This is a genomic window from Paraconexibacter antarcticus (genome assembly GCF_024220175.1).
GTDB lineage: Bacteria > Actinomycetota > Thermoleophilia > Solirubrobacterales > Solirubrobacteraceae > Paraconexibacter > Paraconexibacter antarcticus.
The window spans coordinates 1,218,329-1,329,451 of sequence record NZ_CP098502.1 but is presented as its reverse complement, the minus strand read 5'-3'; the positions used below and the strand labels follow the sequence as shown (position 1 = coordinate 1,329,451).

The window sequence follows — 111,123 nt, the reverse complement described above, 5'->3', positions numbered from 1 at the left end:
CGGACCCGCGCCATGGCGCGCTCCATCGCTACCTGCCGCAGCCCGGCCTTCGAGCCGAAGTGCCGCAGGAGCGTCTGCTTCGTCACCCCGGCGAGCGCCGCGAGCCCGGTGAGCGACGCCGCGTCCCACCCGCCCGCGAAGAACGTCGTCTCGGCCGCGTCGAGCAGCGCCTCGCGGGTGCGCTCGTGCCCCTCGGCCCGGCTCACCTGGCGGTACGGGCGCGTCGCCGCCTCGGATTTCATGTTACCGACGGTAACTCTGAAATCGGAGGGCGTCAAGCGTGGTCGTTACCGCCGCACCCCCGTCACGAGCAGGTACCCCGCCGGGAGCGCGGCCTTGTCCTTCCCGCCCTCGTTCCAGCGGCGCGCGAGCTCGCGGTAGGCCTCCAGGAACTCGTCCCACCGACCCTGCGGCTCGAGCGCCCGACGCGCCATGACCATCGGCCCGAAGCGCTCCATGAAGTGGTCGGTCATCTCGTCGATCGGCGCGTCGAAGCGCTGGACGAGGAGCTGCGGCTCGCACGTGATGTCGAACGCCGCGTCGAGCAGCTCGTGCGCGCCCTCCTCGGTCCCCCAGCGCACGGGCGGCGCCTCGACCGGCGGCGGCGGGTTCAGGAAGCCCGCCACCGTGCGGAACATCTCGCCCACGAACCCCCTCGGCTCCCACGCGCACAGCGCGATCCGGCCGCCCGGCCGGACGACGCGGGCGAGCTCGGCCGCGGCGACCGACTGGCGCGGCGCGAACATGATCCCGAACGTCGACATCGCGGCGTCGAAGCTCGCGTCCTGGAACGGCAGAGCCTCCGCGTCCGCCTCGACCCACTCGAGCTCGACGCCCGCGGCCTCCGCGCGCCGCCGCCCGGCGACGAACAGCTCCGGCGTCAGATCCGACGCCACGACGTCCGCGCCCCGCTGCGCCGCCTGCACGGCCGCGTTGCCGGTCCCCGCCGCGATGTCGAGGACCCGGTCACCCGGCCCGCACCCCGCGGCGGCGGCGGCCACGCCCCCGGCCTCCCAGATGAGCTCCGCGACGGCGTCGAAGTCCCCCGCCGCCCACGTCGCCCTCGCCTGCTCCTTCATCGCCGTGATGTCGCTCATGCTGCGGAGTCTCCCCCGTCGGCGCCGCCGTCACAACGGTTTCCCGATGACGGGCGCGGCGCCGGCGGCGACCGGCTCAGTCCGGGATGCCGGGAGGCCCGATGATCTCGAGGCCGTGCGCCTCGGCCACCGCCGCGAGCGCGCCCATGTCCGGCGGCGCCGTCGGGGCCGGCGGGATCTCCGCCACGGGCGCGGGCTCGCCGAGCGCGCGGATGACGCCCTCGAAGCCGGCGGCCTGGGTGACGAGCAGGAAGCGCGCCTCGTCGGAGCTGACGACGAAGGTGTGCGGCACGTCGCGCGGGCCGAAGACGAAGGCGCCGGCGGGCGCGACGATCGTCTCGCCGGCGACCCAGATCGTGAGCTCGCCCTCGAGGACATAGAACCACTCGTCCTCGTTGTGGTGGATGTGGAGCGGCGAGCCGCCGCCGCGCGGCGCTCGCTGCTCGGTGAGCATCATGCGGCCGCCGGTGGCGGCGCCGTCGGCCTTGATGGTCGTCAGCCCGCCGAAGAACCAGCGGTGCTCGCCCTCACCGGGGCCGAGCGCGAGGGGTGCGAGGGAGCCGTCGGATGCGGTCGCCGGGGTGGATGGTGCGGTGGTCGATGTCATGGAGGGAGCCTCCTCGCCGCGCCGCCCCGCCACCACCCCCCGCGCCCGGGGATCTTTCTTGCACCGGGTGGGAGACTTCGTCGCATGGGGGCGGTCACGCGGCTGATCGACGACATCGACGTGCTCGGGTCCAAGGGCCTGCCGCGCGAGGACTTCTTCGCCGAGGTGTCCGCCCGCGTCCGCACGGTGATCGACAACGACGCCGGGTGCTGGCACACCCTCGACCCGAGCACGCGCCTGCTGACAAGCGACGCGCCGCGGGAGCTCGTGGAGCGCGGTGTGCTGACCGCGGAGGCCGCGCCCGCGGCGGGCGAGCTCATCGTCCGCAGCGAGTACATGGTCGAGGACGTCAACACGTTCGCCGGCCTCGCCACGCGGCGTGTCCCCGTCGGGATCCTCGACCACGCCACCCGCGGCAACCCGGAGAGCAGCGCGCGGTACCGGGACGTCCTGCTCCCGGCGGACATCCCCCACGAGCTGCGCGGCGCCTTCGTCATCCGCGGGCGTGTCTGGGGTGCCGTCCACCTCGCCCGGCGCGCGGCCGGCGGGCCGTTCCAGCCACGGGACGCCGAGATCCTCGCCGCGCTGACCGGCTCGATCGCCCGCGGGATCCGCGCGTCGCTGCGCTTCGACGCCGCCCGGCGCATCACCGGCGCGGACGCCCCCGGCATGGTCGTGCTCGGCCCCCGCGACGAGGTCGAGCTCATCACCCCGCCCGCCCGCGAGATGCTCGCCGCGCTGCGCCCCGCCGGTGGCCGCTACACCGACGAGACGGTCGCCACGCCGGTGCTCGCCCTCGCCGCGTTCGTGCGGTCCGCGCCGGACGGCGGCAAGAGCGGTGGCAACGTCGTCACCGTCCCCGCCCGCGACGGCTGGCTGACGCTGCACGCCTCGCTCCCCGGGTCACCGGAGGACGGTCGCGTCGCGGTCGTCCTCGAGCGCGCCGGCGGCGCGCGCTCGGCGACGGTTCGCCTCGAGGCCTTTGGCGCCACGGCGCGCGAGCGCGAGGTCGCGACCCTCCTCGCCCGCGGCCTCTCGCGGGCGGAGATCGCCGAGGCGCTCGTCGTCTCCCCCCACACGGTCGAGGACCACGTGCGCAACCTCTACGAGAAGGTCGGCGTCACTTCACGGCAGGAGCTCGTGGCCCGCGTCTTCCTCGACGAGTACCTCCCCGAGGTCGTGCGCCAGACCCCGCTGACCTCACGCGGGCGATTCGACCTGGCGTAGGCGGTCGCGAGGGCATCATCCGCGCCGATCCCAGGGGACGACCGTGCGCCCCGGCGGGTCTGTCGATCGCCGTCGGCGTCTTGGGGCTATCCGCGACCGCGCAGGACGACACGCGCCCCGTCCGACGGTACGAGCATCGGGTGCGTCTGGCGCGGCGGCTTCGGCCGACCCGGCAGCGGCTCGATCGTCCGCTGCGTGAGCAACTCGCGCAGGACGATCCGCGCCTCGAAGAGCGCGAGTGACGCCCCGATGCAGCGATGCGGGCCGCCGCCGAAGGCGAGCCAGGTGTACGTGCCTGGTCGCTCACCGAGGAAGCGCTCGGGCCGGAACGCGCGCGGCTCGGGGTAGACGTCCTCGCGTTCCTGCAGGGCCATCACCGAGATGATCAGCATCGTCCCGCGCTTGACGCTCAACCCCGCGAGCTCGGGGTCCCGGGTTGCGCGGCGGCCGGTGAACGGGAACGACGGGCGCAGCCGCATCGTCTCGTGGACGACGGCGTCCGAGTACGCATGCCCGCCCGCATCGACCTCGTCGTGGAGGCGCGCCAGCACGTCCGGGTGATGCGCCAACTGCTCGACCACGGACGCGAGCGTCACCGCTGTCGTCTCGTAGCCCGCCAGCAGCAGTCCGCGCAGGTCGCGGGCGAGCGTCGCGTCGTCGCTGGTGTCGACGAGCATCGCGAGGAAGTCGCCCGCCGCGCCGGTGGCCCGCCGCTCGGCGATCTCCTCCAGGACGATCGTGTCGACCGCCGCGGCCGCCCGGTCGACCGGTCCGTAGCTCGGCCAGCGCCCGCGCAGCGCGACGCCCATGACGCCGTAGCCGAGGAACGCGTTGCTCTCCACCGCGGCGCAGTAGTCGAGCATCGCCGCGTCGAGGCGCCGCATCCTCCCCGGGTCCGAGACGCCGAAGATGATCGTTCGCGCATCACGTCGAGGACGAACGTCTTGGCCAGGGCGAGGAACTCGACGCGCTCCCCCGACGGCCACTCCTGGACGCGCTCGCGCGCAAGGCCGGCGATCGCCGCCTCGTAGTCGGTCATCATCCGGCCGTGGAACGGTGGCGCGAGCCGGCGCCGCTCGCGGACGTGCTCCTCGCCCTCGAGGAAGATCAGCGAGTCGCCACCGAACAGCACGGGGTGCGGCGTCCACCGGTGCAGCATCTGCCCGAACGACAGCGCGCCCTCACGGTCGGCCAGGATCGCCTTTGCGTCGTCGGGCGCCCACGTCATGACAACCGGCGGAAGCCCCGGAAGGTCCACCACGAAGCGATCGCCCAACCGCGCCAGACGCGACCTCGCGGCGCCGGGGCGGAAGAACCCGCGCGCGCCGAGCGCGACATCCTGCAGGCTCGCTCTCGGGAGGGAATCGATCGTGATCGGCCCCTCGGCGGTCGCGGTCATGGGCGGAGTGTCCCATGGCCGACACGAGATGTCGTCGGCAGGCGGTCGGAGCGGCTCTCCTGCGCGTACCCCGTAACGCACGAGAGCCGCCCTGGGGGCGGCTCTCGCAACAGGTGGACCTGGGGGGAAGAAGGTCGAACCGGGCCGGTGAGGGCCCCGGCCTTGACCGGGTCCCCAAGGGACGAATCCCAGGCCTTCATGGCCTCGTAAACCGGAGCCAGTTTGAGGTCGACGATCTCCCCATCGGGACCGATCTCGATCCGCTCGAACAGCATCGCGTTCAGCATCCGTCGCTGTAGCGGTGTGGCTCGTAGGTATGCGCCCTGCGGGTTGGCAGCGAGCGCCAGTGCCTCGCCCAGCGGCTCCATCACCTTTGCCGCAGCGACCTGTGAGCCGACGAGCAGTCTGACGTCATCGGTGGCGGTCGAACGGACTGATGACGAGCCGATGATCTTCGAGCCAAAGAAGATCGTGCCGGGCAGCCGTTACGTCATCGACTGGAGCGACACCGCGAGCTAAGGGCCCTTGTTCGGACAGCATCGCCTAACCAGTCTGGGGCAAGCCCCAGCGAATCTCGTCGCGGCTCCCCCCTCTCTGCCAAGGTGACGTGAGACAGGTTCTACCGTTGTATTTACTGAGCCTGAGGGCGAGAACGGACGTGCGTTGTGTCGCAGTTCCCTGCAGGGATGAAGGACGAGCTGGAGGGTTCCGCCGGCGGTGTGCCGGAGGGAGCCGAAGGCGAGCGTAGGCACATCGCCGGCGGCGCGTCGTCGCTGGTGGGGGTCCCGGATCCCGAGCTCGTGCCGCGGGCGACGCGCCGCAGGTTCACCGCGGCGTACAAGCTGAAGATCGTGCTCGCCGCCGAGGCGTGCACCAAGCCCGGCGAGATCGGCGAGGTGCTGCGCCGCGAGGGCTTGTACTCCTCGCTGCTGACGGAGTGGCGGCGGGCCCGCGACAGCGGCGCGCTCGGGGCGCTGGAGCCTCGCCAGCGTGGCCCCAAGCCGCCGAGCGCCGAGCGGATGGAGAACGCGGCGCTGCGTCGCCAGCTGGAGCGCTCGCAGGCCGATCTGGTGACGGCGCGTCGGGTGATCGAGGTGCAGGGAAACGTCTCCGCGCTCTTGGAAGAACTGCTGGCCAAGAGCGCGCCGGAGACCGACGAGCAGCCGCCGCGATCATGATCGATCAGGCCGTCATTGAGATCGAGCCGCTGGTCGGCATCCTGCCCGCGTGCCGCGCCCTCGGCGCGTCCAGGGCGTCGTTGTATCGCCGACGCAGCCCGCCGCCCGCGCGCGCGTCAGTGCCGCGCAGGCGGCCCGGCCGGGCGCTGTCGGATGAGGAGCGTGCCGCGGTGCTCGAGCAGTTGCACAGCCCGCGCTTTCAGGACGCCTCCCCTGCCGAGGTCTGGGCGACGCTGCTGGATGAGGGGATCTACCTTGCGTCGCAGCGCACGATGTACCGGATCCTCGCCGCCGAGTACGGCGGCGTCACCGAGCGCCGCGCGCAGCTGACCCATCCGCCCTACGCCGCACCGGAACTGCTCGCCGAGCGGCCGAACGAGATTTGGTCCTGGGACATCTCGAAGTTGAAGGGTCCGGCGAAGTGGACCTACTACTACCTCTACGTCATTCTCGACGTCTACAGCCGCTACGCCGTCGGCTGGACGGTGCAGCACCGCGAGAACGCGCACCTGGCCAAGGCGCTGATCGGCCAGGCGTGCGAGCAACAGAACATCGTCCGTGGCCAGTTGACGGTGCACGCCGACCGCGGCCCGGCGATGACGTCCAAGCCCGTCGCGTTCCTCCTCGCCGACCTCGGCGTCCTGCGCTCGCATAACCGGCCGTACACGTCGACGGACAACCCGTACTCCGAGTCACAGTTCAAGACGATGAAGTACCGGCCCGGGTTCCCCGCACGGTTCGACCACATCGACCACGCCCGCGCCTTCTGCCGCGACTTCTTCGGCTGGTACCACCACGCTCACCGCCACGCCGGCATCGGCCTGATGACCCCACACGACGTCCACCACGGCCACGCTCCGGCCGTCCACGCCGCCCGCACCACCGTCCTCGACGCGGCCTACGCCGCCACGCCCGAACGCTTCGTCCGGCACCCGCCCCGACCGCCCGCGCTGCCGACCGCCGCCTACATCAACAAGCCCAAGCCCGAGGAGCCCGCCGCTCACTAAATTCGCCCCGACACTGTCTCATCCGGCTTGACAGGTTCCGCCCGAGCCCGACGAGAAATGGCGGCTTGTCGCTCGTGTCAGCGAATGACTGTGTCGTCACTCAAGGACGCACGTCGCTGAGGCGCGCCACTACCCCCAGTCGGAGCGGCGTGCCCGAGCCTCAACGGCCGGCGAGATCTCCTCGGGCTCGGGTTCTTCGACCGTGACGGCCTGGTTGCAGGTGATGTGCTCGAACCCGTCCTTGCCCGCCCTGTGCGGCTGGGTGATCAGGACGGGCTCGCTGCACTCAGCGCAGGCTCCGATCTCCGAGGACAGCCACCTGACAACCGCCTCGCGACGATGTTCAGGTAGCGCCGCGAGCACGGTGGAGGAGTCAGTCATGGGCATGACGGTACCTCGGCGGCCCGACAGGACTCAACGTGCTCGTGAAGGGACTACGGGCATCACAAGATGCTCAAGCCCGGCCCGGCCGCACCTCATCTAGCTCCGGCTTTGCCGCTTGTAGATGTCGTTCAGAGCGAGATCGACTCCAGGTGAGAGGTCGATCGCGCGCTGGATCGCCTTGACCAGGAGGTCCGCCGGGAGCTTGCCGTCGCGCTCCGTCTGAAGTTCCTCGCGCTGGAGGAAGTCGTCGAAAAACCAGTCCAGACGATCCGCGAGCAGAGCGATCGCCTCGACGTTCGGAGATGGATCCTGGAGCTCCTCCAGCGGTATCCCTGTGATGTCAGCCAATCGGACCAACTCATCGGCGTCATAGAACTCAGACGGTGGCCGGTCCCGCTTGGCGCTGTTGTGAGTGGCGCAGAGACACGTGGCTGTCTCGTCGAGCGGCCAGAGCAGAGCGAGCGGCCGCGTGTGGTCGAGATGCATCGCCTTCTGATCAGCCAATTGAGTGCCGCACTTGAAGCACCGGCCACCGAACCGCTTCCAGACACTTTCGGTCAGCTCCCGCCCAGCAAAGCGCTTGCGGTGCAGCAAGCTCGGACTACCCTCGTAAAGCGCGGTTAGCAGCACCTCGATGGCTCGGCGTCGCGTGCCGTCTTCCTTCATCTGCGACGCCGTGCGTTGTGGATTGTGGGCCGCGTTGACGGCGAACTTCTTGCAAAATCGGCATTCCAGTTGGTAGCCATACTCCAGCTGCAGGACCTCATTGCTCGCGACGTTCCGTAGCCGCCCGAACGTGGCATGACGGCACGGCCGACGAGCGACGCAGTGGTTCGAGAAGCTCAGTTGTTCCCGCTCGTTGTGCACGTTGATCGGCAAGAACCGTGCGCAGCGGTTGCACGACTTGAGCACTACCTCGCCGAGATCGTCGACCGTGCGGTAGTCGCCTTCGACGATCGGCTCGGAAACAGCGACGTGAAGGGCCGGGGTGACGAAGTTGGCCTCGGGTGCAAAGGCCCACATGTTCGACATCAGGCGTGCTGCACGTTTGGTGTCGGGATCGGCGGCGACGCCGTCGAAGAAGTCGTGCGCGATCGCTCCGGCGTTGACGTCGTATACCGCAACTTCCCAAGGCTCATCATCTACCCCCTGGAACACGACGCTGAACTCGAGCTGATCGCCGTCGGAACGCCAGATGCTGCCGACCTTCCCCCAGTTGGGCGCGACGAACGCATCGAGGGTTGTCTTGTAGTCGAACCCGTCGACGCGCACGTCGACGTTTGGCGAGATGCAAAACCAAAGCCCCCAGCCAAGCAGGGTGTCTGGCTCAGTCGCCGGCACGTCGAAGCTGATCTGAATCGATCCCGGACCGCTGAATCGCCAACCCGCGACGCCGGCGCGTTCCATCTCGCCGCCGGTCGTGTCCGGGTGAACGGTAAAGCCCGCCCGCCTCGTGGAAGGACGACGTCGGTCTGCCCACTCAGTCTTTCCCGCGCGCTTGCTGCCGCCGCTCCGATCGGACACGACTACCAACGCCCACGCGCTCGACACATGCCGCGACTATATGAGGCCGCGACGAGCGCGGGGCCCTAGGCCCGCGCGCTGCCTCCTTCAAGCGGTCAAACGCGACGGCAGAAAAGGAAGTGGTGGCGCACGGTCGAGCCCTTGTCGGACAAGCCATGCGACTCCGGACCATCGAGGTGCTCGGCGCCGTCGTAGATGAGACGAAACTCCGGGGCGAGGAGTGGGAGCAGGTGCTCGGCCATGTCGAACTTGTGCGTCGCGCCGACGTGCATCACGAGCAGCCCGTCCTCTCGGAGTGTCTCGTGCATCGCTCGAAAGAACCGGCGATACGCATCATCGAAGCCGTGCTTCTGCTCCGACTCCAGGTACCCGGCCGGCCGATCGCGGAAGTCCTCGGGGCTCCAACCGCAGAACCAGAGCCGCATCCAGTTGCTGGAGAAGAACCGCAAGGACTGGGCGAACGGTGGCGATGTGATCACCGCGTCGACCGACCCGGGCGTGAGTGGCAATGCCCCGAAATCGGCCTTCAGCGACCGCCCTTCCCCGGGGAGCTCACTCAGTTCGGGCAACGTCTGGGAAAGCCGCTTCTCTACGTGCGCGATCAACGGCCGATAGCTGAACTCCCCGGTCGGCTTGAGCGGGGTGATGGGATGGCTCCGACGTGAGAGCGCATACGGCCGGTTGCCATGGAGCACGTGCAGGATCGCGGTGAGGACACTCGCTGACCCGGGATTGTCGACTCCGGTCGCCGCAAAAAACCTACGCGCCACCAGCAGCTCGCGGAGCGTGTCCTGATGGAAGTAGTCGGTGATAACGCCGTTGAGTCCAAAGTCGGCGTGTTCCTCTTGAATCAGATCCTCGAGCGACAGTTCGTTAGCCGAGATCGCGGTGGCGAGCTCGTTGACCACGCGCATTGAGGACGCCTCGTCGGCAGATTCGAGCTTCGCCCGAGAGACAGCGACGGCCAGGTCGCTCAAATCGCTCGCAATTGCAGTTCGGCCCTGGATGCGGGCTTCGAGCGGAATCGTCCCGACGCCGCTCATCGGATCCAGCACGACCGCATCCGGTTCGGTGAACCACTTGATCAAGAAGTGCGCAATCGACGGCTTGAGCTTGCCCTGGTAGGAGCAGAGCGAATGAAGCCGCCCGCCCCAGTTCCGCTTTGAGTACGGGGCTAGGGCATACGGCCGGTCGTCGCAAAATCGCTGCGCCCACGTAGCCACGTAGTCGTCAGATGCTGGGTCAGGCGTGGGCTCGAAAGCCAGCTCCCCGGGGTCTACCGGGAACAGAGACGGAGCAGCTTCTGGCACAGAGGATTCCCATCCTTGGAGACGCGGTTGCGAATCACCTCGACGTCCTCGATTTCCCAGCCGCCGTCTTCGGCGATGCGGCTAAGAAGCGTCGGTACATCGATATGAACACCAGCAAATCGGCTATCGCCGATGTCGAGCACCATACGTCCGCCGGGCTTCATCGCGGATCGAGTCGTCCCCATGACGATCTGCATGTCAGAGAAGTACGCACGCACCATTTTCGGAATCCGCACGTCGTAGGCGCACTCGTCGAGCTTGAGGGCCACTTCCTCGACGGCGGGGATCAGCGTTGGCTCTCGGATGCGCTTCGAGACGTTGTTGATCCCGGCGGTGACCGAGCGGGACCGGATGTCCATGAGCCCATCCTCGTTCTGGATGAGACTCAGCAGCAGCAGCTCAAGCTTGGTATTGCGGCAGTAGTTGGTGCCGTTCAGATACGGCGGCGAGGTCACGACTAGCTCGATAGGGCCGAAGTCTTCGGGCAGAGTTCTGGCATCAGTACTCACGTTGGTGGCGGAACCTTCGGCCACGGGCGTGCTGTTCAGGTCGCTGATCATCAGCGAGACTCGCTCTTGGACCGCCTCCGAGACAGCCGGCCGAGACTGCAGCATCTCCTTCTCGGTTCTCCGCCGGAGATCGACCGCCCGTTTCATGTTGGAGGCGTGGATCGCGCTGGTCGCGACGCTCAGTAGTCCAACTCTCCGAGCAAGTCCGGTCGCTGTATCGAAACGGCGCAACCAACCGAGCAGCTCGGCTAGCGCTTCGTCCGAGAAGAAGTCGCGCGCTTCGTTCGCGATTGCGAGTGGATGCTGACCGTCTGCATCCTGGTCGACTATGGGTCCGAGCTGCAACAGACGGCGCAGAGTCGCGACGATTTCCTGACGCTGCTCTGGGTCCGCACAAGCTGCCTCGACCTTGATCGTTGCCGCTTCACGAAGGTACGGATTGACCTCAGCCCAGGTGCCGTGGCGGCCCATCTCGGCCGCAACCAAGGGGGTCGTGCCCGTCCCACCGAACGGGTCGTACACCAGGCGAGCATCGGGATCGTTCGCGAGCTCGGCCGCGACCAGTCGCGCACTAAAGCCCTCGGTTAGGTGGACCCAGCGATGGAACGGAGCCTCACGGTTGGGCTTGAAGACTCCGAGCGCCTCAACATCGGCGGACAAGTCGAAAAGGGCTGTTCGGGGCTGGGACAAGGCATAGGCCATCGGACCCGAGACCGTACGAGGTTGTTCGGACGCTCGCCAAGGTGTGGCCTCGGGAGCTGCTCAGCTGTCCATCGTCGGGGCGCACCCCGACGCCGTGGAGCTGATTCCGCTTGTGCTTGCGTGTCCGCCGCTCGACGGAGCACACTGGCCATATAGACAAGGAGACAACGTGATGCCGGAGGACCAAGCTGCCGCGCTCGAAGAAATGAGCCGACGACGTAGCGAGGCGTCGGCCGCCATCGTGAGCTCGGCGGCCCAGAAGCGACTAATCGTGGCTGGTCCCGGGACGGGGAAGAGCTTCACGTTCCAGCAGGCGCTGAAAGCTGTGGGCGGCGACGGGCTGGCGCTGACGTTCATCCGCAACCTGGTTCGCGACCTCGCCACGGACCTCGACGGTCTTGCAGAGGTGTTCACGTTCCACGGCTACTGCAAGTACTTGATGCATCGCCACGACGTCGCTGGGCTCCAGGCCGGGGACTACTACCCACCGCTGCCCGAAGTCATCGTGGAGGACATCCTCATCCGCACTGGTCGCGTGGTCAAGACGCAGACCATCGAGGCGCGGCTCCAAAACCTCGATACGTCGGATGGCCTCATCGATGAGGTCCTCGCGCAGGCGGATTACTACAACGCCGTATCCCACACCGACCTGGTGTACCGCGTGCTCGGTTTCTTCGAGGCGGTCCCGGATTCGATCCCGACGTACCCGCTGATCGTCGTCGACGAGTTTCAGGACTTCTCTCTTCTGGAGACCACATTCATCGCCCTGCTCGGTGACAAGAGCCGAGTCCTGATCGCGGGCGACGACGACCAGGCGCTGTACAAGCAACTCAGGCACGCTTCCCCGGACTTCATCCGAGCGCTTGCGGCCGACGACGACTACGCGGTCTTCGAGCTTCCGTACTGCTCCCGCTGTACCAGCGTGATCGTCGCGGCGGTCCGCGACCTGCTGGATGTCGCGATCAAAGCCGGGAATCTGCAGGGCCGGATCCCGAAGAACTTCGATTGCTACCTGCCCGACAAAGGGGCGGAGAGTGCCGCCCATCCCAAGATCATCCACGCCAAGATCTCAAGCGCCAACACGCCCTACATCGGCGGCTACATCTCCCAGCAGATCGCACGCATTCCGCCGGAGGACATCGCGCGCTCACGCGAGAAGGGCTATCCGACCGCGCTCGTCATTGGGCCAAGACCGTTCCTGAACAAGGCGTTCGACGTCGTCGTCCAGAACTTCCCATCTGCACGCATGAAGACCAGCGACAAGATCGAGATCGACGTCCTGGCCGGCTACAAGCGCATCGCGGGGGACGACCAGTCGCGCCTCGGCTGGCGGATCGTCGTGTCGGCGCGGCCGTTTGACGGCGACCAGGCAACGCTGAGAGCGGTCTTTGACGAGGCCGCCGAACTCGCACCGGCCTTGCCCGAGGAGTATCGGGACGAGCACCTCGAACTCGCCCGCCTGGTGGGCGTGCTTATCGAGGGCGGTGCGCTGTCGGAAGACGAGGAACAGCGGCTCACCACTGCGGTCGAGCGATCGATGGAAGCGATCAGCGCGTTCCTCGGCACTGACGAAGACCCCGAAAGCACACCGAGCGATGACGACGTCGACCTATCGGAGCCGGACATTCTGTTCACCAGTCTGGTCGGCGCGAAGGGGCTGTCGGCAGAGCATGTCTTCATCGTGGGGATGAACAACGGACACTTCCCCCGCGACCGAGACAACGTCAGCGACGAGGACGTTTGCAAGATGCTCGTTGCGCTCAGCCGGACACGGAAGCAGTGTCATGTCGTTTCGGCCGGCTTCTTCGGGAGTGGTCAGCTCGAGCAGAGCGTCTTCTTGAACGTCCTGAAGCCCCACCTGCGGACGGTGACGGTCAAGAAGGGTGGAGTTCCCCCGGTTTCGTGGATATCTGATGGCTGAGGTTGCTCAGCCCGAGAGGATGTCTGCATATGCCCAAGGTCCCGCCGTACTCGTTGGAATTCCGCCTGGAGGCCGTTCGGCTCCTGCGGTCCAGCGGCCGCACCGTCCCGCAGCTGGCGAAGGAGCTCGGAGTCTCGGAAGGGTCGCTGCGCAGCTGGCGCGAGCAGCTTGACGCTGACGAAGGTCGCTCGGAGGGCCTGAGCACCAGCGAGCGCGAGGAGCTGCGGCGCCTGCGCAAGGAGAACCGGATCCTCGCGGAGGAGCGTGAGATCCTAAAAAAAGCAGCGGCCTTCTTCGTGGCAGAGAACAAGAACCGGTGATCGCCTTCCGGTTCGTTCTGGCGAACAAGGCCTGCCACTCGATCAGCCTGATGTGCCGTGTGCTCGCGGTCTCGCGCTCGGGCTATCACGCCTGGATCGTTCGGCCGCCGTCGGCCCGGGCCGTCGCTGACGCGGCGCTCACCGACCAGATCTCGGTCATCCACACGGACGCGCTGAAGACCTATGGCTCCCCGCGGATCCATGCCGAGCTGCGGCTGCAGCACGACGTTCTGGTCGGCCGCAAACGCGTGGAGCGGCTGATGCGCAACGCCGGCCTCTCGGGCCTGCACAAACGACGGCGCGGACGCACCACGATCCGCGTGCAGGGCGTGCGGACCGCACCCGATCTGGTGGAGCGCGACTTCAACCCGACCCGGATCAACCAGCTGTGGGTCGCCGACATCACCTACATCCGCACGTGGGAAGGGTGGCTCTACCTGGCGTCGGTGATGGACTGCTACAGCCGCCGGATCGTCGGCTGGGCGATGGCCGATCACATGCGCGCCGAGCTCGTCATCGACGCGCTGGAGATGGCCGTCGCCAGGCGCCGGCCCGACGGGCGGCCGATACATCACAGCGACCAGGGCGGGCAATACACGTCTCTGATCTTCACCCAGCGCTGCCGCAGCGTGGACATCGACATCTCGATGGGATCCAAGGGCGACTGCTACGACAACGCCGCGATGGAGAGCTTCCACGCGAGCCTGAAGAAGGACCTCATCCACCGCCGCTCGTGGCCGACCAAGACCGAGGCGCGAACAGCGGTGTTCGGCTACATCGAGACGTTCTACAACCGCCGCCGACGCCACTCCCGCCTCGGGATGCTCAGCCCCGTGGACTACGAGAACACCCCTCTACGCGATACGGGAACGGCTTTCTCCCCCTCCCCCGACCAGACCCTGTTGACTACAACAACGGCCGCTCACGCGGCCTAACCCCGACCTGTCCACCAGACCGGGGGACTTCCAGGGCTACGACTTCAGCGCCTAGACGAGCCCTCCATTCCTATTGACTTTTCGGTCATTTAGGCGCATAAAAGCCATACGTCACGCGCTCCTCTGAGACGTGCTTCCGACACCCGGTCGGTGGCAAGTACACGAGGAGTCCGCGTTGACCGCTTATCTCATTGCCGTGCTCGCTGGTATCGCGTTGCCGGTCTGCAGGATCACCGATGTTCGGCTGACGGCCCAGAAGATCAATCCGGACTGCCCTGCCATGGAGCCCGGCCAATGGTTGGCAAGGCGATACATCGAATGCTTGTTGCTGGGGTCGTTCTGCGTCCTCGGTGCTGGCGTCTACTTCTTCGTCAAACCGTCGGCTGCCTTTTTCATGACTCCCATCGTGGCGCTCCCGGCTTACGTTGCCGTGAAGGCAGCGGACACGGCAATCATGGCGAGGTTCCAGCCGGTACGGCGCGTGCGATGACCACCGACGATGTCGTTCAGGCGTGCAGCGGCTGCCTCGTCCAGGAAGACCTCGAGCAGATGGTCTCCCTGGATCTCGAGGAGGCCCTCGGCTACGCGTTCACGGCTCTCATGGAGGCCGGCATCGAGGACCCCGAAGCGTTTCTGCGAGAGAAGGGCATTCTCGAATAGGTAGCCCCCGTCCAGTCCGGACGGGGGCACCACAACTCCCCCAGCACGTGCTCCCGACATCCGGTCGGAGGCAAGTACACGAGGAGTCCAAAATGGATGATTCTGATTTGGGCGGAAGCGGAAACCCCGAGCAAACGAACCGCATACATGTTGAGGGCTGCCCTGCCCCCGTGACACGCGAGAATTGCATCTGCCCGCCACGGGACGACTACAGAGCCCAGGAGGTCCAGAAGGTCCGCGCCAGTGTGAAGCAGGAGGACGCCTCCGAGGGTCGTTGCCAGAACACCGACGTGTGCGTACTTCCCAGATGGCATACGGGGACATGCGCCGTGCCCCTCGCTGGGACGGTGTTGATGTTCAAGCAGCAGCGTGACGAAGCGGTGGCCGAGAACAAGCGGCTGCGCAAGGCACTGAGTAGGTACGGACGACACGATCGTGAGTGCAATCGGATCAAGTGGTGGACCCGCAGATGCACATGCGGCCTTGACCCGATCCTCAACCCCGAGAGGAAGCCATGACTGTTCCGAGCTTGGGCAGCTTGGCCGTATTCGTCCCTGTCCTCGGGCTGGTGTTTGCGTTCGTGTGGTGCGTGCTACCCGAGTGGTTCGCGCGCCCGTCCCACCCGACACCCGCCGATCACGACTACCACGAAGGGGTCGACTATGGCCGATAGGGCACTCCCCGGTTCGGGCAACAGGACCAACGACAGAAGGTCGGCCCTCGCGGGGTGGGTCGCGGGCGTGACGCTCGGCATCGGCGTGTCTGGTGGCATGTGGATGAACCCGTACATCGCACTCACGTTGATTTTTTGCGGGATCGTTTCCTGCGCCACCGTCCCCTCTCTGCCAAGGTGACGTGAGACAGGTTCTACCGTTGTATTTACTGAGCCTGAGGGCGAGAACGGACGTGCGTTGTGTCGCAGTTCCCTGCAGGGATGAAGGACGAGCTGGAGGGTTCCGCCGGCGGTGTGCCGGAGGGAGCCGAAGGCGAGCGTAGGCACATCGCCGGCGGCGCGTCGTCGCTGGTGGGGGTCCCGGATCCCGAGCTCGTGCCGCGGGCGACGCGCCGCAGGTTCACCGCGGCGTACAAGCTGAAGATCGTGCTCGCCGCCGAGGCGTGCACCAAGCCCGGCGAGATCGGCGAGGTGCTGCGCCGCGAGGGCTTGTACTCCTCGCTGCTGACGGAGTGGCGGCGGGCCCGCGACAGCGGCGCGCTCGGGGCGCTGGAGCCTCGCCAGCGTGGCCCCAAGCCGCCGAGCGCCGAGCGGATGGAGAACGCGGCGCTGCGTCGCCAGCTGGAGCGCTCGCAGGCCGATCTGGTGACGGCGCGTCGGGTGATCGAGGTGCAGGGAAACGTCTCCGCGCTCTTGGAAGAACTGCTGGCCAAGAGCGCGCCGGAGACCGACGAGCAGCCGCCGCGATCATGATCGATCAGGCCGTCATTGAGATCGAGCCGCTGGTCGGCATCCTGCCCGCGTGCCGCGCCCTCGGCGCGTCCAGGGCGTCGTTGTATCGCCGACGCAGCCCGCCGCCCGCGCGCGCGTCAGTGCCGCGCAGGCGGCCCGGCCGGGCGCTGTCGGATGAGGAGCGTGCCGCGGTGCTCGAGCAGTTGCACAGCCCGCGCTTTCAGGACGCCTCCCCTGCCGAGGTCTGGGCGACGCTGCTGGATGAGGGGATCTACCTTGCGTCGCAGCGCACGATGTACCGGATCCTCGCCGCCGAGTACGGCGGCGTCACCGAGCGCCGCGCGCAGCTGACCCATCCGCCCTACGCCGCACCGGAACTGCTCGCCGAGCGGCCGAACGAGATTTGGTCCTGGGACATCTCGAAGTTGAAGGGTCCGGCGAAGTGGACCTACTACTACCTCTACGTCATTCTCGACGTCTACAGCCGCTACGCCGTCGGCTGGACGGTGCAGCACCGCGAGAACGCGCACCTGGCCAAGGCGCTGATCGGCCAGGCGTGCGAGCAACAGAACATCGTCCGTGGCCAGTTGACGGTGCACGCCGACCGCGGCCCGGCGATGACGTCCAAGCCCGTCGCGTTCCTCCTCGCCGACCTCGGCGTCCTGCGCTCGCATAACCGGCCGTACACGTCGACGGACAACCCGTACTCCGAGTCACAGTTCAAGACGATGAAGTACCGGCCCGGGTTCCCCGCACGGTTCGACCACATCGACCACGCCCGCGCCTTCTGCCGCGACTTCTTCGGCTGGTACCACCACGCTCACCGCCACGCCGGCATCGGCCTGATGACCCCACACGACGTCCACCACGGCCACGCTCCGGCCGTCCACGCCGCCCGCACCACCGTCCTCGACGCGGCCTACGCCGCCACGCCCGAACGCTTCGTCCGGCACCCGCCCCGACCGCCCGCGCTGCCGACCGCCGCCTACATCAACAAGCCCAAGCCCGAGGAGCCCGCCGCTCACTAAATTCGCCCCGACACTGTCTCATCCGGCTTGACAGGTTCCGGTCTACGAGGCAACGCGACCATGAACCGGCTTCGAGTTGGGGCAAGAGCACCACTGTGAACACCGCTCATCCGTGGGCCCCACCAGAAGACCCCTGTCCAGTTCGGACGGGGGTCTTTCCCTTTTCGAGCGTCAGTCGGCCGGCAGGAAGCCAGCGTCCTGCATGCGGGCCCTCGCCGTGGCGATGGTCTTCTCCGTGAAGAACCGGTGGTATGGCTTGGTGGTGTCGAGGACCAGCGTCTCGAGCATCAGGTCCGGCCGGTTGGCGTTCTCCAGGTGTCCGAAGCCCAGGGTCGGCTTGCGGATGATCCTGGCGATGGTGGGCACCAGGACGCCGTCGGCCTGGCCCTTCTCGATCTGCTGCTTGTAGCGGACTGCGGCGTACTTCTGCGTGCGCCCGTCGCTGCGCTCGATGGTGACCTCCTTGCGCGCCCGCTCGTAGATCTCCATCGCGTCCGCGTAGAGCATCTCCAGGGCCGCCTGACCCTCGGTGGTGCCGATCGTTGCCGTCTTCATCTTGATCTCGTTCTCTTCGGGGTCGTAGAACTGGAACGCCAGCCCCTCGCCGTTGTCGTCGCTGACCTTCTTGGTGCGGACCTTGATCGCCAGCGCGTCGGCCTTCATGTGGAGGTTGACGCGCATGTTCTCGGTCGCGGCGTCGTAGTCCTCGCCGCGCCGGATCTCCCATGCGCCTCCGTCGGTCCACTCATCCCAGGGATACCGCCGCTGGGACTTCGTGCCGTCGTCGGAGGGGAACTCGCTGATTCGTCGTGCCATACAGAGCACTATGGCACATAGGTGTTCTAAGGTACCACCTATGCATCTGATGTTGGCGCGTTGCAACTCCCCGCGCTGGCCGGCGACCCAGTGACGTGCTCGATCCGACGTCGGGCCCGCTCGATGACCCCTCCGGACGTGGCCGGTCCGAGCGCATAGCAGCCGGTCGAGATGCGAATGACCAGCTCGCCTCGCCGCGTCGCGTGCTCGTAGAGCCACCCTTTCGTCGAAGATCGCGGGACGTCGCGCCCGAGGAGCGCATTGACCCGCGCGTGGACGTCGCGCGCCTCAAGAGGCACGCCTGCGTCCGCCAAGACCACGAGTGCGGCGTCGCGAACCAGGCCAGGAGCGAGTTTCACGCCGGGCTCTGCGGCGCCTCTCGGCGTATATGCCCGCGACATGACGGCCTTGAGGTCCAGCCTGGAACGCTCGCAGTCCAGGAGCGCCATTGTGAGCGCGCCGGTCCTGTCGCCGGACACAAAGGAACCCCGGCCCTCTCGAGAGTGGACCGGGGTTCGACCTTCGTGAAATTGGTGGAGACGGTGGGAATTGAACCCACGTCCGCAGCCGCGTACTGGGAGCTTCTACGAGCGTAGCCCGCACTCTGATCTCGCCGATCGCTCGCCTTGCGGGCGGGGTTGCGTCCGGCCAGCCCGTCTGATGATTTCCCCGGTTCGGCGAAGGCGTTCCTCCCCAGGTGGAGCCGGCATCTGAACCCAGGTCCCTCACGGCCGGCAGGCGAGGGCTGAGTCCTCACTCACCTAGATTGGATCTAGGCAGCGAGGGCGTACTCGTGAGAGTCCGCATGTGTGTTTTTCCCGGGGTTTTACGAGGCCACCCGGAACCTCGGCTCGCTACCACCAATACGGAACCGACCACGTCGAAGCCTGTCGTCCCCGTGTTGATGCCCTACGCCACCGAGTGTAGCGGGCGCGGGAGGCGTTGCTCGCCGGCGCGTCGCGCAGACAAGGCGACGCGGGCTCGAGCCGCTCGACGGAACCGTCCTCCCGGTCGCGACCCCGTGAAGGGTGCGCCCGAAGCTCTGGTGGCGCGACCTCACACCGTCTCACCGCCCGTACCCGAGGGCACGGCGCCCCGAGGGGCTTGCGGTGGTCCCCCCGGAGGAGGACCTGGTCTCGCTCTTCGCGGCTCGTTCCCGCGTCTGGTCCAACCGTCCCACCGCGGCCGCGGCAGTGCAAGGGGACTCAACGGATGATGCCGCATCCTCGGCGGAAATCCGTCGCGAACCGACCCTCGGGGCCTGCGTCTCGCGCGGGCCCGCGCGACGCCGCACTACGCTGTCGCCCCATGAGCACCACCGAGGTCGGAGACGTCGCCTGGAACCTGGAGCCGTTGGTCGACGGTGAGGGGCCGGCTGGCGTCGACCGCCAGCTCGACGAGGCCGCCGAGCGCGCGACCGCGTTCGCCGCCGCCCACGCCGGCAAGGTCGCCGCGTTCGACGGCCCGACGCTCGCCGCCGCGATGGAGGAGCTCGCCGGGATCTCCGAGCTCATCGGCCTCGCGTACTCCTACGCGTCCCTGCAGTTCTCCGTCGACACCGCGGACCCGAAGATCGGCGCGCTCATGCAGAAGGTGCAGGAGAAGGCGACGGCGATCGAGACGACGCTCCAGTTCTTCGAGCTCGAGTGGGCGGCGCTCGACGATGCGCTCGCCGACCAGCTGCTCACGGCCGACGGCCTCGACACGAGCCGCCACCACCTCCGCAACGCGCGCCGCTACCGGCCGCACCTGCTCTCCGAGCCCGAGGAGCGCATCCTCACCGAGAAGTCGGTCACGGGCCGCAGCGCGTGGTCGCGCCTCTTCAGCGAGCTGACGAGCGCCATCGAGGTGACCCTCCCGGGCGAGGAGGAGAAGGTCGCGCTCGACGTCGCGCTCTCGAAGCTCTATGACCCGGACCGCGCGGTGCGGGCCGCCACCCAGCAGGCCGTCACGGATGCCCTCGCGCCCGGGCTCCGGACGCGCGCCTTCATCTTCAACACACTGCTGGCGGACAAGGCGACGGACGACCGGCTGCGCAACTTCGACAGCTGGCTGTCGAGCCGCAACCTCTCCAACGAGGCGAGCGACGAGTCCGTCCAGGCGCTCATCGACGCGGTGAAGGGCGCGTACGAGCTCCCGCGCCGCTGGTACCGCCTGAAGGCCCGCCTGCTCGGCGTCGACCGGCTCGCCGACTACGACCGGATGGCCGCCGTCGCGACGGCCGACGAGGAGTTCGGGTGGGACGACGCCCGCGAGCTCGTCGTCTCCTCCTTCCGCGACTTTTCCCCGATCCTCGGCGACACGGCGCAGGGCTTCTTCGACGGCGATTACATCGACGCCCCGGTCCGCCCGGGCAAGCGCGGCGGCGCCTTCTGCGCCTACGTGACCCCGAGCGCGCACCCGTACGTCCTGCTGAACTGGACCCACCGCCGCCGCGACGTCCTGACGCTGGCCCACGAGCTCGGGCACGGCCTCCACGCCGCCCTCGCCCGCCCGCGCGGCGTCTTCGAGCAGCACACGCCGCTGACGCTCGCGGAGACCGCCAGCGTCTTCGGCGAGACCCTCGTCTTCGGCCGCCTGCTCGAGGAGACGACGGACCCCGCGAGCCGCCTCGCGCTCCTCGCCGAGAACATCGAGGGGTCGATCGCGACGGTCTTCCGCCAGGTCGCGATGAACCAGTTCGAGCACGCGGTCCACACCGCCCGCCGCACCGAGGGCGAGCTGTCGGTCGACCGCATCGGCGAGCTCTGGGCCGTGAGCCAGGAGGAGCTCCTCGGCGACGCGGTCGAGGTGACGGACAACTACAAGTCGTGGTGGTCCTACGTCCCCCACTTCGTCGGGACGCCCGGCTACGTCTACGCGTACGCCTACGGGCAGCTTCTGGCGCTCTCGGTCTACGGGCGGTACCTCGAGGTCGGCCCGGCCTTCGTCGACGACTACGTCGCGCTGCTCAGCGCGGGTGGCTCGAAGTCGCCGGAGGAGCTCGCGGCCATCGCGGGCCTCGACCTCACCGACCCCGGCTTCTGGCAGAGCGGCATCGCCCTCGTCGAACGGCAGCTCACGGCCGCCGAGGAGGCGGCCGAGGCGGTCCTGACCGAGCAGCGCTGACCGGGCGCACCGGCCTCAGCGAGCCGTTATCTGCGGCTGCCACACTGAAGGTCCATGGACCCCTCGTCCTCCACCCCGCCCCCCGGCTGGCTCCCGCCGGCCGCACCGGCGCAGGCCCCGGTGCCGGCCCACGCCCCCGCGGCCGCGACCGCGACCGCCCCAGACCCGTTCGGCAGCGCGCCCGTCCCGTGGTGGCGTCGCCTGCGCAGCGCGATCGTCGCCGCGGGCCTGCTCATCCTGAAGTTCGGGAAGATCGCGCTGCTCGCGATCCCGAAGCTCAAGATCCTCACGACGTCGGGCTCGATGCTCGTGAGCATCGCCGCGTACTCGCTCATCTGGGGGTGGCAGTTCGCGATCGGCTTCGTGATCCTGCTCTTCGTCCACGAGATGGGGCACGTCATCCAGCTGCGCCGCGAGGGCATCGAGGCCAGCGCGCCGGTGTTCATCCCCTTCATGGGCGCGCTCGTGTGGGCGAAGTCCCTCGGCGACAACGCCCTCGCGGAGGCGCGCGTCGGCCTGGCCGGCCCCGTCCTCGGCTCGATCGGCGCCGCGGCGTGCATCCCGCTCGCCGACGCGACCGGGAACGACATGTTCCGGGCGCTCGCCTTCACCGGGTTCTTCCTGAACCTCTTCAACCTGCTGCCGGTCGTCCCGCTCGACGGTGGCCGCGCGATGGCCGCCATGTCCCCGTGGATGTGGTACCTCGGCTTCTTCGGGATCGTGCTCGCCGTCTTCCTGGCGCCGAACCCGATCATCATCCTCATCGCGGTCTTCGGCGGCCTGGAGACCTACCGGCGCCACAAGGCCCTGAAGGAGGGCGGCTCCGAGGTCCGGGCGTACTACAAGGTCCGTCCGCGCGACCGGCTCATCGTGGCCGTGGTCTACCTCGGGCTCATCGCGCTGCTCGTGTGGGGCATGGACGCGACGCACGTCGCCCGCACCTTCAGCGACGTCTAGCCGCGGCGGGTTCCGCGCTCAGCGCTCGGCGTCACGCAGCTGGCGCTGGACGTCGCGCTGCATGTCCTTCTTCTTGATCGACTCGCGTTTGTCGAAGCGGTCCTTGCCCTTGCCCAGCGCGATCTCGACCTTCGCCCGCGGCCCCTTGAAGTACACGCGGAGCGGGACGAGCGTGTAGCCCTTCTCCTTCGTCTCCGCGACGAGCTTGTCGATCTCCTTGCGGTTGGCGAGGAGCTTGCGGACCCGCTCGGGGTCGTGGTTCTCGCGTGACGCCGGCCCGTACGGCGGGATGTGGACGTTGTGGAGGAAGAGCTCGCCGTCGCGGATGAGCGCGTAGCCGTCCTTCAGCTGGACGGTGCCGGTGCGGATCGACTTGACCTCGGTGCCCGTGAGCACGATGCCGCACTCGAGGCGGTCCATGAACTCGAACCGGAAGGCGGCCTGCCGGTTGCTGGCCACGTCCCCCTCGTTGATCTTGCGCTTGCCACCCTTGGCCATGCTCTGAGCCTAGACCGTCGCCGCAAAGCCGGGCGCTGACCCTTTAGGAGAGGTCGAGGTCGACGCGACCGCGAGGCGCATCCACCCGGTGAACGCTGACGGTGACCGCGTCGCCGAGCCGGATCGATTCCTTGCTGCTCGTCCCGGTGAGCACCGTCCCCGCCTCGTTGAGCGTCCACCAGTCGCCGTGCATCCGGCGGACGGGGAGCATGCCCTCGTAGCCGCCGGGCGCGCGGGAGTCCGGTCCCCCGAACGCGACGAACGCGCCGGCCTCGATGATGCCGACGACCTCCCCCGGGAACGGGCGCCCCGTACCCCCGGTGCCCTCGAAGAGCTCGCGCTCGAGCAGGAAGCACCGCGCGACGTCGTCGGCCGCGCGCTCGATCTTCATCGCCTCGCGCTCGCGGGCCGAGGTCGTGACCCCCGCCTCCTCCATCGCGCCGCCGCGCGGCGCGTCCTCCCCCGCTCCGATGGCGCTGAGGAGCGCCCGGTGCGCGACGAGGTCGGGATAGCGCCGGATCGGTGAGGTGAAGTGGCAGTAGTGGCTGAGCCCGAGCCCGGCGTGACCGAGGTTCTTCGCCCCGTAGCGGGCCTGCTTCAGCGACCGCAGCAGCAACGAGGTGAGCGCGCGGCGGCCGTGCCCGGTCCGTGTCGCATGCTCGTCGATGAGGCGGGAGGCCTCGACGATCGCCTGGGCCGCGACGTCCGGCGTGAGCCGCTCCGGCACGGCGGGCGTCGCCACGTCCAGCGAGGCGAGCTGCTCGACGAGCCGCTCGACGGCGCTCCCGTCCGGCTTCTCGTGCACCCGGTAGAGGGTGGGGATCTTCCGCTCGTCGAGCAGGCCGGCGACGGCCTCGTTCGTCGCGACCATGAGGTGCTCGATGAGCGTGTGCGACTCGGTCTGGATGCCGACCTTGGCGCCGTCGACGTGGCCACGACCGTCGAAGGAGAAGGTCGGCTCGGCGGACTCGATCGAGAGTGCGCCGGCGGCGCGGCGGGAGCCGAGGGCGGCGGCGGCGGCGCGAGCGGCGGCGAGCGGGCCGGCCCACGGGTCCTCGGCGCGCTCCTCCCCCGCGAAGATGCGGTCGACGCGGTCGTAGTCCAGGCGCTCGTCGGAGCGGATCGTGGAGCGGCAGAAGCGGGCGCTGACGACTCGGTCGCCGCGGACCTCGAGCTCGGCGGTGACGGCGAGGCGGTCGACCCCCGGCCGCAGCGAGCAGGCGTCGTTGCTCAGCGCGACCGGCAGCATGGGCTCGACCTTGCCCGGGACGTAGACGCTCGTCGCGCGCCGGTAGGCCTCGCGATCGATCGCGGAGCCCGGCCGGACGAAGGCGCTGACGTCCGCGATGTGGACCCATACGCGCCAGTGGCCGTCTCCGAGGGCCTCGGCGCTGATCGCGTCGTCGAAGTCCTTCGCGGTCGCCGGGTCGATCGTGAACGTCGTCAGTGCCCGCAGGTCCTCCCGGGCCGCCCCGCCGATGTGGTCGAGCTGCCCGGCGCGGCCGGCGTCGCGCGCCTCCTCGGCCGCCTTCTCGACGCCGGGCGGGAAGCGCCGCGCCAGCCCCCGGTCGAGCATGAGCGCCTCGAGGACGGCCGCGGCGTTGTCGGGGCGGCCGAGGACCCGGAGGACCTTCGGGGCGCCGCGCTCGGAGCGGGCGGTCTGGAGCAGGACGAGGTCGCCGTCGCCCCCGTCCCGGACGCGGTCCACCGGGATGCGCGGTCCACGGTTGAAGAACGGGACGGCGCTGAGCTGGCGGCCGCGGTGCTCGAGCCGGCAGACGAGGAGGTCCCCGGCGGCGGCGGGCTCGGCCTCGCGGCTGCGCGCCGCGGTGCGCGGCGCCGCCTTGCGGCCGGGGCGGCCGGGCTCGGCGGCGCCGCGCTTGGGTGCCCCGGGGCCGGCGGGCTTGCGCTTCGCCTTCGCCGCCTTGACCTTCGACTTGCGCTTGCCGGGCTTGGACCCGCCGGGCGGCCCCTTGCCCTTCCCCTTGCCGTTCCCGCTCACTTGGCGGCCACGACCGCAAGTGCCTTCTCGAGGCCCTCGTCGCGGGTGCGGGTCTCGGGGTCGTCCTTCGCCGGGACGTCGGGGGCGATGCCCGCGCCGGTGTTCACCGTCCTGCCGTTCGTGACGCCCTTGCCGCCGAGGTTGCGGCCCTTCGGCGTGAAGTACTGGCCCGCGGTGATGTCGAGCGCCCCGCCGTCCGACAGCTCGAGGACCTGCTGGAAGACGCCCTTGCCGAACGTCCGGGTCCCGACGACGGTCGCCCGCTTCGTGTCCTGGAGGGCGCCGGTGACGATCTCCGAGGCGCTGGCCGTCCCCTTGTCGACGAGCACGACGAGCGGATCGGTCGGGACGACCGGCTCACCGGTGGCGTCGAGCGTTTGGGCCGGGACGTTGCGGCCCTTCGTCGTGACGATCGGCCCGGACCTGATGAACGCGCTCGCGATGAGCTGCGCCTCGGTGACGAGGCCGCCCCCGTTGCCGCGCAGGTCGAAGACGAAGCGGTCGGCGCCGCGCTTGAGCAGCTTGCGCAGCGCGGCGTAGACCTCGGCGTGGGCGCCGGAGCCGAACTGGCTGAGCGCGACGACGCCGATCTTCTTCCCGCGGACGGTCTTCAGCGTCGACGCGACCATCGGGACGCTGATCTCCGCGCGGGTCGCCGTGACCGTGTGCGGCTTGCCCTTGTGGAGGTAGGTGATGCGGACCGACGTCCCCGCCGGTCCCTTGATGAGCGCCGTCGACTGCCGCGAGGTGACGCCCTTCAGCGAGCGGCCCTTGGCCCGGACGATGACGTCCCCTGCGCGGATGCCCGCCTGGCTCGCCGGCGAGGACGGATAGACCTTCGTCACCAGGAGCCCCTTGGGGTCCTGCGCGACGAGCATGCCGATGCCGGAGAAGCTGCTGTTCTGGTCCTGCTGGAAGGACGCGTACTCCTTCGGCGTGAAGTAGTTCGAGAAGCGGTCGTCCAGGCCGGCGATCATGCCCTTGATCGCGGAGTCGGTGAGCTGCCGATCACCGATCGGCCGGTAGTAGACGTCCTGGATCTTCTGAATCGCCTCGGTGACGTCGTCGGCCTTCTTGTCGACGAAGGCGTGCCGGACCGGGTCCGGCAGCCACTGCGGATGGCCGCCGAGCCACACGCCGACCGCGAGGACGGCGAGGACGATCGTGACGGTGGGGATGAGGCGGCGGACGGTGCTCACGAGGGAAGACGGCACCAGGCCGTAATCCCCAGGCTAGCGGTCAGACCCGCAGGAAGCGGCGCAGGGAGAGCCCCGCACCGAGACCGGACACGCCGACGCTCGCCGCAAAGAGCAGCGACACGAGGAGCGTGAACGAGATCGTCTCCGGCGCGGCGATGAGCGCGAAGTCGCTCGCGAGCGGGTCGATGAGGGCGATCTTGCCCACGAGCAGCAGGAGGATCGCCACCACCCCGCCGAGCGCGCCGAGGACGACGCCCTCGATGACGAACGGCCAGCGGATGAACCAGTCGGTCGCGCCGACGAGCTTCATGACCTCGACCTCGCGGCGGCGCGAGAAGAGCGACAGGCGGATCGTGTTCGAGATGAGCAGGATCGACGCGATGACGAGCAGGCTCGCCAGGAGGAACATCGCGAGCTTCACGACGCGCGTGGCCGTGAGGATCTTGCCCGTCTGGTCCTTGCGGTTCTCGACCTTCTCGATCGCCGGATCGATGTTGCTGCGCGACCCCGAGGCGGAGACGGGCGCGAGCTCGTCGCGGAGCTTCAGCGCGTTGTCCGCCTTGTCCGGCGTGACGCGGAAGGTGTCCGGCAGCGGGTTGGACCCGAGCAGCTGGTAGGCCTCCGGGTTGCGCTTCTTCTCCTGCTGGTAGGCCTGCTCCTTGGAGACGAAGACGACCTTCCCGACGTGGCCGGTCTTGTCGGTCAGCAGGGTCTTCACGCGGGCGACGTCGCTCTTCGTCGCGTCGGTCTTCAGGAAGACGTCGACGAGGACGCGGCCGCGGACCTCGTTCGCGGCACCGGTCGTCGCCTGCACGACGGGGATGAACACCCCGAGGACGAGCACGGTCACGACGACCGAGGCGACGGCGGCGAAGCTCGGGATGGCGTTGCGGTTCACGGACCGCATCGCCTCTTTGAGGAAGAAGGAAAAGCGCATGACGGGTGGGGCTCCGGCCTAGAAGGCGTCGTCGAAGAGGTCGCCCGGGTCGGGCAGGCGGCGGGGGGCGGGCGCCGGCTCGCCGCGCATGAGCGCGCCGAACTCGCCGGTCGAGACCTCGCCCTCGCGGTAGGCGCCGGTGAGCTCGTCGCGGATGACCTTGCCGCCGGACAGCTCGATAACGCGGCGGCGCATCCGGTCGACCATCGCGTGGTCGTGCGTCGCGACGAGCACGGTCGTGCCGGTGCGGTTGATGCGGTAGAGCAGCTGCATGATCCCGATGGACGTCTCGGGGTCGAGGTTGCCGGTCGGCTCGTCGGCGATGAGCAGCGGCGGGTGGTTCACGAACGCGCGCGCCACGGCGACGCGCTGCTGCTCGCCGCCCGACAGCTGGTCGGGGAAGTTGTGGAGCTTCGTCGACAGGCCCGTGAGGCGGAGGATGTCCGGCACCTTCGCGCGGATGTCCTTGCGGGTGCCGCCCGTCACCTGCAGCGCGTACGCGACGTTGTCGTGCACCGTGCGGTTCGGCAGGAGCTTGAAGTCCTGGAAGACGATCCCGAGGTTGCGGCGGTAGTACGGGACCTTCTTGCGGTCGAGCGCGGAGAGGTCGTGGCCGGCGACGCGGATCGTCCCGCTCGTCGGCTCGTGCTCCTTGATGAGCAGCCGCATGATCGTCGACTTGCCCGAGCCGGTGTGGCCGACGAGGAAGACGAACTCGCCCCGCTGGATCGAGAACGTCGCGTTCTCGAGCCCGGTGTCCCCCGAGTCGAAGCGCTTGGTGACGTCCCGGAACTCGATGACGTTCGGGACCTGCTGATCTGGCCGCGCCCGGGTGCGATCCAGGTTGCGGGCATGCCTCTCGGAGATGGCCATCGTCACCCGAGGTTAGCCACCGCATGGCGTTTTCCCTGCACGTCCGCGCCCGTGCAACGGCCCTTGCAGCGGGGTTCGTAGACTGCCCGGATGCCCTCCATCCGGACCGAGATCCTGGCCAACGGCCTGCCGCTGCATCGCATGGCCCTGGAGGGCACACGCGCCACGACGATCCTCGTCGCGTTCGACGCCGGCGCCCGGACCGAACGTCCCGAGGAGAACGGGATGGCGCACTTCCTCGAGCACCTCGTCTTCAAGGGCGGCGAGAAGTACGACGACTACCGCAAGGTCAACGAGACGGCCGAGCGGATGGGCGGCTCGCTCAACGCGTACACGTCCCACGACCTCGTCGCGTTCCACATCACGGTCCGCGCCGAGGCGACGATGGAGGCGCTCGACCTGCTCACGGACTTCGTCGGCCGGCCGCTGCTCGACCAGGAGGAGCTCGACAAGGAGCGCGGCGTCGTCATCCAGGAGATCGCCCGCTACGCCGACCAGCCGTCGGCCGTCGCCGAGGAGCTCATCGACAAGGCCGCCTTCGGCGACCACCCGCTCGGGCGGACCGTCCTCGGGCCCGAGGAGCACCTGAAGACCTTCAGCCGCGACGGGATCATCGCCTTCCGGGAGCGTCAGTGGGCGGGCAGCCGCGGCGGCGCGTTCATCGTGGGCAACGTCTCCCACCTCGAGGACGGCGCGGCGACGAACGAGCTGCTCGAGCGCTTCCCGACCCTCGACGCGCCCGGCCCGTTCGAGCCCGCGCCCGCCTTCACCCCGCAGGTCCTCGTCACCGAGCGCGACTCGAACCAGTCGCACCTGCGGATGATCTACCGCCCCGACGTCGACGTGACGGACGTCAAGCAGCGGGCGGCGCTCACGATCTACTCGACGCTCCTCGGCGGCTCGATGGGCTCGCGCCTCTTCGACGAGATCCGCGAGCAGCGCGGCCTCTGCTACTCCGTCTACTCGGTCGACCACGCGTTCGCCGACGTCCCGATCCTGCAGCTCGGCGCAGGCCTGGAGTCCGGCAAGTGCGCCGAGGCCTTCACGCGGATGAAGGAGATCGTCGCCGAGCTCCACGCCGACGGGCCGCGGGAGGAGGAGGTCGAGCGCGCGCGGGCGTACGCCGCGGGCCGCCGCGTCCTCGCCTTCGAGAACACGAACGCCGTCGCCCGGACGGCCGCGAACCAGGCGATCGTCTTCGGCGAGGACATCGACCCCGACCAGATCGTCGAGCGCTTCGACGCCGTCACCTTCGACGCGGTCGCCGACATCGCGCGCCGTGTGGACCCGACGACGCTCGCGATCGCCTGCGTCGGCCCGCACTCGGCCGACGAGTTCGCGGCCTAGCCTCCGCGCCGGTCGTCGATGGTGGTGGACGGCGCCGGGCCGCCGTGCCACCATCGTCCGGTGGTCGGCGTCGCGCCCACCCAGCCGGACCTCCGCGAGCTCGCGCGGTACGCGCGCCGCGTCCAGGACCGCTGGCCGCTGGAGTGCGCGGTCCTCGGCGGCACCCGCGTCGGCGGCACCCTGCCGGGGCCGGACGCGCCGGCCTACCTGCTCGTCCTCGTAAGCCCGCTCTTCGACGGCGTGCCCTGGCTCGAGCGTGTCCACCAGGCCACGGCGCTGTGGGACGCGACGGCGATGGGCGGCGCGGCCGAGGTGCACTGCTACACGCCGGTCGAGCTCGAGCGACGCCGCACGACGCTGCGCAGCATCCAGCAGGTGCTCGCGGGCGGCGTGGACCTCCTCGCCCTGCGGCGCTGAGCGGCGGGCTCGGCGCCCGCCGGATCGCTACTTCCCGGTGGCGCGGTGCGCGGCGCCGCGGCTGTGGCCGGCGGACCGGCCGCCGCCCGGCCCCGAGTCGCTGCCCGTCCGGCGCCCGGACGGCACCGGGGTGCGGCGGATGAGCCGGTCGAGGGCCGCGTCGTCGGGGCCGGCCTCCGCGCGCTCGGTGAGCACCCGCGGGTGCACGGTGCGGAAGCCCGGCCCGCGGGCGGGGTCGACGAGCGCGACGACGACCTTCTCCCGGCTGGGGACGTCGAAGACGATGCCGTCGAGCTCGGGGCCGCCGCCGGCGACCGTCACGAGATCGCCCACGGAGGAAGCGCTCATGCGACGAGCGTACTCCTAGGCCCGGTGGACCGCCGTCGAGCCCGCCTCCACCGTGAAGGCCGCGCTCGTGCTCACGGGGCTCTCCGGGACGAGGATCGACGCGGGCGACCGGAAGCGGACCGACAGCTGCGCCTTCGTCGCCTCGACGACCATGTAGCCGCGGCGCCGGGTGTCGAGGTAGCTGATGTGCGGGTTCGTCGCGAGCAGCGCCTGGCTGAACGGCGTCAGCGGCGCGGCGGCGGTCGACTCGAGGCCGAGCGACGTCACCGATCCGCCGACGAACTCGGTCGCGACCGGCGTGCCGCCGACGCGGCCCGTCGTCGTGAGGGTGCCGGCGACGTAGGTGTGGATGTCGCCGGTGAGGACCGCGAGGTTCCGGATGCCCCTGTCCCTGACGTGCGTGAGGATCTCCTCGCGCTCGGCGCCGTAGCCGTCCCACCCGTCCTGGTTCAGCGGGACCCCGGGGGCGGAGTCCCAGCCCATGAGCATCACCTCGCTCGCCCACAGCTTCCAGGTGGCGGTGTCGCGCGCGAGCGCGTCCTTGAACCACGCCTTCTGCGTCGCACCGAGCATCGTGGCGCCCGGTGCGTGGTCGTCGGCACAGGGCTGGACGATCGCGTCGTGGCAGGGCTGCGGCGTGCGGTACTGGCGCTGGTCGGTGAGGAAGACGGTCGCGCCCGCGCCGAGCGGCACCGTCCCGTAGATCCTCGTGTCGCCGGCCGGGCGGACGCGCGGCTGGTACTCGAAGTACGACAGGTAGCCCGCCCGGCGCCGCTCGGCGAAGGAGACGCGGCGCGGGTAGGCGTTGTCGTTCTCCGTCTTGGCCGGGCTGCGGCTGATCGAGTCGGGCCCCGTCCCCGCGTAGTTGTCCTCGACCTCGTGGTCGTCCCAGATCGGGACGAACGGGTGGGCGGCGTGCATCGCCTGGAGGTTCGGGTCGCGCTTGTAGAGGCGGTACTTCGCGCGGAACTCGTCGAGCGTCTGGACGTCCCCGTCGCGGCCCGGGCCGGTCGTGTCCCTCCGGGCGGCCGGGCCGTCGTAGTAGTGGTGCTCGTAGATGTAGTCGCCGAGGTGCAGGACGAGGTCGAGGTCCGGCTCGGCTGCGAGGCCGGCGATCGCCGTGTAGTACCCCGCCTCGTAGGACTGGCAGGAGAGGACGCCGATGCGGACCGGCTCGGCCGAGTCGGCGGGCCGCAGCGTGCGCAGGCGCCCGACCGGCGAGTCCGTCGTCCTCGTGTGGAAGCGGTAGAAGTACTCCTCTCCCGGCCTCAGGCCCGTCACCTGGCTGCGCGCGGTGTAGTCCCGGACGGCGGACGCCCGGACGCGCCGGCGCTGCACGACCCTGCGGAAGCCCCTGTCGGTCGCGACCTCGAGGGTGATCGTCGACGTGCGCGGCAGGTCGTCGACCCGCGTCCACAGGACCGCGCCGGTCGTCGACGGGAACCCGCTCATCACGCCGAGCGAGAAGCCGCCCGCGCGCGCGGCGGGCACCGCGGGGCGCGCGGCGCGAAAGCCACGGGCGAGGGCCTCCGGCCCGCCGAGGAGGACGCCGCCGGCGGCGGCGACGCTGCCGGCGAGGAACGCGCGGCGGGACTGGTCACTCATGCGCGCGAGTCTGGCACGCCCGTGCCGGTTCGGGCGTGGCTCGCGTGTGAACACCCCTCTCCGCCTCCAGATTAAACCCGGCAGGGGGGCTTGTTTCAAGCCCCGGGCGTGCCTCATGATCGTCCGCTCGATCGCCGGGAACGAGGAAACGGAGCAGCGAGATGGGTGCAGCGACAACGCCGGGACACACCGTGGTCATCGCCGGGGGCGGGCCGACCGGTCTGATGCTCGCGGCCGAGCTCGCGCTGGCGGGGACGGACGTCGCCGTCGTCGAGCGGCGCCCGGACCCGGAGCTCGCCGGGTCACGGGCGGGCGGCCTCCACGCGCGGACGATCGAGGTGCTCGACCAGCGGGGCGTCGCCGACCGCTTCCTCGACGAGGGGCAGGTCGCGCAGGTGACGCAGTTCGGCCCGACGCCGATCGACATCAGCGACTTCCCCACGCGGCACGGCTACGGCCTCGGGCTGTGGCAGAACCACATCGAGCGGATCCTCGCCGGCTGGGTCGCCGAGCTCGGGGTGCCGATCGACCGGGGCCGCGAGGTCATCGGTCTCGCGCAGGACGCCGGCGGGGTCGACGTCGAGCTCGTGGGCGGCGACGTCCTCCGCACGGGCTGGCTCGTCGGCTGCGACGGCGGGCGCAGCGTCGTGCGCAAGGCCGCGGGCATCGGCTTCCCCGGCTGGGACGCGGCGATGAGCGCGCTCATCGCCGAGGTCGAGCTGACCGGCGACCCGGAGCTCGGCATCCGCCGCGACGCGGCGGGGGTCCACAGCATCGGCCGCGTGGAGTACGAGATCCGCGACGGCGAGATCGTCTGGGCGGACGCGGGCCCGTTCCGCGTCATGGTGACCGACGCACAGCCCCGCCCCGCGGGCGAGCCCGGGCTCGACGAGCTGCGTGCGGCGCTCGTCCGCGTGTACGGCACCGACCACGGCGCGCACAGCCCGACGTGGATCTCGCGGTTCTCCGACGCCACGCGCCAGGCGGACGCCTACCGGAGCGGCCGGGTCCTCCTCGCCGGGGACGCCGCGCACATCCACTCCCCGGCCGGCGGGCAGGGGCTGAACACCGGCGTGCAGGACGCGGTGAACCTCGGCTGGAAGCTCGCCGCCGTGGCGCGCGGCGACGCCCCGGACGCGCTGCTGGACACCTACCACGCCGAACGCCACCCGGTCGGCGCACGCGTGCTGCGGCTGACGATGGCCCAGGCCGCGCTGCAGCGGCCGGACGACCGGATCGCGGCCCTGCGTGAGACCCTGGGCGACGTCGTCGGCCTCGACGGACCGCGCCGCGCGCTCGGCGGGATGTTCTCCGGCCTGGACATCCACTACGACCTCGGGGACGGCCATCCCGTCCTCGGGCGCCGCATGCCGGACCGCGACCTCGACCTGGGCCGTGACCTCGACCTCGACCTCGGAGGGACGCGCGACCGCGGACCGGTCCGCGTCTACGAGCTGCTGCGCGACGCCCGGCCCCTCGTGCTCGATCTCGGGACCCCGGGCGGGGTCGACGCCGCGGGCTTCAGCGGCCGCGTCCGCGTCCTCACCGCGGCCTCCCACGGCCTGTGGGAGCTACCCGTCCTCGGCGCCGTCGCGCCGCCCACCGCCGTCCTCGTCCGCCCCGACGGCCACGTCGGCTGGGTCGGGGAGGACGGCAGCACCTCCGGCCTGACGGCGGCCCTGGAGACGTGGTGCGGGCCGCCGGCGGGGTGACGCCGCTCAGGCGTTGATCGAGACCATCCGCTCGATCGGGATGCGGGCCTTCTCGGCGATGGTGGGCTCGACCTTCACCTCGCCGCTGAGGTCCCGCAGGCAGTCGCGGAGCTTCGGCAGCGTGATCATCTTCATGTAGCGGCAGCTCGCCTTCTCGTTCGCCGCGATGAAGTTCAGGTCGGGGGCGGCGACCTGGAGCGGGTACATCATCCCGACCTCGGTCGCCATGATCACCGTGCCGCCGTCGCCCTTGTGGTCCTCGGCGTACTTGAGCATCCCGCCGGTCGAGAGCATGTGGACGCCCTCGACGTCGACGTCGCCCGCCGCGACGTACTCCATGACGCTCGTCGAGCAGCCGCACTCCGGGTGGATGAGGAAGTCGGCGCCGGGGTTCGCCGCGCGCACCTCCTCGATGTCCGACGGGCGGATCCCGGCGTGGACGTGGCACTCGCCGTCCCAGACGTGCATCTTGCGGCCGGTCGTCTTCTCGACGTACGCGCCGAGGAACATGTCCGGCCCGAAGAGGATCTCCGTGTCCGGCCCGTGCTCGCGGTAGATGTGCTCGACGACCGCGACGGCGTTCGACGAGGTGACGCAGTAGTCGGTGAGCGCCTTGATCTCCGCCGTCGTGTTGACGTACATCACCGTCTTGACCCGATCCCGCCCACCGAACTTGGCCTGCCAGTCGCGCAGCTCGCCCGGGGTGATCGAGTCGGCGAGCGAGCAGCCCGCGTCGACGTCCGGGATGAGGACCTGCTTGTCGGGACAGAGGACCGAGGCGGTCTCGGCCATGAAGTGCACGCCGCAGAACGCGATGACGGCCGCGTCGGACTTCGCCGCCTGCTGGCTGAGGCCGAGGGAGTCACCGACGTAGTCGGCGACGTCCTGCACCTCGGGCAGCTGGTAGTTGTGCGCGAGGATGACGGCGTTGCGTTCCTTGGCCAGCGCGCGGACCTCGGCCTGCAGCGCGGGAATGCTCTCGAGGGTCAGCAGCTCGGTCATCACAGGGCGTCCTTCTCTGGGGTGAGGATCAGGGACAGATCGAGCGTCGGAGCCGAATGCGTGAGGGCGCCGACGGAGATGAATTGTACTCCCGTCTCGGCGATCCCCCGGACCGTGTCGAGGTTCACGTTGCCGCTCGCCTCGGTCTCGGCGCGGCCGGCGATGTGCGCGACGGCCGCCCGCAGCGCGTCCACGCTCATGTTGTCGAGCAGCAGGCGCGGGGCGCCGGCCGCGAGGGCCTCGTCGATCTCGGTCAGGTCGCGAACCTCGACCTCCACGAGCAGGTCGCGCCCGGCGGCCGCGGCGTACGCCTTGGCGGCGGTGACGGCAGCCCCGACCCCGCCGGCCATCGCGGCGTGGTTCTCCTTGATGAGCACCGCGTCGAAGAGCCCGATGCGGTGGTTGGCGGCGCCGCCCGCGGCGACGGCCGCCTTCTCGAGCAGCCGCAGCCCCGGCGTCGTCTTGCGCGTGTCGATGATCGTCGCGCCGGTGCCGGCGACGGCGCGGGCGTAGCGGGCGCTCATCGTCGCGACCCCGCTCAGGCGACCCAGGAAGTTCAGCGCGGTGCGCTCGGCGGTGAGCAGCGCCGCCGCGTCGCCGGCGACCTCGAAGACGGGCCCGTCCTCGCGCCAGGCGCACTCCTCGGTCAGCGCGGTGAAGACCGCGTCCGGGTCGCACTGGCGGAACGCCTCGGCGGCCGCGGTGAGGCCGTAGACCACGCCCGGCGCCTTCTGGCGGACGCGGGCGGTGGCGCGGGTCCCCGGCGGGACGGTCGCGGCGTTCGTCACGTCCCCGGTCCCGACGTCCTCGGCGAGGGCCCGGGCGACGAGGTCGGCGATCAGGGCGGGGTCGACGGCGGGGACGGTCATGGGACGGTGAAGGATAGGACGGCCGACCGCGGCTAGGGTCCCTCCCATGCGCGCCCTCATGCTCCGCGAGACCACCGGCCCGTCGGGTCTGCACCTGGAGGACGTGCCGGTCCCCGAGGGCGGTGACGGCCTCGTGCTCGTCGACGTGAACACCGCCGGCGTCGGCTTCGTCGACATGCTCGTGACGAAGGGCGAGTACCAGATCAAGCCGCCGCTGCCGTTCATCCCGGGCTTCGAGGTCGCCGGGACGGTGCGCAGCGTCCCGGCCGGGAGCGCGCTGAAGCCGGGCCAGCGCGTGGCCGCGATGACGTTCTCCGGCGGCTACGCCGAGGTCGTCGCCGTGCCCGAGTTCCTCGCCTTCCCGCTCCCCGACGCGGTCGACGACGTCACCGCCGCGGGGGCGGTCATCAACGCCGGGACGGCGTACCTCGGCCTCGTGCGGCGCGGGCGCCTCGCGCCCGGCGAGACCGTCCTCGTGCACGGCGCCGCGGGCGGCACCGGCCTCGCGGCGATCGGGGTCGCGAAGGCGGTCGGGGCGGGCCGGATCATCGCGGCGGCGTCCTCGGAGGACAAGCGCGCCGCCGCCCTTGCGGCCGGCGCGGACGAGGCCGTCGACAGCGGCGGCGACTGGGTCACCGCCGTCAAGGAGCTGACCGGCGGCCGCGGCGCGGACGTCGTCTGGGACCCGGTCGGCGGCGACGTCTTCGCCGGGTCGCTGCGCTGCATGGCGCCCGAGGGCCGACTGCTCGTCGTCGGGTTCGCCGGGGGCACGATCCCCGAGGTGAAGGTCAACCGCCTGCTCCTGCGCAGCCACGACGTCGTCGGCGTGAACTACGGCGGGTTCGCGGCGGTGGACCCGGCGTTCCCGCGCCGGACCGCCGACGAGACGTTCGGCTGGATGGCCGAGGGGAAGCTCCGCTTCGAGGCCGGGCCGGCCGTCCCCCTCGAGCAGGGCCCGGCGGTGCTGCAGGCGTTCGCCGACCGGACGGTCGTCGGCAAGCCGGTGCTGCAGGTCAGGTAGGCGGCCCGCGGGCGGGGCGGGCGCCGGGGCGGGCGGCGAGCCGCCGGCTCCGGGCTCAGGTGTCGCGGAGGACGTGGAGCGTCGCGAACGTCGCGTCGCTCGCGCCGTGCAGGCGCGCCCCGCCGTCGAGGATCGCCTGCAGGTACGCGATGACCTCTTCCGTGACGCGCTCACCGGGCAGGAGCGCCGGGATCCCGGGCGGATAGCCGGCGATCGACTCGCAGGAGACGCGGCCGACGGCTTCGTGCACGGGGACGCGCTCGGCGTCGCCGAGGAAGGCGTAGCGCGGGGCGACGACGGTCTCGGTGGGCGGCGCCGACGGCGGGCGCACGACGGGGCCGAGGGTGCCTGAGTCCACCGCGATCCGCTTAACCGTCTCGTCGAGGTCGCCTGCGACGCGCTCGAGCGCGACCGCGGACTCGGCGACGCCGACGACGAGCACGACGGTCGCCGCGGTGGCGAGCTCGACCCCGGCGTCGTAGGCGCCGCGCAGCGCCTCGGCGACCTCGTAGCCGCTGCGCCCCGTCGCGCGGACGTCGAGGACGATCCGCAGCGGGTCCCAGTCCGCGACGCCCGGCCGGCCGACGAGCTCCGGCCCGAGGACGGCGATGCCCGGCGTCGTGCCGAGCTTCGCGCGCGTGCGGTGGACGGCGGCGAGTGTCTCGTGCAGGAGCGCCTCGCCGTGGACGGCGAGCTGGCGGCGCGCCGCGTCGAGCGAGGCCATGAGCAGCGACGACGGCGAGGTCGAGCGGACGAGGCGGATCGCGCGGGCCACCTGCTCCGCGTCGACTCGGCCGCTGCCGGAGATGTGGAGCATCGCCGACTGCGTCAGCGAGCCCGCGAGCTTGTGCGTGCTCGTCAGGACGGCGTCGGCGCCGAGCGCGAGCGCGCTCTGCGGCAGGTCGGGGTGGAAGCCGAAGTGCGGGCCCCACGACTGGTCGACGGCGAGCGGGACACCCGCCGCGTGGGCGACGTCGGCGAGCGCCGCGACGTCCGCGCACATGCCGTAGTACGTCGGGGACACGACGAACGCCGCGCGCGCGTCCGGCGCCCGGGCCAGCGCGGCGCGCAGCCCGTCGGGCGTCACGCCATGGGCCATGCCGAGCGCGTCGTCGATCTCGGGCGGGACGAACGTCGGCACGCCTCCGCTGAGGACGAGGCCGTCGACGATCGACGCATGCGAGTTGCGCTGGCAGACGACGCGCGCCCCGAGCGGCGCGAGCGCGAGCGTCAGCGCGTGGTTGCCCTGCGTCGCCCCGTTCGTGAGGAAGAACGTCCGCGCGGCGCCGTGCGCCTCCGCGGCGAGCGCCTCCGCCTGCGCGTACGGGGTCGGGCCGGGACCCAGGTCGATCCCGTGGATGTCCTGCGGGACGTCGAGCGCGAGGGCCCGCTCCCCGAGGGCGTGGCGCAGCGCCGGGTCCGCACCGGGCCCGCCCTTGTGGCCCGGGACGTGGAAGCGGCCCGAGCCGCGCAGCCCGTACGCGACGACGGCGTCGAAGTACGGCGCGACCGGCTGGCCGGCGCCGCCGTGCGGCCCGTGGACCGGAGGCCGGTCGCCGGGCCCGGACACGCTCAGGCCTCGCCGTCGTCCGTGCCGCCCGCGGCCGCGTCACCGCGCCCGGCCCGGCGCAGCAGCTCGGCGCGGATGAACTTGTCGAGGTCGCCGTCGAGGACCTTCGTCGGGTCGCCCACCTCGACGTTCGTGCGGTGGTCCTTGACCATCGTGTACGGCGCGAGGACGTACGAGCGGATCTGCGAGCCCCAGCCGACGTCCTGCGCCTCGCCCTTCTCGCGCGCGAGCTCCTCCATCCGCTCGCGCTCGCGCAGCTCGACGAGCTTGCCGCGGAGCATCTTCAGCGCCGTCTCCTTGTTCGCCGTCTGCGAGCGCTCGTTCTGGCACTGGACGACGATGCCGCTCGGGCGGTGCGTGAGCCGCACGGCCGAATCGGTCTTGTTGACGTGCTGCCCGCCGGCGCCCGAAGCGCGGTACGTGTCGACGTTCACGTCGTCCATGTCGATGACGATCTCGCCGACGTCGTCGATGACCGGCGCGACCTCGAGGCCGGCGAACGCCGTCTGGCGCCGCGCCTGCGAGTCGAACGGGCTGATGCGCACGAGGCGGTGCACGCCCTTCTCGGCGCCGAACAGGCCGTAGGCGTTCTCGCCCTCGGCGCGGAAGGCGGCGGACTTGATGCCGGCCTCCTCCCCCGCGCTCGCCTCGAGCAGCTCGACCTTGAAGCCCCGCTGCTGCGCCCAGCGCATCTCCATCCGCAGGAGCATCTCGGCCCAGTCCTGGGCGTCGGTCCCGCCCGCCCCCGCGTTGATCGTGACGATCGCGTCGCCCGAGTCGTACTTGCCGCTGAACAGGCGCTCCTCCTCGAGGGCGGCGATGCGCTCCTCGACCGAGGCGATCTGCTCTTCGAGCTCGCCACCGAGCGAGCTGTCCTCGAGCGCCATCTCGGCGAGGTCCGCGAGGTCGCCGGCGTCGGCCTCGAGCTGGCCGAACGCCTCGGCCTTGCGCGAGGCACGGGCGTGCTCGGCGCTGACCTTCGCAGCGGCGTCGGCGTCGTCCCAGAAGCCGGGCTCCCCCATGCGCGCCTCGAGCTCCGCCGAGCGGGCGAGGAGGGCGTCGGGATCGATGCCGTCGCGCAGGATCGCCATCGCCGAGTCGATCTGGGCGAGGCGCTGGGAGACGGTGAGATCGCTGGAGGACGGCGTGGCCATGGGCGTCCGAGGGTATCGTCGCTCGGGTGAACTCGCTCGTCGCCCTCGTCGTGCTGCCGCCCCGGCTCGCGCTGCGCACGCTCGACGACCTCCACTCGCTCGCCGGCAGCGCGGAACGGGCCCTCGACCTGCTCGAGCGCCTCGACACCCGGGCGACGCGCATCGAGGGCGAGATCGACAAGCTGCTCGTCCTCGGGGAGACGCTCGAGGGCCGGGCGGCGCAGATCACCGCGATGGGTGACCGGCTGGCCGGGCTCGGCGATCAGCTCGTCGCCGAGGCGAAGGGCGCGCAGGCCGTCGGCGAGGAGGTCGCCCGGCGCGGCGCGGAGATCGCCGCCGCGCTCCCGCTGCTCCAGCGCGCGCTCGACCTCGGCGAGCCGCTCGAGGGCGCGATCGAGCGCGCCGGCCGGATCGTCGACCGCCTGCCGGGCGGGCGGCGGATCACGAGCGCGACGCGGACGCCGGGGGGCGTCGGCGGCACCGGCAGCGGGACGACCGCGCGGCCCGGGTCGCGTCCCGGCCCCTGAGCGTCCCGGCACGGCGGCGCGCCCCGGACCGGGCATCCTGACGGCGTGCGCGTCTGGTCCCACGCCGACCACCCCTTCCCGCTTCCCGCCGGGCACCGCTACCCGCTGGCGAAGTACCGCCTGCTGCGCGACACGCTCGTGAACGACGGGACACTCCGCGCGGCGGACGTCCTGACCCCCGAGCCGATCTCCTGGGACGCGCTCGCCCACGTGCACGAGGACGCCTTCCTCGCCCGGATGCGCACCGGTGCCCTGGACCGGCGCGAGGGCCGCGTGCTCGGCCTGCCGTGGTCACCCGAGCTCGTCGAACGTGCGCGCCGCGGCACCCAGGGGACGCTCCACGCCGCGCGGGACGCCCTCGACGGGCAGCGCATCGGCGTCATGCTCGGCGGCGGCACCCACCACGCCGGGCACGCGAGCGCCCGCGGCTACTGCCTCTTCAACGACCTCGCCGTCGTCACCGCGATCCTCCGGGCCGAGGGCCGCGCCCAGCGGATCCTCGTCGTCGACTGCGACGTGCACCAGGGCGACGGCACCGCCGAGCTGCTCGGGCCCGACCCGGACGCGTACACCCTGAGCGTCCAGTGCGAGCGCAACTACCCGTTCACCAGGATCCCCTCGGACCTCGACGTCGAGCTGCCGGCGGGGACCGGGGACGACGGCTACCTCGCCGCGCTGCAGGACGCACTCCACGTCGCGGCCCGGAGCTTCGGCGCCCCCGACCTCGTGCTCTACCTCGCCGGGGCCGACCCGTGGGAGGGCGACGGGCTCGGGCGCCTGCAGCTCACCTTCGACGGCCTGCGCGCCCGCGACGAGCTCGTCCTCGGCCACGCCGCCGCCGCGGGGCTGCCGCTCGTCGTGACGCTCGCGGGCGGGTACCCGCCGGACGTGTGGGACGGCGTGCGCATCAACCACGCGACCGTCCTCGCGGCGCGCGCCCACGCCGTCGCCGGCGCAGCGCTCCCGCCGCCGCGTCCCACCTCCTGACGTGCTTCAGGAGGCCGAGCGGATCGACGCCGGGTCGGCGGCGTCCGCGGCCGGGTCGCGCACGTCGACGCTCGACGCCTCGCTGCGGGCGAGGTCGCCGGGCCGGATCGCGCCGTGGCGCCCGTGGGCGACCGACTGCAGCTGGTCGGTGATGAGCCGCCGCGCGCGGTCGAGCGTCTCGTCGAGCGCGCGGATCGACTCGGCGGGGTTGCCCCGCTGCGCGAAGTACTTCGCGACGACGAGTCCCTGCACGATGTTGTCGTTGATCTCGAGGGCCTGACGCTCGCGGTCCTGCGACGCGCGCTGGGCCCGGTCGAGCGCGAGGCTCGCCTCGGCCGCGAAGAGCATCGCGGCGCTCCGCAGGCGCTCGGGCAGGTTGCGGCGCGGGCTCGTCCACGCGACGGCGAGGACGGCGACCGTCACGCCCTCGAGGAGCACGGGCTGGGCGAGTCCGAGGACCTGCCCGCCGAACGGTCCGCGACCGCCCGCGCCGGCGTCGGCGAGCAGCTCGACCGCGTCGCCGCCCCGGAACGCCAGCTCGAGCCCGCGGCGCGCGGCGTCCCCGCTGAAGGCGAGCCCGGCCTCCGACGCGCCGGCCATCGCCGTGACCTGCAGCCCGGTCGCCCCGTCGAGCGGCTCGAGGAAGATGACGACGTCGGCCGACGCGGACGCGCGCAGCGACTCGCACGTCACCTGCGCGAAGTCCTCGACGTCGGAGAGGCCCCCGGCCATCCGCGAGACGCTGGCCAGGTCCGCGGACTGCGCGCGGATCGCCGCCATGAGCCGCCCGATGAGGACGCCGCCGACGAGGATCGACCCGGTCGCCATGAGCCAGTGGACGCCCGGCACCGGCGTGTCCTCCTCGAAGGCGCACGCGAGGCCGTACTGCAGGATCGCCAGCCCGACGAGCACGGCGGCCGCCCGCGTCGTGAAGAAGTAGAAGGCGTACAGCGAGACCCACAGGTAGAGGAACGGGTATGCGGTGGCGCTCGAGCCGCCGGCGAGGACCGTGACCGTGACGAGCGTCGTCCCCAGCACGAGCAGCAGTTGCAGCAGCCGGACACCCGCGTGCGTGGCGAAGCGGTAGAGGACGGCCCCGACGACCATCGCGAGGGCGCCCGGCCCGAGGACACCGAGCGACCGGGTCGTGCCGTCGTGCGGGAGGACGAGGGTGGCGACGACGAGGGCCCCGCCCGCGGCGAAGAGGCCCGCGAGGGCCCGGGCCATCGTCGCGCGCTCGGACGGCGTCGTGCCGAAGGGCACGGTGCGAGCACCCGGGGCCATGGAGCCTGCATCGGCCCCGGCGGCACGGCGCTTTAGCGCGGCCGTGCGCCGGGCACGGGCGTCAGGCCCCGTGGCACTTCTTGAACTTGCGGCCCGAGCCGCACCAGCACGCGTCGTTGCGCCCGATCGTGTCGTGGTCGCCGAGGACGCGCTGCTGCACGGGCGCGGGCAGCGGCTCCTCGTCGGCCTGCGCGTACTGCTCGCCGCCCTCGGCCGCCGCCATCAGCGCGCTCGGCTGCGTCGTGCCGACGCCGCCGGTGTAGGAGACGTTCTGCCCGGCGCCGCCGCCGAACGAGGGCGCCGGGATCTGCGGGGCCTCCTCGCCCTCGATCTCGACCTCCACGTGGAAGATCATCCGGGCGAAGTCCGCCCAGATCGTGTTCATGAGATCGGTGAAGAGGTCGAAGGCCTCGTTCTTGTACGCGACGAGCGGGTCGATCTGGGCGAACCCGCGGAGGTGGATGCCCTCGCGCAGGTAGTCCATGTCGTACAGGTGCTCGCGCCAGCGCTGGTCGATGATCTGCAGGAGCAGGTAGCGCTCGAGCACGCGCATGAGCTCGGCGCCGAGCTCCTCCTCGCGCTTGTCGTACAGCGAGATCGCGTCGTCGGCGAGCGTCTGCGTGAGCGTCTCGCGGTCGACGCCGTCGAGGTCGAGCTCCTCCGGCACGAAGCTCACGGGCCAGATGTCGCTGATCGCGATCCACAGGCCGTCGAGGTCCCAGTCCTCGATGTAGTCCCCGAGCGTGTACTCGGAGATGACGCGGCCGATCGCCTCGGAGACCTGCATGCGCGCCTGCTCGCCCATGTCCTCGCCCTCGAGGACGCCGTCGCGGTACTCGTAGACGACGCGGCGCTGCTCGTTCATGACGTCGTCGTACTCGAGGACGCGCTTGCGGATGAGGAAGTTCTGCTCCTCGACCTTCCGCTGGGCCTTCTCGATCTGCTTCGAGAGCATGCCCGCCTCGATCGGCTCCTCGTTGCCCTCCTCGTCGGTCGTGCCGAGTCGGTCAAGGATCTTGTAGATGCGGTCGCCCGCGAAGAGGCGGACGAGGTCGTCCTCGGCGGAGAGGAAGAAGCGCGACTCGCCGGGGTCGCCCTGGCGCCCGGCGCGGCCGCGGAGCTGGTTGTCGATCCGCCGCGACTCGTGGCGCTCGGTGCCGACGATGAAGAGGCCGCCGGCCGCCATGACCTCCTGGCGCTGGGACTCGATCTGCTCCTCGAGCGACGGCAGGACCCTCGCGACGTGCTCGGCGAAGTCGGGATCGGTCGGCTCCAGGCCGAGCTTGCTCTTGACCTCGAGCTCGGCGAGGTGCTCCGCGTTGCCGCCGAGCTTGATGTCGACGCCGCGGCCGGCCATGTTCGTCGCGATCGTCACGGCGCCGGGCTGCCCCGCCTCGGCGACGACGTGCGCCTCCATCTCGGCGTACTCGGGCTTCGCGTTGAGGACCGCGTGCTTGATGCCCTTCGCGGCCAGGCGGTCGCCGAGCATCTCGGAGACCTCGACGGAGATGGTGCCGACGAGGACAGGCTGCCCGACCGCGTGGCGCGCCTCGATCTCCCGGACGACGGCGGACCACTTGCCCTCCTTCGTCTTGTAGACCTGATCGTTCTTGTCCATGCGAACCATCTCGCGGTTCGTCGGGACCTGGACGACGCCGAGCTTGTAGATCTTCATGAACTCGGTCGCCTCGGTGAGGGCGGTGCCGGTCATGCCCGCGAGCTTGTCGTACATGCGGAAGTAGTTCTGCAGCGTGACGGTCGCGAGGGTCTGGTTCTCCTCCTGGACGCGGACGCCCTCCTTCGCCTCGACGGCCTGGTGCAGGCCCTCCGACCAGCGGCGCCCGTCGAGGATGCGGCCGGTGAACTCGTCGATGATCTTCACCTCGCCGTCGACGACGGCGTACTCGACGTCGCGCTTGTAGAGCGCCTCGGCCTTGAGCGACTGGATGAGGTGGTTTACGAGCGGCCCGTTCTCCGCGCGGTACAGGTGGTCGATGCCGAGGAACTTCTCGGTCTTCGCGACGCCGCGCTCGGTGACGGCGACGGTCTTGTGCTTCTCGTCGAACTCGAAGTCGAAGTCGGCGACGAACTCCTTCTTCGTCCGCGGGTCCATCCCCTCCGGGGCCTTGCCCGGCTCCATGATCTTCGCGAGCTTCGCGAACTGGACGTAGTAGTCGGCGGCGGCCTCGGGGGCACCGGAGATGATGAGCGGGGTGCGCGCCTCGTCGATGAGGATGTTGTCGACCTCGTCGACGATCGCGAAGTTGTGCGTCGCGAGCGGACGCCCGTCCTCGGTGTAGCGGCCGCCGTGCTGGACCTTCTCCTCGAGCGACGTCGCCATGTTGTCGCGCAGGTAGTCGAAGCCGAACTCGGAGTTCGTCCCGTAGGTGATGTCCGAGGCGTAGCAGACCTGCTTGTCCTCGTAGGCCTGCATGTTCTGCAGGACGCCGACGGTGAGCCCGAGGAACGAGTAGAGCGGGGTCATCCACTCGGCGTCGCGCTTGGCGAGGTAGTCGTTGACCGTCACGACGTGGACGCCCTTGCCCGCGAGCGCGTTGAGCGCGACGGCGAGCGTGCCGGTGAGCGTCTTGCCCTCGCCGGTCTTCATCTCGGCGATGTTGCCCCCGTGGAGCACCATCGCGCCGATGAGCTGCACGTCGAAGTGGCGCATGCCCATCGAGCGGCGGCTCGCCTCGCGGGTGATCGCGAAGCTCTCCGGCAGCACGTCGTCGAGCGACTCGCCGCCCTCCTGGACGCGGACCTTCAGCGCCTGGAAGCGGTCGCGAAGCTCCTCGTCGGATTCGAGCTCGAGCTCAGGTTCGAAGGCGCCGATCGCGGCGACGCGCTTCTCGTACTGACGGAACTGCTTGCCCTCGCCCATGTTGAGCGCGCGGTCGAGAATGCCCATGGGCTGAGTGTAGACGGAGATATCGGGACGCCGGGGCACGCCGGTGCGGCGGGGCGAACGGGTCCGAGTGGGCCGGTCCGCCGCGCGACCTGGTCGCGCGGCGGTGGCCTGCGGGGACGTGAATCCCCGGCCGGCCGGGCAGGCCGGCTTGGGTCTGGTGCCGCCTGGCGGCGGGTGCGCGGGCGCCTAGAGCGCCGGGCGCACGCGGCCTGCAGCCGCGGAGATCCTCGCCTCGCGCCGATGGCGGCGCTTCTCGCGGTACTGCTTCACCTGGCGGCAGAGCTCTTCTTCGCAGAGGTTGATGGCGTGATGCAGATCACGAGCGTGGTCGTGGGCCCGGAGGGTCTTGCCCTTGAGATAGAGGGTGACCTCCGCGCACTCGCGCTCGGCAATCGAAGGGTTGTTCTCGTGCGCGAACTCCACCTCCATGCGCACGACTTCGGGGACCTGGTTCGAGATTTTTCGGAATCTCTTCTCGACGTGCTCGCGCAAGTCGTCGGTGACCGGAACGTTGCGACCCTTGAGCTCGATCTGCATAAGGTCCTTCCTGTTCGGGGATCCGATGTCCTCAACGACCGTAGAGCTCGTCACACCCCCGTGTCAACATCACGTCAACTTTTGTGCTAACTCCCGCGCGACGCGCCGAGAAGTGGCGAGGAACGCCCGTTCGCGGCCGGTGAGGTCTCCCCGCTCGCCGGCGTTCACAGCGTCCGCGCCCAGGTGACGGCGACGACCTCGGCGGCCCCGCCGCGACGCAGTGCGGCCGCCGCGGCGCGGAGCGTCGCCCCCGTCGTGTGGACGTCGTCGACGAGGACGACGCGCGACGGCGGCGCGCGACGGCAGCGCAGGTGCAGCCGCCCGTCCTGCAGCCGCTCGGCGCGGCCCGCGCCGAGCTGCCGCGACCGCGGACCCGCCCGGGTGAGGCACGCCTCGACCGCGAGGCCGCTGCGCCGCGCGAGCGCGCAGGCGAGGACGTCCGCCTGGTCGTAGCCGCGACGGCGGGCACGGGCCGGATGGGTCGGCACCGGGGCGAGCACCCCGCCGGCGAGGAGCCCCGGCGGTGCGAGCGCGGCGACCTGGGCGGCCATGAGGCTCGCGCAGGGCAGCGCCCCGCGGAACTTCAGCGCCGCCACGAGCGCGGTCGCCGGCCCCGTGTAGGCCACCGGCGCCCACGCGCGGGCCCACGGCGCGTCCGCCGCCGGGCAGCCGCGCCCCCGTCCGCCGCCCCCGCCGTCGCACGGCCGGGGCAGCCCGCAGCGGGGACAGACGGCCTCCGGCCGCAGGACGCGCAGCGCCCGCCGGCAGGCGGCGCACAGCGGCGTCGTCCCCGGCGCGCGGCACGCGAGGCACGCGGGCGGGGCGAGGAGGCCGGTGAGCGCGCGGAGCACCCCGCCATCGTGCGCCCGCCGCCTGCGACGGCACAACCCCGTTCCTCTGACGGAAGTGCGTCGGGACTGCGCCGTCTTCGCACCCGCGCAAACCGAGCCGTGTCCTCGGAAGCGCCGAACGTCGATCCTCACCCCCTCCAGCGGGGGATGATCGACGTTCGCGCTCCGGATGCCCGCGGTCCCGGCCGGCCCGGCCCAGCGCCGCCGCCCAGGCAACGGTGCGATGATCGCCCGATGGCGGCCGTCGATGCCTCGTGGACGTTCGAGCCCGGTGCGGCCGCGCTGCTCGCGACGATGTCCGTCGCCTACGGCACGCGCTGGCGGGCGGTTCGCGCGTCCCCGGCCGGCGCGCGCGGCGCCCCCGCCGGCCGCGCGTGCGCCTTCGCGGGCGCGATGCTCGTCGCCGTCGCCGCGCTCTTCTCCCCCGTGGACCGGCTCGCCGACCAGGTCTTCGCCATGCACATGCTGCAGCACGTCCTACTGCTCGACGTCTTCCCGATCCTCCTGATGGTGTCGCTGACGAAGGTCCTTTTGCGTCCGGTGACCCGGCGGATGCAGCGCCTGGAGGAGGCGGCCGGCCCGCTCGCCCACCCGGCGCTCGCCGTCGTCCTCTACGTCGCCGTCATGTGGGTCTGGCACATCCCGGCCCTGTACGACGCGGCGCTCGAGCACTCGGGCATCCACGTGTTCGAGCACGTCTGCATGATCAGCGTCGGGACGCTGTACTGGTGGCACCTGCTCTCCCCCATCCGCGGGCGCATCTCGATCGGCCCCTTCGGCCCGGTCGTGTACATGCTTGTGACGAAGCTCCTCGTCGGCATGCTCGGGATCGCCATCACCTTCGCGCCCGACCCGCTGTACGCGTTCTACGAGCACGCCCCGCGCGTGTGGGGCCTGTCGGCGTCCGACGATCAGGCGACCGCCGGCGCCGTCATGGCGATCGAGCAGTCGATCGTCATGGGCATCGCGCTCGCCTACCTGTTCGTCAAGGCCCTCGCCGAGTCCGACCGCGAGGACGAGCGCGAGGAGCGCTACGGGACGGGCGCGGCGTAGCGCCCCGAGCCGAGCACCTCGCCGTCCGCGACCGTCCGCGGGCCGTGGAGCTCGACCTCGCCGCGGATGACGACGCCGGCGCCGAAGCGGACGTCGCCCTCGACGGTGAGCCGGGTGCAGTCGACGAGGGACGGGGCCCCCGCGGGGAAGCGCTCGTCGAGCGCCCCGACGAGCTTGTAGCAGGCGCTGTCGAGCGTGATCTGCGGCGGGACGCCGGCGCGGCTCGGGGCGAGCGCGAGGCGCGCGTCGTCGCGGAGCACGTACGCGTCGGAGCGCACGGTCAGCAGGTCGCTCGTGGTCTTCACGGGGCCGAAGCGGCTGCGCGGCACGCGGATCGCGACCGCACCGGGGAGGGCGTCGATCGCCGCGCCCATGGCGGTCTCGAGCTGGAGGACCGGGGTCGAGGACGCGTCCTTGGGGTCGACGGTCTTCGCGTTGACGATGAGCGGGAGCTCGAGCACGCCGCCCGACGCGGTGAGCGTCGCCTGCAGCGCGCGGAGGTCGACCCAGAGGTTGTTCGTGTTGAAGTAGCGGTGGCGCGTGATGTCCTGGAACGAATCCAGGTCCTCCTCCGGTGTCTGCGCGAGCTCGCGCAGGACGAGGCCGCCGGTGCCGCGCCGGCGGGCGAGGTGCCCGCCCTTGCGGTCGGCCGCGGTCCGGTCGGCGACCTCCATCGCGAACGGCGCGCCCGAGCCGGCGAACCACGCCAGCAGCCGCGGCGAGAGCGTCGCCCCGAGGTTGTCGGCGTTGGAGACGAAGGCGTACCGGTACCCGGCCGCGAGGAGCGTGTCGAGCATCCCCGACCCGACGAGCGCCGGGTAGAGGTCGCCGTGGCCGGGAGGCGCCCACTCCAGGCCGGGGTCCGCGGGCCACTCGACGGGCGTCAGGTCGTCGGCGCGGAGCTTCGGCACCTTGTTCTGGAGGAAGTCGGCGGGCACGTCCTGGTCGAGCCCGGTGTGCGTGGCGAGCCGGGCGAGCGACGGCTCACGCGTCGCGAAGGAGTTCATGAGGACGAGCGGGAGCCGCGCGCCGGTCTCCTCGCGGAGGTGGACGATCTGCCGGGCGATGACGTCGAGGAAGGTCAGCTCCCCCTTCACCGGGAGCAGCGACTTCGGCCCGTCGAGGCCCATGCTCGTGCCCAGGCCGCCGTTGAGCTTGATGACGACCGCCTCGCCGAGCAGCGCCTCGGTGGCGTCGTCCCCGGCCGCGGGCAGCGCCTCGGCGTCGTCCAGGCTCGTGACGGGGTCGAGCTCCGCCTCGGCGAGCGCGCCCCGCTCGCCGCGGAGCACGCGGCCCAGCTGGCGCAGGAAGGTGTCCACGGCGGCGTCCGCGGCTCCGGAGCCGCGGAGCTTCGCCTCGGCGGCGGTGAGCGCGTCGGGGGTCGGCACGTCCGCATCGTAGTAAGCCGGTGTCGCGGGATGTCCGCGGACTGAGCGGGCCCCGGGGTTGGTCAGGTCCAGTGGTGCAGGTACTGCTGCTGCGCGGGGCTCAGCGTGTCGATCCGGACGCCGAGCGAGGCGAGCTTCAGCGTCGCGACCTCGCGGTCGATCGCCTCGGGCACCGGCTGGACCCCCGGCCGCAGCGGGGCGTCGCGGGCGCTGAGGACGAGGTGCTCGGTCGCGAGCGCCTGGGTCGCGAACGACATGTCCATGACGGCGGCCGGGTGCCCCTGGCCGGCGGCGAGGTTCACGACCCGGCCCTCGGCGAGGAGGTTCAGCCGCCGCGGCGGGGCGTCGCCGTCCGGTGCGAGCTCGTACTGGGTGACGAGCGGCAGCACCTCGCGGATGCCGCCGACGGCGACGGCGTCGAGCGCCGGCAGGTCGATCTCGACGTCGAAGTGCCCGGCGTTCGCGAGCACCGCGCCGTCGTTCATCGCGAGGAAGTGCTCGGTCCCGAGGACGCCCGGAGCGCCCGTGACGGTGATGAAGATCTCGCCGCGCGAGGCCGCCTCGAGCGCCGGCATGACCTGGAAGCCCTCCATGCGCGCCTCGAGCGCGCGCATCGGGTCGACCTCGCAGACGATGACCTGGGCGCCCGCGCCGCGCGCGCGGAGGGCGACGCCCTTGCCGGTGAAGCCGTAGCCGAGGATGACGACCGTCCGCCCGGCGAGCAGGAGGTTCGTCGCGCGCAGGATCCCGTCGAGCGTCGACTGGCCGGTGCCGTAGTGGTCGTTGAAGAGCCGCTCGGTGCGCGCCTCGTTGACGGCGAGGACCGGTGTGCGCAGCGCGCCGGAGGTCTCGAGGGTGCGCAGCCGCACGAGGCCGGTCGTCGTCTCCTCGGTGCCGCCGAGGAAGCCGTCGGGCAGGCCGGCGGGCCGGGCGTGGAGGACGCTCAGCAGGTCCGCGCCGTCGTCCAGCGTCACGTGCGGCTCGGCCTGCACGAGCGTGCGGACGTGGCCGACGTAGGCGTCCATGTCCTCGCCGCGGCGGGCGTGGACGGACGCGCCCTCCTCGGCTGCGAGGGCCGCGGCGACCTCGTCCTGCGTCGAGAGCGGGTTCGCCGCGCACAGGCCGACGCGCGCGCCGCCCGCGAGCAGCGTGCGCACGAGGTTCGCCGTCTCGGCGGTGACGTGCAGGCACGCGGCCACCGCGACCCCCTCGAGGGGGCGGGTGGCCGCGAACCGCTCGCGGATCTGGCGCAGGACCGGCATCTGGGCGTCCGCCCAGTCGATGCGGTCCCGGCCCGCGTCCGCGAGCGACGCGTCGGCGACGGACGAGGTCATCGGACCTGCCTGGTCGCCGAGCGCGTCACGGTCTACCGGCGGCTAGTAGCGGTAGTGGTCCGGCTTGTACGGGCCCTCGACCGGGACGCCGATGTAGGCGGCCTGGTCCGGACGCAGCTCGGTGAGCTGCGCGTCGAGCGCGGCGAGGTGCAGGCGGGCGACCTTCTCGTCGAGGTGCTTCGGCAGGACGTAGACCTGGTTCTCGTACTCGTCGTTCTTCGTCCACAGCTCGATCTGGGCGATCGTCTGGTTGGCGAACGAGTTCGACATGACGAACGACGGGTGGCCGGTCGCGTTGCCGAGGTTCAGCAGGCGGCCCTCGGAGAGCAGGATGATCGAGTGACCGTCCTCGAACTTCCACTCGTCGACCTGCGGCTTGATGTTGATCTTCGTGGCCTTCGCCTCGAGGCCGGCGACGTCGATCTCGTTGTCGAAGTGGCCGATGTTGCCGACGATCGCGTTGTGCTTCATCCGCGCCATGTCGTCCGCGCTGATGATGTCCTTGTTGCCGGTCGTCGTGATGAACACGTCGCCGGACTCGAGGACGGAGTCGAGCGTCGAGACGCTGTAGCCCTCCATGCAGGCCTGCAGCGCGCAGATCGGGTCGATCTCGGTGACCGTGACGCGGGCGCCCTGGGCGCGCAGCGAGGCGGCCGAGCCCTTGCCGACGTCGCCGTAGCCGCAGACGACGGCGTGCTTGCCGGCGAGCATGACGTCGGTCGCGCGGAAGATGCCGTCGACGAGCGAGTGGCGGCAGCCGTAGAGGTTGTCGAACTTCGACTTCGTGACCGAGTCGTTGACGTTGATCGCCGGGAAGAGCAGCTCGCCGCTCTTGGCGAGCTCGTACAGGCGGTGCACGCCCGTCGTGGTCTCCTCGGTGACGCCCTTGATCGCCTGGCCGACCTTCGTGTAGCGCTGCGGGTCCTCGGCGAGCGACTTGTTCAGGAGCGTCAGGAAGACCTGGAACTCCTCGGACTCACCGGTCGACGGGTCCGGCACGGCGCCGGCCTTCTCGAACTCGGTGCCCTTGTGGATGAGCATCGTGGCGTCGCCGCCGTCGTCGAGGATCATGTTGGCGGGCTCGCCGGGCCAGTTCACGACCTGCTCCGTGCACCACCAGTACTCCTCCAGCGTCTCGCCCTTCCAGGCGAAGACCGGGACACCCTGCGGGTTCTCGGGCGTGCCTTCGGGGCCGACCGCGATCGCCGCGGCGGCGTGGTCCTGCGTCGAGAAGATGTTGCACGAGCACCAGCGGACCTCGGCGCCGAGCGCGGTGAGCGTCTCGATGAGGACGGCCGTCTGGATCGTCATGTGCAGCGAGCCGATGATGCGGGCGCCGGCGAGCGGCTGCGCCTCGGCGAACTCGCGCCGGATCGACATGAGGCCGGGCATCTCGTGCTCGGCGATCTCGATCTCCTTGCGGCCGAACGGCGCGAGGGAGAGGTCGGCGACCTTGAAGTCCTGCTGGGTGCTGATGGCGGTGTCGGTCATGTGCGGCGAGATCCTTTGGATCGTTTACGTGAGTGCTGGAACGACTAGGTGCGGGAAAACGGATGCCACCGCTAGTCGACCAGTGCGGCGAGGAGACGCTGGTGCTTCTCCTGCTCCCAGCGCAGCCAGGCGCTGTCGGGAATGTCCGCGGGGCGGGTGACCTCTGCCTCGAACCACGCCTCCACCGCGTCACGGAGTTCCGTGTCGCGGCGCAGGCGTAGCGCGAAGCCGACGTCGCCGAGGCCGATCCCGTGGTCCTCCAGCAGCAGGCGCAGGGTGCGCAGGCGCTGGAGCTCCTCAGGGCCGTACAGGCGATATCCGGCGGGGGAACGCGGCGGCTCGATGAGCCCGGCGCTCTCCACGTATCGCAGCATGCGCGGGGACCAGCCCGTGGTCTCCGCTGCCTCGTTGATGGTCAACCCGGCCATTGGACAGGGCAAACCTTACCACGTCTATGTCAAGGTTGCGGACGGCGTCCGCGTCCAGGCACATCCGCCTCGGCGTGCGGTCTCGTGGGGGCATATCCCCGACGAGACCGCACGCTGCGCGGAAAGCTCAGCTGATGAGGTCCGCCTTCAGCATCTCGACCGGCGTCTCGGCCCCGGGGTCGACCCCGGAGAGCACGGCCCAGTAGTGGGCGACGAGGTCCCCGAAGAGGACGAGCGACAGGACGCGCTCGACCGCCGTCTGGCCGCGGGTGGCGACGAGGTGCGTGCCGACGACGTGCGGCGCGATGAGTTCCTTGCTCAGCGCGAGCCGGGCCTGCGCCCGGGGGTGCGTGTCGCAGTCGTCGAGGAAGACGGCGCTGAAGCGGCCGAGGGTGTCGGCCCCCGCCCAGCCGGCGAGCTCCGCGTGGTCGGCGTCCGGCAGCTCCGCGGCGAAGGCCGGAGTCTGCGCGATGTGGTTCAGCTGCTGCTTGAAGCGGACGGCGAGCGGCACCGTCAACCCGGCGCCGGAGATGACCGGGACCGAGCCGTGGAGCGCGCGGGCGAGCGACTTCGCGGCCGAGTCCTCCGGCGAGTCCGGGCCCCACGCGACGACGAGGTCCTCGAGGTGCTCGGCGGCGACGTCGATCTCGCTCGTCATCCGCGGCCCGGCGCCGCACTGCGCGGCGACCTCGAGGGCGGCGACCAGCATGTACGCCACGGCGTTCGGGGCGGCGAGGCCGCCCGCGACCGGGATGACGGGGACGCCGTCGGCGCGGGCCTGGGCGGCGAGCTGGCCGCCGGTGGTCACGACGACGCGCGGCGCGCCGAGCGCCCCGGCCGCCTCGTAGCACGCGAGCGTCTCCTCGGTGTCACCCGAGTAGGACGCGCAGAGCACGGTCGTCTGCGGCGTCGTCCACACCGGCAGGCCGTACGCCCGCGCCGGCAGGATCGGCAGCGACGCGTGGTCGGCGAGCGCCGCCCGCGCGAGCAGGCCGGCGGTCGCGGTCGCGCCCATGCCGGCGAAGACCATCCCGCCGGGTGAGTCGATCTCCTTCAGGCCGGCCGACTCGACCTTCCACAGCGCGTCGCGCAGGAGCTCCGGGAGCGCCAGGACGTCCGTGATCTGGTCCGTCGGGTCGTTCGCGGAGACGGTCTCCCGACCGAGGTCCGCCGTCGTGTCCGTGCTGCTCATCGCGCTCTCGCTCTTCCTCTCGCTGCCGGCTTTGCCGGCCTCAGACCTTGATCGCCCCGTCACCGAGCGTGGTGCCGGGGAACAGCTTGACCGCCGCGCCGAGGAGGTTGTCCGCCCCGACGCTCACGCCTTCGCCGAGCACGGCCAGCTCGCTGACCGTCGTGCGCTCGCCGATGCTGACGTTGGGAGACAGGATGGCATCCCGCACGATCGCGTCCGCCGCCACCCGGCCGCCGGCGAGGATGACCGCGCGCTCGACGGTCGCGCCGGCGGCGACCGTCGTCCCCGCGCCGATGACCGCCGGGCCCGTGACCGTCGCGCCGGCGGCGATCCGCGCGCCCGCCTCGACGATGACCGCGCCGGTGATCGTGGCGCCGTCCTCGACGTCGCCCTCGAGCGCCTGGCGGTCGCCGTTCAGCCGGTCGGAGACGGCGGTGTGCACGCGGCCCTCGAGGATGTCGGCCGTCCCCTGCAGGTAGCGTTCGGGCGTGCCGATGTCCATCCAGTAGGCGCCGTCGTGGCCGTAGCCGTAGAGGCCGTCACCGACGAGCGCGGGCCAGATCTCGGTCTCGATCGAGACGTTCTCGTGCGGCGGGATCATGTCGAGCACCTGGCGCTCGAGGACGTAGATGCCGCCGGAGACGTAGAAGCGGTCGATGCCCTCGAGCTGGTCGGGACCGGGCTTCTCGAGGAAGCCGGAGACGCTCGCATCCTCGTTGCGCATGACGAGGCCGTAGGCGGACGGGTCGTCGACGGGGACGAGGCCGAGCGTGCCGGTCGCACCCGTCGCCTCGTGCTGCGCGATCTGCGCGGTGATGTCCGCGTCGGTCAGCGTGTCGCCGTTGAGCATGAGGAAGCGGTCCTGCAGGAGCTGCTCGGCGAACTTCAGCGCGCCGGCGGTGCCGCGGGGTTCGGGCTCCTCCACGAACTGGAGCCGCACGCCGAACTCGGAGCCGTCCCCGAGGATGTCCTTGACCTTCGTCGCGAGGAAGCCGCAGCACATGACGACGTCCTCGACGCCGTGGCGCGCGAGCCACTGCAGCATGAAGCCCATGAACGGCCGGTCGACGAACGTCACGATCGGCTTCGGGGTCCCGCTGGTCAGCGGCCGCAGCCGCGTGCCTTCGCCTCCGACCAAGATCACTGCCTGCACATCGTCTCCCTCTCCGTTGACCGGACGCCGGAACCCCCGCCGCAGTCGCCGCGGAGGATGTCAGATCGCGCTAAGCGGTTCCGCGCCCGATGCCCTCGTACGTCAGCCCGGCGTCACGCACCAGGCCGGGGTCGAGCGCGTTGCGACCGTCGACGAGCGTCGTGCCCGCCATCGCCTCGGCGACCTGCGCCCAGTCGAGGTCACGGAACTCCTGCCACTCGGTCACGAGCACGACCGCGTCCGCGCCGGTCACCGCATCGAGGGCGGAGTCGGCGAAGCGCACGCCCTGGATGAGCTTGCGCGCCTCCTCCTCGGCGATCGGGTCGTACACGCTGATGTGCGCGCCCGCGGCCTGCAGGCGGGCGGAGAGGACGAGCGACGTCGCCTCGCGCATGTCGTCGGTGTTCGGCTTGAAGGCGAGGCCGAGGAGCGCGATGCGCTTGCCGATGAGCGAGCCGAGGTGCTTCTCGAGCTTGCCCATGACGCGCCGCTTCTGCAGCTCGTTCACCTCGATGACGGCGTTGAGGAGCTGGAAGTGGTACCCGGAGTTGCCCGCGAGCTGCTTGAGCGCGTTGACGTCCTTCGGGAAGCACGACCCGCCGAAGCCGACGCCGGCCTGCAGGAACTTCGGGCCGATGCGGTCGTCGAGACCCATGCCCTTGGCGACCTCGATGACGTCGGCGCCGGTCTCCTCGCAGACGTTGGCGATCTCGTTGATGAACGAGATCTTCGTCGCGAGGAAGGCGTTCGACGCGAGCTTCACCATCTCGGCGCTCGCGATGTCGGTGCGGACGAGCTCGCCCGCCTCCTCGCCGCCGTGCTCGGCGCTCAGCAGCGGCCGGTAGAGGTCGACCACGGCGTCGCCCGCCCAGTCCCCATCGTCGCCGACGACGACGCGGTCCGGGTGCAGGAAGTCGCCTACCGCGGTGCCCTCCTTGAGGAACTCCGGGCAGGAGACGTAGCGGAAGCCGTCCTTGCCCTGCTCGACGAAGACGCGCTTGATGTTGCGGCCGGTGCCGACCGGAACGGTCGACTTCATGACGAGCGCGTGGCGGTCGGAGGCGGGCATCGCCGCGACGACCGCGTTGACGGCCGAGAGGTCGGCGTCGCCGGAGTAGGTCGGGGGCGTGCCGACGGCGACGAAGAGCAGACGGGCCTTGTCGAGGGCGGTCCCGATGTCGGTCGAGAAGTGCAGCCGCTCGCGGTTGCGGGAGACCATCTCCTCGAGCCCGGGCTCGTAGATCGGGATCTCGCCGCGCTCGAGACGCGCGATCTTGTCCGCGTCGATGTCGATGCAGTAGACGTCGCTGCCCAGCTCGGCGAACCCGGCCGCCGTGACCAGGCCCACGTACCCCGTTCCGATGACGCCGATCGGCTCTCGCTGCATGCTCATAAGCTGCGGAAGGGTAGTCGCTGGCGCGCCCGCGCGCCCGCTCGCGTCAGCTCCCGGGACGGGTCAGCGAGTCGGCGATGGCGATCATCTGCCCGTTCGTCAGGGACTGCAGGAGCGTGTTGGAGACCCAGTACACGGCGCGCGGCGTCGACCACGCGACGAGCCGCAGCCGGCCCCCGTCGCCGTAGAGCTTCAGCGTGCGCCCGTTGACCTTCTTCGTGCTCGTCGGGCTACCGAGGATCGGCGCGTCCTTCCACGTCGTCCCCTCCACGCCGTAGTACTGACCGATGCCCGGAGCGGACGCGACGATCCGGTACGCCTCGTGGCCCTTCTTCTTCGGGTCGCGGTCGAGGATGCGGTAGGCGCGGTTGTCGCTGGTGACGTACGTCGACCCGAGGACGGCGAGCTTCGGGTAGTAGACGGGGAACGACAGCGGGTGCTTCGGGTCGGTCGCGAGGCGCACGGCCTGGTCCTCCCCCCCCTGCTGGGCGAGGAAGAGCCCGGCCGGCACGGACGAGTTCGAGCGGCGCTTCTGCTTCTTCTGGCGCTTCTCGCGGGCCTTGTCGCTCGCGGTCTTCTTCACCTTCGCGCGGGTGGACTTCGTGCTCTTCGCGTCCATGAACTGCCGCGCCAGGCGCTGCAGCGTCGCCGGGGCGATCGCGAGGTCCGAGCTGCCGGGGATGTCGCTCACCGGCTCGAACTGGATCTGCTGGACCGGGTTGCTCGCCGACTGCACCGCGAGCTTCAGCAGGCGCAGGATCGCCGCCTCGGTGCCGATGTCCGTCTGCGTGTAGCGGCCGAAGATCTTCAGCAGCGTCTTGCGGTCGGAGAAGATCTTGTTCACGCCGATCTGGTCCTTCGCCTCGCGGAGGAAGTCCTGCTGGCGGGCGGCGCGGACGAGGTCGGAGTCGGCGTGGCGGAAGCGGACGAAGGCGAGCGCGTTCTCCCCGCACAGCCGCTGGTAGCCGGCCTTCACGTTGATCTCGGAGTACTGGGCGCTCGGCGGCAGCCCGGCGTTCGAGTGGTAGTACGTCCGGTCCACGTCCATGTAGACGCAGCCGAGCCGGTCGACGGCGCGCTGGAAGCCGCCGAAGTTCACGTTGACGACGTGGCTGATCGGGATGTGCAGGAGGTTGCGGACGGTCTTCACCGCGAGCACCGGGCCGCCCTGCTCGTACGCCTGGTTGATCTTGCCCATCCCGTGGCCCGGGATCTGCACCCGCAGGTCGCGCGGCACCGACATGACGGTGGTCGCCGCCTTCGACGGGTCCAGGCGGATGAGCAGCATCGTGTCCGACCGCGCGGGGGCGCCGGTCTTCTTGTCGATGAAGCGCCGGTCGGAGCCGAGCACGAGGATCGTCTGCGGGCCGCCGGCGCTGACGTTGTCGAGCGCGCCCTCGACGTTCTTGATGCGGTTGTGGACGCCGCCCGCGCGGATGAAGATCGTGACGTCGTCCTTGATCTCGAGCAGCGCGGCGGTCGCGACGGCCGCCGCCGTGGAGAGCATGATGATGAGCGCGGCGAGCGCCATCCGCTTCACGACGGAGAGCCCCGGCCGGGGCGGCTTCTCGGAGTCGACGGCGACGCTCACCGGGAACCGACCCGGGTGAGCGAGCGCGCGATACCGCGCATCTGCTTGTTGGACAGCGAGAGGGACAAGGTGTTCGAGACCCAGTAGACCGCCTCGGGGGTACGCCAGGCGACGGTCCGAAGACGGGTCCCATCGTAGTGCAGCTCGTACGTCCGCCCCCGCATGCGGACCTTGTCGCTGTCCCCGTCGAGGATCGGCGGGGTCTTCCAGGTCGTCCCCTCGATGCCGTAGTACTGGCCCTCGGGCTCGTTCTGGATGACGACGATGCGGTAGGCCTGGTGCCGCCTGCCGGCGCGGTCGCGGAGGATGTAGCCGCGCGGCTCGGGAGCGTCGGGGGTGTTCGCCGGGTACCGGCCGGTCGTCGTGATGGCCTTCGCGAAGTACAGCGGGAACCGCACCGTGCCCTTGGCGGCGAGCGGCGCGACGAGGTCCTCGCTCGGGCGGCGGTCGAGGACGAGGCCGGCGGCCGCGTAGTCGAACGGCGCCGGTGCCGCGCGCTTGCCGTGCTTCCCGGTCCTCGGCGCCCGCAGCCCCGCGGGCGCCGTCGCCTTCGGCGCCTTCTTCAGCGCCTTCGCGTGGAGGAAGGAGTCGACCGCCTTGGCGATGTCCACCGGGTTCGCGGTCACGTACGACTCGGTCGGTGTGTTGACGAACTGGTGCGGGAACTCGATCTCGCGGACCGGGTGCCCGACGGACTTGATCGCGAGCTCGAGGATGCGCAGGATCGCGGGCACCGAGGCGAGGTTCGCGTCCGCCTCCGTCGACTTGCCGATCGCCGCGGCGAGCGGGTCGATGTTCGAGAGCAGGTGGCTCGTGCCGATCTGGTCCTTCGCGTTGCGCAGGAAGCCCTGCTGGCGCGCGGCCCGCACGACGTCCGAGTCGGCGTGGCGGAAGCGCACGTAGTCGAGCGCCCGCTGCCCGCAGAGCTTCTGGTAGCCGGGCTGGATGTCGATCTCGGCGTACTGCGCGGCCGGCGGCAGCCCGAGGTTCGAGTGGTAGTAGCGGCGGTCGACGTCGGTGTAGACGCAGCCGACGAAGTCGACGACGCGGCGGAAGCCGCGGAAGTTCACCCCGACGACGTGGTTGATCTTGAACTCGTGACCGGGCGCGGCGTACGGCCCGCCGCTGAGCACCTGACGGACGGTCTCCAGGACGAGGTTCAGCCCGCCGTAGGAGTAGGCGGCGTTGATCTTCTGCGTCCCGTAGCCCGGGATGTCCGTCACGAGGTCGCGCGGGATCGACATGACCGCGGTCGCCTGCTGCTTCGGGTCCAGGCGGACGAGCATCATCGTGTCCGAGCGCGCGTCGCCCTTGCCCGCGCCGAAGCGCTTGTCGGAGCCGACGAGCAGGATCGTCTGCGGCTTGCCGGCCTTCGTCGGCTCGATAATCTTCGGGTCGATGTGGACCCGGTGCGACGGCGGGATGACCTTCTGGACGATCTCGTCGACCTTCAGCAGCGTCGCGGCGGCGACCGCGCCGGACGTCAGGAAGGTGATGAGGACCCCGGCGATCGCGATGCGCTTGAAGAGCGGGACCCCGGCGTGCGGCAACCGGAGCCCGTCCTCCCCCTTCACCCCGACGACCTCAAGCCAGGCCGCCCTCGACGGAGCGCAGGTCCGGGCCGGCGGCCGGGTCGAGCTTCTCGAGCCAGCTCGGCAGCGCGTGGACGAAGTCCCCGAGCGCCTGCCGGTAGCGCGCGAGGCTCGTGAGCGACACCCACTCCTCCGGGCCGTGGTGACCGGCGCCGACCGGGCCGAACTCGACGGCGGGGATGCCTGCCTCCAGGAAGGAGATCGCGTCGGACGCGCCGTCGCGGCCGACGCTCAGCGCGTCCCCCTCGATCGAGCGGGAGATGCCGTCGCGGAGCGCGAGCACGTACGGGTTCGTCCGGCTCACGATCGCCGGGGCGCGCGTGAAGCACTTCAGGATCGCGGTGTCGGCGATCGAGCGGATCTGGGCGAGGATCTCGCCGGTGTCCTGCCCCGGGAGGAAGCGGATGTCGACATCCATCCAGCAGCGGTCGGGGACCTTGTTGAACGCGTCGCCGCCCTCGATGCGGGCGAGGTTGATCGACGGGCGGTCGAAGAGGTCCGAGGACATGCGGCTGAAGGGCAGCGTCTCGATGCGGCGGAAGACGTCGTGCGCCTTGAGGATCGCGTTGTCCCCCTGCCAGGGCGTCGAGCCGTGGCACGCGGTGCCGCTCACCTCGACGCGGATCGCCAGGACGCCCTTCGCCTGGACCCCGATGTGCAGATCGGTCGGCTCGCCCGTGATCGCGAAGTCGGCCGGGATGCCCTCGGCGACGAGGGCATCGGTCGAGCGGTCCTCGACGTCCTCGGACTCCTCGTCGGGGACGCAGTAGAAGAGGATCCGGACCCGGTCCTGGGCGCTGACGTCCTCGAGCGTGCACATCATCGCCGCGAGCGCGCCCTTCATGTCGTAGGCGCCGCGCCCGATGAGGCGGTCCCCCTCGACCTTGGGCGTGAACTGGTGCGCGAAGGCGGGGACGACGTCGAGGTGCCCGTGGAGGACGACCGTCGGAATGCCCGGGCCGGCGGCCGCGCCCGCCGATGCGACGATGACCGGCAGGCCGTTGTGCGAGCGCTCCTCGAAGGCGAGGTTGCGTGACTCGAGCCACCCCTTGAGGAAGGCCGCCGCCGCCTGCAACTGGTCGGGCTTCGACGTGTCGTACGTCATCAGCCGCTGAGCGAGAAGCCCTTCGTCCACAGGTGGAGGGTAGAGGACGGGGCAGGCGGGACCACCGCATGGGCGGCCGTGACCGCCGGATGCGGCCGCCGCGGGTTCGCCCGGGACGGCGTTTCGTGCCGGCGGAGCGCCGATTTCGTGCCGGAAGTGTGCGGTCGGGTGGACCGGCGGTCCGGCGGTCGTACGGTCCGGCCATGACCACGCCCCTCCTGCTCGCCGCCGTGCTGCCGTTCCCGCCGTTCTGGTGGGTCCTCGCCATCCCGGCCACCGTCTTCGCCACCTGGATCGCCGTCCTGGTCCTCGTCGTCCGGCTCGCGCGGCTCGCGGGCAGCCGCGACCCGCGACCCGGCGCTCCGCCCCGATGGCGTCCTGACGGTGCCCACCGCTGGGGCTCGGACGCCGGGACCGGGTGGCCCGCCGACAGCGGCTGGGGCACGGACTGCGGTGCAGGCTTCGACAGCAGTTCGAGCACCGGCGCCGACAGCGGCTCCTCGTGCTGAAAGAGCGACGGCCCGCCGCTCCGCGAGGGGGCGACGGGCCGTCGGTCAGGCGTGGTGCGGCGGGGCTAGGACGCGGTGGGCGCCGGGCCCTCGGCCACGGCGATGAACGTCTCCCAGCGGCGCTTGTCGCGCCTGGCCTTGGCCTGGGCCTCGGAGCCCTCCTCGGCCTCGGCGATCTCCGACTCCGCGCGGGACACCTTGTCGCGCAGGTCCGCGACGTCGAGGTCGCCGGACGGGATCGCGTCCTCCACGAGCACGAGCACGTGGTTGTCGGCGACCTGCACGTACCCCTCGCCCTGGGCGAAGGTCACGATGTCGGTCTCGGACTGGTAGAGCCGCAGCGCGGTGGGCGCGAGCATGCCGAGCAGCGGCTGGTGGTTGCCCAGGATGCCGAGCGACCCGACCTCGGTGCGGGTCGAGACCATCTCGACCTCGCCGTTGAAGACCTCACCCTCGGGGGTGAGGACTTCCGCCGTGAACGTGGAGCGGGCCATGCTCAGATCAGCCCTTCGCGGCCGCGGCGGCGACGTCCTCGATCGAGCCCTTCAGGAAGAAGGCGGACTCGGGGAGGTCGTCGTGCTCGCCGTCGATGAGCTCGCGGAACGAGCGCACCGTGTCGGCGATCGGCACGTACGCACCCGGGGTGCCCGTGAAGATCTCCGCCACGTGGAACGGCTGGGACAGGAAGCGCTCGACCTTGCGCGCGCGCTGGACGGTGATCTTGTCCTCGTCCGAGAGCTCGTCGATGCCGAGGATGGCGATGATGTCCTGGAGCTCCTTGTAGCGCTGCAGGATCTCCTTGACGCGATTGGCGACGTCGAAGTGCTCCTGGCCCAGGATGTCGGGCTTGAGGATCGTCGAGGTCGAGTCGAGCGGGTCGACCGCCGGGTAGATGCCCTTCTCGGAGATCGCCCGCGAGAGGACCGTCGTCGCGTTGAGGTGGGCGAACACCGAGGCCGGGGCCGGGTCGGTGAGGTCGTCCGCCGGGACGTAGATGGCCTGCACCGAGGTGACCGAGCCGTTGCGCGTCGAGGTGATGCGCTCCTGCAGCTGGCCCATCTCCGTCTCGAGGGTCGGCTGGTAGCCGACCTGCGAGGGCATGCGGCCGAGGAGCGCCGAGACCTCGGAGCCCGCCTGGACGAAGCGGAAGATGTTGTCGACGAAGAGCAGCACGTCCTGACCCATCTGGTCACGGAAGTACTCGGCCATCGTGAGGCCGGACAGGGCGACGCGCATGCGGGCCCCGGGCGGCTCGTTCATCTGGCCGAAGACGAGCATCGTCTTCGGGAGGACGCCCGACTCCTTCATCTCGACCCAGAGGTCGTTGCCCTCGCGGGAGCGCTCGCCGACGCCGCAGAACGCGGACAGGCCGCCGTGCTCCTTGGCGAGGTTGTGGATGAGCTCCTGGATGAGGACGGTCTTGCCGACGCCGGCGCCGCCGAACAGGCCGACCTTGCCGCCCTTGGCGTACGGGGCGAGGAGGTCGATGACCTTGATGCCGGTCTCGAACATCTCGGTCGTCGGCATGAGGTCCTCGACGTCCGGGGCCGAGCGGTGGATGGGCCACCGCTCCTTGACCTCGATCGCGGGGCCGTTGTCGATCGGCTCGCCGAGCAGGTTGAAGATGCGGCCGAGCGTCTCCTCGCCGACGGGGACCGTGATCGGTCCGCCGGTGTCGATGACCTCGACGCCGCGGGCCAGGCCGTCGGTGGTGTCCATGGCGACGCAGCGCACGCGGTTGTCGCCGAGGTGCTGCTGCACCTCGAGGACGAGCGTGCCCTGGTCCCCGTCGCGCGCGATGGTCAGCGCGTTGTTGATCTCAGGCAGCTTGCCGGGGAACGTGACCTCGATCACGACGCCCTGGACGGCGTCGACGCGGCCGGTGTTGGTGGCGGTGGTGGCTTCCATAAAATTCTCCGGTTACACCAGCGCCTCGGCGCCGGCGACGACTTCCATGATCTCCTGCGTGATCTCGGCCTGACGCACGCGGTTCATCTCCAGCGTGAGGTCGGTGATGACCTCGCCGGCGTTCTCCGACGCGTTGCGCATGGCCGTCATGCGCGCACCGTGCTCCGATGCGGTGGACTCCAGCAGCGCACGGAAGACCGAGATCTCCACGTAGTCCGGCACGAGGCGCTTGAGGATGTCCGCGGGGTCCGGCTCGTACTCGACGAGCGCGTGGTGCCCGGTGGGCTCGTCCGCGCCGTCGTTCTCCTCGTCGTTGCCCTCGAGGATCGTCGCCTGCTGCAGCGGGAGGAGCGTCTCGCGACGGACCTCCTGCACGAGCGGCGACACGTAGCCGTTGTAGAAGATCTCCACGCGGTCGACCTTCTCGTCGACGTACGCGGCCACGAGGGCCTCGGCGATCTCCCGGGCGTTCGCGTAGGCGGGACGGTCGGTGAACCCGGTGTAGGCCCCGGCCGTCTCCTTGCCGCGGAAGGCGAGCGAGGAGACGCCGCGGCGCCCGGTCGCGTAGTACACGACCTTCTTCCCGTTCTCCTCGTACTCCGTCCCGGCCCTGATGCCCGCCCGCAGGATCTGCGAGTTGAAGGCACCCGCGAGGCCGCGGTCGGCGGTGACGAGGAGGATCGCGACGGTCCCCTCGTTCTCGTGCTCCTTGAGGATCGGGAGCGCGCCGAGCTCCCCGCCGGCCGCCTCGGCGGCCTGGCGGGTCATGCGGCGGATGGCGCCCGCGTACGGACGGAGCGACGAGATCCGCTGCTCGGCCCGCCGCAGGCGCGCCGCCGCGACCATCTCCATGGCGCGGGTGATCTTCTGGATGTTCTTGACCGACGCGATGCGGACTTTGACGTCGCTCTGGCTCATCAGGCTGCTGCGCCCTCCAGCGGCTGGCCGTCCTCGTCGAGGTCGTAGCCGAAGTCGTCCGCGAACCCGCCGACGGCCGTCTTCAGCGCCTCCTGCGTGTCGTCCTTCCAGTTGCCGCCCTTGATCGTGTCGAGCAGGGCCGCGTCGGAGGAGCGCAGGCGGAGGATGAGGTCCTCGAGGAACTGGGGCACGCGCTCGGTGTCGATCCGGTCGAGGAAGCCGTTCGTGGCCGCGTACACGGCGACGACCTGGTCCTCGACGGGCAGCGGCGCCCGCTCGTTCTGGTTGAGCATCTTCACGAGGCGCTCACCGCGGGCCAGCGTCTTCTGGGTGTCCGCGTCGAGGTCGGAACCGAACTGCGCGAAGGCCTCGAGGTCACGGAACTGCGAGAGCTCGAGCTTCAGGCGGCCGGCGACCTTCTTCATCGGGCCGATCTGCGCGGAGCCGCCGACGCGGGACACCGAGATGCCCACGTTGATGGCCGGGCGCACACCCGAGTTGAAGAGCTTCGGCTCGAGGAAGATCTGCCCGTCGGTGATCGAGATGACGTTCGTCGGGATGTAGGCCGACACGTCGCCCGCCTGCGTCTCGATGATCGGCAGCGCCGTCATCGACCCGCCGCCGAGGTCGTCGCTCAGCTTCACCGCACGCTCGAGCAGGCGGCTGTGCAGGTAGAAGACGTCACCCGGGTACGCCTCGCGTCCGGGCGGACGGCGGAGCAGCAGCGACATCTGGCGGTACGCGTAGGCGTGCTTCGTGAGGTCGTCGTACACGGCCAGCGTGTGGCCGCCCTTGTAGAGGAAGTACTCGGCCATCGCGGCACCGGCGTACGGCGCCATGAACTTGATCGGCGCGGCCTCGTCGGCCGGGGCGGCGACGATGATCGTGTTGTCGAGCGCGCCGGCCTCCGCGAGCGTCTTCGCCAGGCCGACGACGGTCGCCATGCGCTGGCCGATCGCGACGTAGACCGAGATGACCCCGGAGTCCTTGTTGTTGATGATCGTGTCGACCGCGATCGTCGTCTTGCCGGTCTGGCGGTCGCCGATGATGAGCTCACGCTGGCCACGGCCGATCGGGATCATCGAGTCGACGGCCTTCAGGCCGGTCTGCAGCGGCTCGAAGACCGACTTGCGCTCGACGACGCCGGGGGCCTTGAACTCGGCCGGGCGGGTCTCGGTCGTGGCGATCTCGCCCTTGCCGTCCAGCGGGACGCCGAGCGGGGAGACGATGCGACCGAGGAGCGCCTCGCCGACCGGGATCTCGAGGAGGCGGCCGGTCCGCTTGACCGTGTCGCCCTCGACGCACTTGTCCCAGTCGCCGAACAGCACGGCGCCGACGTTGTCGGACTCGAGGTTCAGCGCGAGGCCGGTGACGCCGTGCGGCAGGTCGAGCATCTCGAACGACATGCAGTTCTCGAGGCCGTGGATGCGCGCGATGCCGTCGGAGACGGACAGGATGGTGCCGACCTCGGTCAGCTCCGCGGAGCCGGCGTCCAGGCCCTCGATACGGCTCTTCAGGATGGAGGTGATCTCGTCGGGCTTGATCTGCATGAAGGTGGTTCTCCTGGTCAGGCCTTCGCCACGGAACGGCGAAGCTGATCGAGTCGGTTTCGGATGGAGGCGTCGAGGATCTGGTTGCCGACGCGGAGGATGATCCCGCCGAGCACGTCGGGATCGACATGAGCGTTGAGCTGGACCTTGCGGCCCGTCTGCTCGCCGATCTGGTCGCCGAGGCGCCGGACGACGTCCTCGTCCAGGGCGACGGCGCTCGTGATGTCCACGGGAAGGAGCTTGTTCTCCTGGTCCCACAGACGGTCGTACTCGCGACGCAGCCGGTGGATCGCCGGCATGCGGTGGTTCTCGAGCAGGAGCTCGAGGATGTTCAGGACGGTCGGGTCGGCGCCGGAGACCGCCTTCTCCAAGCCCTCCTTCTTCTCCGTCGTGGAGAAGTAGGGGGAGAAGAAGAACGTGGACAGCTCCGGGTTGCCCGAGAGCGCCTCGGAGAACTGCCCGAGCTGCTCACGGACGACGTCGAGGGAGCCCTTCTCCTTGGCGACCTCGAACAGCGACTTCGCGTAGACGCGGGCGATCTCTTCCATGGCTAGTTGCTGCGCTCCCCGAGGGAGGAGAAGTCCAGCTCGCCGAGCGCGTCCTCGACGAGGCGCTTCTGGTCCTCGGCGGTGAGCGTCTTGCGGGTGACCTTCTCGGTCGCGGCCACGGTCAGGCTCGCCACCTCGTTGCGGATCTCGCCGATCGCGCGACGGGTCTCGCCCTCGATGTCCTTCTTCGCCTGCTCGATGAGCTCGTCGCGGCGGGCCTGGCCGACCTCGGCCGCGTGACGCTCGACCTCGTCGCCGGACTTGCGGGCCTTCGAGACGATCTCGTCGGCCTGGGCGCGGGCCTCCTTCAGGCGCTCGCGGTACTCGGCGAGCAGCGCCTCGGACTCGGCCTTCGAGCGATCGGCGGACGCGATGGCGTCGTCGATGGCCTTCTGGCGCTTGTCGAGGGCCTCGGCGATGGCCGGGAACGCGAGCTTGTAGAGGACCGCCATGGACGTCCCGAAGATGAGCAGCGTCCAGACCATCAGCCCGATGCCGGGCTTGACGAGGAAGCTGCCCCCCGCCTCCGTCTTGGTGGCTGTCTCGCCGGCGGCGAGTGTGATCAATGCGAGCATCGCGGCCTACAGGAAGAAGGCGATGAGGCCCGCGACGAGCCCGTAGAAGAAGCACGCCTCGCAGAGGGCGAAGCCGAGCCACTGGATCGACGTGATCTCGTCGCGCATCTCCGGCTGACGGGTGACCGACTCGATGACCTTGCCGAAGATCGTGCCGATGCCGATGCCGGCGCCGACGGCACCGAGGCCGCCACCCACGCCCAGGGCGATGGCACGACCGGCGCCCTGGCCGTACTTGACCGGATCGACGGTCTGAGCGAGCAGGGTGATGGTGCTGAGGTCCATGGGGTATCTCCTTGGTTCTTTGCGACTTGCTTAGTGGTGGTCGGCGGTGGCGCCGCCCAGGTAGATCGCCGTGAGCGTGGCGAAGATGAAGGCCTGCAGAGTGGCGACAAGCGCCACCTCGAACATGAAGAGCGCGACGGCAAGGGGGAACGTCACGATGCCGAGCGCTTCCACGCCGAGGAGGACGACGAGCGCCCCGCCCATGAACAGGATGATGAGGTGGCCCGCGAGGATGTTCGCGAAGAGCCTGACCGACAGCGAGATGAGCCGCATGAAGTTCGACATGAGCTCGAGGCCGAGGATGAAGGGGGTGAGGAAGCCGGGGACGCCCGCGGGGATGAAGCTCAGGATGTAGCCCTTCGGCCCCTTCCTCTTGATGCCGACCGCGTTGTAGATGATCCACACGAGCAGCGAGAGCGACAGCGGGATCGAGAGGTTCGCGGTCGCCGCGTAGAGCGCGAACGACGGGATGTGCGCGCCGAAGACGTTGATCTTCTCCTCGGAGTTCGTCGGCAGCGGGATGTACCCGAGCATGTTCGAGAACCAGATGAAGAGGAACAGCGCGCCGACGAAGGGGAACCACTTCGCCGCCTCGGTCGAGCTCATGTTCGCCTTGGTGATGTTGTCGCGCATGAGCGAGAAGGCGACCTCGACGAGCGTCTGGACCCGGTTCGGGCGCTGCTGCATCCGGCGGGCGACGTAGACCATCGTCACGCACATGAGGATCGCGGCGATGAGGACGTACATCGTCGCCTTGGTGAAGTCGAACGGGCCGATCGAGAACCAGGCGTCGAGCTTGAACTCGTTCTGCGGCTTGTAGACGTCGTTCTTCTGCCCGGAGCCGAAGATGGCGAGGAAGATCGCGATGACCCCGACGTAGATGCCGAGGCCGAGGCCGACTTTGCGTTTGGTCGTCATGACGGGGTGACGTTCCTCTCGAACGAACGCGCAAGGAGCGCAGTGGCGAAGTAGGCGGTGAAAGCGCAGAACACGAGGACGGCGGCCGCGAGGCCGTCCTTCCGCGCGCCGGCGGTGCCGACGAGCAGGATCGTGAGCCCGACGAGCCAGGCCCGCCCGACCATGGCCCCGAGGTTGTAACCGATCGCGGCCTTGACGTTCGTCTTGCCGTTCGCGACCCGGGCGACGCCGAGCTCGATCAGGCGCTGGACGATCCAGATCCCGGCCCCCGCGAGGACGCCGAGGACGGGCGCGCCGAGCAGCAGCGCGACGGGGACCGCCATCACCACGAGGACGATGTCCAGGAGGGCGACGAACGCGAACTCGCTCGGGGCCGGCGCGGGCCGCGGCGCGGGATCGGCCGCGTGGCCGGAGCCGGAGGGAACTGGGCTGGGACGGGTGTTCATGACTCGCGGCGGCAGGACCCTACCTACCGGTCCCCCAGGGGGCGGGGCAGGGTGCGGGCGCAGCTGCGGACCCGCCCGCGCGGGGCCGGCGGCCGACGACGGGTCGCCCGGTGGCGACGGCCCTCGGGCCGACCGCCCACGGCCGTGAGGCAGCAGCGGACCGCCCGCGGGCACCCGGGCACGCGGCGGCCGGACGACGCGTCGCCCGCACCGGGTGCGGGGACGGCGCCGCGGTCGTCGGCGTCAGGCTCGGGGAGGTCGTGGTCAGGCATGGCGGGGGCGTCACCCTACAGGCGTTGGGTCCTGCGACGGGCGCAGGCCGAGGACAGTGAGAGGCAAGATCCCGGCCGCCAGGGGCGGTCGGGGCGACGGCCCGGTGACCCTATCAGGAACCGGTCACTTTGTGACGACTTTGTGACACTTCGTGGCAGACGTTGCGAGGAATGGTGTTTCCCCACCACCATTGGCCCGCCGGTGTGTTTCTGAGGACGGGCTTAGCCGTGTGCGACGCGGTGTCGCGCCGCCGTGGCGGCCCGGCGCCGCTCGATCGTGCGCAGGCGGTCGCGCAGGACGCGGTAACCGGTGCGCGCGGCGCCGTCGAGACCGACGAGGCCGGAGTCCCACGAGTCCCGCGGCCCGCCCGGGTTCCAGTGGTAGATGTAGACCCGCTTGATGCGCGGCGACAGCTCGACGAGCTTGTCGAAGATCCACCGCATCGCGACGGCCGCGTGGGCCACCGTCTCGGGGAACCCGCCCTGCTTGTGGGCCGACCGGCGCTTGACGATGCCCCCGGTCTCGGTGAACCAGATCTGCCCGGTGACGAGCCGGAGCAGGCGCCGGGTTCCGCTCGTACGCAGGCGATTCGCGTCGAGGTAGTTGTGCAGCCCCCAGACGGTGGGCTTGTGCTTCACGCGCGCCAGGAACGCCTTGACCCACGGGGTCATCGTCGGGTTGTCGAGGACCTCGGAGGCGAGGATCGTGCACGACCGGCACGCGGCGCGGAGCGCGTCGTAATACCGCGCGGCGAGCGCGGGCTTGTGGCAGAGGGGCTCCCCGCAGAGGTTCGGCTCGTTCCAGACGGCGAACTCGGTGACCCACGGGTACGCCTTGTGGAGCTTGCGGAAGGAGGCGACGAACTGGGCCGGCGTCGGGGCGGTGTGCGCCCGGCTCGGCACGCGCGAGTGGCCGAAGGACAGCAGCGGGCGGGTGCTCGCGGCGCGCGCGGCCGTGAGCCACTGGTCGAGCTCGGCGCGCTCGTAGCCGATGTTCATCGCGTCCCAGGGGACGACGCGGCGCACCTTCGAGATGTGGAGGTCCTGGAAGAGCGGTGCGGTGAAGAACGTCGTCTTCTGGTCCGCGATGCCGACCGACAGCTCGCCCGACTCCTTCGCGGCCGCCGGGGACGGGGCGGCCGCGGCGAGCACGGCGGCGAGCAGCCCGAGGAGGGCGAGGAGCCGCGGGGCGCAGCGGACGACGGGGCGGCGGGACGGCATGTCCCGGGAAGGACCCCGGCCGCGCCCGGGGGTTTCGGTCATGACGCTGTCCCGCCGCCGGCGGGGACGTCCTCGGTCAGCACGGTGTCTTCGTGGCGGTACGCAGGCGCACAGCAGCAGAGGAGCTTGAGGTCGCCGGCACCGGTGTTCGTGAGCTTGTGCTCGACCCCGGGCGGGATGACGATGCAGTCGCCGGGCCGCACGTCGCGGGTCTCGTCGGCGAGGCGCAGGGAGCCCTCCCCCGCGGTGATGAAGTAGAGCTCCTCGGCGACCGGGTGGTAGTGGGCGGTCGTGGCGCCGCCGGCGGGGACCGTCGCCTCGGCGAGGCTCTGGTTGACCGACGGCAGCGCGACCCGCCCGGCGAGCTCGCGGATCGTGGAGCCGTCGGCCGTGACGAAGGGCTCCGCCGCCTCGAGGTTGCGGACGTGCATGGCCCGTCACGGTAGTCCATCGCCGGGCGGCCGCACGCCGGGCCGGACGGTGGGGGTTCGGCAACCCGTCCGGCCGTGGCCGGTCGCTAGCCTGAACGCCGACATGCCGCCTGTCCCCCGTCCTGTGGTCCCGCACCACGACCACTGCCTCGGCTGCGGGCCCGAGAACCCCGGGACGCTCGGACTGAGCTTCTCGGTGCTCGGCGAGCGCGTGCTGACCGACCTGCGTTTCACCCGTGTGCACGAGGGCGCGCCGGGCTTCACCCACGGCGGAGCGGTCGCGACCGCGCTCGACGACACGATCGGGACGCTGCTCATGGTGCTCCGGCGCCCGGCCGTCACCGCGCGCCTGGAGGTCGACTACCGCCGGCCCACGCTCATCGACGTCCCTTACACCGTCGAGGCCTGGATCGAGCGGATCGACGGGCGCAAGCTCCACCTCGCGGGGATCATCCGCGACGAGGACGGCGAGACGATCGCCGAGGCGACCGCCCTCTTCCTCGAGGTCGACATGGCGCACTTCCGCCAGAGCGGCCAGGAGCCGCCCCTGCACTGGTCCTGGTCGCCGGGCGAACTGCCCCGCTGACCCCCCGGAGCCGGTCCGGGAGCCGTATAGGGTTGGCAGCGTGTCGGACACCGGACAGCAGCCCGCCGCGACGACTCCCAAGCGCGAGGCGGTCCAGGCGGCCGTCCTCGCGGCGACCGAGGAGCTCCTCTCCGAGGGCGCGTCGTTCGCGGACCTCAACATCGAGAAGATCGCGACGCGGGCGGGCATCTCCCGGACCGCGTTCTACTTCTACTTCAAGGACAAGCGGGAGCTGCTCGTCCGGCTCACCGAGGACGTCACCGTCCAGCTCTACCAGCAGGCGGACGTCTGGTTCTCCGGCGCGGGCGACCCCCGCGAGGAGGTCCGCGCCGCCCTGCAGAGCATCGCCGACCTCTACAGCACCCACGCGCCGCTCATGCGCGTCATCGTCGAGGTGTCGACGTACGAGGAGGAGGTCGCGGTCTTCTGGCGTCGTCTGCTCGAGCGCTTCATCGTCGCGACCGCCGACCGACTGCGGGCCGAGCAGGCGGCGGGCAACGCCCCGGAGGCCGACCCGGACTCGACGGCGTTCGCCCTCGTGTGGATGTGCGAGCGCGCGCTGTACCAGCAGCTCGTCCAGGGCGGCCGCTTCGACACCACCCTGCTCGCCCGGTCGCTCGAGGCGATCTGGATGCGGGCGATCTACGCCCGCGACTGACGCGGCTCGGCGCCGGCCCCCTCTGCGCGCCGACTGTCAGCTGACGCAGACCTGTCCGGCGTGAGCTGTCAGTCGGTGCGCCCGGCCGCCTCGGCGCGGGCGTAGGCGGGGCGCGCGACGACGCGGTCGGCGTACGCGCGCAATGGGCCGTCCTCGGTGAGGAGCTTCCGCTTGAAGGCGTTGGCGAGCATCGTCCCGCAGAAGATGTCCGCGACGGTGAACGTGTCTCCGGCCACCCATTCGTGCACCGAGACCGCACGTCGCACCGCGGCCGCCCGCGGCTCGAGCTCGGCGGCGTGCTCGCTCTCGTCCTCCCCGCGGCGCCGGGCGAAGAGGAACGCGAAGACCTTCGCCTCGAGCTCGGTCATCGCGAAGAGCGTCCACTGGTAGGCGAGCGCCCGCGCGCTGGTGCCGACGGGCGGGAGGAGGCCCGACTCCGGGTGCAGGTCGGCGAGGTGCAGGCAGATGGCGGCGGACTCGAACATGAGCTGCCCGTCGTCGAGCTCCATCACCGGGACCCGGCCGAGCGGGTGGCGCGCGAGGTGCTCCTCGGACTGCTTCTGCGTGCGGTCGAGGACCGTGAGGTCGTACGGCGCGCCGATCTCCTCGAGCGCCCAGACGACGCGGGTGGAACGGCTGCCGGGGATGTGGAAGAGGTGCATGGCGCTTTCGGGTGTCGTGGCGGGGTGGGTCAGTCCAGGCGGACGGCGGGGAACTCGCCGGTGGCGAGCGCCTGCTCGACCTCGGCGTCGACGGCCGCCTCGTCGTGCCCCGAAGCGTGGCGCATCCAGACCAGGCGCTTGACCTTGAGGATCTCGAGGACGACGACGAGGTAGACGCTCGCGGCGAGCACGACGAGGCCGAGCGCGGCCATGACGAGCGACCACCCGGTGTTGAAGTGCCCGTGGTTGTCGGAGTAGGGCACGAAGCGCAGGGCGACGGCGAACGCGCCGAGCGTCATCGTCCACGCGTAGAGGTAGAGGACCGAGCGCCGCTGGCTGAAGCCGATGCGGTTGAAGCGGTGGTGCAGGTGGTTCGCGTCGGCCTGCCAGACCGGGCGGCCGTACTTCATCCGCTTGAGGACGACGAACGTCGTGTCGAGGAACGGGACCGCGAGGACGAGCAGCGGGAAGACGAGCGCGAGGACCGCCTGCGTCTTCACCGCGCCCTCCACGGCGATGCAGCCGAGCATGAGGCCGAGGAGGTTCGACCCGCAGTCGCCCATGAAGACGCTCGCGGGGTGGAAGTTGTGGACGAGGAACCCGAGCGCCGCGCCGGCCGTGAGCGCCGCGAGCACGCCCGCGTGCCGGCGCTCGAGGTCGAACGCGATGATCGCGAAGACCGTCGCGGCGATCGCGCACACCCCGGCGGCGAGCCCGTCGATGCCGTCGGAGAGGTTCACGACGTTCATGACCGCGACGAGGCCGACGACGGTGAGGACCGAGCCGAGGGAGTGGAACTGCAGCGCCCCGACGAACGGGAGGGTGATGTTCACGACCTCGACGCCGGCGTGGACGGGGATGACCGCGGCGACGATCTGCCCGGCGAGCTTCGCCGCGGGGTGCAGCTCGAAGCGGTCGTCGAGGGCGCCGACGACGGCGATGACGACCGCGCCCCAGAGGATCCCGTGGACGCGATCCTCGGTACGGGGCGTCGAGTGCAGGTAGAACGCGGCACTGACGAGGATCCCGGCGAGCATCGCCAGGCCGCCGAGCAGCGGCGTCCCGCCGGCGGCGAGGCCGCGGTCCTTCGGCCGGTCGATCGCGCCGACGACCCGGGCGACGCGGGCGGTCACCGGGGTCATCACGACCGCCACCAGGAAGGCGACGGCGAAGCCGAGAATGGCGTCCTTCGGGGTCATCGCGCGGGCATGAGCCTAGACCCCCACCCGGCGACGCCCCCGCCGGGTCAGACCGCCGCGGCCGCGGAGAGGTGCTCGTAGAGCGGGTAGCGGTCGGCGATCGCCGTCACGCGCTCGGTGAGCTCGGCCTTCGCACCGTCGAACGCCGGCGTCAGCGCCGTCGCGATGATGCGGCCGACCTCGGTGAAGTCCTCGGCCTGGAGTCCGCGGGTCGCGAGGGCGGGCGTGCCGACGCGCAGGCCGCTCGTGACCATCGGCGGGCGCGGGTCGAACGGGACCGCGTTGCGGTTGACGGTGATGCCGATCTCGTGCAGACGGTCCTCGGCCTGCTGGCCGTCGAGCTCCGAGTCGCGCAGGTCGACGAGCGCGAGGTGCACGTCGGTGCCGCCGGTGAGGACCGAGATGCCCTCCGGCGCGTTCATGAGCTCGGCCGCGACGGCCTGGGCGCCCGCGATCGTCCGCTCCTGGCGCTCCTTGAAGAGCGGGCTGGCCGCGATCTTCAGCGCGACGGCCTTCGCGGCGATGACGTGCTCGAGCGGGCCGCCCTGCTGGCCCGGGAAGACCGCGGAGTTGATCTTCTTCGCGTGCTCCTCGCGGCAGAGGATGATGCCCGAGCGCGGACCGCCGAGCGTCTTGTGGACGGTCGTCGTCACGACGTCGGCGTGCGGCACCGGCGAGGGGTGCAGGCCGGCGGCGACGAGCCCGGCGAAGTGCGCCATGTCGACCATCAGCAGCGCGCCGACCTCGTCGGCGATCGCGCGGAAGGCGGCGAAGTCGAGCTGCCGGGGGTAGGCCGACCAGCCCGCGATGATCATCTTCGGGCGGCGCTCGCGGGCGATCTGGGCGACCTTCTCCATGTCGATGCGAGAGGTCTCGCGCTCGACCTCGTACGGCGCGATGTCGTACAGACGGCCCGAGACGTTGATCTTCATGCCGTGCGTCAGGTGGCCGCCGTGGGCGAGCGAGAGGCCCATGATCGTGTCGCCGGGCGTGAGCAGCGCGTGGAAGACGGCGGTGTTCGCCTGCGCGCCGGAGTGCGGCTGGACGTTCGCGTGGTCGGCGCCGAAGATGGCCTTCGCGCGGTCGATCGCGAGCTGCTCGGCGACGTCGACGTGCTCGCAGCCACCGTAGTAGCGCTTGCCGGGGTAGCCCTCGGCGTACTTGTTCGTGAGCACGCTGCCCTGGGCGTCCAGGACGGCCTGCGGGACGAAGTTCTCGCTCGCGATCATCTCGAGCGTCCGCTGCTGGCGGTCGAGCTCGAGGCGGAGGACCTCGGCGATCTCGGGATCGACCTCGGAGATCGGGCGGTTGAAGTAGTCGGGACTCAGATCGGACACGTGCGCTCCTTCGGCGGCTTGCAGGAGAGGGTCAAGGTGCCCAGGCGCGCGGCGGACCTGCGTGTCGCTCCCCGGTGGTCTGTTCCACCCTCGGCGCCAGTCGCGACACCGAGGACGGTATCAAGCCGGGGTGTCGATCTGGCCGACGCGGCGGGCGTGGCGTCCACCCTCGAAGTCGGTGGCGAGGAAGGTCGCGACGATCGCGTCCGCCTGCTCGGGCTTCAGCCGGGCGCCGGAGAGCGTCACGACGTTCGCGTCGTTGTGCCGGCGGGACATCTCGGCCTCGGCCGGGTCGTGGGCGTTGACCGCCCGCACACCGCCGACCTTGTTCGCGACGATCGAGACGCCGACGCCCGAGCCGCAGGCGATGACGCCGACCTCGGCGCCGCCGGACGCGACGAGCTCGGCCGCCTCGCGGGCGTACGACGGGTAGTCGACGGAGTCGGCGGTGGCGGTGCCGACGTCGAGGACCTCGTGACCGGCCTCGACGAGGGTCGCCTTCACGTGCTCCTTGAGGTGGAACCCGGCGTGGTCGGAGCCGACGGCGATGCGCATGCGCGGATCGTACGCATCCGGACCGCGGCGTTGGGCCGCGACCGCGTGCCCCGGGCGGCGCTACGCCGCAAGCTGCGAGGAGATCCAGTGCTCGGGCGCCGCACCGTGCCGGACGATCGTCCACGTCCCCGTCTCCTCGTAGCCGCGGAGGTCGACGACGGTGGATGGCGTGCCCGGGAGCGGGCCGCCGTCCAGGACGAGGTCGGCCTCGCGGCGGATCGCCGCGGGGACGGCGTCGACGGTGCGCGCGTCCGGGCCGCCGGCGAGGTTCGCCGAGGACTGCAGGACCGGCCACGCGACCGCCTTGAGCGCCTGCAGGGCGGGCGGGAAGGCCGGGACACGGAGGCCCAGGGTCCCCGGGTCGGGACCGCAGGCGAGCGGAAAGCGATGCGCGGGGTTCGGGAGCAGGAGCGTGACGGCGGCCGGCAGCAGCGCGAGCACCGCCTCGCGGGTCCGCCCGCCGAGCTCGGGCAGCGCGGCGAGCGCGAGGTCGGGCTGGAAGAACATCACCGCCGCAGGCTTGTCCGGGACGCGGCCCTTGAGCGCGTAGAGCCGGCGGACGGCCTCCTTGTCGGACGGCTCGCAGGCGAGGCCGTAGACCGTGTCGGCCGGGAAGACGGCCACGCCCCCCACGCGGATGCAGCGGGCGAAGGTCTCGGCGTCGGTGGGGGTGAGCGGTGGCATCGGTGTGGCGTTCAGAGCTCCCGGAGCGTGACGATCCGCTCCACGCCGGCGAGGTCGGGGACGGTGCCGGTGACCCAGCCGCCCGGCGCGAGGGCGCAGACCGCGGCGGCCTGGCCCTGCCCGATCTCGAGCGCGATCCAGCGGGCGCCGGCGGCGGCCGCGGCGGGGATCAGGCGCCGCACCACGTCGAGGCCGTCCATCCCGGCGAACAGCGCGCCGGGTGGCTCGTGGCGGGCGATCTCGGGCTCGAGGCGCGCGCCGTCCTCGACGTACGGCGGGTTGCTCACGACGGCGTCCACCTCCGGGGTACGGGCGAGGAGGTCGGAAAGGTGGAACGTGACGTCGAGGCCGAGCCGCTGCGCGTTCGCGTAGGCGACGTGGAGGGCGTCCTCGCTGACGTCGCTCGCGTGGACGTCGAGGTCCGGGCGCTCGTCCTTCAGCGCGAGCGCGACGGCGCCGCTGCCGGTCCCGACGTCGAGGACGCGGGCGCCGCGGGGCAGCTGCTCGATCGCCGCCTCGACGAGGTGCTCGGTCTCCGGGCGCGGGATGAGGACGCGGCCGTCGACGTGGAGATCGAGGCGGCGGAAGCCCTTCGTCCCGGTGATGTACGCCACCGGCTCCCGGAGCACGCTGCGCCGCCGGACGGCCTCGCGGAAGGTGTGGACGGCAGCGCCGGTGACGGGCGCGTCGGGCTCGAGGAAGAGCTGCGTGCGGTCGACGCCGAGCGCGTGGGCGAGCAGGACCTCGGCGTCCAGGCGCGGCGTGCCGACCTTGGCGGCCCGCAGCGCGACGAGGGCGCTGTCGAGCGCGTCGCGGACGGGGACGCCGGTCGGCGCCATCAGGCGGTCCCGGCGGCCGCCTGCGTCTCCAGCGCGCGACGGCGCTCGTCGGCGGTGAGCGCGGCGGTGAACTCCTCGAGGTCGCCCTCGAGCACCTGGTCGAGGTTGTGGGTCGTGAGGTTCACGCGGTGGTCGGTGACGCGGCTCTGGCCGTAGTTGTACGTGCGGATCTTCTCGGCGCGGTCCCCGGTGCCGACCTGCGCCTTGCGGTCGGCGGAGATCGCCGCGTTCTGCTCGGCGAGCGCCGCCTCGTAGATCCGGGCGCGCAGCACGCGCATCGCCTTCTCGCGGTTCTGCAACTGGCTCTTCTCGTCCTGCATCGCGACGACGATGCCGGTCGGCCGGTGCGTGATGCGGACCGCGGAGTCGGTCGTGTTGACCGACTGGCCGCCCGGGCCACCGGAGCGGTAGACGTCGATCTGCAGGTCGTTGTTGTCGATGTGGACCTCGACGTCCTCCACCTCGGGCAGGACCGCGACGGTCGCCGTGGACGTGTGCGTACGTCCCTGGGACTCGGTCGCCGGCACGCGCTGCACGCGATGGGTCCCGGCCTCGAACTTGAAGACCGAGTAGGCGCCGTCGCCCTTGACCGCGAAGGTGTACTTGCCGTCGGACGCGTCCATCGCCTCGGTCGAGAACTTCAGCTTCTCGCCGTACTTCGTGAGCATCCGGAAGAGGTCACCGGCCCAGAGCGCCGCCTCGTCCCCGCCGGCGCCGCCCTGGATCTCGACGATGACGTTCTTGTCGTCGTTCGGGTCGCGCTCGACCATCGCGAGGCGGATGGCCTCCTCGAGCTCGGTGATGCGCGCGCGGGCGGTCGTGAGCATCTCGCGGACCTCGGGGTCCTCGCCCTCGGCGAGCAGCTCCTCGGCCCCGGCGACGTCGTCGACCGCGCGGCGCCACTCGTCGGCGAGCGCGGCGGCCGGCTCCAGGCGGCGGTACTCGCGCCCGACGTCGGCGTTGCGGACGCGATCCGACACCACCGCCGGGTCCACGATGAGGTGCTGCAGCTCGTTGAAACGGGCTTCGATCTGTTCGACGAGTCGCTCGATCATGCGGCAGCTGAGTCTAGGGGTGCGCGGCGGTCAGCCCTTGACAGGTGAAACTACTGTTCGTAGTTTAACAACTACGCACGGTTGTGCATTCACCTTCGACCGGAGACCGCCATGCCCGTCATCCCCGTCACCCGCCTGCACCTCGTCAACGCCTACCTCGTGCAGGAGGACGACGGGCTGACGCTCGTCGACACCGCCGTGAAGGGCAGCGAGAAGGGGATTCTCGCGGCCGCCGAGGCGGCCGGCGGGACGATCACCCGGATCGTGCTGACCCACGGGCACGGCGACCACGTCGGGAGCGTCGACGCGCTGCGGGCCGCCCTGCCGGACGCCGAGCTGCTCGTCGGCGCCCGCGACGCGAAGCTCCTGCGCAAGGACAGGAGCGCGGACCCCGGCGAGCCGGCCGACGCGAAGGTCCGCGGCGGCCTCCCAGGCACGAGGGCCCAGCCGACCGGGCTCCTCCGTGACGGCGACCGCGTCGGCTCGCTGCGGGTCGTCGACTCGCCCGGCCACACCCCCGGGCACATCGCGCTCCTCGACGAACGCGACGGCACGCTCTACTGCGGGGACGCCTTCCACACGATCGGCGGCGTCCACACGACGGCGAAGCCCGGGTGGCGCTTCCCGCTGCCCGGCTTCGCGACGTGGCACAAGGCGACCGCGCTGGAGAGCGCGAAGACCCTGCGGGCGCTCGATCCCCGGCGGCTCGCGGCCGGCCACGGAAGGGTCCTCGAGGCGCCGGGCGCGGCGATGGACGCGGCGATCGCGCGCGGCGCCTGACCGGTGGCACGCCAGGGCCTGGACCCGGACGCCGTCGTCGCGGCCGCCGCGCGGATCGCCGACCGCGACGGGCTCGGCGCCGTGACGATCGCCGCTGTCGCGGCCGACCTCGGCGTGCGCCCACCGTCCCTGTACAACCACGTCGAGAGCCGCCAGGCGCTGCTTGTCGCGATCGGCCTGCGCGGGACCGCCGCGCTGACCGCGGCGCTGTCGCGGGCGGCCGCCGGGCTCGCGGGGGACGACGCGCTGCTCGCGGTCGCCCACGCCCAGCGCGCCTTCGCGCGCGAGCACCCCGGGGAGTACGACGCGATGCACCGCGCGCTCGGCGCTCGGGACGAGCGGGTCCTCGCCGCGGGCGAGGCCGCCGTCGACGTCATCCGCGCCGTCCTGCGCGGCTACGGCCTCGAGGGCGAGGAGGCGATCCACGCCGCGCGCGCCGCCCGCTCGACCGTCCACGGCTTCGTGGCCCTCGAGCTCGCCTCCGGCTACGCGATCGGTACCGACCTCGAGGCGTCCTTCGAGTGGACGATCCGGACGCTCGGGGCGGGGCTGCGGGTGCGGGGTGGGGTCGGGGCCTGACCTTGCCGCGGCGGCCGTTCTGCCGCGACGCGTCGTGACGGGCTGCAGCGTCTACGGCATCTGAGACGGCGAACGGAGCCGGCGGTGGACGAGGCGCACCGCTTGACCCGACGAACAGGTCGCTGAGGCGACACTTCGTCGGGCGGAGGCGCACGAACGCCCCGTCATACCCGCACTTCGTGCGGCTCCCAGGGAGGTGTGTCCGCTGAGACGTGCATGACCCGCCTCAGCGGACACACCTCGCGCCGCGGACCGCAGCAACTCCCGTCCGCCGTCTCTGCCGCCGTAGACCTCCCGACCCGCCGCCACGCGGCGCGGACGACCAAACACCGTACCGCCAGACGTGGCCTACGCCACGACCTCCACGCCCACGAGCTCACCCGCGTCCGCGTCCGTCTCCTGCGTCTCGAGCACGGCGTCGAGGGCCGCGATCGCGACGGCGAGCTGGTCGAGGTCGGGCTCGCGGGTCGTCAGCTTCTGGAGCTGCATGCCCGGCCACATGACCGCGCGGGCCCAGGCGGCGCGGCGGTGGCGGCCGACGGACTTGATGATCTCGAAGCTCAGCCCCGCGATGACGGGCACGCCGAGGATGCGCGTCGCGACGAGCAGGTACCAGGCCGGGAGGCCGACCGGGGCGAAGGCGAAGATCGCCACGATCATCACGATGAGGAGGAAGCTCGTCCCGCAGCGGGGGTGCAGGCGGCTGAAGCGCTGCGCGTTCTCGGGCGTGAGCTCGAGGCCGTCCTCGAGGCAGGAGATCGTCTTGTGCTCGGCGCCGTGGTACTCGAAGAGGCGCCGCAGGTCGGGCATGCGCGAGACGAGGACGAGGTACCCGAGGAAGATGCCCGTGCGCAGGACCCCCTCGACGAGCCAGAAGAGCAGCGGGGAGCCGAGCTGGTCCTTCACGAGCGACGTCAGCCCGACCGGGATGACGAAGAAGAGCCCGACGGACATGAGGAGCGCGAGGGCGACCGTGAGGATCCACATGGGACCCGAGATCTCCTCCTCCTTCTCGCCGAGCTGCGCGTTGACGCTCGTCGACAGTGCGCGGAAGCCGATCCCGAGCGACTCGCCGAGCGCGACGACGCCCCGGACGACCGGCAGGCGCAGGACGCGGTGGCGGGTGAGGACCGACGTGAGCGGGTGCAGGTGCACCTCGATGTCGCCGTCCGCGGCCTGGGAGCGATCCGGCTTCTCGCCGCGCCTGACCGCCGCGAGCTGCTCGTCCGACGGGAGGCGCAGCGCGACGGCCCAGGCCGACACGCCGCGCATCATGACGCCCTCGAGGACGGCTTGGCCGCCGACGGGGGCGTCCCGCACGGCCACGAGCTGCCCGTCGGAGCCGGTGCCGACCGCGGGGCCGGCATCCGGGTGCTCGACGGACATCCGTGCCCGTGTCCTGCCTAGGCCGACTGGCCGGCCGCCCGCTTGGCGGCGCGGCGGCGGAAGCGGTCGACGCGACCGCCGGTGTCGACGAGCTTCTGCTTGCCGGTGTAGAACGGGTGGCAGTTCGAGCAGATCTCGACGCTGATCTCGGACGTGGTTGAACGGGTCTCGAACTCGTTCCCGCAGGTGCAGCGCACGTGAGCGGACTTGTAGTTCGGGTGGATCTCGGTCTTCATGATTGTCTTCAGGATAGCGAGGGGCCCGTCCTGCGGCCGGTAGGGTAGCCGCATGGCCGCCAAGCTCTTCGTCGTCAACGGGTCGCACCCGTGCAACACCGTCATCCGCGCGCTCCAGATCAAGGGGATCCCGTTCACGACGATCGAGATCCCCCCGCCGGCCCACCTCGCCGTCACGCGGGCGATGTTCCCGGGGCGCACGGTGCCGGCGATCCGCTTCGACGACGGCCTGAAGCTCCAGGGCTCGCGGGCGATCGTCGCCGAGATCGAGCGACGGGTGCCCGAACCCGCGCTGCTCCCCGCCGACCCCGCCGCGGCGGCGAAGGTGCTCGAGGCCGAGCGCTGGGGCGACGAGACGCTCCAGCCCCTCGGCCGCCGGCTCCTGTGGCCGACGCTGAAGGAGAACCCGTCCGCTGCGCCCTCCTACGGCGAGGGCGGCAAGGTCCCCCTCCCCGGCTTCATGCTCCGTGCCTTCATGCCCGCGATCTCACGCGCGGAGATCGCGATCAACAAGGCGACGCCGGAGGCGGTCGCGGCCGACTACGCCGCGTTGCCGGGCTACCTCGACAAGATCGACGCGTGGATCGCGGACGGGACGCTCGGCGGCGCGCAGCCGAACCGCGCGGACCTGCAGATCGCCCCGACGCTCGCGCTGCTCATGACGATGCAGGACCTCCGGGCCCGCATCCAGGACCGCCCGTGCGGGCAGCTCGCCGACCGCCTCTTCCGCGTCGGCGGCCACATCCCGTCGGGCGCGATCGCGCCGGCGCTGCTGCCCGCCTGAGAGATCCTTCGCGACCCTGGCGCACCCAAGAGGTGCACCAGGGGGCGAGGATCCCCGCCGCGCTGCCCTACGCCGGGACGGTGAGGGGCGGCCCGGCCGCGCGGACGCCCTCGTCGGGCGGGAGCGCCGCGAGCACGTCACGCAGCCGCGTGCCGTCCGGCGTCGTCAGCTCGAGGTCGAGCTCGACGAGCGGCACGAGGACGAAGCGCCGCGAGGTCGCCTGCTCGTGCGGCAGGGTCAGCCGCTCGGAGTGGTACTCGAGGTCGCCGAGCAGCAGGACGTCGACGTCGATCGGGCGCGGGCCGTGGCGCACGCCGCCCTGCACGCGGCCGAGCTCCCCCTCGACGGCCTTACACGCCGCGAGCAGCTCGGGCGGCTCGAGCGCCGTCTCGATCCGCACGCACGCGTTGAGGAAGTCGTCCTGGTCGAGGACCTCGCCCACCGGGTCGGTGTCGTAGGTCGAGGACGAGGCGAGGACGGTGACGCCGTGGGCGCCGAGCGCGTCGACGGCCGCTTGGAGGTGCCCGCGGCGGTCGCCGATGTTCGACCCGAGGCCGAGGTAGCCGATGCGCCGCGCGCCGCTCACGCCGGGCCCCCGCCCATCTCGATGGCGCGCAGGAGGTGCAGCTGCCGGCTCTGCGCGAGCAGGGTGCCGTCGGGGGCCCAGATCCACCCGTCCTCCTCGGCGTAGCCGTCGGCCGCCGTCCGCGACGTGAAGCGCGCGAGCAGCTGGGTGTCGGGCGCGAGCGCCGCCGCGGCCACCGGTGCCCGGAAGTGGATCGTCAGCTCGATCGTCGGGGCGAGCGCCGGATACGTGAGGTACGCGAACACCGCGGGCAGCCACGCGTCGACCATGAGCGCGAGGAGCGGCGCGTCGAACGGCGCGGGCTCGCGGAGCCGCACGTAGCCGCCGCTGTCGGCCTCGGGCGCGCCGCCGAAGACGCGGCCACCGATCGCCCGGCGGACCTCGAGCCGCCGCGAGATCGGCGGGAAGCGCGGGTCGTCACGGGCGGGCTTGATCGTCTCCCAGCCCTCGACCCGGGGCGGCGCCGCGGCGTACGCGGCGGCGGCCTCGAAGGGCGCGCCGAACGCCCCGATCGCCAGCACGCACGGCTTGCCGCCCTGCTCCAGCCGGGCGGTCGCCGTCGACATCGTGCGGCCCGTCCGCTCGACGGTCACGAGGACCTCGACGGGGCCGGGCGCCGGTGAGCGCAGGTAGTGGAGGGTGAGCGACCGCGCCTCGCGGGCGGGGTCGGCGACCTCCGCGAGCATCGCGCGCAGCACGATCGCGGCGAGGTAGCCGCCGTTCGGCCCGGTCGGCGCCGACCACTCACCCGAGCAGACGGCGTCGTACCGGCCGTCGCCCACCGGCGTGACGCCGGTGTCGCGGACGAACTGGCTCGTGGACGCGGTGCCGTGCATCGCCCCGCTCAGCTGCGCAGCTGGCGCCAGACCTCGACCGAGACCTCGGCGACGGGCAGCGCGATGGGCGGCTCGGGCTTGGAGGCCTTGACCCAGACCTCGTCGGCGGCGAAGTCGTCGAGGAGGCGGTCGGCGATCGCCGAGCAGAGCCGCTCGAGCGTCTTGTAGGACCGCTGCTGCGCGACGAGCGCGACGACGTTGCAGACCTCGCCGTAGTCGACGGTGTCCTGCACCATGTCGGTGACGGTCGCGTCGCACTCGCCGACCTCCAGGCGCAGGTCGAGGACGAGGCGCTGGCCGATCTCGCGCTCCGCGGCGGTGACGCCGTGGTGCGTGTAGAGGGACAGCCCGGTGACCTCGATGGTCACCTCGGTCTGCGGACCCTCATCCTCGTCGAAGGAGTCGTCGTCGAGATCCAGATCGTCCTCGTCGTCGAGGTCGTCGTAGGGTTCGTGGTCAGCCATGGGGGCGCAACGTAGCAGCCGCGACGAGCAGGGCATCCCGTGCCGGGGCGACGTCGTGGACGCGGAAGACGCGCGCACCGCGCGTGTACGCCAGGACGTTCGCGGCGATCGTCGCGGGGACGCGCGCCGCCGGGTCCTCGCGCCCGGTGATCGCGCCGAGGAACGACTTGCGCGACGTCCCGACGACGACCGGGAAGCCGAGCGCGACGAGCGCGTCCAGGCGGGCGAGCAGCTCGAGGTTGTGGGCGAGCGTCTTCCCGAACCCGATGCCCGGGTCGACGCTGATGCGCGCCTCCGCGATCCCCTCCCCCACGGCGAACGCGACGCGGGCCTCGAGGAACGCCCGCACGTCGTCGACAACATCGTCGTACCGCGGCTCGCGCTGCATCGTCCGCGGCTCGCCCTGCATGTGCATGAGGCAGCAGTCGGCGCCGCGGTCCGCGACGAGCCCCGCGAGCGCCGGGTCGCCCCGCAGCGCGGTGACGTCGTTGACGTACGTCGCGCCGGCGTCGAGGGCCGCGGCGGCCACGGTCGCCTTCGTCGTGTCGACCGAGAGCTGCGCGTGCGTGCCCGCCGCGACGAGGCCCGCGATGACCGGCACGACGCGCCGGGCCTCCTCATCCGCCGCGACCGGCGCCGCGCCCGGACGGGTCGACTCGCCGCCGACGTCGAGGATCCCGGCGCCCTCGGCGACGAGCTCGAGCCCGTGCGCGATCGCCGCTTCGGGATCGAGCCACCGCCCCCCGTCCGAGAACGAGTCGGGGGTGACGTTCACGATGCCCATGAGGACGACGTCGCTCATCGGGCCGGACCCTACGCGCTCGATGGCGGATCGGTGATGCTCGGCGACACCGAATCGCCACCCACCAGGCGGGAGAACGAGCCCCTGGGCGAGTTCTCCCGACCTGATCGCGACGCAGTCGCGTATCAGGCGAGTTCCGGCTTCTCGGGCAGCTCGAGCGAGCGCGATTCCGCGCCGGCGAGGCCCGGGCGCGGCAGGGTGCGCGGGGCGTCCGAGCGGGTGCGGTCGGCGGCCGACGGCGGCGCGGGGAGGTCGCGCTTGGCGTTCTCCGCGTCGATCTCCGCGAAGACCTCCTTCTCGGGCTTGCCGGCGAGCAGCGCCTCGAACTCGGTGGCCTCGATCGTCTCGCGACGCAGGAGGATCTCCGAGATCGAGTTCAGGTGCTCGCGGTGCTCGTTGAGGATGTCCTTGGCGCGCTGGTGCGCGGACTCGACGATGCGGCGGATCTCGCCGTCGATGTCGCGGGCGATCTCGTCCGAGTAGTCGGGCTCGGTCTGGAACTCGCGGCCGAGGAACGGCTGGCCGTGGTCGTGGCCGAAGACGCGCAGGCCCATCTTGTCGCTCATGCCGAAGCGCATGACCATCTGCTTCGCGGTCGAGGTGACCTTCTCGAGGTCGTTCGACGCGCCCGTCGTGATCTCGCCGAAGACGATCTCCTCGGCGGCACGGCCGCCGAGCGTCATCGCGATCGAGTCGACGAGCTCGCCGCGGGTCGTGAGGAACTTGTCCTCCTGCGGCATGGAAATCGTGTAGCCGAGGGCCTGGCCACGGGAGATGACGGAGATCTTGTGGACCGGGTCGGCGTGCTCGAGGTAGTGGCCGACGATCGCGTGGCCCATCTCGTGGTACGCCGTGATGAGGCGCTCCTTCTCCCCCATCACGCGGGTCTTCTTCTCGGGGCCGGCGATCACGCGCATGATCCCCTCCTCGAGCTCCGTCTGCGTGATCTCGCGCTTGCCGATACGGGCCGCGAGCAGCGCCGCCTCGTTGACGAGGTTCGACAGGTCGGCGCCGGTGAAGCCCGGGGTCTGCCCCGCGAGCGTGTCGGTGTCGATGTCCTTGGCGAGCGGCTTGCCGCGCGTGTGGACGTCGAGGATGCGCTGGCGGCCCTTGCGGTCCGGGCGGTCGACGGCGATCTGACGGTCGAAGCGGCCGGGACGCAGGAGGGCGGGGTCCAGGATGTCGGGCCGGTTCGTGGCCGCGATCATGATGATGTTGTCCTTGGACTCGAAGCCGTCCATCTCGACGAGGAGCTGGTTCAGCGTCTGCTCGCGCTCGTCGTGACCGCCGCCCATGCCGGCCCCGCGGTGGCGGCCGACGGCGTCGATCTCGTCCATGAAGATGATGCAGGGCGAGTTCTGCTTGGCCTGCTCGAAGAGGTCACGCACGCGCGAGGCGCCGACACCGACGAACATCTCGACGAAGTCCGAGCCCGCGATCGAGAAGAACGGCACGCCGGCCTCGCCCGCGACGGCGCGCGCCAGGAGCGTCTTGCCGGTGCCGGGCGGACCGTAGAGGAGGACGCCCTTCGGGATCCGGGCGCCGAGCGCCTGGAACTTCTTCGGGTTCTCCAGGAACTCCTTGATCTCGTGGAGCTCCTCGACCGCCTCGTCCACCCCGGCGACGTCGCGGAAGGTGATCTTCGGCGAGTCGACCGAGAGCCGCTTGGCCCGGGACTTGCCGAAGGACATGACCTTCGAGCCGCCGCCCTGGACCTGGTTCATCAGGAAGATCCAGAACCCGAAGAAGATGAGGAACGGCAGGACGTACGTGAGCAGGGAGAGCCAGCCGTTGGACTTCTTCCCCTCCACGTCGTAGTCGACGAGCTTCCCGTCGGCCTTCGCCGCCTGGAGCTTCGCCTCGAGCGGCGCGGCGCCCTGGTCGGTGAACCCGACCTCGTACGACGAGCCCTGCTTCGGCTTGACCGAGACCGTGTTGTTCTTGGTCTTCAGCGTGACCGTCTTGATGGACCCGTCGGAGAGCTGGGCGATGAAGTCGCCGTAGGTCTGCTTGGGGGACCCCGTGCTGGGGCTGATCAACTTCTGGGCGAAGAAAGCGAGCACGACCACGATGAGAATCGGGAAGGCGGCGCTCTTGAAGAAGCGGCTCATGAGTAGACGACCAAGCGTAGCAGGGGGTTCGTGCCGGAAGGACCGGTTGCCGGGGCGTCAGGTACTACGGATCGGCGGGCGATCCGGAGCATTCCGGACCCCTCCGGGTCAGGTCGCGAGGGCCGCCACGTAGGGCAGGTTGCGGTACCGCTCGGCGTGGTCCAGGCCGTAGCCGATGGCGAAGCGGTCGGGGATCTCGAAGCCGACGTACTTCGGCTCGAGCTGCACCTTGCGGCGCTCCGGCTTCGTCAGGAGGGCGACGACCTCGAGCGACCGCGGGTTGCGCGCGCCGAGGTTCCGCATGAGGTACTGGAGCGTCAGCCCCGAGTCCACGATGTCCTCGACGATGAGGACGTCGAGGTCCTCGATCGAGCGGTCGAGGTCCTTGAGGATCCGGACGACGCCGCTGGAGTCGGTCGCCGAGCCGTAGGAGGAGACCGCCATGAAGTCGACCTCGCACGGCGAGGAGATCTGGCGCATGAGGTCCGCGAGGAAGAAGACGGCGCCCTTGAGCACGCAGACGAGCAGCAGCTCGCGGCCCTCGTAGTCCTGGGAGATCTCCTCGCCGAGCTCCCGCACCCGGCGCTTGAGGTCGTCGGCCTGGACCATGATCTCTTCGATGACGGGCTCGCGCATGAGGGCGGAACGGTAGCGGCGGCTCAGCCTTCGCGCTTGTACGGGACGCCGTCGGCCTTCGGCGGGATCGACCGGCCGATGACCCCGGCGACCGCGACGAGCGTCAGCACGTACGGCAGCGCCTGGAGGAGCGTCGCGACGTTCTCCGCCCCCGGCGTCAGCTGCGGGAGCCGCTGGGCGAGCGCGCTCGAGAAGCCGAAGAGGAGCGTCGCCGCGAGCAGCCCGAACGGCCGCCAGCGACCGAAGATGAGCGCGGCCAGTGCGATGAAGCCCTTGCCCGCGGTCATGTTCTGGGTGAAGGAGTGCACCGACCCGATCGAGAGGAACGCCCCGCCGAGCGCGGCGAGGGCGCCGGAGGCGATGACCGCGAGGTAGCGCGTGCGCTGGACGCTGATGCCGACCGTCTCGGCCGCGCGCGGGTTCTCCCCCACCGACCGCATCCGCAGCCCGGCCCGCGTGCGGAAGACGAAGACCCAGACCGCGACGACCATCACGAGGCTCACCCACACGAGGAGGTTCTGGTCGTCGATCGAGTTCCCCGCGAAGCCGAGGCTGCTCGTCGGGAGGTGGACCTCGGGGACCTGCGGCAGGTCGTTCGGCGTGCCGTCCGCCCCGTAGACGTCGACGTACATGTAGCCCGTGAGCCCGAGCGCGACGAAGTTCAGGGCCGTGCCGGAGACGATCTGGTCGGAGCGCACCGAGATCGCGAAGACGGCGTGGACGGCCGCGAGCGCCGCGCCGGCGAGCATGCCGATGAGGATGCCGAGGACCCAGGAGCCGGTCTTGTCCGCCCCGTAGGCGGCGAAGAACGCGCCCATGAGCATCATGCCCTCCAGGGCGATGTTCACGACACCGGAGCGCTCGGAGACGAGGCCGCCGAGCGCGGCGAAGATGAGCGGGCAGGCGAAGCGCAGCGTCGCGCCGCCGAGCGCGCCCCAGGAGACGGCCGCCTCCAGGCCCCCGGTCGCGGTGTGCGCCGCGCCGTACCCGAGGCCGGCGCCGAGCAGCCCGGCGAGGATCGCGGCGCCGCCGAGCTTGCGCTCGCCGCCGCGCAGGGCGGCCGCCCCGGCGGCGAGCGCCAGCGCACCGAGGACGACCACGAGCGCGTCCGACCGCACCGTCAGCGGCGGCAGCGCGACGAAGAGCGCGAGGACGCCGGCGAGGATCCCGGCCCAGCCGGCCGTCGCCGCCGGGGCCGCGCAGGCGGCGGAGGCCGCTCGCGCGCTCACGGGCTCACCGAGCCGAGGGTGGTCGGGGTCGGCGGGGCGGCCGCCGCACCGCCGCCACCGGCGCGCGCCCGGCGCCGGCGCCACACCGACGCGAGCAGCACGTCCGCGCTGACGAGCAGGACGACGAGGCCCTGGATGACGGTCGTGAGGTTCTGCGCGAGCTCCGGCTGGAAGACGGCCGGATCGAGGTTGCGGACGCTCGTCCCCTGCGAGAGCGCGCCGAAGAGCAGCGCCGCGAAGCACGTCCCGATCGCAGTGTTGCGGCCGAGGAGCGCGACGGCGATGCCGAGGAAGCCGACCTGCGAGGCGGAGATGTCGTTCGTCGCGAGGTGGAACTGCCAGCCGAGGATGTCGAGCGACCCGGCGAGGCCGGCGAAGAGCCCGCAGATCGCCATCGTCACGACGTACGTGCGCCCGACGCCGATCCCGGCCGAGCGGGCGGCGGGCGGGCTGAAGCCGACGGCGCGCGCCTCGTAGCCGAGCCGCGACCGGTTCAGGACGACCCAGAAGATCCCGGCGGCGAGCACCGCGACGAAGATCCCGACGTGCAGGCCCTGCAGATCCTTGTCCCCCCAGAAGACCGGGAGTTTCGCCCCGCCGACGATGTCGTTCGAGACCGGGACGTCGGGCTGGTCGTTCGCCTGCAGCGGGCCGCCGAGCCCGAACAGGTAGACGCCGATCCACAGCGCCGTGTAGTTGAGCATGATCGTCGTGATCACCTCGTTCGCCCCGGTCGAGGCGCGCAGCGCGCCCGCGATCCCGGCCCAGGCCGCCCCGGCGAGCGCGGCCACCGCCATCGCGAGGACGACGTGCAGCCAGCCGGGCAGCCCCGCCCAGGAGGAGCCGGCGTAGACCGCCGCGATCGTCCCCATCGTGTACTGGCCCTGGGCGCCGATGTTGAAGAGCCCGGCCCGGAACGCGTAGGCGACGGCGAGCCCGCAGAGGATGAGCGGCCCGGTGTTGATGAGCGTCTGCTGCAGGTTCGTCGCGGCGAGCGCACGGTCCCCGGACCACGGCAGCAGCCAGTTCAGGCCGGTGCCGTCGAAGATCGCCTTGTACGTCGTCAGCGGGTCCTTGCCCGTCGCGAGCACGACGAGCCCGCCGACGAAGAACGCCACGATCGTCGTGATGAGCGGGGCGACGGCGCCGCCGACGGACAGGTGGCGCAGCAGGCGGGTGGCCGCGGGGCCGCGGTGGTCGGAGGGTGTCGGGGCGGTCATGGCGTCAGGCGGCGGAGGCCCGGGCGGACGTCGCGCCGCCGCCGCCGAGCATGAGCAGCCCGAGCTGCTCCTCGGTCGCGGTGGGCGGCAGCTCGCCGACGATGCGGCCCTCGAAGATGACGAGGATCCGGTCGGCGAGGTTGCGCACCTCGTCGAGCTCGAGGGACAGCAGGAGGATGGCGCGGCCGGCGTCGCGCTCGGCGACCAGGCGGCGGTGGACGAACTCGATGGCGCCGACGTCGAGGCCGCGGGTCGGCTGGGCGGCGACGAGGACCCGGGGGCCCGCCGCGATCTCGCGGGCGATGACGACCTTCTGCTGGTTGCCGCCCGAGAGCGAGCGCGCCGCAGCCTGCGGGCCGCCGCCGCGGACGTCGAACTCGGCGAGCAGGTCGGTGGCGCGGGCGAGCATCCGCCGCGGGCTGAGGAGGCCGAAGCGCGTGCGCCGGTCGACGTCACGCAGCGCGAGGTTCTCGCTGAGCGTGAAGTCGAGGACGAGCCCCGAGCGCTGGCGGTCCTCCGCGATGTGGCCGAGGCCGCAGTCCCTGGCGTGGCGGGCGCCACGGCCGGTGACGTCCTTCCCGCCGACCGTCACCTTGCCGGCGACGGGCGCCCGCAGGTCGCAGACCGCCTCGACGAGCTCGCGCTGGCCGTTGCCGTCGACGCCGGCGATGGCGACGATCTCGCCGCCGCGGACGTCGAAGGAGACGCCGTCGACGGCACGCAGGCCGCGGTCGTCGTCGGCCTCGAGGTCGCGGACATCGAGCAGCGGCGCCGCCGGCCGGCACGCCGCCTTCTCGACGCGCAGGAGGACGTCGCGGCCGACCATGAGGCGCGCGAGCTCGGCCTCGTCCGGCGGGTTCGGCCCCGCGACCTCGACGGTGCCGACGGTCCTGCCGCGGCGCAGGACGGTGACGCGGTCGGCGATCGCGCGGACCTCGGAGAGCTTGTGGGAGATGAAGACGATCGACGTCCCCTTGTCGCGCAGGCCGCGCAGGACCGTCATGAGCTCCGCCGTCTCCTGGGCGGTGAGGACGGCGGTCGGCTCGTCGAGGACGAGGATGTCGGCACCGCGGTCGAGGGCGCGGAGGATCTCGACGCGCTGCTGCTGGCCGACGGTGATGTCCTCGACGACGGCGTCGGGGTCGACCGACAGGCCGTGGCGGCCGGCGAGCTCCCGCACGCGGGCGACCGCGGCGCGGGAGTCGAGCAGCGCGCCCTTCGTCGGCTCCGCGCCGAGGACGACGTTCTCGGCGACGGTCATGACGTCGACGAGCATGAAGTGCTGGAAGACCATCCCGATGCCGAGCTTCATCGCCTGGCGCGGGGAGCCGATCGTCACGGGCTCGCCCCCGACGCGGATCTCTCCGGCGTCGGGGGTGAGCATCCCGTAGACGATGTTCATCAGGGTCGACTTGCCCGCCCCGTTCTCGCCCAGCAGCGCGTGGATCTCGCCGCGGCGCAGCTCGAAGTCCACGCCGTCGTTGGCGGCCACGGCGCCGAAGCGCTTGGTGATCGCCGACAGCTGGAGGGCGGGAGGGGTCATGGGACGGGCGGCTCGGCCGGTCGCTACTTGACGGTGTCGGGCACCGTGATGGTCCCGGCGACGATGTCCTTCGCGACCTTGTCGATCTGGGCCTGGTACTTCGTGCCCGCGGCGGAGACCTTGCCGATGCCGACGCCGTTCGTCTTCAGGTCGAACGTCGTGTTCGTGCCGGCCTTGAAGCCGCCCGCCTGGACCTCCTTGATCGTGTCGAAGACGGCCACGTCGACCTTCTTCGTCGCGGACGTGAGGATGTGGCTGCCGAGGTAGGCCTGGTCGGCGTCGACGCCGATGCCGAGCTTGCCCTTGGACTTCGCCGCGTCGAGCGCGCCGAGGCCGCACTGGCCGGCCACCTGGAACACGATCCCCGAGCCCTGGCCGATCTGGCCGAGCGCGAGCTCCTTGCACTTCGACTGGTCGACGAAGTCCTGCGAGTACCCGTTCAGCGTCTTGATGCCCGGGTCGGCCGCCTTGGCGCCGGCCTGATAGCCCGCGATGTAGTGGTCGACCGGCGGGATCTTCTGGCCGCCGACCGAGGAGATCGTCGTCATCTTGTGGTCCTTCGCGTAGAGCGCGGCGAGGTAGCCGGCGAGGTAGCCGCCCTCCTCCTCCTTGAACAGCAGACCCTCGACGTTCGCGGGCTTGCCCTTCAGCGAGGTCTGGTCGACGTCGATGATCGCGAACTTCGTGCCGGGGTACTTCTTCGCGACCTTCCCCATCGCATCGGCCATGAGGAAGCCGACGCCGATGACGAGGTCGTACTTCTGCTGGGCCAGGGTGCTGAGGTTCGGCACGTAGTCGGCGTTCGACTTCGACGTCAGGACGCGGCCGTCGATCCCGAGCTGGGACTCCGCGTCACCGAGGCCCTTGTTCGCGAGGGCGTTGAACGAGCGGTCGTTGAGGCCGCCGATGTCGGTCACGAGGCCGACCTTGATCTTCTTCCCCGTGGGGGCGGCCGCCGCGGTGGAGGTGCTCCCGGCGGCTGCGGGGGTGGACGTCGAGCTGCTGTTGCCGCTCGAGCCGCAACCCGCGGCGACAAGGCTCATCCCGGCTAGTCCTACCGCGGCCAGCGACCGCATGCGCATACGTTGCAACGTGCTCCTCTTTCGTCAGCTGTGAATGGGGACAGCGGACGGTGAGTGACCCTTCTCGCCGCCCGGCGGATCCTATAGCCGGTTCGGTCTGCCGTGCAGACCATTTACGAGGGCGTCGCGTGCCGGTGTGTCGAGGAAGGCGGCGTCGAGCGCCGTCCGCGTGATGCCCGCGAGCGCCGCGTCGTCGAGCCCGAAATGCGCCTGCGCGAGCCCGTATTCCTCGCCGATCGTCGCTCCGAAGTACGGTGGATCGTCGGACGCGAGGGTGACCGGGACGCCGGCCGCCATGAGCGCCGGCAGCGGGTGGTCGGCGTACGACGGGTAGACCCCCAGGGCGACGTTCGACGTCGGACAGACCTCGAGGACGATCTTGCGCTCGGCGAGCTCGGCGACGAGCGCCGGGTCCTCGATCGCGCGCACGCCGTGGCTCAGGCGGACGACCCCGGGCAGCGCGAGCGCGGCACGCACGGACTCCGGCCCGGCGTGCTCGCCCGCGTGGCAGGTGCAGCCGAGGCCGGCGTCGTGGGCGATCGCGAACGCACGCGTGAAGTCGCCGGCCGGGTAGCCGGCCTCGTCGCCGGCCATGTTGAAGCCGACGACGTACTCGTGGGGCATCGCGGCGGCCTCGGCGGCGACCCGCTCCGCCGCCTCCACGCCGAAGTTCCGCACGATCGAGACGAGGATCCGGCCCTCGATCCCCGTCGCGGCGCGCGCCTCGTCGATCCCCTGGAAGAGACCGGCCCGGTGCTCGGCCTCGGTGAGCCCGACCGCCCGCGCGTGGTCGGGGCTCGCGATGAGCTCAACGTAGCGGACGTCGTCGGCGGCGCACGCGACGAGGTACTCGTAGACGACGTCGCGGTAGTCCTCGGCCGTCCGGATGACGCTCGCCGCGAGGTCGTACGTCCGCAGGAAGTCGAGGAAGTCGGTCCAGCGGAACGTGTCCTCGCCGGCGAGGAGGCCGTCGGGGATCGCCACGCCGTTCCGCCGGGCGAGGCGGCGGATGAGCTCGGGCCGGGCGGTGCCCTCGAGGTGGACGTGGAGCTCGGCCTTCGGGACGGCGGGTACCGGCACGGCGGGGTGCTGCTCAGGCATCGGGGGCGCGGACCTCCTCGGTGACGACGGGGGCGTAGGCGCTCCAGCCGGCCTCGTTGCCGACCTCGATCGCCGCGCGGACGGCAGCCGCCGCGGCCTCGGCCTCATCCTCGGTGCGGGCGTGGACGACGGCGAGCGGCCGGTCGTCCGGGCCGGGGCCGACGGCGTCGGCGGGGCCGGCGACGTGGCTGAGCCCGACCCGGTGGTCGATCGTGTCCTTGTCCGTGCGGCGGCCGCCGCCGAGCGCGATGACGGCGAGGCCGAGGGCCCGTGTCGCGTGCCGCAGCACGACGCCGCCGCGCTCGGGGTGGACGGGCCGGACGACCGGAGCGGCGGGCAGGTGCGCGTCCGGGCGCTCGAGCAGGTCGGCGGGGCCGCCGAGGGCGACGACCATGCGGGCGAAGCGGTCGGCGGCGGCGCCCGACTCGAGGGCGGCACGCGGGTCGCCGTCGACGCCGGCGAGGCGCAGCACGGTCGTGGCGAGGGCGAGCGTCACCTCGACGAGCCGCGGGTCGGCGGCGGCCGGGTCCGTCAGCGCCGCGACCGACTCGGCGACCTCCAGGCCGTTGCCGGCGGTCGTGCCGAGGACGCGGTCCATGTCGGTGAGCAGCGCGACCGCCGGCAGCCCCGCGCCGGTCGCGACGGCGACGAGCGTGCGGGCGAGCTCGCGGGCGTCGTCGACGTCCTCCATGAAGGCGCCCGAGCCGTGCTTGACGTCGAGGACGAGCGCCCCGAGCCCGGCGGCGAGCTTCTTCGAGAGGATCGACGGGACGATGAGGTCGCGGGTCTCGACCGAGCCGGAGGCGTCGCGGATGGCGTAGAGGCGTCGATCGGCCGGGGCGAGGTCGTCCGTCTGGCCGACGACGGCGCAGCCCGCCGCCTCGATCGCGGCCCGCAGGCGACCCAGGCCGGGGGTGCTGACGTAGCCGGGGATCGCGTCGAGCTTGTCGAGCGTCCCGCCGGTGTGGCCGAGGCCGCGCCCGGAGATCATCGGGACCGCCGTCCCGCAGGCGGCGAGGATCGGCGCGAGCAGCAGGCTCACCTTGTCCCCCACCCCGCCCGTCGAGTGCTTGTCGACAACCGGGACGTCGAGGTGGTCCCAGCGCAGGACCGTGCCGCTGTCGCGCAGGCCCTCGGTGAAGGCGACACGCTCGGGGTCGGTGAACCCGCGGAGGAAGACGGCCATCGCGAAGGCGCCGACCTGGGCGTCGGAGAAGCCGCCGTCCGCGATCGCCGACGCGATCGCGTGGAGCTCGTCGCGGGTGAGGGCGCCGCCGTCGCGCTTGCGCCGGATGAGCTCCGCGGGGAGGAGCGCGGGCCCGTCGCTCATCCGCCGGCGGCCGGCGCGCGGGTCGCCAGGAGGTCGTCGAGGAGCGTGCTCGCGCCGAAGCGGAAGGTGAACGGCGAGGCCCAGGCGATGCCCATGACCTCCTCGGCGAGGGCGAGGTAGGCCTCCGCGTCCGCGCGGGTGCGCACGCCGCCGGAGATCTTCACGCCCGCCGGGCGGTCGTGGGCGGCGACGGCCTCGAGCAGGATGCGCGCGCTCGCGAGGTCCGTGCCGGGGCCGACCTTGCCCGTCGACGTCTTGAGGAAGGCGGCGCCGCCGCGGAGGGCGGCGTCGGCCATCGCGCGGGTGGCCGCCGCGTCGCCGTGGGATCCGGTCTCCAGGATCACCTTCAGGTGGCCCGGGCACTCCGCGGCGCAGGCGGCGACGAGCCGCTCGACCGCCTCGTGGTCGCCGGCGAGGTGCGCGCGCCACGGCGCGACGACGTCGACCTCGTCCGCGCCCTCGTCGACGAGCGAGGCGGTGTCGCGCGCGGCGCCGTCGGCGTCGTCCTCCCCGGCGGGGAAGTTCGCGACGGTGGCGACGCGCACGCCGGTCCCGTCGAGGGCCTCCGCGGCGACCGACACGAACCGCGGCATGACGCACACCGCGGCGACGGGTCCGGCCGGGGTGATGGCCTTCACGCAGAGCGCGTCGACGACCGCGGCGGTGTCGTCGTCGTTCAGGCTCGTGAGGTCGAGCAGGCTGATGGGGTCGGGCATCGACTCAGAGCTCCGGGAGGACGGTGGTGAGCAGGGTCTGCAGGTGGCGGGCGCCGTCGGCGGCGCTCGCGAGCGTCTGCTCGTGGGAGAGCGGCTCGCCGCCCATCCCCTCCGCGAGGTTCGTGATCGCGGAGATCGCCGCGACGCGGAGCCCCGCGTGGCGGGCGACGATCACCTCGGGGACGGTCGACATGCCGACGGCGTCGGCGCCGAGGGTGCGGAAGGCGCGGATCTCGGCCGGTGTCTCGAAGGAGGGCCCGCTGACGGCGAGGTAGACGCCCTCGGCGAGCGGGACGCCGGCGCGCTGCGCGGCGGCGAGGAGCTGCGCGCGCAGGCCCGCGTCGTAGGCGTCGCCGAGCCCGACGAACCGCGGCCCGAGCGCGTCGTCGTTCGGGCCGACGAGCGGGTTGACGCCCATGAGGTTGATGTGGTCGCTCAGGACCATGAGGTGCCCGGGCGGGACCTCGGGCCGCAGCGAGCCCGCGGCGTTCGTCGCGACGAGGGTCGTGGCGCCGAGCGCCGCGACGGTGCGGACGCCGACGGTCAGGGCGGGGCCGGCGTGGGCGGGCGGGAGCTCGTAGACGTGCGCGCGCCCCTGGAGGACGGCGACGCGGCGGCCCGCGAGCGTCCCGACGACGAGCCGCCCGGCGTGGCCGCTCACCGTCGAGGCGGCGAAGCCCGGCAGGTCCGCGTACCGGATCGCGACCGCGTCCTGCACGGCGTCGGCGAGCCCTCCGAGGCCGGACCCGAGGATGAGCGCGATGTCGGCGCGGACCGCGTCGCCGTGGCGGTCGAGCAGGTGGCGGGCGGCGTCGGTCATGCGAGCGCCTGCTCGTCGAAGGCCAGCGGGAGGAGGCTGCCGAGGGTGACGGTGCGGCGGGCGCCCTCGGGGCCGCAGAGGTGCACCGGCGTGTCCGGGCCGGCGAGCTCGGAGAGGCGCTGGCGGCAGCCGCCGCACGGCGTGACGAGCGGCGTGTCGGCCATGACGGCGACCTCCACGATGCGCGTGTGGCCGGCGGCGACGAGGGCGCCGATCGCGCTCGCCTCCGCGCACTGGGACTGCGGGTAGGCGGCGTTCTCGACGTTCGCGCCGAGGTGGACGCCGGCGGCGTCGCCCCCGGCGCGCAGGGCGGCGCCGACGCGGAAGTGCGAGTAGGGCGCGTGCGCGCGTCCCATCGCGACGCGGGCGCCTTCGACGAGGTCGGCGGGGGCGTCGGCGCGCGTGAGGAGCTGGGCGTACCCCTCGGCGACGACCCGCTCGTCGGTGATGCCGAGGGCGGTGCGGAGCGCGGCGACGCGGCCGTGATCGGCGGCCAGGTCCTCGGCGTCGCGGTCGGCGACGGCCTCGAGCTCGAGCCAGTGGCCGAGCCGCTCCACGTCGTCGAGGTGGATGCGGACGTTCTCCCACTGCAGGAGGCGACGAGTCTTCGCGACGACGGGACCGCGGCCGTGGACGTCCTCGAGGGCGGCGATGAGCGCGGCGGCGTCGGGCACGTCGACGCGGCGGTAGGCGCTCGTGCGGGCGGTCGCGGCGTCCTCGCGCTGGTAGGCGATCAGCTGCGCGCCGGCGCCGTCCTCCTCGCGGAGCTTCAGCCGCCCGGACGGCACGGGGAAGTACGTGTCGCGCTGCCGCAGCGTCCCCACCTCGCGGGCCCCGAAGGCGAGCGCGGTGGCGAGGGTGGCGGCCGGGTCCGGGTCGCGGGCCTTCAGCTCGACGTTGCGGTCCGGCTGCATCGGTCGCACCGTAGCGCGTGGCCTCCGCGCCGTTTGTCACCCTGATGGTCTTGCGTCCGCTCCATGTCGTCGACCACCCCCTGCTCGCGCGGCAGATCGCGGTGCTGCGCTCCGTCGCCACCGGCCGTGAGCAGTTCCGCGCCGCCCTGGCCGAGGCCGCGGGCGCGCTGGCGTACGAGGCGCTGCGCGACGTGCCGGTCGCCGAGGTCACCGTGCGCACCCCGCTCGAGGAGACGACCGGCGCCGCGCTCGCCCACCCCGTCATGGTCGTCGCCGTGCTGCGGGCCGGCCTCGGCATGGTCGACGGCTTCCTCCGCCTCGTGCCCGACGCCGCCGTCGGCCATCTCGGGATGCGCCGCAACGAGGAGACGCTCCAGCCGGAGGACTACTACGAGTCGCTCCCGGCCGGGGTCGAGGCGTCGACGGTCTTCGTCGTCGACCCGATGCTCGCGACCGGCGGCAGCGCCGTCGCCGCCCTGACCCGGATGCGCCGCGCCGGTGCCCGGGACCTGCGCCTCGTCTGCCTCGTCGCCGCCCCGGAGGGCGTCGCGGCGGTTCACGCGGCGTTCCCGGACGTCCCGATCACCGCCGGGGCGCTCGACCGCGGCCTCGACGCCCGCGGCTTCATCCGCCCGGGCCTCGGCGACGCGGGCGACCGCATCTTCGGCACCGAATGACACCGGATACGCCCGCCCCCGCCGTCCTCCTCGACCTCGACGGGACGCTCGCCGACTCCCCGGCCGGGATCGCCGCCGCGATGAACGCGACGCTCGTCGCCAACGGGGAGCGCGAGCGGACGGCCGCCGAGCTGCGGCCGTTCATCGGGCCGCCGCTGCACCACACCTTCGGCACGCTGCTCGACCGGCCGGCCGACGACCCCGGGCTCGACGAGGTCATCGCCGGCTACCGCGCGCGGTACGCCGAGCTCATGTTCGGTCTCACGCCGGTGTACGCCGGCATCCCGGAGGCCCTCGACGTGCTCGTGGCCGCGGGCTGCACCCTCGCGGTCGCGACGTCGAAGGCGCAGCACCTCGCGGTCGCGCTCGTCGAGGGGCTCGGGCTCGCGGGACGCCTGAGCGCGGTGTGCGGCCCCGTCCCGCCGGCCCGCGACGACAAGGCGACGACGGTCGGCCACGCCCTCGCGGCCCTCGGCGGCCCGTCCCGCGCCGTCATGGTCGGCGACCGCTCGCACGACGTCGAGGGCGCCCGGGCCCACGGGCTGCCGTGCGTCGGCGTCCTGTGGGGCGCGGGCGACGAGGCCGAGCTCGTCGCGGCGGGCGCCGTCTCGCTGTGCCGCGCGCCGGCGGACCTGCCGTCTGCCGTCCTCGCCCTCCTCTGAGCCGGCGGACCCGCCGTCCGCCGTCCGCCGTCCGCCGTCCTCGCCGCGGCCGCGGGCGGTCAGGCGGGGCCGGCGTCCACCACCAGCACCTCGATGCCCCACGTCCGGAGCGCCTCGGCGAGCCAGCTGCCGCCGGTGACCGACGCGGCGGCGGCCTCGTCCGCGAAGGCGATGACGAGACGCGGCGGCGCGGGGTGGGCGTAGGCGCGCGCGAGCGTCGTGAGCTTCAGCGCGTCGCGGGCGACCTTGTCGAGCTGCGGCCCCTTCAGGCGCCCGCGGCGGGCGAAGAGCTCGGCGAAGACGGTCTGGGCGGCGTCGACGCCGTCGACGTCCGCGGTGGCGCCGCCGGGGAGCGCCATCGTGCGGGGCTCGAGCGGGACGCCGAGGGCCGTCGCGGCCGCGCTGCGGATGGCGGCCTCGGCGCGGCGCTGGGCCTCGGCGGGGTCGATGTCGTCGGCGGCGGTCATGCGGCGTCCACCGTATCCCCGCGCGCGGGCCGGGGCGGTGTCCGCCCGAAGCGCAGCACCCCGCCGGCGACGAGCGCGCGCGCCCCGTCCCCCACGTCGAGCGCCCCGTCGCCGAGCTCGAGCAGCTCCGGCAGCCGGGCCGCCGCCCGCGGGCACGGTCGCCCGCCGATCGCCCGCTCGGCGAGCTCCCGGACGACGAGCCGGGCGAGCGCGACCGGCAGCCGCGCGAGCTGGTCGACCGCGATGTGGTCCCGCCCGGCCAGCGCGGTCTCCACGACGGTGCCGAGCACCTCGGCCTCGTCGCGGAGCAGCGCGGCGGTGTTCAGGACGTTCGCGGCCGCCCGCCCGTCCACCGCCTCCAGCGCGGGGACGAGGCCGTGCCGGATGCGTCCCCGCGCGTAGCGGTCGGTCTCGTTCGTGGCGTCCGTCCGCCAGCCGAGACCGCGGGCCGCGCAGTACGCCGCGGTCTCCTCGCGCGTCACCCCGAGCAGCGGCCGCACGAGCCGTCCGGACCGCACCGGCATCCCGAGCAGCGCCCGCCGGCCCGGCGAGGTCGCCAGGCGGTAGAGGATCGTCTCGACCTGGTCGGTCGCGGTGTGGCCGGCCGCCAGCCGGGCGCCCGATGCCGCGGCGGCGAGCGCCCCGGCCGCGTAGCGCGCGTCCCGGGCCCAGGCCTGGAGGTTGCCGCTCTCCGGCGGCCGGCGCGCGTGCTCGACGTCGAGCGGCACCTCGAGGCGGCGGCAGAGCGCCGCGCAGTGGTCGGCGTCGCCGGCCGCCTCGTCGCGCAGCCCGTACTCGACGTGCAGCGCGCGCACCGCGTCGCGCCCGGCGAGCGCCACCGCGACGTCGAGCAGGCAGACGGAGTCCTGGCCCCCGCTGAGCAGGACGATGACCGCGCCGCCGTCCGGGAGCAGGCCGGTGGCGCGCACCCGCGCGAGCACCGCGTCGGTGACGGCCGCCGTCATCGGCCCGAGTGTAGGCGGCCCCGGCGGCCGCTACTCGTCGATGAGCGACGCGAGGAAGAGCTCGGTCGGGTCGGTGAAGCCCTTCAGGCGCACCTCGCCGATCCGCTCGAACTCGAGGTGCGGGCCGGCGGCGTCGACGAGCGGCCGCGTGACGATGACCTCGCCGCCGGCCGAGCGGGCGGCGACGCGGGCGGCGAGGTTCACCTCGCGCCCGTAGTAGTCACCGTCGCGGTAGAGCGTCTCGCCGTAGTGGACGCCGATGCGCGGCAGCGGCCGCTCGGTCATGAGCGACTGGAAGCCGACTGCCCAGTCGACGAGCGCCGCGGGGTCCGAGCCGACGACCATGACCTCGTCGCCGATCGTCTTGATGACGCGCGCGTCCTCGGGCAGCGTGTGCTCGACCGCCTCGACGAACCGCTCGACGGCGCCGACCGCCTCCTCCTCACCCTGCTCCTCGGTGAGGCGCGTGTAGCCCGCGAGGTCGGCGAAGGCGATCGCGACGCGCAGGCGCCCGAGGTCGAGCTGCGTCTCGGAGAGGTCGGACTCCATGTGCCCGATGACGTCCTGCTCGACGAAGTGGTGCAGGAAGCGCTGGTGCAGGTGGTCCATCAGCGGGCTGGCGAGCGGCAGCAGCTGGCGCGTCAGCCCCTCCATCTCCTCGGCCATCTGCAGGCCGGGTATGCCCTCGCGCATGAGCGGCTCGTGGACGTACAGGTGGAAGAGGCGGACCTCCGCGTCGGCGACCTGGGCGAGCGCCTGCCCGTAGACGCGGCACATCTGCAGGAACGCGACGAGCGGCAGGCCGGCGGCGAGCGCGGCGGCGCTGTAGCGCAGCATCTGCACGTCGTCCTCGGTGATCTGCGCGGTCCAGCTCACGCTGAAGCCGAGCGACGACCCGATCCGCTCGATGAGCGCGGGCTCGAGCCCCGTCTCCTTCGCCGCCTCCGCGAGCGTGTAGTCGGGCTCGTCGACGCGCAGGAGGTCCTCGGCGTACCCGAAGGCGAGGCGGCCGTCGTCGGTCGCCTGCCTGATCTCGGCGAGCGGGTGGCCGCGCTCGCGCAGGCGCGCCACGATCCGGGCGTGGGCGATCATGCCCTGCGTCCAGCCCGCGTCGCCGAGGGGGACCACGCCGCCGCTGACCCAGCGCTTCAGGGTCGCGGGCGTGACCCCGACGCGCCGGGCGACATCGGCGGTGCTGGGTGTCGTCCCCGTCACACGCGCAGGTGCGGGTACTCGGCGTCCACGACCTCCGTGAACGCCGAGTAGACCGGCTTGGTGATCGGGATGAGCGACAGCGCGGCGCGCAGGTCACCCGTCGTCTTGATCCGTCGGCGTGCGACCGCGAGCGCGATCGACTCCTTGCCCTGGAAGTAGCGGTTGGCGGTCTCCGACGACATCTCCATGCGGACGGCGGGCTCCCAGTCGATGTCGTCCGACCAGACCCAGACGAGGTTCCCGTCCTCGCCCTCGCGCGTGGCGCGGACGTTCACGACGAGGCCGACGTCGGAGAAGGCGAAGCGCTGCGGGACGTCGGCCGCGCGCAGGCGGGGACCCATGGCCGGGTGCTCGCTGAGCATCGTGAAGATGCGGTCCATGACCGCGCGGAACTCGTCGGAGGAGTGGAAGGCGGGCGCGGCCACGGCGTTACGGCTCCTCGCGGGACGGGCAGTGCGCCCGCCGGCTAGGACGGGCGCTTGGAGGCCGCAGAGCGACGGGCGGCGGCACGGGCGGCCGGGACCTTGCTCGCGGCGGTGCCACGGGCGGCGGCCGGCTTGCGCGCGGCCGGCTTCGCGGCGGCGGGCTTGGCGGCGGCGGGCTTCGCCGGCGTCGCCGCGGGCCTGGCGACGGCGGCGGCGGGCTTCGCGGCGGCCGCGGGCCGGGGCGCAGCGGCGGGGGCGGGCTTGCGCGCGGCGGGCTTGCGGGCCGCCGGGGCCCGGCGGGCCGGCGCGGCGGGCTTGGACTCGAGGGCCGAGACGCGCGCGGTCAGCGCGGCGAGGTCGGCGCGCAGGGCGTCGATGTCCGTCGCCTGCGCCGGGCGGGCGCCCTCGAGGGTGTCGCGCAGCCGGCCGGCGACCGAGGACAGCTCGTCGGCCAGCTCCTGGACGCGCTTCTGCGTGCCCTCGGCCTGGTCGGCAGTCGCCTGGAACGCCTGATCGACCGCCGCACGGACGGCCTCGGCGCGCGACTGCTTCGCGCTCTTCTTCTTGTCATCTCGCTTGGCCACGGCGCGACTCTATCCTTAGTCGCCGGTGTCGGCACAAGTGCATCACCTCAGGCCGACGACGGGCCTCGCCCCGCGGGGCATCCTCTGCGGCGATCCGGCGCGGTGCCTGGTCCTGGCCACGGCGCTCACCGAGCGCCCGATCATGTTCAACCACGCCCGCGGGCTGTGGGGCTACACGGGCACCGCCGCGGACGGCGAGCCGCTGACGATCCAGGCCACCGGCCTCGGCGCGGCGAGCGCCGCGATCATCACCGGCGAGCTCGCCCGGCTCGGCCTCGAGACCTTCGTCCGGGTGGGGACCGCCCGTGCGCTGCCCGGCGCCGACGGGACGACCGCGCCCGCGGGCACCGCCATCGCCGTCACCGGCGCGCTCGCCGCCGACGGCCCCTCCCGCACGCTCGGCGCCGGCCCGGCGGTCCTCCCCGACCCCACCCTCCTCGCGCGCCTGCGCGCGAATACGGGCGGGGTCCCGGTCACCGCCGGCCTCGTCGCGAGTGCCGACCTCCCCCACCCGCCGGCCGCCGACATCGCGGCCTGGGTCGCCGCCGGCGCGGTCGCGACCGACCTGCAGAGCGCCGCCGTCCTCCAGGTCGCGGCGAACCACGGGCTGCCCGCCGCCGCGATCCTCGTCGTCACGGGTCCCGTCGGCGACGAGGTGCCCGCCGTCGACGACGACGCCCACCTCGAGGCGGTGACCGCGGCCGCCCACGCCGCGGCGCACGCGCTCGGCCTCCCCGCCCCCGGCGCGACGCCGTCCCCGGGTGCGGCCGTCGGCGCCGGCGGGCAGGCCTGACCCGTGCCGCTCTCGGTCCAGCTCGGGCTCCTGCTCGCCCTCGCGACGGCGTTCGTGTCGATCCTCGGGTTCCTCTTCAAGCACCGCGGCGCCGCCGAGGCCCCGCCCGTCGAGTGGCGCCACCCCGTCCGCTCGACCGTGGCGCTCTTCTCGAACCGCTGGTGGACGATCGGGATCATCGTCGCGACGAGCTCGTGGTTCCTCCACGTCGGCGCGCTCGCGCTCGCCCCGATCTCGCTCGTGCAGTCGATCATCGCCGGCGGGCTCGTCCTGCTCACCGTCGTCGCCGACCGGCTCTTCGGGCTCTCGGTCTCCCGCCGCGAGTGGTTCGGCGTGGCGCTCACCGCGGCCGGCCTCGCGATCCTCGCCGCCACGCTCGGCGACACCGGCGACTCCAAGCACAGCGACTACACGGCGCTGACGCTCGTCCTCTACGTCGGCGGGCTGACGCTCACGACGGTGCCGCTCATGGTCCTCGCGGGCCGGACGGGCCCGTCCCTCGCCGGTCCGCTGCTCGCGGCGGCGGCCGGGCTGCAGTGGGGCGCAAGCGACATCACGATCAAGGCGGCGACCGGGGATCTCGGCGCGGGCGCGCTCGTCGTCGCGCCGCTCGTGATCGTCATCACCGTGCTCTCGCTCGTCGGGCTCGTGACGAGCGCGCGCTCGCTCCAGGTCGGCGACGCGGTGCCCGTCATCGCGGTCACGAGCGCGGCGGCGAACCTCTGCACGATCGCGTCGGGGCTCGTCGTCTTCGGCGAGCCGCTGCCGTCTGGGGCGGGCGGCGTGACGCTGCGCCTCGCGGCGTTCACGCTCGTCGTCGTCGCCGCGACGCTGACGCCCGGGCCGGTCGGCGCGGCGGGGGCGGTCGGGCGTCCCGACCCCGCCTGACCGGCGCGGGGCCGCGACGTCGCCTGCAGGGCGCGCGATCGCGCCCGGTCCGGCGTCCTACTCCGCGGAGACGGAGAGGCGCTCCTGGCTCGTCGGGACCGGCTCCTGGCCCTCGGGCAGGGCGGAGCGGATCGCGGCGACGTCGGACACGAGCCGGTTCAGCTGCTGCTCGATGCGCCCGAGGCGCTGCTCGACGTCCCCGGAGCTGCGCGTGTCGCCGAAGCGCTCGTCGAGGCGGTCGACGCCGTCCTCGATGCCCTCCAGGCGCTGGGAGACGGAGCGCACCCGGCGCGTCAGGCGCTCGATGTCGGCCGCGGACGGGATGTTCAGCGCGCCCATCGCGACCTCCTGCGCCTGCACGGCCTTCTCGCGGGCCTCGAAGGCGCGCGAGACCGCGCCGGTGACGAGCGGGTTCTCGAGGATGTCCTGCGCGAGCTTGCCGATCGCGTCCTCGCCGGCGCGCGTGATCCGCTCGCGCGGGCCCTTCTCGTCACTGCTCATGTCCGTCTCCTGGGTGGGGTGCATCGTGCAGGGTGCTCGGGCCAATGTACCCACGCGATCTTCCTTGGTCACACGAGACGGTCGACCAGGCGCCTGGTCACACGCCCGCAACTCCCGAACGCCGTGTTCGATATCGGTGCACGGACAGGCTGTTTCGACACCCCGTCAAAATTCGTCCTGGTCCAAGCGCTTCAGCGTTGCAATCCCGTCGACGAGCCGGGTAGGCTGCCCGTCCAGGTCAGACACCCGTGGTAGGGTGACGGCCGTCTGGGAACGATCGTTCTCGGGTCGGCGGAGTCGGTGGGAGGAATTTTCCAAGCATGAACAAGCGCAAGCTGCTGTCCGGAATGGCTGCGGCGGGGGTTTTCTCCGCCGGATTCGGGGCGGCTGTCTATCCCGCTTCCGCGGAGCTGCAGACGGTCACCGTCACGCTGCTCGGGGGCACCCAGGTGCAGGTCCAGGTGGACGTGCCCCCGGGCACCCCGCTGAACCAGATCAAGCTGCCCGGCATCTCGCTGCCGGTCATCGCGATCACGTCGAGCGGCCCGGTCGCCGCGACCCCGCCCGCGGCCCCGCCGGCCACGCCTCCGGCTGCCCCGTCGTCGACGCCCGCTGCGCCGTCGAGCACGCCGCAGGTCGCCTCGCCTACCCCGCAGGCGCAGGCCACGACGGGCAAGAAGACGCGCAAGGCGCCCGCGAAGGCGCTGTCCGGCGCGATCGCCGCCCCCACCGCGGCCCCCGTGGACTCGAAGACGGGCCAGCCCGTCCCGGCCGGCGCCGGCCGGGACTCCGCCGGCGTCCCGACCGCGGAGAACCCGACGTTCTCGTTCGCGCTCCCGGGGCCCGCGCCGATCGGCGTGCCGAACTTCTTCATCGACAAGTTCCGCATCCCGCCGTTCCTCCTCTCGATCTACCAGGCCGCCGGCACCCAGTACGGGATCCGCTGGGAGGTTCTGGCCGCGATCAACGAGATCGAGACCGACTACGGCCGCAACCTCTCGACCTCGTCCGCCGGCGCCGTCGGCTGGATGCAGTTCCTCCCCGCGACGTTCAAGCAGTACGGCGTGGACGCGAACGACGACGGCAGCAAGGACCCGTACAACCCGGTCGACGCCATCTTCTCCGCCGCGCGCTACCTCAAGGCCGCCGGCGGCGACAAGGACATCCGCAAGGCGATCTTCGCCTACAACCACGCCGACTGGTACGTGGACTCGGTCCTCATGCGCGCCCGGCTCATCGGCGGGCTGCCGTCGGATCTGGTCGGTTCGCTGACCGGGCTGACGCAGGGCCACTTCCCGGTGCACGCGACGGCGTCCTACGCGGACGACATCAACGAGCGCGACGCGACCCGCCGGGTCGCGAAGGGCAAGAACGCGGCCATGCCCGTGGGCTCGTCCTCGACGCGCCGCTCCGTGGACATCTTCGCGAAGGCCGGCGCGCCGGTCATCGCGGTGCAGGACGGCCGCATCCTCAAGCTCGGCCACAGCAAGCGCCTCGGCCGCTTCATCCAGCTGCAGGACGTGTACGGCAACACGTACACCTACGGCGGCCTGAAGAAGCTCGCCCCGTCCTACCCGGTGCCGAAGTCCGAGTCGCGGCCCGCGGACCCGACCCGCGACATCTCGATCGACAGCCTCACGCCGAAGGACCCGGCGCCGACCGCCCCCGCCTCCGCGGGCGCCCAGGTGGCCAAGGTCGCGAAGACGATCGGCGCCACGAAGGTCGCCGCGGCGGACGCCGTCGACACGATCGCCAAGGCGACCGCGTCGGTGTCCAAGCAGCGCCTCTTCGCCAACCCGTCACGCCCCCGCGCGCTGAAGGAGGGCGGCGAGGAGCAGCTGCTGAACACGACCGAGGCCGGCACCTCGTTCAAGAGCTACTTCACGCAGGTCTTCGGCCTCAAGCGCTCGGACGTGACGATCAAGCCGCTGAAGGCCGGCTCGAAGGTCATCGCCGGCACGATCCTCGGCCGCATCGGGACGACGTCCTCGACGATGGCCCCGCACGTGCGGTTCGAGATCCGCCCGGCCGGCCGCGGCGCGCCGCGCATCGACCCGAAGCCGATCCTCGACGGCTGGAAGCTCCTCGAGTCCACCGCGATCTACCGCGCGGCGGGCAAGAACCCGTTCTTCGGGACCGACGGCAAGAACCCGTCGATCGGCCAGATCCTCCTGCTCTCCAAGGAGCAGCTGCAGCGCCGTGTCCTCGAGGACCCGAGCATCGACATCTACTCCGGTGGCGAGAACGACATCAAGGCCGGGGCGATCGACCGCCGCGTGCTCGCGACGCTCGAGTTCCTCACCGCGTCCGGGCTGAAGCCGACGATCTCCTCGCTGCGCGGCAACCACTCGCTGCTGACGTCGTCGGGCAACATCTCCGAGCACTCCTCCGGCAACGCCGTGGACATCTCGAAGATCAACGGCATCCCGATCCTCGGCCACCAGGGCCCGGGGTCGATCACCGACATCACGATCCGCCGGCTCCTCACGCTCCAGGGCACGATGAAGCCGCACCAGATCATCTCGCTGATGACGTTCGCCGGGACCGACAACACCCTGTCCCTCCCGGACCACAACGACCACATCCACGTCGGCTTCGCCCCGCTGTACAACAGCAACAGCAAGGCCGCCCGTCAGCTCGACGCCGTCCTCAAGCCCGAGCAGTGGATCAAGCTCATCTCGCGCATCGGGACGATCGAGAACCCGACGGTTGCCGTGAGGCCCTCCAAGGACGCGATCAAGGTCGCCAAGGGCACGAAGAAGGGCGACTAGCGCCTCCGGCCCGCGGGGCCGGCACCACGTCGTCCCGCGCGCCCCGTCAAGGGGCGCGCGGTCGTCCGGGGCGGCCTCACGCCCGTCCGACCGCCCCGCCCGTCGTGCCCGCACCGTAGCCTCCCCCCTCGCATGCCCCTCTTCGCCTTCGTCCAGCTCGAGTTCCCGTGGCAGATCGGTCCGCCCGAGGGGCGCTACGTCCTGCGCGGGCACGCGGGGCAGCCGTCGCACGTCCTCGTCGTGACCGTCCTCGGCGCGAGCGAACGGCGCGGGATGCTCGGCCGCAAGCCGAAGGCGAAGGTCGCCGAGCCCGGGCCCGAGCCGACGCCCGTCCCCACGACGCGGGCGACGCTCGTGCGGGCCGACCCGCTCGCCGACGACGCGGCCGCGCAGGCGTGGATGAAGACGACCGACCTCGCCGCCGAGGCCGATGAGGCGGTGGACATCCTCAACGGCGTCCTGCACGCCTACCGCACGGCCGCGATGGACGCCTTCGTCCGGGACGTCTCACGTGGCCAGGCCCTCGTCGTGCGCGCCGGCGTCGGCGAGGGCGAGGCGGTGGCCCACGGCCGCTGGACGACCGCGGTGGAGCTGCCGCCGCCCGGCAAGAACACGATCCGGGGCAAGCGCGAGGCGATCCTGCGCCCGCAGGAGCGGCTCGCCGCGATCCTCAGCGGACGCGACGTGGCGCTCGCCGCCGAGGAGCTGACGCTGCGCGCACGCCTCGACCTCGACGCGGGCCGGACCCGCGAGGCGGCCCTGCAGCTGCGCGTCGCGCTCGAGGCGGCGATCGCGGAGCTCGAGCCGTGGGCGGAGGGCGCCGACCTCGGCGCGCGCCTGGAGGCGCTGCGCGAGCTGCGGCAGAGCGTCGCGAGCGCCGCGAACGCCGCGCTGCAGGGCGGCCTGGACGACGCGAGCGCGGCCGACGTCGATTTCGCCGTGGGCCGCCTCGAGGCGGCGCTGCGCGTGCGCACGACCCTCGGCCTGACCTAGCCGGTCGCGGCGCCCCGCGGCCCGTCAGAGCGCCGCGAGGACCGCCCGGAGCTCGTCGACGATGTCCCCGCCGAGCCGCACGGCGGCGCGGCCGTCGAGGTGCGTCCTTCCGGCCGTGACGACCGCGACGTCGCCCCCGCCCGCGAGGACGATGTCCGGCAGCCCGGCGACGGGGTGGACCTCGAGCGACGAGCCGACGCAGAGCAGGAGGTCGGCCTCCTCCATGAGCGCGATCGCGCGCTCCATCGCGTCGGCGGGCAGGTGCTCGCCGAAGAGGACGACGTCGGGCTTCAGCGGCCGCCCGCAGTCGCACGGCGGGACCCCGTCGTCCGCCGCCGCGAGCCGCTCCTGCACCTCGGGCAGCGCGTACTGCGCACCGCACGTCAGGCACGAGGAGTGCTCGATCGTCCCGTGCATCTCGACGAGCTCGGTCGTCCCCGCCCGGCGATGGAGCATGTCGATGTTCTGGGTCACGACCGCCCGGAGCAGGCCGCGGCGCTCGAGCTCGACGAGGACGGCGTGCGCCCCGTTCGGCTGCTTGTCGCCCAGCGTCTGGAAGCGGTGCCCGTAGAAGTGCCAGAAGCGGGCCGGGTCGGCCCGCCACGCGTCGATGTGGGCGACCTGCATCGGGTCGACGTTCTCCCACAGGCCGGTGCCGGGGGTGCGGAAGTCCGGGATGCCGGAGGGGACCGAGATCCCGGCGCCGGTGAGCGCCACCGGGAAGCGCGCGGCGCCGAGCAGGGCCGCGAGCCGCGCGGGGTCGGTGGAGGCGGTCACCGCTCAGCGGCCCTGCCAGACGGGCGCGCGCTTGGCGAGGAAGGCGGCGATCCCCTCCTGCGCGTCGGCGGACGGGAAGACCTGCCGGATGGCGGCCTTCTCGGCGGCGATGCCGGCGTCGAGGTCGGGATTGCCGCTGACGGCCTTGATCTGCGCGACCGCGAGCGGCGCCTGCGCGGCGACGCGCTGCGCCCAGGCGAGGGCGGCGTCGAAGAGCTCGTGGTCGGGCACGAGGCGGTTGACGAGGCCGAACTCGAAGGCCTCGGTGGCGGAGATCGGGTCGCCGAGGAGGTTCATCTCCAGCGCCTTGTTCTCCCCCACGAGCCGCGGGAGGCGCTGGGTGCCGCCGAAGCCGGGCACGATGCCGAGCTTGATCTCCGGCTGGCCGAAGCTCGCCGAGCGGGCGGCGAGCCGGACGTCGCAGGCCATGACGATCTCGCAGCCGCCGCCGAACGCGAGGCCGTTGATCGCGGCGAGCGTCACGATCGGGTCGGTCTCGAAGGACCGCAGGAGCGCGTGGGCGTCGTCGAAGAAGCGCGGGCCGGTCGTCTCGTCCAGCTCGCCGAAGGCCTTGATGTCGGCCCCGGCGCAGAACACGAGCGGGTTCGAGGAGGCGAGCAGGAAGGCGCGCGCGCCGCCCGCCTTCGCGGCCTCGTAGACCTGCGTGAGGTGCGCGATCGCCGTCGGGCTCAGCGCGTTCATCGGCCCGTTCGCGAGCCAGGCGATGGCGACGTCCCCCCGGGTCTCGAGGAGGACGACGGCGCCGTCCCCCGCGGGCTGCTCGGCGTCGGGCTGCGGGTAGGCGTAGAAGCCCTGCCCGCTCTTCTGGCCGAGGCGGCCCTGCGCGACGAGGCGGCGGAGGATGCGCGGCGGCGCGAACGCCGGGCCGTACTCGGCGGCGGCCGCCTCGAGCTCCTCGAGGAGGACGTCCAGGCCGGTCATGTCCGCCTGCATGAACGGCGGGAAGAGGCCGCGGCGTGGGTCCAGGCCGGCGCCGGCCATCATGCCGACGTCGATGTCGCGGTGGGTCGCGACGTCCTCCTGCAGGACGAGCGCGGCCTCGGTGAACGTCTTCAGGCGCAGCAGCCGCGCGATCTCGTCGTCCTGCGGCACGCCCTTCCCGCCGACGACCGGCTCACCCCGGAGGTAGAAGCCCTCCCCGCCGGTCTTCGCACCGAGCTTGCCGGCGGCGACCTGCGTCGCCATCCCCTCGTGGACGTAGAAGCGCTCCTCGCCGTACGCCTCGAGCATGTGGTGGGCGACGTGGAAGGTCGTGTCGAGGCCGAGGAGGTCGACGAGGAAGTAGGGCCCCATCGGTGAGACCTTCGCCGCGGTGATGAGCTCGTCGACCGCCTTGATCGAGAGGTCCTGCTCCTCGGTGAGCCGCCAGACCTCGCTGAGGCCGGACATGAGGATGCGGTTGACGACGAAGCCCGGCACCTCGGCGCAGGTGATCGGCGTCTTGCGGATCGCCTGGGCGAAGATCGTCGCGGCCTGGACGGTCTCGGGCGCGGTCTCCTCCCCCTCGATGATCTCGATGAGCGGCATGACCGCCGCCGGGTAGAAGTAGTGGAAGCCGACGATCCGCTCGGGCCGCAGCGTCGCCTCACCGATCTCGGTGATCGAGAGGCCGGAGGTGTTGGAGGCGAGGATCGCGTGGCCGGGCGTGACGGCGTCGAGCTCCCCGAAGACGGCCTGCTTGATCTCGATCCGCTCCGGGACCGCCTCGATGACGAAGTCGACGTCGCCGAAGCCGTCGTAGGTCGTCGTGCCGTGGATGCGGCCCATGACCTCGTCGACCTTCGCGGTCGCCTCGGCGTCGGTCAGGCGGCCCTTGTCGACCTGCTTCGCGAAGGTCCCGGCCGTGACCGTGCGCGCCTCCTGCAGGCCGCGGTCGACGAGCTCCTGGCGGACGTCCTTGAGGAGGACGTCGACGCCGGCGGCCGCGATGGTCTGGGCGATCTGGCCGCCCATGACGCCGGCGCCGACGACGGCGGCTTTCTTGACGAGCATGGGGCGGATCGTCCCAGGTTCGGCGCGGCCGCGGCCCGCGCGTCGGTCCGTCCGCTCAGGCCGGCGGGTCGTGGTCCGAGCGCAGCTCGAGCGAGTAGCGGTAGAGCGTGCGCTGCAGCGACTGCGTCTGCGCGCGCCGGATGAACAGCAGGTCGACGATCGGGCTGAAGGCGTTCTTCTGCTTGAGGTCGTACTTCAGCTCGAGGGTGACGACGGTCCCCTGCTCGCGCGGGGCGAAGCTGATCGTCTGGGTGCCGAGGAGCGTCTCGTCCTCCACGCGGCTGACGCAGCTCACGCGCGCCTCGTAGCGCTCGACGGTCTCGAGGACGCGCCCGCGGCCGCCGGGGCGCGTGTCCCACGTCAGCTCGCCACCGGTGCGTGGCCACGTGTCGTCGCGCCTGACGACGTGGTCGAAGCCGTCGACGAAGTTCGGCCAGCGGCTCGTGTCGTACCAGAGGTCCTCCGCGACGCTCGTCGGGAAGGGGACGCTGACGGTGCTGGAGACGCGGGCCACGCGGCGATGCTAGAGGCCCGGCGGGTGGCGCGCGACGAAGCCGACGTTGTCGCGGAGCTGGCGGCTCCAGCGCGTGCCGCCGCTGCTGAGCGCCGAGGTGTCGAAGCGCCACCCGGCGACGACCATGTAGGCGTGGCCGGCGTTCGCGTAGACGGTGATCCACCGGCCGGGCCCGGGCTGGCCCCAGCTCTCGAACGACGTGGAGTCGAGCGGGCTGGAGACGAGGCCGGCGGCGGCGAGGGCGTAGCTCACCGAGCCCGAGCAGTCGTAGGCGCTCGCCTGGAAGGAGCCGTGGCCCCCGCCGTAGACGTAGGGCAGGCCGGCGATCGCGTTGCCGGCGGCCATGACCTTCGCGACCGCGGCCGGGGCGCCGGCCGGCGGCTGGGCGAGGCCACCGGTGTTCACGCCGATGCCGCTGACGACGGCGGACCGCCGGATGCGGGCGGCGCGGGCGGCCTCCTTGCGCTGCTGGGCCTGGAGGCCGGCGATCTGGGCGCGGACGCTCGCGAGCTGCGCGGCGGTGCCGTCGCGGCGGGCGAGCTGGCGGGCGCGCACGTTGAGGATCGCCTGGCGGGCGACCTCGGCCTCGTCCTGCCGCTGCTGGACGGCGTCGGCGAGCCTCTTCGCCTTCGCCTGGAGGGTGACGAGGCGCCCGGCCTCGGCGTCCACCTGGATGCGGGTCGTCCGCGTCGCGTCGAGGATGCGCGAGTTGTTCGCCTGGATGCGCTTGAGGAAGTCCCGCGACTCGAGGAGGTCACCGAAGCTGCGGGCGCGGAGGAGGAAGCTCACGAGGTCCGGCTCCGGGTGCTCGTAGGCGCTGACGAGGTTGTCGCGCAGCGCGACGGACGCGCGGTGCATGCGGTTCTCGAGCGTCTGCAGCTCCTCGCGGGTCCGGGCGATCTGGGCGCCGACGGCGCGGACACGGGCCTGCTTGGCGTTCGCGTCGGCGACGATGGCGTCGAGGCGCTGCTGGGCCTGCGCGAGGCTCGCCTCGGTCCGGCCGAGGCGCGCGGTCTCCGCGTCCACCGCGGCGCGCAGGGCGGCCGCGCGGCTCTGCTTCGTGCTCAGGCTGGCCTGCGTCCCCTGGCCGGCGGCCGGCAGGACG

107 protein-coding genes, 1 other RNA gene, 1 pseudogene and 1 riboswitch (2 of these 110 only partly in view) are annotated in these 111,123 nt (G+C 71.8%); of the genes and pseudogenes, 29 read left to right on the top strand and 80 right to left on the bottom strand.

Annotated elements, in window-relative coordinates:
* The 3 genes from NBH00_RS06670 to NBH00_RS06660 form a co-directional block, all read right to left on the bottom strand.
* Positions 1 to 242: the 5' end (the start) of a TetR/AcrR family transcriptional regulator gene (locus tag NBH00_RS06670; protein ID WP_254572568.1), read on the bottom strand. It extends 367 nt beyond the left edge of the window; the window shows 242 of its 609 coding nt (coding positions 1-242); its start codon is at positions 240 to 242; the stop codon falls past the left edge of the window.
* Between the two features lie 45 nt (positions 243 to 287).
* Positions 288 to 1,097, bottom strand: coding sequence for a class I SAM-dependent methyltransferase (locus NBH00_RS06665; RefSeq protein ID WP_254572567.1), 810 nt, complete (start codon positions 1,095 to 1,097; stop codon positions 288 to 290).
* Between the two features lie 76 nt (positions 1,098 to 1,173).
* Positions 1,174 to 1,704, bottom strand: coding sequence for a quercetin 2,3-dioxygenase (locus NBH00_RS06660; RefSeq protein ID WP_254572566.1), 531 nt, complete (start codon positions 1,702 to 1,704; stop codon positions 1,174 to 1,176).
* A gap of 84 nt (positions 1,705 to 1,788) precedes the next feature.
* On the opposite strand from NBH00_RS06660, the gene NBH00_RS06655 reads away from it, so the two are divergent.
* Positions 1,789 to 2,931, top strand: coding sequence for a helix-turn-helix transcriptional regulator (locus tag NBH00_RS06655; RefSeq protein WP_254572565.1), 1,143 nt, complete (start codon positions 1,789 to 1,791; stop codon positions 2,929 to 2,931).
* Between the two features lie 86 nt (positions 2,932 to 3,017).
* Here NBH00_RS06655 and NBH00_RS06650 read toward each other — a convergent pair whose 3' ends face one another.
* The gene (locus NBH00_RS06650; RefSeq protein WP_254572564.1) at positions 3,018 to 3,815 is read right to left on the bottom strand and encodes a cytochrome P450; all 798 of its coding nucleotides are present in this window, start codon (positions 3,813 to 3,815) and stop codon (positions 3,018 to 3,020) included.
* Positions 3,816 to 4,660: 845 nt separating this feature from the next.
* Between NBH00_RS06650 and NBH00_RS06645 the strand changes: the two genes are divergently transcribed.
* The gene (locus NBH00_RS06645; protein WP_254572563.1) at positions 4,661 to 4,849 is read left to right on the top strand and encodes a hypothetical protein; all 189 of its coding nucleotides are present in this window, start codon (positions 4,661 to 4,663) and stop codon (positions 4,847 to 4,849) included.
* Between the two features lie 233 nt (positions 4,850 to 5,082).
* Positions 5,083 to 6,515 (top strand): IS3 family transposase gene (locus NBH00_RS06640; protein WP_254573690.1). Its coding sequence is split into 2 segments (ribosomal slippage): positions 5,083 to 5,431 and positions 5,431 to 6,515, totalling 1,434 coding nucleotides; the frame shifts between segments, so codons are not numbered across the junction.
* Positions 6,516 to 6,644: 129 nt separating this feature from the next.
* On the opposite strand, the gene NBH00_RS06635 is transcribed toward NBH00_RS06640, so the two are convergent.
* The 4 genes from NBH00_RS06635 to NBH00_RS06620 form a co-directional block, all read right to left on the bottom strand.
* Positions 6,645 to 6,896, bottom strand: a complete 252-nt coding sequence (locus NBH00_RS06635; protein WP_254572562.1) for a hypothetical protein — start codon at positions 6,894 to 6,896, stop codon at positions 6,645 to 6,647.
* A gap of 99 nt (positions 6,897 to 6,995) precedes the next feature.
* A complete protein-coding gene (locus NBH00_RS06630; RefSeq protein ID WP_254572561.1) occupies positions 6,996 to 8,450 on the bottom strand; it encodes an HNH endonuclease in 1,455 nt (484 codons plus the stop codon).
* A 68-nt stretch (positions 8,451 to 8,518) separates the two neighbouring features.
* Positions 8,519 to 9,646: a class I SAM-dependent methyltransferase gene (locus tag NBH00_RS06625; protein WP_302182707.1), complete on the bottom strand. Its 1,128-nt coding sequence runs from the start codon at positions 9,644 to 9,646 to the stop codon at positions 8,519 to 8,521.
* A 53-nt stretch (positions 9,647 to 9,699) separates the two neighbouring features.
* Positions 9,700 to 10,944 carry a class I SAM-dependent methyltransferase gene (locus NBH00_RS06620; RefSeq protein ID WP_254572559.1) on the bottom strand — a complete coding sequence of 415 codons (1,245 nt, stop codon included), beginning with the start codon at positions 10,942 to 10,944 and terminating at the stop codon, positions 9,700 to 9,702.
* Positions 10,945 to 11,116: 172 nt separating this feature from the next.
* Here NBH00_RS06620 and NBH00_RS06615 point away from each other — a divergent pair, with 172 nt between their 5' ends.
* From NBH00_RS06615 to NBH00_RS06595, 5 genes and pseudogenes are all read left to right on the top strand, one after another.
* Entirely contained in the window at positions 11,117 to 12,865 is a 1,749-nt protein-coding gene (locus NBH00_RS06615; protein WP_254573705.1) for a UvrD-helicase domain-containing protein, read from the top strand.
* Between the two features lie 29 nt (positions 12,866 to 12,894).
* Positions 12,895 to 14,030 (top strand): annotated as a pseudogene (locus NBH00_RS06610) (IS3 family transposase); the annotation flags it as partial.
* Between the two features lie 265 nt (positions 14,031 to 14,295).
* Positions 14,296 to 14,610 carry a hypothetical protein gene (locus NBH00_RS06605; RefSeq protein ID WP_254572558.1) on the top strand — a complete coding sequence of 105 codons (315 nt, stop codon included), beginning with the start codon at positions 14,296 to 14,298 and terminating at the stop codon, positions 14,608 to 14,610.
* The gene (locus NBH00_RS06600) at positions 14,607 to 14,780 is read left to right on the top strand and encodes a hypothetical protein (RefSeq protein ID WP_254572557.1); all 174 of its coding nucleotides are present in this window, start codon (positions 14,607 to 14,609) and stop codon (positions 14,778 to 14,780) included. Before NBH00_RS06605 ends, NBH00_RS06600 begins: the two co-directional genes overlap by 4 nt.
* Positions 14,781 to 15,780: 1,000 nt before the next feature.
* A protein-coding gene (locus NBH00_RS06595; protein WP_254573690.1) for an IS3 family transposase occupies positions 15,781 to 17,213 on the top strand; the annotation gives its coding sequence in 2 pieces (ribosomal slippage) (positions 15,781 to 16,129 and positions 16,129 to 17,213; 1,434 coding nt in all).
* Positions 17,214 to 17,384: 171 nt separating this feature from the next.
* On the opposite strand, the gene NBH00_RS06590 is transcribed toward NBH00_RS06595, so the two are convergent.
* Entirely contained in the window at positions 17,385 to 18,029 is a 645-nt protein-coding gene (locus NBH00_RS06590; protein WP_254572556.1) for a hypothetical protein, read from the bottom strand.
* A gap of 531 nt (positions 18,030 to 18,560) precedes the next feature.
* Positions 18,561 to 18,927, bottom strand: a transfer-messenger RNA (tmRNA) gene (ssrA, locus tag NBH00_RS06585).
* A 410-nt stretch (positions 18,928 to 19,337) separates the two neighbouring features.
* Here ssrA and NBH00_RS06580 point away from each other — a divergent pair.
* Together NBH00_RS06580 and NBH00_RS06575 are read left to right on the top strand one after the other, a co-directional pair.
* The gene (locus tag NBH00_RS06580) at positions 19,338 to 21,137 is read left to right on the top strand and encodes a M3 family oligoendopeptidase (RefSeq protein WP_254572555.1); all 1,800 of its coding nucleotides are present in this window, start codon (positions 19,338 to 19,340) and stop codon (positions 21,135 to 21,137) included.
* 54 nt (positions 21,138 to 21,191) lie between these two features.
* Positions 21,192 to 22,094 carry a site-2 protease family protein gene (locus NBH00_RS06575; RefSeq protein ID WP_254572554.1) on the top strand — a complete coding sequence of 301 codons (903 nt, stop codon included), beginning with the start codon at positions 21,192 to 21,194 and terminating at the stop codon, positions 22,092 to 22,094.
* An 18-nt stretch (positions 22,095 to 22,112) separates the two neighbouring features.
* Here NBH00_RS06575 and smpB read toward each other — a convergent pair whose 3' ends face one another.
* Genes smpB through ftsE form a run of 5 tightly spaced genes read right to left on the bottom strand, consistent with a single transcriptional unit; the run spans position 22,113 to position 27,603 of the window.
* Positions 22,113 to 22,592, bottom strand: coding sequence for an SsrA-binding protein SmpB (gene smpB / locus NBH00_RS06570; RefSeq protein WP_254572553.1), 480 nt, complete (start codon positions 22,590 to 22,592; stop codon positions 22,113 to 22,115).
* 43 nt (positions 22,593 to 22,635) lie between these two features.
* Entirely contained in the window at positions 22,636 to 24,594 is a 1,959-nt protein-coding gene (locus tag NBH00_RS06565; RefSeq protein WP_254572552.1) for a ribonuclease R family protein, read from the bottom strand.
* A complete protein-coding gene (locus NBH00_RS06560) occupies positions 24,591 to 25,808 on the bottom strand; it encodes a S41 family peptidase (protein WP_254572551.1) in 1,218 nt (405 codons plus the stop codon). Before NBH00_RS06560 ends, NBH00_RS06565 begins: the two co-directional genes overlap by 4 nt.
* Before the next feature lie 25 nt (positions 25,809 to 25,833).
* Positions 25,834 to 26,730, bottom strand: a complete 897-nt coding sequence (locus NBH00_RS06555; protein ID WP_254572550.1) for a cell division protein FtsX — start codon at positions 26,728 to 26,730, stop codon at positions 25,834 to 25,836.
* 18 nt (positions 26,731 to 26,748) lie between these two features.
* The gene (gene ftsE / locus NBH00_RS06550) at positions 26,749 to 27,603 is read right to left on the bottom strand and encodes a cell division ATP-binding protein FtsE (protein ID WP_254572549.1); all 855 of its coding nucleotides are present in this window, start codon (positions 27,601 to 27,603) and stop codon (positions 26,749 to 26,751) included.
* Positions 27,604 to 27,693: 90 nt separating this feature from the next.
* On the opposite strand from ftsE, the gene NBH00_RS06545 reads away from it, so the two are divergent.
* Entirely contained in the window at positions 27,694 to 28,950 is a 1,257-nt protein-coding gene (locus NBH00_RS06545; protein ID WP_254572548.1) for a M16 family metallopeptidase, read from the top strand.
* A 60-nt stretch (positions 28,951 to 29,010) separates the two neighbouring features.
* Entirely contained in the window at positions 29,011 to 29,367 is a 357-nt protein-coding gene (locus NBH00_RS06540) for a hypothetical protein (RefSeq protein ID WP_254572547.1), read from the top strand.
* A 27-nt stretch (positions 29,368 to 29,394) separates the two neighbouring features.
* Here NBH00_RS06540 and NBH00_RS06535 read toward each other — a convergent pair whose 3' ends face one another.
* Positions 29,395 to 29,715 carry a hypothetical protein gene (locus NBH00_RS06535; RefSeq protein WP_254572546.1) on the bottom strand — a complete coding sequence of 107 codons (321 nt, stop codon included), beginning with the start codon at positions 29,713 to 29,715 and terminating at the stop codon, positions 29,395 to 29,397.
* 15 nt (positions 29,716 to 29,730) lie between these two features.
* Positions 29,731 to 31,320: an alkaline phosphatase D family protein gene (locus NBH00_RS06530; RefSeq protein ID WP_254572545.1), complete on the bottom strand. Its 1,590-nt coding sequence runs from the start codon at positions 31,318 to 31,320 to the stop codon at positions 29,731 to 29,733.
* A gap of 161 nt (positions 31,321 to 31,481) precedes the next feature.
* On the opposite strand from NBH00_RS06530, the gene NBH00_RS06525 reads away from it, so the two are divergent.
* Positions 31,482 to 33,032, top strand: coding sequence for an FAD-dependent monooxygenase (locus NBH00_RS06525; RefSeq protein ID WP_254572544.1), 1,551 nt, complete (start codon positions 31,482 to 31,484; stop codon positions 33,030 to 33,032).
* Between the two features lie 6 nt (positions 33,033 to 33,038).
* Here the strand turns inward: NBH00_RS06525 and nadA are convergent, their stop codons facing one another.
* Positions 33,039 to 34,034 carry a quinolinate synthase NadA gene (gene nadA / locus NBH00_RS06520; RefSeq protein ID WP_254572543.1) on the bottom strand — a complete coding sequence of 332 codons (996 nt, stop codon included), beginning with the start codon at positions 34,032 to 34,034 and terminating at the stop codon, positions 33,039 to 33,041.
* On the bottom strand, positions 34,034 to 34,903 hold the full coding sequence (nadC, locus tag NBH00_RS06515; protein WP_254572542.1) for a carboxylating nicotinate-nucleotide diphosphorylase: 870 nt from the start codon (positions 34,901 to 34,903) through the stop codon (positions 34,034 to 34,036). Before nadC ends, nadA begins: the two co-directional genes overlap by 1 nt.
* A gap of 46 nt (positions 34,904 to 34,949) precedes the next feature.
* Between nadC and NBH00_RS06510 the strand changes: the two genes are divergently transcribed.
* Entirely contained in the window at positions 34,950 to 35,924 is a 975-nt protein-coding gene (locus NBH00_RS06510; protein WP_254572541.1) for an NADPH:quinone oxidoreductase family protein, read from the top strand.
* A 55-nt stretch (positions 35,925 to 35,979) separates the two neighbouring features.
* Here NBH00_RS06510 and NBH00_RS06505 read toward each other — a convergent pair whose 3' ends face one another.
* Both NBH00_RS06505 and prfB read right to left on the bottom strand, forming a co-directional pair.
* Entirely contained in the window at positions 35,980 to 37,494 is a 1,515-nt protein-coding gene (locus NBH00_RS06505; RefSeq protein ID WP_254572540.1) for an aminotransferase class I/II-fold pyridoxal phosphate-dependent enzyme, read from the bottom strand.
* Positions 37,495 to 37,496: 2 nt separating this feature from the next.
* Complete coding sequence (gene prfB, locus NBH00_RS06500) at positions 37,497 to 38,648, bottom strand: peptide chain release factor 2 (RefSeq protein ID WP_302182706.1); 1,152 nt, start codon at positions 38,646 to 38,648, stop codon at positions 37,497 to 37,499.
* A gap of 26 nt (positions 38,649 to 38,674) precedes the next feature.
* Between prfB and NBH00_RS06495 the strand changes: the two genes are divergently transcribed.
* Together NBH00_RS06495 and NBH00_RS06490 are read left to right on the top strand one after the other, a co-directional pair.
* Positions 38,675 to 39,175, top strand: a complete 501-nt coding sequence (locus NBH00_RS06495) for a hypothetical protein (protein WP_254572539.1) — start codon at positions 38,675 to 38,677, stop codon at positions 39,173 to 39,175.
* Between the two features lie 45 nt (positions 39,176 to 39,220).
* Positions 39,221 to 40,162, top strand: coding sequence for a histone deacetylase family protein (locus NBH00_RS06490; protein WP_254572538.1), 942 nt, complete (start codon positions 39,221 to 39,223; stop codon positions 40,160 to 40,162).
* Between the two features lie 6 nt (positions 40,163 to 40,168).
* On the opposite strand, the gene NBH00_RS06485 is transcribed toward NBH00_RS06490, so the two are convergent.
* The 4 genes from NBH00_RS06485 to NBH00_RS06470 form a co-directional block, all read right to left on the bottom strand.
* Positions 40,169 to 41,446: a hypothetical protein gene (locus NBH00_RS06485; RefSeq protein ID WP_254572537.1), complete on the bottom strand. Its 1,278-nt coding sequence runs from the start codon at positions 41,444 to 41,446 to the stop codon at positions 40,169 to 40,171.
* Between the two features lie 61 nt (positions 41,447 to 41,507).
* Positions 41,508 to 44,354 carry a preprotein translocase subunit SecA gene (gene secA / locus NBH00_RS06480; RefSeq protein ID WP_302182705.1) on the bottom strand — a complete coding sequence of 949 codons (2,847 nt, stop codon included), beginning with the start codon at positions 44,352 to 44,354 and terminating at the stop codon, positions 41,508 to 41,510.
* 186 nt (positions 44,355 to 44,540) lie between these two features.
* Positions 44,541 to 44,891, bottom strand: a complete 351-nt coding sequence (hpf, locus tag NBH00_RS06475; protein ID WP_254572536.1) for a ribosome hibernation-promoting factor, HPF/YfiA family — start codon at positions 44,889 to 44,891, stop codon at positions 44,541 to 44,543.
* A 164-nt stretch (positions 44,892 to 45,055) separates the two neighbouring features.
* Entirely contained in the window at positions 45,056 to 45,742 is a 687-nt protein-coding gene (locus NBH00_RS06470; RefSeq protein ID WP_254572535.1) for a ComF family protein, read from the bottom strand.
* A 234-nt stretch (positions 45,743 to 45,976) separates the two neighbouring features.
* Between NBH00_RS06470 and NBH00_RS06465 the strand changes: the two genes are divergently transcribed.
* A complete protein-coding gene (locus NBH00_RS06465; protein ID WP_254572534.1) occupies positions 45,977 to 46,795 on the top strand; it encodes a cytochrome c oxidase assembly protein in 819 nt (272 codons plus the stop codon).
* Here the strand turns inward: NBH00_RS06465 and NBH00_RS06460 are convergent.
* The 10 genes from NBH00_RS06460 to NBH00_RS06415 all read right to left on the bottom strand — a co-directional run bounded on the left by NBH00_RS06460 (position 46,774) and on the right by NBH00_RS06415 (position 59,492).
* Positions 46,774 to 48,183: a UTP--glucose-1-phosphate uridylyltransferase gene (locus NBH00_RS06460; RefSeq protein ID WP_254572533.1), complete on the bottom strand. Its 1,410-nt coding sequence runs from the start codon at positions 48,181 to 48,183 to the stop codon at positions 46,774 to 46,776. The genes NBH00_RS06465 and NBH00_RS06460 overlap by 22 nt on opposite strands.
* A gap of 62 nt (positions 48,184 to 48,245) precedes the next feature.
* Positions 48,246 to 49,517: an adenosylhomocysteinase gene (locus NBH00_RS06455; protein ID WP_254572532.1), complete on the bottom strand. Its 1,272-nt coding sequence runs from the start codon at positions 49,515 to 49,517 to the stop codon at positions 48,246 to 48,248.
* A 42-nt stretch (positions 49,518 to 49,559) separates the two neighbouring features.
* Positions 49,560 to 51,008 carry an adenosylhomocysteinase gene (gene ahcY / locus NBH00_RS06450; RefSeq protein ID WP_254572531.1) on the bottom strand — a complete coding sequence of 483 codons (1,449 nt, stop codon included), beginning with the start codon at positions 51,006 to 51,008 and terminating at the stop codon, positions 49,560 to 49,562.
* Positions 51,009 to 51,079: 71 nt separating this feature from the next.
* Complete coding sequence (locus NBH00_RS06445) at positions 51,080 to 51,436, bottom strand: MerR family transcriptional regulator (protein WP_302182704.1); 357 nt, start codon at positions 51,434 to 51,436, stop codon at positions 51,080 to 51,082.
* Positions 51,437 to 51,563: 127 nt separating this feature from the next.
* A complete protein-coding gene (locus NBH00_RS06440) occupies positions 51,564 to 52,628 on the bottom strand; it encodes an SIS domain-containing protein (protein ID WP_254572529.1) in 1,065 nt (354 codons plus the stop codon).
* A 40-nt stretch (positions 52,629 to 52,668) separates the two neighbouring features.
* Positions 52,669 to 53,772, bottom strand: coding sequence for a nucleotidyltransferase family protein (locus tag NBH00_RS06435; RefSeq protein WP_254572528.1), 1,104 nt, complete (start codon positions 53,770 to 53,772; stop codon positions 52,669 to 52,671).
* Between the two features lie 79 nt (positions 53,773 to 53,851).
* Complete coding sequence (locus tag NBH00_RS06430) at positions 53,852 to 55,174, bottom strand: UDP-glucose dehydrogenase family protein (RefSeq protein ID WP_254572527.1); 1,323 nt, start codon at positions 55,172 to 55,174, stop codon at positions 53,852 to 53,854.
* Positions 55,175 to 55,220: 46 nt separating this feature from the next.
* Positions 55,221 to 56,765, bottom strand: coding sequence for an LCP family protein (locus NBH00_RS06425; RefSeq protein WP_254572526.1), 1,545 nt, complete (start codon positions 56,763 to 56,765; stop codon positions 55,221 to 55,223).
* Positions 56,762 to 58,339: an LCP family protein gene (locus tag NBH00_RS06420; RefSeq protein WP_254572525.1), complete on the bottom strand. Its 1,578-nt coding sequence runs from the start codon at positions 58,337 to 58,339 to the stop codon at positions 56,762 to 56,764. Before NBH00_RS06420 ends, NBH00_RS06425 begins: the two co-directional genes overlap by 4 nt.
* 10 nt (positions 58,340 to 58,349) lie before the next feature.
* On the bottom strand, positions 58,350 to 59,492 hold the full coding sequence (locus NBH00_RS06415) for a M20 family metallopeptidase (RefSeq protein WP_254572524.1): 1,143 nt from the start codon (positions 59,490 to 59,492) through the stop codon (positions 58,350 to 58,352).
* Positions 59,493 to 59,665: 173 nt separating this feature from the next.
* Here NBH00_RS06415 and NBH00_RS06410 point away from each other — a divergent pair, with 173 nt between their 5' ends.
* The gene (locus NBH00_RS06410; protein ID WP_254572523.1) at positions 59,666 to 59,971 is read left to right on the top strand and encodes a hypothetical protein; all 306 of its coding nucleotides are present in this window, start codon (positions 59,666 to 59,668) and stop codon (positions 59,969 to 59,971) included.
* Between the two features lie 65 nt (positions 59,972 to 60,036).
* Here the strand turns inward: NBH00_RS06410 and atpC are convergent, their stop codons facing one another.
* From atpC to NBH00_RS06355, 11 genes are all read right to left on the bottom strand, one after another.
* Positions 60,037 to 60,465, bottom strand: a complete 429-nt coding sequence (gene atpC / locus NBH00_RS06405; protein WP_254572522.1) for an ATP synthase F1 subunit epsilon — start codon at positions 60,463 to 60,465, stop codon at positions 60,037 to 60,039.
* Between the two features lie 7 nt (positions 60,466 to 60,472).
* The gene (gene atpD, locus NBH00_RS06400; RefSeq protein WP_254572521.1) at positions 60,473 to 61,879 is read right to left on the bottom strand and encodes a F0F1 ATP synthase subunit beta; all 1,407 of its coding nucleotides are present in this window, start codon (positions 61,877 to 61,879) and stop codon (positions 60,473 to 60,475) included.
* A gap of 12 nt (positions 61,880 to 61,891) precedes the next feature.
* On the bottom strand, positions 61,892 to 62,797 hold the full coding sequence (atpG, locus tag NBH00_RS06395) for an ATP synthase F1 subunit gamma (protein ID WP_254572520.1): 906 nt from the start codon (positions 62,795 to 62,797) through the stop codon (positions 61,892 to 61,894).
* On the bottom strand, positions 62,797 to 64,347 hold the full coding sequence (atpA, locus tag NBH00_RS06390) for a F0F1 ATP synthase subunit alpha (RefSeq protein WP_254572519.1): 1,551 nt from the start codon (positions 64,345 to 64,347) through the stop codon (positions 62,797 to 62,799). Before atpA ends, atpG begins: the two co-directional genes overlap by 1 nt.
* 17 nt (positions 64,348 to 64,364) lie before the next feature.
* Entirely contained in the window at positions 64,365 to 64,895 is a 531-nt protein-coding gene (atpH, locus tag NBH00_RS06385; RefSeq protein WP_254572518.1) for an ATP synthase F1 subunit delta, read from the bottom strand.
* 2 nt (positions 64,896 to 64,897) lie between these two features.
* Positions 64,898 to 65,470 (bottom strand): F0F1 ATP synthase subunit B, encoded by a 573-nt coding sequence (gene atpF, locus NBH00_RS06380; protein ID WP_254572517.1) that lies wholly within the window; start codon positions 65,468 to 65,470, stop codon positions 64,898 to 64,900.
* A 6-nt stretch (positions 65,471 to 65,476) separates the two neighbouring features.
* Positions 65,477 to 65,755, bottom strand: a complete 279-nt coding sequence (gene atpE, locus NBH00_RS06375) for an ATP synthase F0 subunit C (RefSeq protein WP_254572516.1) — start codon at positions 65,753 to 65,755, stop codon at positions 65,477 to 65,479.
* A gap of 30 nt (positions 65,756 to 65,785) precedes the next feature.
* Positions 65,786 to 66,673, bottom strand: a complete 888-nt coding sequence (atpB, locus tag NBH00_RS06370) for a F0F1 ATP synthase subunit A (protein ID WP_254572515.1) — start codon at positions 66,671 to 66,673, stop codon at positions 65,786 to 65,788.
* On the bottom strand, positions 66,670 to 67,119 hold the full coding sequence (locus NBH00_RS06365) for a hypothetical protein (protein WP_254572514.1): 450 nt from the start codon (positions 67,117 to 67,119) through the stop codon (positions 66,670 to 66,672). The genes atpB and NBH00_RS06365 overlap by 4 nt, the downstream gene beginning before the upstream one ends.
* 494 nt (positions 67,120 to 67,613) lie before the next feature.
* On the bottom strand, positions 67,614 to 68,612 hold the full coding sequence (locus NBH00_RS06360) for a hypothetical protein (protein WP_254572513.1): 999 nt from the start codon (positions 68,610 to 68,612) through the stop codon (positions 67,614 to 67,616).
* 38 nt (positions 68,613 to 68,650) lie between these two features.
* Entirely contained in the window at positions 68,651 to 69,043 is a 393-nt protein-coding gene (locus tag NBH00_RS06355; RefSeq protein WP_254572512.1) for a cupin domain-containing protein, read from the bottom strand.
* 103 nt (positions 69,044 to 69,146) lie between these two features.
* On the opposite strand from NBH00_RS06355, the gene NBH00_RS06350 reads away from it, so the two are divergent.
* Positions 69,147 to 69,629, top strand: a complete 483-nt coding sequence (locus NBH00_RS06350) for a PaaI family thioesterase (RefSeq protein WP_254572511.1) — start codon at positions 69,147 to 69,149, stop codon at positions 69,627 to 69,629.
* A gap of 40 nt (positions 69,630 to 69,669) precedes the next feature.
* On the top strand, positions 69,670 to 70,287 hold the full coding sequence (locus NBH00_RS06345; protein ID WP_254572510.1) for a TetR/AcrR family transcriptional regulator: 618 nt from the start codon (positions 69,670 to 69,672) through the stop codon (positions 70,285 to 70,287).
* A 68-nt stretch (positions 70,288 to 70,355) separates the two neighbouring features.
* Here NBH00_RS06345 and NBH00_RS06340 read toward each other — a convergent pair whose 3' ends face one another.
* From NBH00_RS06340 to prfA, 7 genes are all read right to left on the bottom strand, one after another.
* Positions 70,356 to 70,949: a glutathione S-transferase family protein gene (locus NBH00_RS06340; RefSeq protein WP_254572509.1), complete on the bottom strand. Its 594-nt coding sequence runs from the start codon at positions 70,947 to 70,949 to the stop codon at positions 70,356 to 70,358.
* 29 nt (positions 70,950 to 70,978) lie between these two features.
* The gene (locus tag NBH00_RS06335) at positions 70,979 to 72,148 is read right to left on the bottom strand and encodes a glycosyltransferase family 4 protein (protein ID WP_254572508.1); all 1,170 of its coding nucleotides are present in this window, start codon (positions 72,146 to 72,148) and stop codon (positions 70,979 to 70,981) included.
* 47 nt (positions 72,149 to 72,195) lie between these two features.
* Positions 72,196 to 73,485, bottom strand: coding sequence for a serine hydroxymethyltransferase (gene glyA / locus NBH00_RS06330; protein WP_302182703.1), 1,290 nt, complete (start codon positions 73,483 to 73,485; stop codon positions 72,196 to 72,198).
* A gap of 31 nt (positions 73,486 to 73,516) precedes the next feature.
* Positions 73,517 to 73,599: riboswitch (ZMP/ZTP riboswitch) on the bottom strand.
* A 6-nt stretch (positions 73,600 to 73,605) separates the two neighbouring features.
* Entirely contained in the window at positions 73,606 to 74,040 is a 435-nt protein-coding gene (gene rpiB / locus NBH00_RS06325) for a ribose 5-phosphate isomerase B (RefSeq protein ID WP_254572507.1), read from the bottom strand.
* Between the two features lie 60 nt (positions 74,041 to 74,100).
* A complete protein-coding gene (locus NBH00_RS06320) occupies positions 74,101 to 74,724 on the bottom strand; it encodes an L-threonylcarbamoyladenylate synthase (RefSeq protein WP_254572506.1) in 624 nt (207 codons plus the stop codon).
* 11 nt (positions 74,725 to 74,735) lie between these two features.
* Positions 74,736 to 75,563, bottom strand: a complete 828-nt coding sequence (gene prmC, locus NBH00_RS06315; protein ID WP_254572505.1) for a peptide chain release factor N(5)-glutamine methyltransferase — start codon at positions 75,561 to 75,563, stop codon at positions 74,736 to 74,738.
* Positions 75,563 to 76,618, bottom strand: a complete 1,056-nt coding sequence (gene prfA / locus NBH00_RS06310) for a peptide chain release factor 1 (RefSeq protein ID WP_254572504.1) — start codon at positions 76,616 to 76,618, stop codon at positions 75,563 to 75,565. Before prfA ends, prmC begins: the two co-directional genes overlap by 1 nt.
* Before the next feature lie 111 nt (positions 76,619 to 76,729).
* On the opposite strand from prfA, the gene NBH00_RS06305 reads away from it, so the two are divergent.
* Positions 76,730 to 77,398: an MBL fold metallo-hydrolase gene (locus tag NBH00_RS06305; protein WP_254572503.1), complete on the top strand. Its 669-nt coding sequence runs from the start codon at positions 76,730 to 76,732 to the stop codon at positions 77,396 to 77,398.
* A gap of 3 nt (positions 77,399 to 77,401) precedes the next feature.
* Positions 77,402 to 77,977: a TetR-like C-terminal domain-containing protein gene (locus NBH00_RS06300; protein WP_254572502.1), complete on the top strand. Its 576-nt coding sequence runs from the start codon at positions 77,402 to 77,404 to the stop codon at positions 77,975 to 77,977.
* 348 nt (positions 77,978 to 78,325) lie between these two features.
* Here NBH00_RS06300 and NBH00_RS06295 read toward each other — a convergent pair whose 3' ends face one another.
* A complete protein-coding gene (locus tag NBH00_RS06295; protein ID WP_254572501.1) occupies positions 78,326 to 79,363 on the bottom strand; it encodes a DUF1385 domain-containing protein in 1,038 nt (345 codons plus the stop codon).
* A gap of 17 nt (positions 79,364 to 79,380) precedes the next feature.
* On the bottom strand, positions 79,381 to 79,599 hold the full coding sequence (gene rpmE / locus NBH00_RS06290; RefSeq protein WP_254572500.1) for a 50S ribosomal protein L31: 219 nt from the start codon (positions 79,597 to 79,599) through the stop codon (positions 79,381 to 79,383).
* A gap of 52 nt (positions 79,600 to 79,651) precedes the next feature.
* On the opposite strand from rpmE, the gene NBH00_RS06285 reads away from it, so the two are divergent.
* A complete protein-coding gene (locus tag NBH00_RS06285) occupies positions 79,652 to 80,383 on the top strand; it encodes a glutathione S-transferase family protein (protein ID WP_254572499.1) in 732 nt (243 codons plus the stop codon).
* A 67-nt stretch (positions 80,384 to 80,450) separates the two neighbouring features.
* Here NBH00_RS06285 and folK read toward each other — a convergent pair whose 3' ends face one another.
* From folK to cdd, 15 genes are all read right to left on the bottom strand, one after another.
* Positions 80,451 to 80,969, bottom strand: a complete 519-nt coding sequence (folK, locus tag NBH00_RS06280; protein WP_254572498.1) for a 2-amino-4-hydroxy-6-hydroxymethyldihydropteridine diphosphokinase — start codon at positions 80,967 to 80,969, stop codon at positions 80,451 to 80,453.
* The gene (locus NBH00_RS06275) at positions 80,966 to 81,805 is read right to left on the bottom strand and encodes an acyl-CoA thioesterase (RefSeq protein ID WP_254572497.1); all 840 of its coding nucleotides are present in this window, start codon (positions 81,803 to 81,805) and stop codon (positions 80,966 to 80,968) included. Before NBH00_RS06275 ends, folK begins: the two co-directional genes overlap by 4 nt.
* Positions 81,806 to 81,813: 8 nt before the next feature.
* Complete coding sequence (folB, locus tag NBH00_RS06270) at positions 81,814 to 82,269, bottom strand: dihydroneopterin aldolase (RefSeq protein ID WP_254572496.1); 456 nt, start codon at positions 82,267 to 82,269, stop codon at positions 81,814 to 81,816.
* Positions 82,262 to 83,071 (bottom strand): dihydropteroate synthase, encoded by an 810-nt coding sequence (gene folP, locus NBH00_RS06265; protein ID WP_254572495.1) that lies wholly within the window; start codon positions 83,069 to 83,071, stop codon positions 82,262 to 82,264. The genes folB and folP overlap by 8 nt, the downstream gene beginning before the upstream one ends.
* 125 nt (positions 83,072 to 83,196) lie before the next feature.
* Positions 83,197 to 85,182: an ATP-dependent zinc metalloprotease FtsH gene (ftsH, locus tag NBH00_RS06260; protein ID WP_254572494.1), complete on the bottom strand. Its 1,986-nt coding sequence runs from the start codon at positions 85,180 to 85,182 to the stop codon at positions 83,197 to 83,199.
* Positions 85,183 to 85,290: 108 nt separating this feature from the next.
* Positions 85,291 to 85,818, bottom strand: a complete 528-nt coding sequence (hpt, locus tag NBH00_RS06255) for a hypoxanthine phosphoribosyltransferase (RefSeq protein ID WP_254572493.1) — start codon at positions 85,816 to 85,818, stop codon at positions 85,291 to 85,293.
* Positions 85,819 to 85,841: 23 nt separating this feature from the next.
* Entirely contained in the window at positions 85,842 to 87,047 is a 1,206-nt protein-coding gene (locus NBH00_RS06250; RefSeq protein WP_254572492.1) for an ABC transporter permease, read from the bottom strand.
* Complete coding sequence (locus tag NBH00_RS06245) at positions 87,044 to 88,267, bottom strand: ABC transporter permease (protein ID WP_254572491.1); 1,224 nt, start codon at positions 88,265 to 88,267, stop codon at positions 87,044 to 87,046. Before NBH00_RS06245 ends, NBH00_RS06250 begins: the two co-directional genes overlap by 4 nt.
* Before the next feature lie 4 nt (positions 88,268 to 88,271).
* Positions 88,272 to 89,810 (bottom strand): ABC transporter ATP-binding protein, encoded by a 1,539-nt coding sequence (locus NBH00_RS06240; protein WP_254572490.1) that lies wholly within the window; start codon positions 89,808 to 89,810, stop codon positions 88,272 to 88,274.
* A 23-nt stretch (positions 89,811 to 89,833) separates the two neighbouring features.
* The gene (locus NBH00_RS06235; protein ID WP_254572489.1) at positions 89,834 to 90,853 is read right to left on the bottom strand and encodes a BMP family lipoprotein; all 1,020 of its coding nucleotides are present in this window, start codon (positions 90,851 to 90,853) and stop codon (positions 89,834 to 89,836) included.
* Between the two features lie 120 nt (positions 90,854 to 90,973).
* A complete protein-coding gene (add, locus tag NBH00_RS06230) occupies positions 90,974 to 91,993 on the bottom strand; it encodes an adenosine deaminase (RefSeq protein ID WP_254572488.1) in 1,020 nt (339 codons plus the stop codon).
* On the bottom strand, positions 91,986 to 93,323 hold the full coding sequence (locus NBH00_RS06225; protein WP_254572487.1) for a thymidine phosphorylase: 1,338 nt from the start codon (positions 93,321 to 93,323) through the stop codon (positions 91,986 to 91,988). Before NBH00_RS06225 ends, add begins: the two co-directional genes overlap by 8 nt.
* Complete coding sequence (gene deoC / locus NBH00_RS06220; RefSeq protein ID WP_254572486.1) at positions 93,320 to 94,039, bottom strand: deoxyribose-phosphate aldolase; 720 nt, start codon at positions 94,037 to 94,039, stop codon at positions 93,320 to 93,322. Before deoC ends, NBH00_RS06225 begins: the two co-directional genes overlap by 4 nt.
* Positions 94,040 to 94,043: 4 nt before the next feature.
* Positions 94,044 to 94,859 (bottom strand): purine-nucleoside phosphorylase, encoded by an 816-nt coding sequence (locus NBH00_RS06215; protein ID WP_254572485.1) that lies wholly within the window; start codon positions 94,857 to 94,859, stop codon positions 94,044 to 94,046.
* Positions 94,856 to 95,773 carry a cytidine deaminase gene (gene cdd / locus NBH00_RS06210; protein ID WP_254572484.1) on the bottom strand — a complete coding sequence of 306 codons (918 nt, stop codon included), beginning with the start codon at positions 95,771 to 95,773 and terminating at the stop codon, positions 94,856 to 94,858. The genes NBH00_RS06215 and cdd overlap by 4 nt, the downstream gene beginning before the upstream one ends.
* Before the next feature lie 50 nt (positions 95,774 to 95,823).
* On the opposite strand from cdd, the gene upp reads away from it, so the two are divergent.
* Both upp and NBH00_RS06200 read left to right on the top strand, forming a co-directional pair.
* Positions 95,824 to 96,450 (top strand): uracil phosphoribosyltransferase, encoded by a 627-nt coding sequence (gene upp, locus NBH00_RS06205; RefSeq protein WP_367401304.1) that lies wholly within the window; start codon positions 95,824 to 95,826, stop codon positions 96,448 to 96,450.
* A complete protein-coding gene (locus NBH00_RS06200) occupies positions 96,447 to 97,112 on the top strand; it encodes an HAD hydrolase-like protein (protein WP_254572482.1) in 666 nt (221 codons plus the stop codon). Before upp ends, NBH00_RS06200 begins: the two co-directional genes overlap by 4 nt.
* Positions 97,113 to 97,171: 59 nt before the next feature.
* On the opposite strand, the gene NBH00_RS06195 is transcribed toward NBH00_RS06200, so the two are convergent.
* From NBH00_RS06195 to NBH00_RS06175, 5 genes are read right to left on the bottom strand one after another with little or no spacing between them, the layout of a single operon-like run.
* Positions 97,172 to 97,579, bottom strand: a complete 408-nt coding sequence (locus NBH00_RS06195) for a hypothetical protein (protein ID WP_254572481.1) — start codon at positions 97,577 to 97,579, stop codon at positions 97,172 to 97,174.
* A complete protein-coding gene (gene tilS / locus NBH00_RS06190; RefSeq protein WP_254572480.1) occupies positions 97,576 to 98,544 on the bottom strand; it encodes a tRNA lysidine(34) synthetase TilS in 969 nt (322 codons plus the stop codon). Before tilS ends, NBH00_RS06195 begins: the two co-directional genes overlap by 4 nt.
* A gap of 30 nt (positions 98,545 to 98,574) precedes the next feature.
* Positions 98,575 to 99,759 (bottom strand): adenylate/guanylate cyclase domain-containing protein, encoded by a 1,185-nt coding sequence (locus tag NBH00_RS06185; protein WP_254572479.1) that lies wholly within the window; start codon positions 99,757 to 99,759, stop codon positions 98,575 to 98,577.
* Complete coding sequence (locus NBH00_RS06180; protein ID WP_254572478.1) at positions 99,756 to 100,184, bottom strand: hypothetical protein; 429 nt, start codon at positions 100,182 to 100,184, stop codon at positions 99,756 to 99,758. Before NBH00_RS06180 ends, NBH00_RS06185 begins: the two co-directional genes overlap by 4 nt.
* Before the next feature lie 41 nt (positions 100,185 to 100,225).
* Positions 100,226 to 100,768: a hypothetical protein gene (locus NBH00_RS06175; RefSeq protein WP_254572477.1), complete on the bottom strand. Its 543-nt coding sequence runs from the start codon at positions 100,766 to 100,768 to the stop codon at positions 100,226 to 100,228.
* Positions 100,769 to 100,793: 25 nt separating this feature from the next.
* On the opposite strand from NBH00_RS06175, the gene NBH00_RS06170 reads away from it, so the two are divergent.
* Both NBH00_RS06170 and NBH00_RS06165 read left to right on the top strand, forming a co-directional pair.
* A complete protein-coding gene (locus tag NBH00_RS06170; RefSeq protein ID WP_254572476.1) occupies positions 100,794 to 101,561 on the top strand; it encodes a phosphorylase family protein in 768 nt (255 codons plus the stop codon).
* A 3-nt stretch (positions 101,562 to 101,564) separates the two neighbouring features.
* A complete protein-coding gene (locus NBH00_RS06165) occupies positions 101,565 to 102,449 on the top strand; it encodes a DMT family protein (RefSeq protein WP_254572475.1) in 885 nt (294 codons plus the stop codon).
* A 57-nt stretch (positions 102,450 to 102,506) separates the two neighbouring features.
* Here the strand turns inward: NBH00_RS06165 and NBH00_RS06160 are convergent, their stop codons facing one another.
* Positions 102,507 to 102,950, bottom strand: coding sequence for a hypothetical protein (locus tag NBH00_RS06160; protein WP_254572474.1), 444 nt, complete (start codon positions 102,948 to 102,950; stop codon positions 102,507 to 102,509).
* Between the two features lie 320 nt (positions 102,951 to 103,270).
* On the opposite strand from NBH00_RS06160, the gene NBH00_RS06155 reads away from it, so the two are divergent.
* Positions 103,271 to 105,721 (top strand): lytic murein transglycosylase, encoded by a 2,451-nt coding sequence (locus tag NBH00_RS06155; RefSeq protein ID WP_254572473.1) that lies wholly within the window; start codon positions 103,271 to 103,273, stop codon positions 105,719 to 105,721.
* A 132-nt stretch (positions 105,722 to 105,853) separates the two neighbouring features.
* Complete coding sequence (locus NBH00_RS06150; RefSeq protein WP_254572472.1) at positions 105,854 to 106,714, top strand: hypothetical protein; 861 nt, start codon at positions 105,854 to 105,856, stop codon at positions 106,712 to 106,714.
* A 24-nt stretch (positions 106,715 to 106,738) separates the two neighbouring features.
* Here the strand turns inward: NBH00_RS06150 and NBH00_RS06145 are convergent, their stop codons facing one another.
* The 4 genes in view from NBH00_RS06145 to NBH00_RS06130 are tightly spaced (at most 55 nt apart) and all read right to left on the bottom strand, a layout consistent with a single transcriptional unit that may run on beyond the window.
* The gene (locus NBH00_RS06145) at positions 106,739 to 107,491 is read right to left on the bottom strand and encodes an SIR2 family NAD-dependent protein deacylase (RefSeq protein WP_254572471.1); all 753 of its coding nucleotides are present in this window, start codon (positions 107,489 to 107,491) and stop codon (positions 106,739 to 106,741) included.
* A 3-nt stretch (positions 107,492 to 107,494) separates the two neighbouring features.
* Complete coding sequence (locus NBH00_RS06140) at positions 107,495 to 109,504, bottom strand: 3-hydroxyacyl-CoA dehydrogenase/enoyl-CoA hydratase family protein (RefSeq protein WP_254572470.1); 2,010 nt, start codon at positions 109,502 to 109,504, stop codon at positions 107,495 to 107,497.
* Between the two features lie 55 nt (positions 109,505 to 109,559).
* Positions 109,560 to 110,018, bottom strand: a complete 459-nt coding sequence (locus tag NBH00_RS06135) for an SRPBCC family protein (protein ID WP_254572469.1) — start codon at positions 110,016 to 110,018, stop codon at positions 109,560 to 109,562.
* A gap of 9 nt (positions 110,019 to 110,027) precedes the next feature.
* Positions 110,028 to 111,123: the 3' portion of a coiled-coil domain-containing protein gene (locus NBH00_RS06130; protein ID WP_254572468.1), read on the bottom strand. The gene runs 74 nt beyond the window's last position; the window shows 1,096 of its 1,170 coding nt (coding positions 75-1,170); the start codon falls outside the window, past its right edge; the stop codon is at positions 110,028 to 110,030.

What these genes read in the sequence shown, in the direction of transcription:
- NBH00_RS06200 (WP_254572482.1), top strand. Translation starts at nt 96,447, where the DNA reads ATGACACCGGATACGCCCGCCCCCGCCGTCCTCCTCGACCTCGACGGG.
- NBH00_RS06350 (WP_254572511.1), top strand. Translation starts at nt 69,147, where the DNA reads ATGCCGCCTGTCCCCCGTCCTGTGGTCCCGCACCACGACCACTGCCTC.
- NBH00_RS06140 (WP_254572470.1), bottom strand. Translation starts at nt 109,504, where the DNA reads ATGCTCGTCAAGAAAGCCGCCGTCGTCGGCGCCGGCGTCATGGGCGGC.
- NBH00_RS06360 (WP_254572513.1), bottom strand. Translation starts at nt 68,612, where the DNA reads ATGCCGTCCCGCCGCCCCGTCGTCCGCTGCGCCCCGCGGCTCCTCGCC.
- NBH00_RS06660 (WP_254572566.1), bottom strand. Translation starts at nt 1,704, where the DNA reads ATGACATCGACCACCGCACCATCCACCCCGGCGACCGCATCCGACGGC.
- atpH (WP_254572518.1), bottom strand. Translation starts at nt 64,895, where the DNA reads ATGGAAGAGATCGCCCGCGTCTACGCGAAGTCGCTGTTCGAGGTCGCC.
- smpB (WP_254572553.1), bottom strand. Translation starts at nt 22,592, where the DNA reads ATGGCCAAGGGTGGCAAGCGCAAGATCAACGAGGGGGACGTGGCCAGC.
- NBH00_RS06590 (WP_254572556.1), bottom strand. Translation starts at nt 18,029, where the DNA reads ATGGCACGACGAATCAGCGAGTTCCCCTCCGACGACGGCACGAAGTCC.
- secA (WP_302182705.1), bottom strand. Translation starts at nt 44,354, where the DNA reads ATGGGCATTCTCGACCGCGCGCTCAACATGGGCGAGGGCAAGCAGTTC.
- NBH00_RS06615 (WP_254573705.1), top strand. Translation starts at nt 11,117, where the DNA reads ATGCCGGAGGACCAAGCTGCCGCGCTCGAAGAAATGAGCCGACGACGT.
- nadA (WP_254572543.1), bottom strand. Translation starts at nt 34,034, where the DNA reads ATGACCGAGCTGCTGACCCTCGAGAGCATTCCCGCGCTGCAGGCCGAG.
- NBH00_RS06430 (WP_254572527.1), bottom strand. Translation starts at nt 55,174, where the DNA reads ATGAGCATGCAGCGAGAGCCGATCGGCGTCATCGGAACGGGGTACGTG.
- NBH00_RS06545 (WP_254572548.1), top strand. Translation starts at nt 27,694, where the DNA reads ATGCCCTCCATCCGGACCGAGATCCTGGCCAACGGCCTGCCGCTGCAT.
- NBH00_RS06485 (WP_254572537.1), bottom strand. Translation starts at nt 41,446, where the DNA reads ATGGCCCCGGGTGCTCGCACCGTGCCCTTCGGCACGACGCCGTCCGAG.
- rpiB (WP_254572507.1), bottom strand. Translation starts at nt 74,040, where the DNA reads ATGCGCATCGCCGTCGGCTCCGACCACGCCGGGTTCCACCTCAAGGAG.
- deoC (WP_254572486.1), bottom strand. Translation starts at nt 94,039, where the DNA reads ATGCCCGACCCCATCAGCCTGCTCGACCTCACGAGCCTGAACGACGAC.
- NBH00_RS06305 (WP_254572503.1), top strand. Translation starts at nt 76,730, where the DNA reads ATGCCCGTCATCCCCGTCACCCGCCTGCACCTCGTCAACGCCTACCTC.
- NBH00_RS06600 (WP_254572557.1), top strand. Translation starts at nt 14,607, where the DNA reads ATGACCACCGACGATGTCGTTCAGGCGTGCAGCGGCTGCCTCGTCCAG.
- NBH00_RS06465 (WP_254572534.1), top strand. Translation starts at nt 45,977, where the DNA reads ATGGCGGCCGTCGATGCCTCGTGGACGTTCGAGCCCGGTGCGGCCGCG.
- NBH00_RS06555 (WP_254572550.1), bottom strand. Translation starts at nt 26,730, where the DNA reads ATGCGCTTTTCCTTCTTCCTCAAAGAGGCGATGCGGTCCGTGAACCGC.
- cdd (WP_254572484.1), bottom strand. Translation starts at nt 95,773, where the DNA reads ATGCAGCCGGACCGCAACGTCGAGCTGAAGGCCCGCGACCCGGACCCG.
- NBH00_RS06635 (WP_254572562.1), bottom strand. Translation starts at nt 6,896, where the DNA reads ATGACTGACTCCTCCACCGTGCTCGCGGCGCTACCTGAACATCGTCGC.
- NBH00_RS06530 (WP_254572545.1), bottom strand. Translation starts at nt 31,320, where the DNA reads ATGAGTGACCAGTCCCGCCGCGCGTTCCTCGCCGGCAGCGTCGCCGCC.
- NBH00_RS06195 (WP_254572481.1), bottom strand. Translation starts at nt 97,579, where the DNA reads ATGACCGCCGCCGACGACATCGACCCCGCCGAGGCCCAGCGCCGCGCC.
- prfB (WP_302182706.1), bottom strand. Translation starts at nt 38,648, where the DNA reads ATGGCCACGCCGTCCTCCAGCGATCTCACCGTCTCCCAGCGCCTCGCC.
- NBH00_RS06655 (WP_254572565.1), top strand. Translation starts at nt 1,789, where the DNA reads ATGGGGGCGGTCACGCGGCTGATCGACGACATCGACGTGCTCGGGTCC.
- NBH00_RS06440 (WP_254572529.1), bottom strand. Translation starts at nt 52,628, where the DNA reads ATGAGCAGCACGGACACGACGGCGGACCTCGGTCGGGAGACCGTCTCC.
- NBH00_RS06665 (WP_254572567.1), bottom strand. Translation starts at nt 1,097, where the DNA reads ATGAGCGACATCACGGCGATGAAGGAGCAGGCGAGGGCGACGTGGGCG.
- ftsH (WP_254572494.1), bottom strand. Translation starts at nt 85,182, where the DNA reads ATGAGCCGCTTCTTCAAGAGCGCCGCCTTCCCGATTCTCATCGTGGTC.
- atpB (WP_254572515.1), bottom strand. Translation starts at nt 66,673, where the DNA reads ATGACGACCAAACGCAAAGTCGGCCTCGGCCTCGGCATCTACGTCGGG.
- NBH00_RS06225 (WP_254572487.1), bottom strand. Translation starts at nt 93,323, where the DNA reads ATGAGCGACGGGCCCGCGCTCCTCCCCGCGGAGCTCATCCGGCGCAAG.
- atpG (WP_254572520.1), bottom strand. Translation starts at nt 62,797, where the DNA reads ATGAGCCAGAGCGACGTCAAAGTCCGCATCGCGTCGGTCAAGAACATC.
- NBH00_RS06155 (WP_254572473.1), top strand. Translation starts at nt 103,271, where the DNA reads ATGAACAAGCGCAAGCTGCTGTCCGGAATGGCTGCGGCGGGGGTTTTC.
- NBH00_RS06235 (WP_254572489.1), bottom strand. Translation starts at nt 90,853, where the DNA reads ATGAGCCTTGTCGCCGCGGGTTGCGGCTCGAGCGGCAACAGCAGCTCG.
- tilS (WP_254572480.1), bottom strand. Translation starts at nt 98,544, where the DNA reads ATGACGGCGGCCGTCACCGACGCGGTGCTCGCGCGGGTGCGCGCCACC.
- NBH00_RS06150 (WP_254572472.1), top strand. Translation starts at nt 105,854, where the DNA reads ATGCCCCTCTTCGCCTTCGTCCAGCTCGAGTTCCCGTGGCAGATCGGT.
- NBH00_RS06320 (WP_254572506.1), bottom strand. Translation starts at nt 74,724, where the DNA reads ATGCCACCGCTCACCCCCACCGACGCCGAGACCTTCGCCCGCTGCATC.
- NBH00_RS06410 (WP_254572523.1), top strand. Translation starts at nt 59,666, where the DNA reads ATGACCACGCCCCTCCTGCTCGCCGCCGTGCTGCCGTTCCCGCCGTTC.
- NBH00_RS06445 (WP_302182704.1), bottom strand. Translation starts at nt 51,436, where the DNA reads ATGGCCGGGTTGACCATCAACGAGGCAGCGGAGACCACGGGCTGGTCC.
- NBH00_RS06160 (WP_254572474.1), bottom strand. Translation starts at nt 102,950, where the DNA reads ATGAGCAGTGACGAGAAGGGCCCGCGCGAGCGGATCACGCGCGCCGGC.
- NBH00_RS06240 (WP_254572490.1), bottom strand. Translation starts at nt 89,810, where the DNA reads ATGACCCCTCCCGCCCTCCAGCTGTCGGCGATCACCAAGCGCTTCGGC.
- ahcY (WP_254572531.1), bottom strand. Translation starts at nt 51,008, where the DNA reads ATGACCGACACCGCCATCAGCACCCAGCAGGACTTCAAGGTCGCCGAC.
- atpA (WP_254572519.1), bottom strand. Translation starts at nt 64,347, where the DNA reads ATGCAGATCAAGCCCGACGAGATCACCTCCATCCTGAAGAGCCGTATC.
- NBH00_RS06535 (WP_254572546.1), bottom strand. Translation starts at nt 29,715, where the DNA reads ATGAGCGCTTCCTCCGTGGGCGATCTCGTGACGGTCGCCGGCGGCGGC.
- NBH00_RS06365 (WP_254572514.1), bottom strand. Translation starts at nt 67,119, where the DNA reads ATGAACACCCGTCCCAGCCCAGTTCCCTCCGGCTCCGGCCACGCGGCC.
- NBH00_RS06285 (WP_254572499.1), top strand. Translation starts at nt 79,652, where the DNA reads ATGGCCGCCAAGCTCTTCGTCGTCAACGGGTCGCACCCGTGCAACACC.
- NBH00_RS06275 (WP_254572497.1), bottom strand. Translation starts at nt 81,805, where the DNA reads ATGCACGGCACCGCGTCCACGAGCCAGTTCGTCCGCGACACCGGCGTC.
- NBH00_RS06215 (WP_254572485.1), bottom strand. Translation starts at nt 94,859, where the DNA reads ATGACCGACGCCGCCCGCCACCTGCTCGACCGCCACGGCGACGCGGTC.
- folB (WP_254572496.1), bottom strand. Translation starts at nt 82,269, where the DNA reads ATGGCTGACCACGAACCCTACGACGACCTCGACGACGAGGACGATCTG.
- hpt (WP_254572493.1), bottom strand. Translation starts at nt 85,818, where the DNA reads ATGCGCGAGCCCGTCATCGAAGAGATCATGGTCCAGGCCGACGACCTC.
- NBH00_RS06295 (WP_254572501.1), bottom strand. Translation starts at nt 79,363, where the DNA reads ATGTCCGTCGAGCACCCGGATGCCGGCCCCGCGGTCGGCACCGGCTCC.
- prfA (WP_254572504.1), bottom strand. Translation starts at nt 76,618, where the DNA reads ATGATCGAGCGACTCGTCGAACAGATCGAAGCCCGTTTCAACGAGCTG.
- add (WP_254572488.1), bottom strand. Translation starts at nt 91,993, where the DNA reads ATGCCTGAGCAGCACCCCGCCGTGCCGGTACCCGCCGTCCCGAAGGCC.
- ftsE (WP_254572549.1), bottom strand. Translation starts at nt 27,603, where the DNA reads ATGGCCATCTCCGAGAGGCATGCCCGCAACCTGGATCGCACCCGGGCG.
- atpD (WP_254572521.1), bottom strand. Translation starts at nt 61,879, where the DNA reads ATGGAAGCCACCACCGCCACCAACACCGGCCGCGTCGACGCCGTCCAG.
- NBH00_RS06575 (WP_254572554.1), top strand. Translation starts at nt 21,192, where the DNA reads ATGGACCCCTCGTCCTCCACCCCGCCCCCCGGCTGGCTCCCGCCGGCC.
- atpE (WP_254572516.1), bottom strand. Translation starts at nt 65,755, where the DNA reads ATGGACCTCAGCACCATCACCCTGCTCGCTCAGACCGTCGATCCGGTC.
- NBH00_RS06245 (WP_254572491.1), bottom strand. Translation starts at nt 88,267, where the DNA reads ATGACCGCCCCGACACCCTCCGACCACCGCGGCCCCGCGGCCACCCGC.
- NBH00_RS06525 (WP_254572544.1), top strand. Translation starts at nt 31,482, where the DNA reads ATGGGTGCAGCGACAACGCCGGGACACACCGTGGTCATCGCCGGGGGC.
- NBH00_RS06620 (WP_254572559.1), bottom strand. Translation starts at nt 10,944, where the DNA reads ATGGCCTATGCCTTGTCCCAGCCCCGAACAGCCCTTTTCGACTTGTCC.
- prmC (WP_254572505.1), bottom strand. Translation starts at nt 75,563, where the DNA reads ATGGCGCCGACCGGCGTCCCCGTCCGCGACGCGCTCGACAGCGCCCTC.
- rpmE (WP_254572500.1), bottom strand. Translation starts at nt 79,599, where the DNA reads ATGAAGACCGAGATCCACCCGAACTACAAGTCCGCTCACGTGCGCTGC.
- NBH00_RS06650 (WP_254572564.1), bottom strand. Translation starts at nt 3,815, where the DNA reads ATGCGGCGCCTCGACGCGGCGATGCTCGACTACTGCGCCGCGGTGGAG.
- folP (WP_254572495.1), bottom strand. Translation starts at nt 83,071, where the DNA reads ATGAGCGACGTCGTCCTCATGGGCATCGTGAACGTCACCCCCGACTCG.
- NBH00_RS06580 (WP_254572555.1), top strand. Translation starts at nt 19,338, where the DNA reads ATGAGCACCACCGAGGTCGGAGACGTCGCCTGGAACCTGGAGCCGTTG.
- atpC (WP_254572522.1), bottom strand. Translation starts at nt 60,465, where the DNA reads ATGGCCCGCTCCACGTTCACGGCGGAAGTCCTCACCCCCGAGGGTGAG.
- NBH00_RS06335 (WP_254572508.1), bottom strand. Translation starts at nt 72,148, where the DNA reads ATGACCCCGAAGGACGCCATTCTCGGCTTCGCCGTCGCCTTCCTGGTG.
- NBH00_RS06355 (WP_254572512.1), bottom strand. Translation starts at nt 69,043, where the DNA reads ATGCACGTCCGCAACCTCGAGGCGGCGGAGCCCTTCGTCACGGCCGAC.
- NBH00_RS06510 (WP_254572541.1), top strand. Translation starts at nt 34,950, where the DNA reads ATGCGCGCCCTCATGCTCCGCGAGACCACCGGCCCGTCGGGTCTGCAC.
- hpf (WP_254572536.1), bottom strand. Translation starts at nt 44,891, where the DNA reads ATGCAGATCGAGCTCAAGGGTCGCAACGTTCCGGTCACCGACGACTTG.
- atpF (WP_254572517.1), bottom strand. Translation starts at nt 65,470, where the DNA reads ATGCTCGCATTGATCACACTCGCCGCCGGCGAGACAGCCACCAAGACG.
- NBH00_RS06340 (WP_254572509.1), bottom strand. Translation starts at nt 70,949, where the DNA reads ATGCACCTCTTCCACATCCCCGGCAGCCGTTCCACCCGCGTCGTCTGG.
- nadC (WP_254572542.1), bottom strand. Translation starts at nt 34,903, where the DNA reads ATGACCGTCCCCGCCGTCGACCCCGCCCTGATCGCCGACCTCGTCGCC.
- NBH00_RS06455 (WP_254572532.1), bottom strand. Translation starts at nt 49,517, where the DNA reads ATGACCTCGTCCGTCGCCGACGCGTCGCTCGCGGACGCGGGCCGGGAC.